We start from the raw sequence: 112,056 nt of genomic DNA on the forward strand, positions 1-112,056 counted from the left end.
GGTAAACACGGTGCTGCTCAATTCAGTAAGCCCCCAACCAGCGCTTTTGATTGTTGGAATTATCGGTGCACTTTTAACCATTAAAGCCCCGCGAAAGATTTTGTTTAAAGCGATCATGATTGTTGCACTAGCAAATCTTGCGCTGTTGCTATCTGCGCTAGATTCTGAAATAGGCAATCAAGAGTTTGCCGCTAAAACCAGCGTCATAATCGGGGCAGATCGTTCGGGAAATAACTTCTGAAACCCTGCTAACGCTTGTTGTGATTTTGCCAAGAGTGGCGTCAATGACGTTCAATATTTTCATGGCGATGCCGACGCAACTATTTTTTACGCTGGAGGCTCGGTATTCGCCCAGAGTTACTTATCTACTGATGTGGCAATAAAGCTTTGGAGCAACAACAATCAATTCTCAGCAGGTTCGCTCGAGTTGTGGAAGATAAATGGGGGAGTCCACGTTCCCGAACTAGATCGTGGCTTCGCTGACAAAGTGGTTTCTTGGCTTACTCTTAAGCCATGACTAAAGAGATGAACACTTCAAAGCTACGCCGCTACAACATCATCGCTGGCGTATTCCACCTAGTTCAGATGATTGCAGTCTTGGCCCTAGCCAATGACTTCACTCTTCCAATTGTGGGTCGCTACATGTCTGGCCCTCCAGGAAGCACTTTTGCTGAACCCGTAACTTTGTTTAATACCCCTGTTGGAATTGGTGTTGCTACATTCTTAGGTCTTTCGGCTTTCTTCCACTTCTTAGTCGCATCACCAAAGTTCTTCCCTCGTTACAGCGCAGGACTTACGCAAAACCGTAACTACTTCCGCTGGGTCGAATACTCAATCAGCTCATCTGTAATGATCGTTTTAATCTCACAGATCTGCGGTGTTTCAGATGTAGTTGCAATTGTTTCCCTCTTTGGTGTAAACGCTTCCATGATCCTTTTCGGTTGGCTTCAAGAAAAATATGAAACTCCTGGGAATGGTGGATGGATTCCTTTTATCTTTGGTTGCATCGCAGGAATCGTTCCTTGGCTAGGACTTATTTTCTATGTATTGGCTATTGGTGGACCGTCCGAGGCAAAGGCTCCAGCATTTGTCTACGGAATCGTTGTTTCACTCTTTGTCCTCTTTAATACATTCGCAGTTGTTCAGTACCTGCAATACAAAAAGGTCGGAAAGTGGTCTGATTATCTACGTGGAGAAAAGACTTATATAACTCTCTCATTGATTGCTAAATCAGCTCTTGCTTGGCAGGTATTCGTCGGCACTCTCTTCGAATAAAAAGTAGCCACAAGACAACACTGGGAGTAGGCTTCCTTCAAGAACGGGGGAAAGTATGCCGATTTGGATGTGGTTAGCAGCGGGTAGTGCTTTGTTAGTTGCTGAAATGCTGACAGTTGATCTTTTGTTTGCCTCACTTGCCTTCTCAGCATTCATGGCGGCGATCGCGAACGCTCTCGGATTTAATATGGCGGTTCAAGGTTTCACCTTTGGAGTTGCCGCCATTCTTTCTTTATTCATCCTGCGTCCAATCGCGCTTAAGCACTTAAAGAAAACAACACCAAATTTTGCAACCAATGTGGATGCATTAGTTGGAGCGCCAGCGCTGGCGTTAACAGAGGTAAATGAGATTTCAGGTCAAGTGAAGTTAAGCGGTGAAACCTGGAGCGCACGTACACAATCAGGCGTGATCGCAACTGGATCAAAAGTTGAAGTGCTTTCAATTGAAGGTGCTACTGCAGTCATCAAGCTAAGGGGTTAGACAATGATTAATTACTCATTCGGAGTACTTGTTCTTCTTGTTGTTATTTTTGCGGTCATCCTCGCGCGCTCAATCCGCATCATCCCTCAAGCAAGTGCCGGGTTGGTAGAACGCCTTGGTCGTTATCACCGCACGCTGGGTGCTGGCTTAACCATCATTATTCCTTTTGTTGATCGCCTGAGGCCATTGATTGATATGCGAGAGCGAGTAGTTTCATTTCCTCCGCAACCAGTTATTACTGAAGACAACCTGGTGGTTTCAATCGATACGGTGATTTATTTCCAGGTAACTGATCCAAAGTCTGCAACATATGAAATTGAAAACGTTATTCAGGGTATTGAACAATTAACAGTTACAACTCTTCGAAATGTTGTGGGTGGTCTTGATCTAGAGGCGGCCTTAACTTCACGTGATTCTATTAACGCTGCCCTTCGCGGAGTCCTAGATGATGCAACCGGCAAGTGGGGCGTTCGCGTAAATAGAGTGGAACTTAAGGCGATCGATCCACCTCCAAGTGTTCAAGAGTCAATGGAAAAGCAGATGCGTGCAGAGCGTGACAAGCGCGCCGCAATTTTGACCGCAGAGGGTGAGAAGCAAAGCCAGATTCTTACCGCCGAAGGTGCACGCCAAGCAGAGATTTTGCGAGCAGAAGGTGATGCACAAGCTGCAATCCTTCGCGCCGAGGGTGAAGCCGCTGCAATTAAGAAAGTTTTTGGTGCTGTACATGATGCCAATCCAGATGAAAAAGTTTTGGCATACCAGTATTTGCAACAACTACCAGCAATCGCAAATGGATCCGCAAGCAAGGTTTGGATAATTCCAGCCGAACTTAGTGGGGCTGCAGAGCAGATAATTAAAGCCTTCAAGAAGTAAGCCCATACAATGACTGCATGAACGGGTCGTTGGCGTTAGTTGGATCAGGTGAATACCTGCCTGCTATGGCGGCTTTCGAAAAGTCATTGCTAAATGACGGTGTGGCCAACGGCAAGCAACCTGCCTACATCCAGATTCCAACCGCGGCCGGACGCGAAAGTCAGGACAGTCTTAATTACTGGCAAAATCTTGGCCAGCAACAAGCAGAACGCATGGGTGTGCAACCAATCTTTTTGCCCATCTACACCCGCGATGATGCATTCAAACAGGAACATGTTGATGCAATAAAGAACTGCGCCTTGATGTACATGTCAGGCGGAGATCCTCATCATCTTGCAGAAGTATTAATCGATACACCTGTTTGGGCTGCAATTCTTGATAATTGGCAAAGCGGTGCATCCCTTGCTGGCTGCAGCGCTGGCGCGATGGTTTTATCTGCTCAGATTCCAAACTTTCGAATGCTTAAGCGCTCACCAAGTCAAGGCTTAAATCTGCTACCTCAAATTCGAGTCATCCCGCACTTCAATAAGTTCTTTAAGTGGATTCCTGAAAGTGCGGCCAAGGTGTTGTTGCATGTGCCTGATGATTCAATCCTAATCGGTGTTGATGAAATGACAGCGATCGTAAAGCGCACGGGAAGTGACAGTTGGATAGTTGTTGGGGATGCAAAAGTTCATGTACTAAAGGGTTTGCCTGATCAACAGTTACATGATGGTCAAGAAATAAAGCTGTCGCTTCAATGAATCAGATAACAGTTATCTTTGATGGCGAATGCGAATTCTGCAAGCAATCAGTCACCTGGATTCAACGCAAACTTTCAGTCACCGCGCTGCCATTTCAGACAACTGATCTGACCCCCTTTCATCTAACGCGCGAACAATGTGCCAAGCAGGTCTATGTAATTTCAGCAGGACATACATATGGGGGAGCAGCTGGGATTGCATACTTACTTAAGCAACGTGGCAACACATTGCTGTGGCTAAAGATCAAAATCTCAGGACCGTTTGGCCGTGCCGGTTACCGCTGGATCGCATCCCACCGAAATTCCATTCCAGTAAAGTTAGCAACTAGACTTCTGTCATACCTCAACGGAAAGTGAATCAAATGTCCTTTGTTATGTACTCAACCAGTTGGTGTGGTTACTGCAAGCGCCTTAAGTCTCAGTTAGCCGAACAAGGTGTTACCTTCGAAGAAATCAACATCGAAGAGGTTGCGGGCACAGCTGAAATCGTTGAAAAGGTAAACGGCGGCAATCGCACTGTTCCAACACTTGTTTTCTCTGATGGAACTGCGATGACTAATCCTTCTGCCAAGCAGGTTGTCGAAAAACTAGCAACTCTGTGATCTAAGTACAGGCAATGGCAAAGTTTTTTACTGGTGGAACAATCTGGTGCGCAGAAGGTGTTCTAGCAACTTCACTGCGCATTGATAAAGGCTTGATCCTTGCCATTGATGAACAGTCACAACCAGGTGATGAAGTAATTGATTTACAGGGCCGCTTTCTTGCACCAGCCTTTATGGATGGACACGCACACCCTTTGTTTGCAGGTCGCCAAGCACAAGGCCCGCTTGTAAATGGGCTACAAACCGTTAAAGAAATTTGTGCCAAAGTAAAGAGATTTGCTGACGCACACCCAGATCAACCTTGGATTATTGGCGGAGCATATGAAGCCGCCATCATCGAACGCGGAGATTTTCTAGCGACGTGGCTTGATGAAGTTGTACCTGACCGTCCGGTTGTTCTGCGCGCAGTTGATCATCACACTATTTGGGTAAACACCAAGGCGATTGAATTAGCTGGAATAACTGCTGCGACACCAGATCCAGATGGTGGAACCATTGCACGTAATCCCGATGGCTCTGCTCGCGGAACTTTGCGTGAACCATCTGCAATGGATCTAGTGATGGATAAAAGTCCTGCCGCAACTATTGAAAAAGATGTCCTAGCCATCGCTTGGGCTTCAGCGCAATATTTACAGTGTGGAGTAACCGCAGCAACTGATGCCTGGATCGAACCCGGAATGGCCGAGGCCTATATTGCAGCTGATGCATCTGGTGCACTGCAGATTGATATGAACCTTTTCTTTCTTGCCCAACCTGATTCGTGGCAAGAGCGTGCCGACAGTTTTAGCCGCTTGCGCAAACAAATACAGGATCTAGGACCAACTTCATTATTGCGAGCCAATACCATCAAAATTATTTTAGATGGCGCACTATCTAGCGGAACTGCCGCACTTTTGGATCCATACCTAGATGATCCAAGCACTAGAGGCTTATTGATTTGGTCTGATGAACTTTTGCTAGAAGCTGCAACGTATTTTGATAACCAAGGTTTTCAGCTACACCTGCACGCAATCGGTGATGCTGCTGTGCGACAAGCTTTAGATGTCGTTGAAAAGCTGAACACAGTGAATCCAAAGCCAGATCGCAGAGCGGTGATTGCGCATGCCCAGCTGGTGCATTCAGCTGATATGCCTCGTTTTGCCCAGTTAGGGGCAATCGCAAATTACCAACCACTGTGGATGTATCTAGATCCCATGAACTCAAAATTAATCGCACCGCGCATCGGTAATGATCGAAACAATATGCAGTACCAATTAGCTTCGATGATCGCATCGGGTGTACAAATTGCATTTGGCAGCGACTGGCCGGTTACTTCGCAAGTTCCGCTAGAAGCACTAGCTGTTCCGGTACATCGTCAAACAGCCGACCATCAACCAGCTAACGGTTGGAGCCCAGAACAACGCATCACAACAGAACAAAGCCTGGCTTTTTATACCCAAGGCGTGGCACATCAAAACTTTAATGAGGATCGTTTTGGAACAATTGCTATTGGTAAGCAAGCAGATTTGATTGTTCTTGAAACCAATCCATTAACTGCGCCGCCACATGATGTAGCAAAAATCAAAATCAATGATGTGTATAAAAAAGGTGAATCAGTTTTACGAAAGCCGTAATTCTGCGCGGTTAATCAAGGTATTGCACGCATCGCCAAAGCCAGCAAAAGCTGGATTAGTTGTTTGCCCTGAGCGGTATCTGGCCCAAATCTGTTGAATGATTACCGCTAAACGAAAGAGCCCAAAGACTTCGTAAAAAGTAAAATCATCACAACGGCGACCACTTAACTGCAGGTATCGCTGCACAAATTCTTCGCGGGTCGGCATTCCTGGCAAATGACTTGGTTGTCTGCGCAAGGCAGCAAAGGCTGGCTCATCATCTCGATCAACCCAATAAGCAAGAGATGATCCCAAATCCATTAACGGATCTCCGACAGTTGCCAGTTCCCAATCCAAAACACCAACTATGCGCGCTTGTTCTAAATCAAAAACCACATTGTCGATGCGCCAATCTCCATGAATCACACAGGATGCAACATCATCTGGACGGTTTGCGTCCAGCCACGCCATTACCTTTTCGCCATTTGGAACATCATCGGTCAGCGCATTGCGATATCGCTTGGACCATCCTTCAACTTGTCGCTGTACATATCCAGGACCTTTATTGAGCTCGGCCAAAATACTTGCATCAACTGCATGTAGCTGAACCAAACCGCTAATCAAAGAATCTGCCATCACTGAAACATCGGACAGCTTTACACCTTCTGGAACATCTCGCCGAAAGATATCGCCAACAACTCGTTCCATCACATAAAAATCAGAACCCATTACCGATTGATCATCACACAAGGCAACCATTGATGGCACTAGGGGATAGACCGGCTGCAACCGTGACTGAATCAAAAACTCACGCTTCATGTCGTGGGCAGATGCCGCCTTTGTTCCCACCGGCGGCTTACGCAGTACTAATTCACGGTCTGGATACTGCAGTAAATATGTCAGATTAGATGCACCGCTTCGAAACTGTAAAACCTCGGGGACTGCATCCACATTGATAAATGGACGCAACCATTGGTGCATTCGCTCAACATCAAAGCGATCCTCTTCACGGACCGGGGTTAAATCCTTCATGCCAAATAAGGTTTGATTTCCATGCGAGCAATATCGCGAATATGAACCTCATCTGGCCCATCAACAATGCGTAATGTACGAATACCTGCATACATACTTGCCAACACCGTGTCCTGACTTACGCCAGCACCACCATGAACCTGAATCGCACGATCAACAACTTGCTGTGCCATACGCGGAATAGCAACCTTAATCAAAGCAATCTCTTTACGCGCAGCTTTTGCTCCGTGCGTATCAATCATCCACGCGCACTTTAAGACCAATAAACGCGCTTGTTCGATTTCAATTCTAGATTCTGCGATCCAATTTTGAATCGTTCCCTGATGCGAAAGCTCCTTGCCAAATGCCACACGAGAATTCGCGCGCGTGATCATCAGTGACAAGGCCCGCTCTGCCATGCCAATTGCTCGCATGCAGTGGTGCACGCGTCCTGGCCCAAGTCGAGCTTGCGCAATTGCAAAGCCCGCACCTTCTTCGCCAACCAAATTAGCAACAGGGACTCGAACATCCTTAAAGGTGACTTCGGCATGACCATGCTGATCGACATAACCAAAAACAAGTAAGTTGCGCTCAACTGTTACACCCGGCGTATTGATCGGCACAAGCACCATCGACTGCTGATTGTATGAATCTGCAGCAGGGTTTGTCTTTCCCATAACAATCAAAATCTGACAGCGCGGATCCATCGCACCTGTAGTCCACCACTTGCGACCATTGATCACATAAAAATCACCATCACGAACAATTGATGTTTCAATGTTTCGCGCATCACTAGATGCGACATCAGGCTCGGTCATGGCAAACCCCGAACGAATTGTTCCAGCCAACAAAGGCGCTAGCCACTGCGCTTTCTGCGCATCGGTACCGAACATATCCAGAACTTCCATGTTGCCGGTGTCAGGTGCCGAACAATTAAGCGCCTCTGGTGCAATTTCGACAGAACGCCCAGTTATTTCAGCCAGCGTTGCATAATCGGTAACAGTCAAACCGTGATGTGGATCGTGGCTGTGTGGCAAGAACAAATTCCACAAACCTTGCGCCTTGGCATCAGCCTTTAAGGTTTCAACTATTGCCGGCAAATCATGTGGCTTACCCGCTGCAACAAGTGCTTGACGTTGATTGTGATAGACAGCTTCGGCCGGAATTACCTTTTCATCCATAAATTTCTGAAGGCGCGCACTGTATTCGGCAGCCTTTGGGCTGAGTTTGAACTCCATGTCTGTAATCTACCCGTAGTGCATCAAAAAGAGGAGAAAACAGATGAGCATTCTGGACCGCTTTAAACTTGATGGAAAGGTAGCTGTTGTTACCGGCGCATCATCAGGATTAGGTGTGGCCTTTTCAAAAGCATTGGCCGAAGCAGGTGCTGATCTAGTTTTGGGTGCTCGTCGCGAAGAGCGCCTTGCAGATACCGGCGCATTGGTAACTGCTGCAGGTCGCACATGGGTCGGGCGCAAAACCGATGTGACTAAACCAGAAGATTGCGCAGCGTTGATCGCTCTTGCAATTGAAAAGTATGGCCGCGTCGACATTCTTGTTAACAACGCAGGTGTTGGAACCGCAGTTCCTGCAACACATGAAACTCCTGATCAATATAGATCTGTGATTGAAACAAATTTGATGGGTTCATATTGGATGGCACAAGAGTTTGCCAAAGCAAACAAAGACGGGGGAGCGATCGTTAATATCTCCAGCGTGCTTGGACTTAAGCCACAAGGTTTGCCACAAGCGGCCTACGCATCAAGCAAAGCCGGAGTCATCGGATTAACGAGAGACCTTGCAGCACAGTGGACAGGTCGCAAAAATATTCGCGTTAACGCTCTTGCCCCAGGATTTTTCCCATCTGAAATGAGTGATGAACTTCCAAAAGACATGGTCAATATGATCAAGATGTTCACCCCCGCTGGTCGCCTAGGGGATCCAGAAGAATTGGCTGCAACATTAATCTGGTTAGTAAGTGATGCAGCTAGTTATGTCACCGGAATCACTGTGCCAGTTGATGGTGGATTGGTTATGCCGTAAGGCTTCACATAGAAATCAACTAACAGAATTGGTAACCTTCATACTATGAGCAGAGAAAACGAAACAGGCCTAAAGGACGACAAGATCACCGCATACCGAATCTTTGGTTGGGTCCCACTGGCAATCTTCTTCATCGCAGCAGGAACAACAGCTTTAATCGGAATTCTTAACACCCTTTAGCGAACGTTTGTGACAGTAATCAACTGTCCAGAATCAGTACTCATCACCATCGAACCGTTACTGAGCATTTCCAGATCACGCACGCGATGGCCAACATTAACCTGAATCTTTTCAACTACCTGAAGATTCTGATTCAACTTAATGAAAACAAGCACCTCTTCACGTAATGTGCCCAGCACAACCGCGCCATTCCAATTACCCCAGCCCTGCTTTGGCAGCTGAACTAATTCAGTTGGTGCAATCGATGGAACCCAATAGGTAAGCGGCTCTGGATATCCGGCATGCGTTCCGGTTTTTCCTGGACGAACATAATCCCCGCCACCATATGGCTGACCATAAGAAACAAAAGGCCAACCGTAATCCCTTCCTTGTTTAATCAAATTTAATTCATCCCCGCCACGCGGCCCATGCTCTGCAGCCAACAAATGCACCTTGTCATACATAACAATTCCCTGCGGATTGCGATGGCCTTCAGAAATGCGCACTGCAGCTTTGGCCGTTAACTTAAATATCGAACCTAAGTCACCGCGCTTATTTCGATCATCAATTAATGAATATCCCAGATCGCCAATAGTCACGTAGACACTGTTCTTATCGATGACTTCAAAACGTCCCGCTGTGTGTTGCACAGCAGAGATCGGAACACATGGCTTTGAAACAAACCAGTTCGAAACAAACTTAATGCGCTGCCGCTTGCGATCATAAGCAAGCTCATCAACTACGATTTCAACACAGGAGCGCCCAGTACCTAATCGGGGATAGGAGATCAAAAGTTTCGCTGCGGTAGCACTTTCTGACAACACCGCAATATCGTTAATCGCAAACCGTGAATCAATCACGCGGCGATTGGCTGCAATAAAACTTCCCAACTTACGAAGAGACTTGCCATCTTTGTTAAAGGTAAAGATCTCGCCACCTGCGCGCCCACCACCGAGCAACACAGTGTCATCCTTTAACACTGCCAGCGCTGGCCCACGAGAATTTCCGCCTTCGGTAACCGCTGCAGTGATAGAGCGAGACTTAAATGCAACTTCTACAGTGCCATCATCAAATTGATAAGCATTAGCCGGCAGCATTACTGAAAGCGCCAACGCACTGGCAAGGACAAACCGTCTAATCACACGTAAACTCTAATCCAGTGAAGTAGTCAACGAAAGAGGAGAATCACAATGGGAGCTTGCAGCTGCGGATACACAACCGATCCTGAGAAAAACTGTAATGGCACACATAATGTTGTTAAGGCTGTAAAGGCCGATTTGATTGCAAAGCTAGAAGCCGAAGGCTTCGCTGATGCAGCAGAACACTTAAAGCAGAAGTAAACCCCTTATTCGGTTGAACCGCTGCCCTTTACGCGCTTGTTCTTTTCCGTCGAATCCTTGCGGGTAGCAAAGGCAAATAGTGCAAGGCCGGTGACCATTGCACCTGCGCCAACCCCGTATGAAATAACATCAGCGGCACGGTTGGTATCAACAAACACACCAACGAAAATCACCGAGATAATTGCAACTACAACACCAATTAGTTTGGACTTTAAATCATCAAGATTTTGAACTTGCAACCACGGTGGTACTTCTAGATCTTCATCAATAAACAACTCGTATAAGCCATATCCAATAACCAAAAGAACAGTTCCTAGCAAAATTGCATCTACAGCGGTCAAAATCTCCACAATCGTTAACTTCAACTTGGTGCCCTCGGTCACTACATCAATGATGGTTGTAACCATTGCAACTGATCCTTGGAACATCAGCAGCAGTGCGCCCAAGATTGATGCGAGAGCGGGTATTAAGACGGCGTAACGAGCAAGAGCCAGGAGTTTGTTCATAATTAAAGGGTAGTAGATCGCCGCTCAATTAGGCATGTAACGTGCCCAGCCAAATAAGGATACTTAACGCCCAGACACTTCACGGAGTTGGCGAATACCCCATCACCTTGATCTGCCCTTGCGAATTGGCACGCACCAAGACTCCTTCACCAGAATCAACACTCACGCCAACAACGGCCGAGATATTCACAAAGTGGCCAACAAAAATCAATAACCCCGATGTATTGCGATGACTAACAATTCTTTTTCGAATATTGGCTGTCTGCGGATCATTTAACGCATCCTCATCCTGAAACAACGAATCCAAATTCCTATTCAGTCGCACCCGCCCCAATCCAAGTAGCTTTGCTGTCTCTTTCGCCCGGCACCATCTACTTGATTCAACGCGCAGTATCCGAACCTCTCTGCGCTTTATCCATTGCCCAATATCTCGCGCATCCTGTCGCCCCTGATCATTTAGATTGCGTTGCGTCGAACAATCTCCAACACGTAAATTGGCGGGATCACCCACACCAGGTGCCAGTGCATGTCGCATCAACAAGACATAACCCTTTGGATTTGTTCCCTGTAATGAATCCCAAATCGCCAAACTCTTTGCTGATGCATTATGCGGAATCAAAGTAAGTGCAAGAGCGCTGACAAGAGCAAGGATTAACCCCCGCATGTAACGCAAGGGACGAGCCATGCCTCAACCTCCCGCCAGCTTTAGACCAGAGAGTACTGCCCAAGCTAGGCCGACGCCTTTTTGAATTCTCAGACTTTTCCCTAATTCTCTAGAAAACGCCCATTGGTTGTCATATGCTCAACCGGATTACTTTCAAGGGTGAGGGGAATTAGAACTTGAGTGCAGGCTTTGTCTCACTTCGTGGCGTCAATAAATTCTTTGATGATGTTCACGCAGTTGCTAACTTGGATTTAGATGTTCATGCCGGTGAATTTTTCTCCATGTTGGGCCCATCTGGTTCTGGCAAGACAACCGTTCTTCGATTAATTGCAGGTTTTGAAACTGCTAGCACCGGAACAATTTCAATCGAATCACAAGATGTCACTGAATTAGCGCCATTTGATCGCCCCGTAAATACAGTTTTCCAAGATTACGCACTCTTTCCTCACATGAGCATTCAAGAAAATGTTGAATACGGACTTCGCACAAGAAAAGTTCCAAAGGCAGAACGCGCAAAGCAAGCGTTAGCTGCGATTGACTCAGTAAAACTCACACATCTTTCTCAGCGTTTACCACACCAATTATCAGGTGGACAGCGCCAACGCATCGCACTAGCAAGAGCCCTAGTACTTCGACCAAAAGTATTGCTTCTTGACGAACCTCTTGGTGCATTAGATAAGCAATTGCGTGAAGAGATGCAGGTTGAACTTAAGCGAATCCAACGTGAAGCTGGAATCACATTTATTTTTGTAACCCACGATCAAGAAGAAGCAATGCGGATGAGTGATCGCATCGCAGTCTTTAATGAAGGTGCAATTGAGCAAATCGGTACTCCGCAAGAGGTGTATGAGAGACCGCAAACCAAATTTGTTGCCAGCTTTTTAGGTGTTTCAAATATCTTTTCAGGAGATGTTGCCCAAGAAATTTTTGGAAGCCCAACGATGGTAAATATCAGACCAGAGCGAGTCAAATTGGTTTCAGCCAATACCAAGCCAAAAGCCGATGAACGCGGCGTAATTGGAACAATTATCGAGGCCTCATACATCGGAGCAAGCACAATATTTTTGATTCAAACAGAGTCGGGGCAGAGGGTAATTGCCTCCAGATTAAATGAAGAATTGCCAGACCAAATCAACCGATTTGAAGTTGGCGATCGGGTCGGTGCCGTTTGGAAAAGCGACCACTCGGCAGTGATACCTAATTAATTGACTTTAAATAGTCAGGTGAGAGGAAGTTCAATGAAAGGAAAGAAGCTATCGGCATTTAGCCTGCTGGCAGTATCAGTCTTGATTCTTTCAGGTTGTTCATCAAGTGACTCAGCCGGTGTGAAGATCGAAGTACCAGATATTCCAATGCACGAGCAAATGGGCGATTTTGAAGGCGAAGTAAACATTGTTAACTGGTCTGGATTCGTCGATCCAAAGTGGACCGATAAGTTCGAAGCAGACACCGGTTGCAAGGTCAATTCACGTGTAGCTGGAACAAGTGATGAAATGGTTACTTTGATGCGAACAGGTCAATATGACATTGTTTCTGCATCGGGTGATGCTGCACTACGTCTAATCGTAGGTGGAGACGTTCAACCACTTAATGTTGACTTAATTCCAAACTTTAGTGATGAAATTGCAACAGGTATGCGCAATAACATCTATGACACTGTGAATGGCAAGCCATACGGTGTTCCAATTGGCCGTGGAGCAAACCTTCTCCAGTACAACGACGATGTAACTAAGGGTGCTCCAAAGAGCTGGGATGTTGTTTGGGAGACAAATAGCCCATACAAGGGCAAGATCACTGCTTACGATGCACCAATTTACATCGCAGATGCTGCTGTGTACTTGATGTATCACAAGCCAGAGCTAAAAATTCAGAATCCATACGCTCTAGATAAGACTCAGCTAGATGCAGCAATTGCTTTGCTCAAGCAGCAGAACTCAATTGTTGGTGAGTACTGGTCAGACCCAGTCGCACAAATAACATCATTTGCTGGTGGCAACACAGTTGTTGGAACTTCTTGGGAAATCCTTCGCAAGTTCGCAGCTAAGCCAAATCTAAAGACAACTCTTCCAATTGAAGGTTCAACTGGTTGGTATGACTCATGGTTGGTTAGCTCAACGACAAAGAACATTAACTGTTCTTACGCATGGATGGATTACACAAGTACAGCTTCTGTTAACGGCGCTATCGCGATGAACTTCGGTATGGCTCCAGCAAACATTGCTTTCTGTGCATCAAGTCCTGAAGCACAAGCTCACTGTGATGAGTTTGCTGCTGAAGATGAAGAGTTCTTCAAGAGAATTTGGCCTTGGACAACTCCAATCTCAACCTGTGTTGATGGTCGCAAAGATGTGGAATGCACCAGCTTCCAGGACTGGACAAATGCTTGGGCAACCGTAAAGGGTTAACAAGCACCGTATGACAAATGAGTAAAGAGTGAGGGGATTTAGAAATAGATCCCCTCACTCTTTATCAAATTTTGAGATGTTCAAACATAGAAATAGGTAGAGATGAGCGCAGTTACAACGAAAGTCGGCACTAGGCCGATTTCCTCGTACCTGTACAAGCATGCCAAATTAAGATTATTTGGTTTGATTGCGCTGCCCATGTTTTGGATCGTAGGCGTCTACATCTTCTCGCTATTTCTTTTGTTAATTACAGCATTTTGGTTTGTTGATCCCTTCACATCAAAGGTGATCCCTGGCTTTACGCTCGAAAACTTTACTTCTCTTTTCACAGTCCAGGCTTATGTCTCAACTTCGATTAGAACTTTGTTTATTGCACTTGCCGTCACCGTTGTTTCAGTGATCTTTGCTGTCCCACTTGGTATCTACATGGCAAAGATCGCGCGACCTTGGGTTAGAAATGCACTAGCTGTCGCAATTACTTTGCCACTTTGGGCAGGTTACTTGGTAAAGATTATTGCGATGCGTTTGGTCTTTACAGAAGAAGGTTTCTTTAATTGGGCCCTTGCTCCACTTGGAATATCAGGGCCAACTTTCTCAATCCCAATTGTGATTTTGACTCTTACCTATCTTTGGTTTCCCTACATGGCACTTCCTGTTTTCACAGCAATCCGCCAAATCCCGCCAAATCTCTTCGATGCATCAAGTGATATGGGTGCCAAAGGTTTCACCACTATCTATCGCATTGTTTTACCGCTAATTGTTCCAGCCATTATCGCTGGCTCTGTCTTTACATTTTCACTAAGCCTTGGGGACTACCTAGTAGCTAAATTTACTGGTGGTTCCACCCAAATGATTGGTTCAATCATTGCTTCCAACATTAACCTGAACCCACCTGTTGCAGCGGCCTTTTCAATGGTGCCTATCGCATTTGTGCTTATCTATCTGATGGTTGCTCGCCGTACGGGTTCCTTGGAGCGGATGTAGCCATGTTACGACTTTCTAGAACCAGCAGAATAATCTTGATGGCAATTGTTACCTTCATTTTGATCTTTATGTATGTTCCGCTATTAGTTCTGATTTTGAACTCATTTAATCAATCTAATATTTCAAGTTGGCCTATTGCAACCTTCTCAGTGAAGTGGTGGGAATTTGCAGCCACTTACCAACCAATTCGTACCGCCCTTCTCAACTCAGTAATCGTTGCGGCAGGCTCCACCATTATCGCCGCCTTCTTGGGAACCCTGGTTGCCTTTGCGCTGAAGGGCTTTGATTTCTTTGGTAAGGGCACAGTAAATCTCTTGGTCGTATTACCAATTGCGCTTCCAGGTGTTGTTACTGGTGTGGCATTTAGCAACACCTATAACTCGTTTTTATCACCAGCTGGTTTTAACATCGGCTACTTTGGCATGATCGTTGCCCACGCAACATTTTGTATCGTCATGGTCTTTAACAATGTGTTTGCCCGTTTAAAGCGTATGAACCCTTCGCTACAAGAAGCATCAGCTGACCTTGGTGCAGGTCTGTGGCAAACATTTAGATTAGTAACCTTTCCACAATTTAGAACCGCATTCGTCGCAGGTGCATTACTTGCTTTTGCACTTAGCTTTGATGAAGTAGTGGTAACAATTTTTACTGCCCCACCAGGTGTGGACACCTTGCCGCTCTGGATCTTAAAAGAGATGTCACGACCTAATCAGGCCAGCGTTGTAAACGTGGTCGCAACCCTAGTTATTTTGATTTCACTAATCCCTGTCTACATTTCTCAGCGCTTAACTCGTGCCCAAGAAGAGGGCAAGTAACATCATTAACCACATCTTTAGGCTGTGACGATGAAGAGATTTCCTTTTATCCGCACGGGTTTGATTCTTGCGATCTCACCAATTCTTCTGGCCTTTGTTACCTCACTTTTTCAAGGTGGCTCTATGTGGGATGAAAGCAGCGGTACAGGAACCTTCATCTGGCTTATGTTTTTGACTCTACCCCTTGGATTCCTGCTAGTCGTTATCGGCTTAGTAATGGCACTGGTGCGTAGAACGCGTTAGTCGAGATCATTGTGGGGCTGAAAGCGGATTGCTACCGTTATCGCATGACGCGCTCTCGGGTATTTCTAGCCCTGCTGCTGTCTTTGTCCCTTATCTCTGCACCAACCTTTGCCGCAGTTAAGGCAGGAGCCAAGTGCACTAAAGCTGGCGCTACTGCAACAGCTGGTGGCAAGAAATTCACATGCATTAAATCTGGAACACGTTTGATCTGGAACAAAGGCGTTGCAATTAAAGCGGCACCTAAACCATCGTCGACTCCCGTTGCAAAGCCTGTCGAGGTAACACCAACACCAACACCAACACCAACACCAACACCAACACCAACACCAACAATTCCACCAAAAACTCTGACCCCACTAGAAAAACTAAATCAAGATCTGTATCAACGTTACTTAAAGGCTAGTAAAGTGGTAAGTCCAAGCTTTAACTTTGTACGTTGTCCGACTGTTAACGCATCCATGGCCGAATTAACCGAAAAGGCTTACATCGATGCTTACGCATTTTGGGCTCCCATCTATAAAGCAAATGCAAAAGTAAATTGGTTGCTTATGAGTGAAAAAGATTGGGATTGCTGGTATGAAACTACCGAAAAATTCGAGGGACCAAATCCTGTAAGCCGTTCTTGGAACGTTTGGAACAAAAGCACTGGAGTGATGGGGCACTGCAATGTTGGCTCATTTGTTTTTTGTGGATACGGAACTGGTGTGCAACCTGGGGGAGTGTTCGCTCAATACAATCTAATCGGCACCGAATACAAGATTGCGCCTACACCGATGACAGTTCATCATGAGACTGTCCATATCTATCAGGCACAAGTTGTTGCTGATAACTTCAAAACTTCGAAAGCCAATACCGTCGCTTGTTGGTTCATGGAAGGTCAAGCCAATCTTTTCGGTGTTCCAATTGCGTTAAAAGGCGATCCAACTTCTCATCGAAATTTTGAAATTAACCGGTTACTCAAGGTTTATCCGCAAGGAAGATCCTTCACACAAACTCAATGGTTGGGTGTCTTAAATGACTTAAGGTCAAAAGACACGACTTTTTGCTTTCAGAACGAGCTGGGGTATTCACTTGGGTGGTTTGCGCTCGAATGGACATACATGAATTATTCGGTTGAAGAGATGCACACCTTCCTTGAGCTAATTGCAAAGGGTTCAACGTGGGAGCAGGCAATTCAGTCTGTGTTGAAGATGGACGAACAGACGTATTACGGGAAAATAGCCCAATACTTCGCCGACGAGTTCTAACACCACCAATCTGTCAGTCACTCTGCGTAACATCTAGGCCATGTTCGAATTCATCCTGCTCTTCATCTTCTTCTACCTTGTCTTCAACTCATTCTCCCGCCGCAAGGCCCGCCGCAAACCGCGCACCCTGGATGCCGAACTGCGCGCCTTAATCCAAGAGCACAACACCAACACCGGCATCGCCCTAGACATCAAGCGTTACCTCTTGGACATCATCAATGACAACAACAACGATCTCGAAAAGTTCAGCGACTCCCGAATCAACCAAGCCCAGCACCTGCTCGATCGCGCCGGCCCTGCAGCTTTCTACTGGATGGGGGAGATCGCAGCCCAATTAGCGTTGCTCTCTGCCGCTCAAATCAATGGAATCCCAACCAACGTAAATGCAGAACTGCGCGACGGAGCAACTCCGGAAGCTGTAATTGAAGTGGTTGTAAAAAGTTAAGTTCTGTCACCTGTGCAACATCCACAGATTAAGTTGTAAAAATTTTTTAGCGTCTATCAGCATCTAACTTTCGCGATGCATGGCGCTGTAGTTCAGCGGATAGAGCGCTCTTTTAACGGAAGAGGCGGTCGTGGGTTCGAATCCTACCAGCGTCATGCACACCAAGTGGCCCCACGAGTCGTTACGTGGGGCTACTTTTTTTGCCATAAAGTTTTTGTCAGTCACTCTGCGTAATCTGCACCCAAACCACTGAAAGTAAAGAGATAATCAACCCATGGGATTTTTCGCGAACTTCAAAGCTAAACGCGCAGCAAAGCGTGCCAACGCTGTTTACCAAACAGAGCTACTTGAATGGGAGAGGGAAAACCAAGTCCTCACTCAAGCCCTAGAAATCTTCACCGCTGCATCATCTGGCAATGAACCCGATGATCACTCCTTGACCCAGAAAAAAGGCGAATTAGTTTTATGGACTGGCCAAGCTATCTATCAAGTGGCAGGTAGAACGCCCTCCACATTTAGCGGCGGCTCCCAAGGCGTTTCCATTCCACTAGTTGCCGGTATACGTTACCGAGTCGGCTCATTTAAAGGACAAACGATTCCCGGCGTAGAAATGCAGATGGATAAGGATCAAGGAATGGTTAAGTTAACCAACCAACGACTTATCTTTGCCGGCCCCATCGCAACTACCGAGTGGGCATTTGCAAAACTACTCTCATCTTTTTCAAATCCCGCGCGAACAGATTTCATCTTCGGTGTTTCAAACCGACAAAAATCATCCGGCCTTAGATTCTCACCCGAAGATGGCTACACCTTCGCCCACCTGTTTGCCTTAGGCCTTCACTCCTATGAAAACGGAATCCCCGCCACCATCCAAGCAATTCAGAATGAGTTGAAAGAGGGCACTACAGATAAACCAATGCTGGAGCTGCCTTCAGCTAATTCATCCACACAAACTTATCTACGACCTTAATTGTCGAATTCAGAGCATCACAAAACTCTTCTGCGAATTCAGTCCCCGAAATCTCGTTGAGGGCATCCTCGATATCAACATCTGCTGCAATCCCAAACATCGCCTTCATCGTTAGATACTCACTCTCGGGCATCACCAACTGCACCTCCATATCCATGGAAAAAGCTGTCCCGGGCACACCGCTCGACTCAAACTCAAAGTGAATACCTTTGTCAGTTACATCCCAGTAGTAAAGAACCTCACCATTTTCACTCAATAACTCGTTTTGTTTTACAGGCATAAGCATTTCCTCAAACAATCTGTCTAGTTGATTTCTAAACCCTTCCCACATGCACACCCTGCATCTGACATCTGGGTCATCACCTTCCATGACGCACCCACCAGACGCATAACGCCTAAAATCAAAATCATCGCCAGGCATCCCCCAAAGGATTCGCCTGATCACACCGCTCTTATGGCACTCAGGGCAGATTAACTTTCTAAACGCTTGTCGCTCGATAGCTTTCATATTTTGAAGATAGCCCCTGGCACTGACAAACCAGAACTAATCGTTCCAATCCCACCACGTCGCACGACCCTTGTAGTCATACTCGCACTCAAGGATCTTCGCGCAGAAAGCATCTAGCGACATCGCCCCGTTGTACTGCTCAAAGTCCAGCCCCCACGTGGTAACTCCCACAACGTACCCCTCATTATCAATCAACGGCCCGCCGCTACTTCCCGGAGAAATATTGTTGGTAATCAAAACCTCTGATCGATTGAAATTCAATACATTTCCAAAGGACACAGATCCCTCGTATCCATCAGCGCTTCCAACCGCCATCACCCAATACCCAGGCCATGGAGAGTTATCTGACAGCGCCAACACCGGAAGCTTTATCTCGGTTGCAATAACAGCCAAATCATTTTCTTCATCCCACTTCACAATGACAGCCGCAACCTCATCTTCATAGAGTCGGTTGATTGTCAAAACTCCAGCACCATCTATACAGTCATCAATCACATGATGATTTGTAATCAGAGTAGTTGGATACTCCTTAGACACATCAGTCTCTAACTCAATAGCCCAAGCAGTTCCTTGAGTTCCCTTACCCTTCTTGGGATCACACCACACAGTCACAGTCGACTCCTGAGTTCTATCAACCAACTGCTCAATACTGCGCGGAGGCACATACCCATCACCTGCAGGATCCTCACTTGCAAACTGCGCAGATGGAGCCCAGGTCAAAAAGAAAGCTCCCAATGCAAAGGGAGCAGCGATGATGGCTAGGTAGGTAGCGAACTTATTGGGTTCTTGTTTCATAGGTAGAACAGTACGGAGAGTGACTGACAAATGGTGACAGCTGCGTAATCACACAAATGTCAGTCACTCTGAGTAACTTGGTCTCATGAAGCGAAAGTGCCCAACCTGTAACTCCAGCGATGGAGTCCGGATCATCATCTGGGGGATGCCCGCCCGCCCACCAGATGAATCCAAGTACTACATCGGAGGCTGTCTGATGGATGATCAAATGCCTAACTACAAGTGCATTACTTGCGGCTGGGAAGGGTTCAGAAAGACAAATCCAAATTTGACCTTTAATTCGGGGAATTGAAACAAATTCATGTGTAATCTCGATATATGGATTGGAGTCATAAATCTATTTGGCTCACAAATAGCAGATCATTGGTGCAATGAAGTTAAGTCTTGAAATGTATTCAACGATTAAGAAAATGCACAATAATCGAAAATCACTTCTAGAAATTGCATCTCATCTTGATTGCCCAAAAGACATCGTTCAAGATGTGATTTTGAGCCAGGACTTTAGTGAGTTTACAGTTTCGGCGCAACGAACTAAGAAGAGTGAAAAAAGGAAAAAAAGTAGAAGTGACGAAATTTTAAATCCGAGAAAGAAATCAATCATTAAGTTAAGAAATGAAGGTGAAACGCTCGATTCAATTGGCAAAACGTTCAATCTCTCTCGCGAGAGAGTTCGACAAATTCTTTCGGAAGTAAAGGATGTGCCAAATGCGCAGCAAGTTAAAGACCAAAAAAACGCTAAGGTATTGCAAGAAAAGAAAAAAGAGGCTTTAGAGTTGTTTGTACACTTGGATTCGAACTGGGAATCATTTCGCAGCAAGACTGTCCCCGAGATAGCCAAAATGCTCAACGTAAGTGAACGAAAAATAAAAAGGTCCATTTCCAGAGTCCAATTGCTCTATTTAACTAGAAATCAAGAAAGCTCGATTCAGCAGACTTGGTCTCATCAGGACTGCATAGAAGTATTGCGATTAGCAGCGACCTTTACTTTTCCTTTAACGATACTTGAGTACAGAAAATTAGTTAGTAGCAAAACTATTCAGGGCCCAACAGTTAATATCTTTATCTCAAGATTTGGATCATGGATGAATGCTTGTGATGTTTCAGGTGTTGAAACAGGTGAGCCTCAGCGTTTATACAATTCAACATGGTCACGAAATGAACTCTTAATGTTCGTCCGTAAATTCATGTACGAATCGCAGAGTGAGAGCTGGTCGATCGATCGATACCAGTTATGGCGTGCCAGACAAGATCCATTAGCCCCCTCTGTTGGCCTTCTTCGCCTGAGGTTGGGCACTTGGACCGAAATTAGGGTTCAAGCCCTAGAATTAGAAGCACCTGATTTCGATATGTCCCATTACAGAACATTGGAGAGTAATGAAGAGTGAGTGCGAAATTCTGGACACGGTCCTTTCGGGTAGTTTAATTGCTGAAGATCGTGAGCGACTTTGGAAATCCGCGACAAATATTCTGAATCACGGCAAGGCCTCTAAATCAGTAACAGGTTTAGCTCTGGGTTATGTGCAATCTGGCAAGACAACTCAAATGATTGCGTTAACTGCGGCTGCATACGATGCAGGCTATAGAGTGATTATTGCTCTACTTGGTACAACAAATCTGCTGTTAGAACAGAATTCAAGCCGATTTTCAGAGAAACTTCAGATTGATACGAGAAATGATTTTCGGTGGGTTGAGATAATGAATCCGTCAGGTTCTGCCGCAGTTTCTAAATTAAATGATAATTTAAACAAAGGTCGAGCTGTTCTTTTGCCTGTTTTGAAACATAAAGGGCGTATTGAAAATCTCACTGAGGTTCTTAGAAAATGTGATTTAAGTGCTTCGCAAGTACTTATCTTGGACGATGAGGCGGATCAGGCATCACTCAATTCTAGAGTAAACGAAGAAAGCGAGAGTAAAGTTTACGAAGCTCTAAGTCTGATGCGTGAATCATTGAGTAGGCACCTTTATGTTCAGTTTACCGCGACGCCATATGCGCAACTTCTTCTTGAACATGACGACCACCTTTCACCAGATTTCATAGAGTTTCTGACTCCTGGAAAAGGTTATGTTGGAGGGCGCGAGTTTTTTATCGATAACGCGGACACGGTTGTTCGCGCGGTTCCATTAAGTGATGAGCAGAATGCCAATGCGAAGTTGCTCGAGGTGCCAAATAGTCTCAAGATAGCCACTGCTAATTTCATTGCAGGCGCGGCATTGCTATTAGTGAACGATGATTCTGCAAAAACAATAAGTATGCTAGTTCATTCAACGCACAAGAATAAGATCCAGAGCGTTTATCACTTCTTACTTAAACTGCTAATCAAGAGTTGGCGCGAAAAAGTTGACTTGACTTTAGAATCAATTCCTGGCGAAATTCTGACGGAGCGGGTTCGGCTTGTTCAAAATGGTGCAAAGAATATTACTGATCAGGAATTTATAGAAAAAGTTAATTACGTTCTAAAGGAAGTTATATTCTGGCTCGTGAATTCAGCGTCAGATGTTAAGAATGTCAATTGGCTAGAAGGTCCAATACATATTTTAGTTGGTGGCAATAAACTAGATCGTGGTTTTACAGTTGAAGGCTTAACAGTCACTTACATGAATCGCCCAACTTCAGATCAGATTGACACGCTAGAGCAACGAGCACGAGCGTTTGGTTATCGAGGAGATTTGCTTCCATATTGCCAATTCTTTGCAACTTTGGGAACCGTGCGCATGTTACGTGGAATTGTTCATACCGAGTTTGATCTTCGTGCCAGACTTGACGATTGGATTTCTGCCGGAAATGCACCTCGTGATTGGTCCCGGGAGATAGGAATGTTGCTTCCCTCTGGTGCAAAGCCAACGCGCTCAAGCGTTTTCAAAGCAATCACGAGCTTTAATGAAAGAGGAGGCTGGCATCAACTTCGTATGCCAAGTTTGAATCCCGAAGACTTGTCATTTAATCGCTCTCTGATCGAAAATCTTGGGATCTTTGAGGCAGATAGAACTGACTATGGCCGCATTCATCATCGGGAAATAGAGATTAAATCGAATATCCTTTTGGAGAATTTCTTACAAAAGTGGAAATGGGATGGTTTTAGTCCAGGCTGGGAACTCGAACATATCCTCCAACTCTTTGATTCTCTTGGCCCACGGAACCCAGCGGGAAAGAACTCAAAGGTAAAAGTCTTATTGATGCAATATGAAAATGAAGATGTTCCGCGAGAACGTGAATGGCGATCAGATACTGGCTTCGTAAACCTATTTCAAGGTAAAGATGCCAAATTTTCCCTCGAGGGCAATCTTAACCTGTACCCAGGAGATAGAAATGTTCCAGTCTTGATCGAAGGTAAAGATTGTTTGGCACTTCAGATACATCGTATAAAGCCAAAAGGGTTAAATCTTGATGAAATATTCACGTTAGCTGTGTATCTTGGAGACTCCAAGATAGTGAAAGGAATCTCATTGTGAGCCAAACGCTGGGTGCGACTAAGTTTCTAAACATTGAAGATCTCCTTCTTGATCCCCAAAATCCCCGCATTCCTGATTCAAAGAAAGGTGCAAGTCAGACAGAATTAGCAATCACCCTTGACATGGGTTTTGATGCTTTTACTGTTGCTGAATTGATGGCAGTACATGGGTATTTTGCGAGCGAGCCGATGATTGCTATCCCAGGTGAAAACGGAAAATGGATCGTTGTTGAGGGTAATCGTCGATTAACAGCCATATTAGGTTTGACAGACCCAAGCATCAGAAGTGAATTTCTCGATTCCAAAAAATGGGATGATTTAGCAAAGAATTCGAAACTAAAGAGGTCAGACAAGATTCCTGTTGTGACCGCAAAAACGCGGCTAGACACAGCCCCAATTATTGGCACCAAACATATCGGCGGAATCTTGCAATGGAAGCCCTATCCACAAGCTCGCTATATCGCAAATTTGATCGATGTAGAAGGAATTGAGTTTGCAGATGTTGCTGTAATGATAGGACTAAAGAAAAATGTCGTTATCGATTTGTATCGCGAGCAAGCTATCGCAGCGCAAGCTAAGAGCTTGGGTATAGATACAGGTAATGTAGAAAGTGCGTTTTCATTGCTTACAGTCGCCATGAAGAATTCAAAATTGAGAGAGCATGTTGGTGCCCCAATAGGCTCGATGGTTAAATCTGGGCAAGCTCCAATTCCCGAAGATAAAGTTGATGAGTTGACAGAGGTATTGGTTTATATCTTTGGTGATGAAAAAACTGAGCCTGTCATTTCAGATTCGCGACAGATTACAAGTCTTGCCAACGTGGTCGCCAACAATGATGGCCTAAAGGCGCTGCGAGAGGGAAAGAGCCTGGAAGAAGCTCGCCAAAAAATTGCCTCAACAGGGCAAACACCTCATGAACGCCTGATAAATAGATTGACGACAGGGCGTAATGCGTTAGTTGCCGCGGCAGATGATATTGCCGAGGCATCAGAAATTGAAGCAGTGAAAACGTTATTGATTGAAATTGATGATGCTCTCGGAACCCTTAAGACGGTGATTGAAGAAGATGCTTGAAGGGGTCCCGGTTGGGAATGAAGAAATTGCTGACTGGCTTGAGATTTCGATTTTATCTGGCGGGCAAATAGGTAACACGAATCATCAGCTAGAAATCTGGGCAAAAGATTTTTGTGGACTGAGTGCGTTACAAGTTGCAGGTGGACTTAAGGTAATTGAACGTCGAGCTCAAGTTTTGCGAAATCTGTATCCTTTTGAAATTAATGAATTGGCAGTAGTTTTAAATAAGACAATGCTTGAAACGGCATATGTTTACCTACTTTTATCATCCCGCCCAAGTTACAATTTCAAGTGGCAAACTAGTTCTCCAACCACTGAAGAATCTGAAGTATTTGAAGTTTTCGTTTCTAAGTGCATTGAAAACTACTTGGGAACGGATGCTCAAGCAATCCCATTTGGCTGGCCATCAAAATTCGGTCGGCCCATGGAGTTTCATCTGGCGATTAATTGGTTGTCAGATAAATTGGGGATTAAGCAAGGAACTGGATTTCGCCCACCACGCAGAAAAGACGGCGGCGTGGATGTTGTCGCTTGGAAGCCCTTTAAGGATCGACGGACTGGATTTCCAGTTTATTTAGTACAGTGCACATTACAGAAGGAATTCACCTCAAAAGCTCGAGACATTGATTTACGGCTTTGGGCCGGATGGTTAGAGATGGATCGGGATCCGATGACAATTTTAGCTATTCCAAAGACCGTCCCTCCAGGTGAACAATGGAATGAGATATCAGCCAATGCAGTTATTTTTGATCGACTAAGACTGACTCAATATTCAAGTGATTCTATTAGCACAGAATTAGGTCAATACTTGAAGGATAAGTTATTGGTTTTGAATACTTTTGGAAGAGACCACCTTGCTTAAGTCTGAAGTTGCTAAGTCGATCACTGATAAGTTGGGAATACCGGAAGTGCATTTCTCTACCGGGTCAACTGAGCCAAAGGAGCTCTTCTTAGGTATTGCTGACTCTCTTGGAATTGATATTGAATCAGCAACAACAAAACCGGGATTGGCAAGATCAATAGTCGAAAGTAGCGGAGGATCCTGGCTTCCCCAATTCGAGTCAAGTGGAAGCACCGTTACTTTAGAGGGGCTATTGGCAGTTCAGTCCGCTGTGGAGTTTTTCCTCTCCAACAGGCCCTAGTTAACTAATTTGAGTTTTGGCTTTCGAACTTTCTTTAAATTTGATTCATCTGGATGAACGAGATTTCCTGGGTCGGCTAAGACTAAGTCTGGATTATTTGGAGCCGTTGATAAACTCTTTAGTAATTCTGGCGTCTCCTCTAATAATTCATAATCGCGTATGGCCAAAGCTTTCATGGCTTGATAGATCACTCCTACGTTAACTGCATTGCCGAGTTGTTTAAATGAAGCCGCTTCCCTTTGACCATAGAAATTAAACCATTCTGGAAATCCTTGGAGCCTAGCCCCTTCCCTAACGGTGAGCCGCCTCTTTGATTTTCTATTCTTTCCAACAATCGAGGTCTGAGTTATTGCAACTAGAGCTGGTACATAAGTTGATTTCTTCGCCCGAATCCCAGAAGGCCGAAAGTGCATGATGCACGACCAAAGATTCTTCGAATCTTGAGCTTGCCATTCAAATTTGCGACGGCTAGGTGGAAAATCCGATAGGTAGTCATTCTCCTTTAGCCATTTATCCAATATCTTCTTATGTTGCATATAGAAGTTTTCGTTTTTGTCGAGAAAATCACGCTTCCAATCGGGCATGTCTTTTTCTCTTCTTACCTTCTTGTTTACTGGCCAAGCATCGACCCAGATTGGAAATCCAGGTAGAGAGTTGTCTTTCGAATCAGCCAAAATCGCGTCGACAAATTGGCTCCAAGTGTCAATCCAATTAATCTCTGTGGAAGTTAGTGCCACCTTGATTTTTTCTTCCTTAGCCAAGTTGTCCTCAAGAGGCAGGTGCTCTTCAAGATTCCAATCCATTGGACTCCACCCTGACTTAGCCCATTGCAAATCTGGAATCTCAACATCTGACAGGAAGTTGGTTTGTCCAATTGGTAGACGTGTTGCCGCGATCAGTACGCGTTCTCTTACTTGCGGTCTACCACCAAAATCTGGCCTTATCTGATGGGGGGATACAATTAGCGGCTTGGAACTTACTCGGTACCCATTTTCACGCAAGGTTCGAATGATAACTTCCCACTCGTGTGCATGACGAGGTCCAGAAATATTCCTCACATTTTCTAGCAAAACAATTTTAGGTTTTTTTACTTCAATTATTTTTGCTATGTTCCAAAAAAGAGTCCCACGGGCTTCATCCATTCCTCGCTGCAAACCGGATTTACTAAAGGGCTGACATGGGAATCCTCCGACTAGTACATCGTGGTCAGGTACGTCGACTAGTTCGTCATTTGCTAATTTGGTGATGTCGCCCTCTGGGACTAGTCCCCAATTAGATTTATAAACATGTGCTGCATTTTCGTCGATCTCGGAAGCCATCACGCAGACCCCGCCCAAGGCGCTCAAAGCTGCGTGAAAGCCTCCGATACCAGCAAACAGATCAACAAACCTAAAACTCATGATCCGATCGTATTGGGTCGAACTGACAAATGGTTACCCGTCCCGGAGTTTCGGGATTAATTGATGAGTTTATGAACTTGCACTTGGCGCACCAGAAACCCAATAAACACTCTCGCCATCCCTCTCCAATATCTTGTACTCGATCATGTATCTGCGTAATGCAGCGGTGTCAGGGTGGAACTTGGCGATGATCTCGTTGAGTTGCTTCTCGGGGTACTTGGTATCGGGGGAGAGCTCGGAGGCGATGTGGCGCAGGACTGCCAGCTTCTTGGGCAGCTTTACGGGAATGCTGATTAGGGTGCCATCGGGGCGGAAGAACTGGTCGATCTGTTCTGACATGGGTTAAGTGTAATTGGAGCTTGTTGATGGAAGGTTCGGAGTACGCTGAAAGCATGACGAAGAGACAAGAGTTCAGGGTAATTCGAAGTTATGCTGGCTTTGAAGTTCGCGAGTATTTGCCTTGTTCTATTGCAGAGGTAAAGGTCTCGGCTGATTATGCAACTGCTGGCAGCGTGGCTTTTGGTTCTCTCTTTCAGTACATCTCCAAAGGCAATAAGAGCTCTGAAAAGATTGCTATGACAGCTCCTGTTATTTCTGCGCAAAAGGCTGATAAGAGTGATGAGAATGAATGGTTTGTATCTTTTGTGATGCCAGCTGGAACAACCTTGGGGCAGTTGCCAGATCCCAATGATCCGCGAGTTGTGTTGCGAGAGCTGGGTGCTGAAACATGTATTGCGGCATCTTTTCGAGGTAGAGCAACTGATGAGGTAGCAAAGAGGAAAGTGGCAGAGCTTCGAGTCTTAGCGGCAAAGGAGAATATTGCTTTGTCTGATGAGACAAGAATCTGTCGCTTTGATCCGCCATTTAAGCCAGGGGTGTTGCAGTACAACGAGATAGTTATTCCGGCGTATTTGTAGCGGTGGTTGGTTAATTACTCTGTGTAATTAGAAAAAGTGCTTTACTAGAGGTAGTAAGTGCAGGGGAGCTGGTAACTCTTGATAAAGATCTGTACCTACTTGGAGCTCTGGACACAATGGCCTCGATTTCGAGGCCATTGTGCTGCACCAAAAGGTCGATAATGAGTCAATGAAGATAATCAAAAGATTTCCGCAGGTGATCTTGGGGCTTGCACTTGGTTATGCAGGTATTGGGCACTTAACTACTAGTCGGCAAGAGTTTCAGGCGCAGGTTCCGAATCTGTTGAAGGATTATGCAGATTTTGTTGTTGTGGCATCTGGAGTTGTTGAGATTGCTTTGGGACTTGCTTTGGTGGGGTTGTGGAAGTATCGAGTACAGGTGGGTTGGGTAGTGGCTGCGTTTTTTGTGGCGATCTTTCCGGGAAACATCTCGCAGTATGTAAATGGTGTTGATGCATTTGGTTTAGATAGTGATACATCGCGGTTGGTGCGCTTGTTCTTTCAGCCGTTGTTGGTGGTGTGGGCGCTGTGGAGTACTGGGGCTTGGCAAGCGCGTAAGAAGAAGAGTGTTGTTATAGAGCGTGATGATTTAGAGGAAGACACTATCTACGGCTAGTTAATTTAGTTTGCTGTAGCCATAACTAATTGATGCAGCTGTTGCTACCCAGATTTGATAGGGCACTAGTGCGATTCCGATTGGGATAGATGTTCTAAAGGCGATGATCAGCATTGGGATTGTTAATGCTGCAGTTGCTGCAAGTGCCATGGATGCAAGGCTTAAGTTGTGTGGGCGATAGAACTGAAAGGCCCAGGTCAGTGCGCAGGCAACCGATAGTGCGAAAAAAGATAAGTAGATCAATGTGGTTGTGGTCGTTGCGCGTTGTGCGATGGTGACCGCTGCGATTCCAAGAACAACAAAGTTATAGGGCCAGATGATTCCGAAAATGAAATCTGGGGGCTGCCAGGCGGGTTGGTTTAATGAGCGATACCAACCATCGCCGGTGTTGACCCACAGACCTGAACCGATGACGTAGATAAAGACCAGTGCGATGCCTGCAAAAGCGGTCAGGTTTTTCATCAGTTAGCGATGTATGCGTTCTTTGATTGCAGCAGGTACGGCGCCTTTTGCTCGATATGTTGTGCGGGGTTGTGCCTTTGGAATTTTTGCTGACACCGCGAAGTTTTTAGCAACAAGTAACAAAATCAAACGGGATTCGGCCAAAGCAAAGGATTCACCTAGACATTTGCGAGAGCCGGCTAAGAATGGGAAGTAAGCACCGCGGGGTAGAGAAGATTCAAAAGCTGGGTCTTGCCAACGCTTGGGATCCCACACCTGCGGATTTGTGAAGTACTGCGGTAAACGCTGAGTCACGTACTGACTTATCAATACATGCGCACCTGCCGGGATATGCACGCCATCAATTGTTGTGTCCACTAACGCAATTCTTGGTGAAACCCAAACAGGTGGTGCCAAGCGCAAAGTTTCACTTAATATCGCAGAGGCAAATTTTGAACTTTCTTCAAGCTCGGCAAAGGTTGGAACTGTGTTGTTGGTAATCCAAGCTGCTGCATCTGCTTCTTGCGCCAACTTAGCGGCTGCCTCTGGGTTGTTGCTCATGTAGGCAAAGGCCCAGGTTAAAACGTTTGCGGTGGTTTCATGGCCACTAAGGATCAAAGTTAAGACTTCATCCCGGATGTGTTCCATCGAAATGTGTTCGCGCATTTGAAGCAGGATTCCCAATAGGTCATTGGTGTGGGTGGTGTTGCTGGCGATGCGCGATTGAATGATTTCTTCTGCGATATCTGCCAATTTGTTTGCGGCTTCTTCAAAGGCCACAAAGTAAGAAATGGCTGACTTATCAAATCGTTCAAGGCCCGGCAGCATGGTGCGCTCGATACGATCAATTGCAATTTCCATCGAATGGGCAATCTGGGCGGTGTATTTAGATGAATCCAAACCAAACAAACATTGACTGACTATTTCAAGGGTAAGCGCCATCATTTCAGGGGCGAGATCGACTGAATCCTTGCCCTTCCATTTAGAAATGTGTTCGACAACTAGCTTGTGCATGATTGCAACATAGGAATCTAGGTTGCCGTGGTGAAAAGGTGGTTGCATCAAGCGGCGATGATTTAAGTGAATTGGCTCTTCATTGGTAAGTAAGCCTTCGCCCAAAACTTTGCGCATGCGCGCAAAGCCAACACCTTTAACAAAATTGTGTTGCTGTGCAACGGTGACTTGATGAACCGCTTCTGCTGAAAAGACTCCAATGAATAACTTGCGGGATAAGAAAAATGCGCAGTGGTTGCCATATTTTCTCTGCATCGATGCCATGAAGTTTGGGGTGTCGCGGATGAAAGTAAGTGTGAGCCAATCTGACAACAGGGGATTAGGGCCGGGTAGATTTGCTTGCTTCTTCCAATTTTTGCGAGCTACTGGCTGAGGAATTGCTGGGTAATTTTCAGGGCGAGGGGTATCAAAGGCGCGATCTGCAGTCATGCTCATGCTGTAATGGTAATTGCTCTGCTGTGTATTTCAAGGTGCTTGTGTCGGCGCGGTCATGTACCGTTTTTCCATGCGCAAATTACTGGCCATACTGATTGCAATGACTTTTCTTGGCAGCGGGGTTGCCGTTGCGCATCAACCTGTTTCGCTTCTAGATAGCGATACAACTGCGGCAAAAGGTCCGCTGCTGGTTGATGGAACAGTTTCTTTTGCGATTCGTGCAGCCTTTACCAAGGCAGGACAAAAGAGAGCTTTTAGAGCGCAGTTCAAAGATGGCGATCAAATCTCTGTTCAGTATTTGATCGTGGATGGCAAGCCAGAAAATGCTCTGCGCACAACTGCTTTGCCAATATTGATGATGACCGGACCCAAAGGAACTAAACCTTTGACGATGAAGCTAAATGAGCGCACAAAATTTTATGAACCATATGGGCGAACCAATTATTTGTATCTAGGTAGATATTCAGGGACCGCAGTTGCTGGTGTGTACAACTTTGTTATTACTGCAAGAGGCCGAGCAGCAATTACAGTTGCAGTCGGTGACAAAGAAATACCTGGAGAAGTTGTTCGTGGAGCGGTTCCAGCGGCAACTGCGGTTGCATCACCTGCGCCAGTTGTGACACCAACGCCAACGCCAACGCCAACGCCAACTCCAACGCCAACGCCAACGCCAATGCCAACGCCAACGCCAATGCCAACGCCAACGCCAACTCCAACGCCAACGGCCACACCAACTCCAACTATTGCGGGTTACACAATGACCCAGGTACGAGCAAATAATTCTGCTCGCAGCTGTTGGACTGTAATTGACGGCTATGTCTATAACTTAACTAATTGGATCAATTCACACCCTGGTGGATCCGGTGCGATCTTGTTCTTATGTGGAACTGACGGAACAAGTGCATTTAAGGCACAGCATGAAAATCAATCACGACCTGCCATCAGATTAGATGGTTATAAGTTGGGGCCGTTGAATAAGTAAGTGTTAAACCTTTTTGCCACGTTCAATTGGCAAAGGCCACTTAATTTCCACGCCAAGTTTTTCTGCTGCGTAGAAAGGAAAACGTGGATTGCGCAAAAATTCCCGCGCCATGAAAACAGCATCTGCTTCGCCGGTTTGGATGATGTGATCGGCTTGCTCTGGCTCAGTAATTAAGCCAACTGCCGTTGTCATGATTCCAGTTTCAGCGCGGATGGCAGTTGCAAAGGGAACCTGAAAACCAGGGGTTGCCTTAATCGGTGCGTTATGAATGTTTCCACCCGTTGAAACATCTACTAGATCAACACCGTGGGCTTTGAGCAGGGCACACATTTCAACTGAATCAATTAAGTTCCAACCGTCATCGACCCAGTCGGTTGCAGAGATGCGAACAAAGAGCGGAGTACCGGCAGGAATTGCCGCCTTAACTGCATCAACTGTTTCAATTAAGAAGCGGATACGGTTTTCAAAAGATCCGCCGTATTCATCGGTGCGCGTATTTCCAAGAGGTGAATAGAACTGGTGAAACAAATAGCCATGTGCTGCATGTAGTTCGATGACATCAAAGCCAACTGCAATTGCGCGCTTTGCGGCATCAACAAAATCTTGTGTGAGCTGGTGGATTTCAGCAACATTCAATGCGCGTGGTTCTGGGTAGCCATGAAAAGCGATTGCAGAAGATGACACGGCTTGCCATCCGCCTTCTTCAGGTGTTGCCATTTTGTGGTCGGCCCAAGGCAATGCAGTTCCGGCTTTGCGACCTGCGTGGGCTAATTGGATTCCCATCTTTACGCCATGGCTATGAGCAAAATCGATCATTGATTTAAAGGCGTGTGCATGTGCATCATCTTCGATAGATGGACAACCAATTGAAATACGTCCTTCTGGAACAACACCGGTTGCTTCAACCATGATTAAACCGGTGCCACCTGTTGCAAAGGAGCCCAGGTGGACTTCGTGCCATTGGCCTACGACGCCATCTTTGGCCATGTATTGGCACATTGGAGAAACCCAAATGCGGTTAGGGAATTCAACATTGCCGATCGTTAATGGATCAAAGAGTGCGCTCATGTGTGCAGTCTATGGGAACTTTTTGTGAACTTCAGCCTGTCTTTAGCGGGGCAAATGCCCACCAACTTGTTAGAATTCGGCGTGGTAAAAAATCGAGGCGGGCTAACCAAAGTGGTTGGTGCTGCGATCATTTTTCTTACTTTAATTAGCACGATTGTCGTAGTTGCAAAGGCCTGTCACAAGGAACCAACGGCAGCAATTCCTGTTGCAACCAGTGCAATTCATGCTTCACACGGGGATCATCACCATGCACCCCCAGCTACCCAGGGTTTATCTAGCAGCTCCTTGATGAAGGAAATTTGTGTCGGAATCTTTTATCTGGTTTTACTTTTAGGTGGAAAGTTTCTTCTAAAGATTTTCCATCGCTTATATCAAGAACAAGTTTTGGCCTTTAAAGTCGGCCTCATTGCCTATCGCCGAAAACACCCTTTTAATCTCACGCTCTCATTGCCTCAGTTAGGTATCTACAGAATCTAAACCCCCCTCGCCTCTGTCCAAGATCTGCGAGAAAGGTTTAGCCATGCCGATTTTTATTATTGTTGTACTGCTCTTCCTGGGCTTAACACCCAGTAATGGTTGGGCTGCGCCCACGGTGGCAAGCGCACAGCGCGAAGTTGATCGTTTGCGTACTTTGGCAGCTGAAAAGTTTGAAGCAGCTAATGAAGCAACTATTCGAATCAAGGAGTTGGAAAAGCAAACCGCCATCCTTGAAAGTCGAGAAGCTGAACTTCGCAAAGAACTAGATTCTGCCGGGCTAACCCTTTCGCGGATCGCTATTTCGCAATACACCAGTTCTGGATTGGGGCAAGGGTTAGATCTACTTTTCTCATCAGATCCAACAAAGTATTTATCTGATGCCGGAGTTCTAGAAATGGTGTCAAGAAAATACGCTCAGCAGTTACGAGAGTTTGCACTGAAAAAGCAAAAAGTTGAGGCAACGCAATTTGTTGTTGTAGATAAAACCTCTCTACTTAGGGCTGAAAGAGCGAAATTAAATCGACAAGTAAATGATGCAAAGAATGATTTGGCTGCAGCACAAAAAATTCTCAATGGATTGAAGAAAGAGGATCGAGAAAGGCTTGCCAGAGAAGAAGCTGCTCGCGAGAACAAGATCCTTAGCGATTCTAAGAAATATGCTCAAAGTTATAAGGGAGATAACACGCGCGGTTCTATTGCACTGAAGTTCGCCTTGGCTCAAGTAGGAGATGTTTATGTGTGGGCAGCAGCTGGGCCGACGCGTTGGGATTGCTCAGGTTTGACCATGCGTGCATTCCAAAAAGCTGGAGTCTCATTGCCTCACTCCTCTCGAATTCAGGTGAAGTATGGAAAAAATATTCCAGCATCTTCACTTAAACCAGGGGACTTACTGTTTTTTGGAAAACCAATCAGCCATGTATCGATTTATATGGGTGGGGGAAAGATGGTTCAAGCTCCACGGCCAGGAAAAAAAGTAGAAGTTGTTAAGTTTGTAAAAATGTTTGGAAAGAAACCATTTGTCGGAGCACGTCGATTGTGATGAGGAATAAATATTCAATGAGAAAAATCATTCTTTTGTTGGCAATTGCATTGGTTGTGCCTCCGGCGATAGGTAATGCCACAAACCACAAGCCAACCCTTGCTCAGATTGAAGCCGCCAAAAAAGCTGAAGCTGCAAAGAAAAAGGTCGCAGCCGATGCGCTGAAACGGTTAGAAAAGGCGCGTGGAAACTTGCGTGCCTTAACCGCGATATCCAAAGCTGCAGAAGCTAAATATCTTGCTGCTCGTAATGAATTAGCGCGAGCAACGGTCAAGTCTGTGGCTGCAACGAAGATATACGAAGAGGCGGTTGCTTCTGTCGCCTTTACGCACCGTGAAATCGGAAAGCTTGCAGTTCATGCATATCGAACTGGTGGCGGACTTACAGATATCGAAATGCTCCTTGATGCACGAGGACCACAAGAGTTAGTTGATCGAATTTCAACCCTTGATAATTTAGGAGCAACCAACAAAACTGCGTTGTCCAGATTTAAGTCAGCCGAAGACAAGGCCCAGAAAGCAAAAGCTGTTGCAGATGCAGCACGCGAAGAACAACGCGTTGTCACTATTCGTGTGGCTGATGCCAAGAAAGAAGCTGATGACGCCCGCGCAGAGCAACAAAAAGAGGTAGAAAAGCTTCAGGCGGTGCAGGATAAGTTGCAGCGTGATTTAGCGTCGGCGAAAAAAGTTCGTATTACATTAGAACAGCGCAGACAGTTAGCAATTTTGGAAGAAACACGTGCAAATGAGGCAACCAAGGTAACTGGCCAATCAAAGATCTGGCGCACTGGAGGACCAACCGGTGCTAAGAGTTCCCGCACTACACAGGCTCAACGATTACAGGCTGTGGAATTTGCAAAGCGACAAGTTCTGGCAAAGAAACCATATGTATGGGGAGATGAAGGCCCGAACACATTTGATTGCTCTGGACTTGTTTACGCAGCTTATAAATCTGCAGGATTAGGTTGGCCAATTTGGGACCGACTTAACTCTGGGTTGTATTACACATATACAAAACAGATTCCACTTGCTGAAATGGAGCCAGGAGATCTTCTCTTCTACTCATACAAGGGAACAATAAGCACAATTCACCATATCTCTATTTATGCAGGTAATGGAATGATGTGGGAGGCTCGTTCTACCAAGAAAGGCCTTCGTTATTCAGATATTTACAGCATGCCGGGCATGATGCCTTTTGCAGGAAGGGTATAACGATGAAAAAAGTAGCAGTTATTGTTTCGATAATTCTTGCTTGCAATATCCACACTGCTTTTGCATCGGGAGAAAGTATTGGATCACTTTCACACATTCACAGTGTAAGAGCAGTAGGAAATCAAATAATTCTTGGTACCCATGAAGGTTTGTATCAATATCTTGATGAAAAGACCGTGAAAAGAATTAGCCCCGAAAGATTTGATGTGATGGGGCTAGCTGTATCGAATAAGGGATTCTATGCAAGTGGTCACCCTGGTCCAGGATCAAAGCTGCCAGAGCCAGTTGGCCTTTTACTGACTACAGATCGTGGAGCTACCTGGAAAAAGGTTTCTCTTACTGGTGAAGTTGATTTTCATACCCTCGAAACTGTAGGTGAAGAAATTTATGGAGCTGACTCAGGGTCAGGGCAATTAATGTATTCAAGCAATGGTGGAAAAAGTTGGGTTAAGCGTGGCCCAAATACCTACATGGACATCGCACCAGATCCAACTGTAAAAGCCAGGGTTCTAGGGGTAAAGGAAGGGAAGCTGTTTCGCTCTGCCGATGCATTTAAAAGCACCAAATTAATCAAAACCCCTTTTGTAGTTGATTCTATTGACTGGATCAAAGGCAGCTTGATTGCAGCATCTGGAAAGATTTTGTATCGATCTACTGACTCTGGCTCATCGTGGAAGAAATTAACAACGTTGCAGTCTCAAATTGGAACTATCACGCAATCCCCACAGCTAATTGCTGTTGTGATGGGGAGCGCCATTTACTCTTCAAACAATGGAGGAAAGAGCTTTAAAAAGTACCAGAGCAAGTAACTGCAGCTGCCACCTTTAAATCTGGCCCTTTGCTAAACCCTTCAAAACCTCTTGCGCGCGCTCACGTAATTCAGGCAGATCCGATAAACGATTTAAACCAAATACTTGTTGGCTCATACGGTGATTTTTAGCAAAAGTATCTTTGTGACGATCCAGGAAATCCCAGTACAAAGTAGTGAAAGGACATGCGGTTTCTCCGGTGCGCAGCTTGGGGTTGTATTGGCAACCTTTGCAGTAATTAGACATTCGTGAAATGTAGGCACCGCCTGCGGCATATGGCTTAGTCATCATTTGTCCGCCATCTGCATGCACGCCCATACCGATGACATTGGGAACCATCACCCATTCGGATGCATCGATAAAGACTTCGCGCATCCAATCTAGAAATGCTTGTGGGTTAGTGCCGGTGATCAATGCCAGGTTGGACAACAACATCAAGCGGGGGATGTGATGAACCCAAGCGCGATTATTGATGTCGGTAACAGTTTGCTTGATGCAGTTCATTTCGGTCGCATTAGGGTCAGTAAACAGTGGCAACAATTTTCTGGTGGCCTTTAACTGATTGTTTTCGCGGTAATCAGGACCTAAGAACCAATACATACCGTTTACGTATTCGCGCCAACCGATGACCTGGCGGATAAAACCTTCGGCGGATTCAATAGGGACTTTGCCGGTGTTGAAAGCTTTCATGGCTGCATGGATGACTTCTGATGGATGGATCAGATTGTTGTTGATGTATGGCGACAGCAATGAATGATGCAGAGCCCAGTTATCAGTTGTCATCGCATCTTCTAGTGGACCAAATTCGCCAAAGTGATTATCGAAGAAGTTTTTCATTTGGGCCAAAGCGCCCTTGCGGGTTGTGGCCCAAGTATTAGTTGCGGTGTGGTCTAACTCTTTGGCCACTTGTGTATCGATGTCATCGCGTTTGTGTTCTAGGTATGCGGGGCCTTCGTATTTCTTAGGTGGTGGTAAGCGGTTCTCTTTATCAAAGTTCCAAGAACCACCAACTGGATCTTTGCCTTCCATCAAGATGTTCAAGCGCGTGCGCTGTTTCCTGTAAAAGTTTTCCATCAGGTATGTCTTTTGCTCGGATGCCCATTGGGTAAATAGTGGGCGAGGAGTCAAGAAGAAATCATTGTCTACAAAGCTAACGCCGTGTTCCTTTAACTGTTCGTACTGTCTAAAGGAGGATGGTTCTGCGCAAACAATTTCTGTGACCTTGTGCTTCTTAGCAATTGTCTTTAAGCCATCAATAGTTGTTGCAGCCTTTACGTATTCAACAGTAAAGCCTTCTTCTTCCAATAATGCGGCAAAGTGGCGCGCGCTAGAGATTAAAAAGAACAGCCGTTCTTTATGCCAATTACGCCCCGTAGTCATGCGTGCGCTTTCAACAAATGCGATCACATCTGTTTTTGGATCAGCAGCTTTCAGTGCACCGAATTTGCGATGCAGGTGATCAAAGGGGATATAGATAATCCGCTTCATTTGTTCTCGCGACATCGATCGCTGCAGTACTTCACTTCGGTCCAGTTCTTGGCCCACTTCTTGCGCCATTCAAAGGGCAGGTTGCAGCGCACGCAGATCTTTGGCTCAAAGCCATTTTTAACCTTTGCGGTGCGGGACATAAGCCAATCGTAGGCGAGTCGTTTTCTATTGGCCATGCGGTTTTAACCTTCGCGCCTTACCCTTGTGACTGAGCCCAAGATTGGGCTCCTAGGTTGAGGAGAGAAACCATGGATGAAAAGGGTTTATTAGATCTTTGGAACACAAAGCGTTCACAAATCATCAAGGCTCAGCAAGCACCAAACTTCATGTTGATTGCTATTTTCGTACTGGCAGCATTTGGAAAGTTTGATACAGCAAATGATGGCGCAAAGTACTTAGCAATCGGAGTTGCAGCAGCAACAGGAATCTTGGCAATTATTTCTCAGTACGCAACAATCCGCGAAGCCGAAGTTTTGTTGACCGATCTGAAGCGTCTAGATAAGCCTTCAGAGCTATCAAAGAAGATTGCAGAATCACGTCACTTGCTATCACTGTCAGCAATTGCAATCGTTGGTCTAGGTATCGGTGTCTTTGCACTCGTTGTAATGGCAGTTCTAGGCTAAACAAATGGATAAGTTCATCGTTGTAGGCGTTTTTGTAATGATCATTGCAGCACTATTGATTGCCTACGAGCGACCAAGTAAAAGCAAAAAGAAGTTGACGGGAAGGGGCGGGGACTTCGAGTCCTAGCCTCTTACCTGGCGCGGTGCGCCGACTTTGACATAAAGATTGCAAAGACCAAGGCGATAACAATCAGTGCGTTTAGTCCTAATTCGATAACCGCTCTTTCAAAGGCAGTATCGCTTTTACCAGTTTGAAGAGTAAGAGAAGCACCCACGGTCAAAATGTGTCGAACCGCTGCGATCACGCCAATGATCAAAAACTTATCTAGTTGATACACACCATCGGTGAAGCGTGAAATAACGGTGCGCAGGATTTCTAGAATGATGACGATAAACAAAATGTCATTAATACCCTGGATCATTCCGTTAGGGAAAAACGGTGCTGTCGTAAAGATACGTTCGATGCTGTAATAGAAGGCACCGATACCAATACCCAAAAGTGAGATTGCCAAGATGCCGTGAAAGACATCTTCAATAAGATCTACATACTTAAGCGGCAGAATTGATTTTTCAACTCGGGTGTATTCCTGCTCTTCTTTTTTAGCCATATCCAAGGGTACATCTGCCTCTCAGGAAACGACTAGAGACAATCCGAAGTTTTTGCCTATTTAAGGTTGGCCAGGCTGGCTTTGATCATCGCCTGCAGCAGCTTGGCATCAACATCCCAGTCGATCGGCAGCTGAATTGTTTTCTTTAGCGCGTTGCCTTCTTTGAACTTAGGGGCAAACTCTGTAAATACTTCAAAATCCCAAGGTGCAATCGAAATGTGCTTGCTCGATGCCGACGCTCCAAAAACATAGTGCTTGTCTAACTTCACCATTGGCTGGTTCCAGGCAAGCACCATTTCTAAGTGCGGGTACTTAGTTGTAATCGCTTTGAAGATCGCCTTGATTGTCTTGGCTTGCGGCGCTGGAATTGATTTGTAGTAATCGGTCAGCGTTGTAAAGCGCTTTGAACTTTCAGAGCCACGGCTATACATAACAAGTGCGTTGGCATGGGCTTGGGAAAATCCATAATTTTCCTTTAAGTGAGCGATCTGTTCTGGATACTTTTTGCCTTCCAGCTTTGCCATGACCTTGAACCAGTACGCCATCTTTTCGCCATACTTTTTTTCAATGGCAGGAAAGTGAGCTTCGCGTGAAGAATCCTTTGGCATAAGGCGAATGCTAGGCCGGAAAAACGTTACAAGGTCGTTACCGAAAGAGTGTGGCGGAGTTTGGCCCAAGGTTGTACTTTGCTTTCACTGTAAACGTTTACAGTAAATGAACGGTGGGGTCGATGGCGACTATCAAGTCCGTGGCTGAGCAAGCCGGGGTGTCTATTGCCTCTGTTTCGCGAGTCATTAATGGCACCGTCGCACGTGGTGACACTGAAGAGCGAGTGTGGAAAGCAATTAAGGCTCTGGATTATCAGCCAAATTCTGCGGCAAGAGCTTTGAAGGTTCGAAAGTCGGAACAAATTTGTCTCTCTTTCGATGATCTAGCTAACCCTGCATACGCGATGATGACGCGCGGCGTTGGGCAGTCTTTAGGTTCAACTAGCTACAGATTGGTTTTGGCTTCTGCATTTTCATCAGTTGAAGAAATCGTTAAGCACCTAGAAACCATGGGGCGTGGATTTGCGGACGGATTGATTATTTCGCCAATTTATAGCGATAAGCGAATTACAAAGTTGCTTTCAAATTTACAGATACCTGTAGTCGTGATTGGTACTTTGCCTGATGGTATTAATGCAGACAATGTCTGGGTTGATTCAGCAGCCGGTGTTGAAGCGGCCGTTGTGCACTTAAAAGATATTGGTCGCAAAAAAATTGGATTTCTAAATGGTCCGCTTTCAACTAATCCAGGCAGAAAGCGCTTGGCAGCTTTTCAAAATGCATTAGTAAATAATGGCTTAAAGAGTTATTCCAACAATGTATTTCAAGCAGATGCGTTCTCTCCTGATTCTGCATACCAAGCCATTTCTGATGCAAAGAATTTGAGTACCTTTGATTCCATTCTTTGTGCCAACGATCAGCTCGCTGCAGGTTTAATGAAATATTGTGGCCAGCATAAAATTGAAATTCCTGCCGATTTGGCAATCATCGGAATCGATAACACGGATTTATCCTCATTGATGAGACCAACTCTGACAACCATTGATTTACATGCTGAGCAAAGAGGAGCAATAGCTGCACAACTAATGTTGGAAAGATTATCGGACCCTGACAGACCAATTCAAAAAATAGTTGTAGAGCCGACTTTGGTCATACGTGAATCAACGGAGCAAAAATGAGCAGTGTTATGAATAAACCTCGGCGTAAATCCAATGCCGGAAAAATGTATAACAGAGGTGCCTGGAAATATGCGTTGCCAGCTTTTATTCCATTGGTTCTGCTCAGCGTTGTTCCTCTTGTGCAGGCCATCTGGACCGCTTTTACTGATCAAGTTGCGGGCTTCAATGTAGAAATCAAATTCATTGGTCTTGAAAACTTTAGAAGACTGCTGACTGACACCATGTTTTGGGCGTCATTTAGAATCGGAATTATCTGGGCAGTATCTGTAACTCTCTTAGCTCTAGTGCTTGGGTTTGGTTTAGCTTTATTGCTTAATCAGAAGTTACGGTTCTTGGGCTTGATGCGCGTGCTTTCCTTGGTCCCTTGGGCAATGCCTCCGGTAATCGTTGCGATTATGTGGAGTCTTCTATTGCGCCCATCTAGCGGTCCCATTGATCAGATTTTCTCAACCCTTCGACTTCCGGGAGCCGGAACCGATTGGCTTGGAAATTTTAATACTGCATTTCCAACTGTGATTTTGATTGGTGCATGGGTGGCTATGCCGATCATCACCGTATCAATTTTGGCAGCGATTCAAGGTATCCCGTCAGAAATGATCGAAGCTTCAATTATTGATGGAGCAAATGCTTGGCAACGTTTCCGCTACATAACTGTTCCAGCAGTGCGTGCGATTACCACTGCCTTGGTTGCGCTAAACATTATTTGGCAATTTGGTTCATTTGGACTTGTGTTTGTATTAACCGCAGGTGGTCCTGGCGGTAAAACTTTTGTACCAGCTTTGTTTGCATACAACGAAGCGTTCAAGTACGGAAACTTTGGTTACGCAGCATCCATGGGTGTCGTTATGGCATTAGCAATTGTTTTGATGCTTGGCGTATATCTAAAGGCTAGCAAGCGTGAGGACGTGCAGCGATGACTCAAAATATTGTGACGCCAACCAAGAAAAAGCGCAAGCTTTATCTGATCCCTACATATTTCGCAGTCATCTGCTACATAATCTTCTTGGGCTTTCCCTTCTTGTGGATGTTCTCGACTTCCTTCAAAACTCCGTACGAGTTATTGCAGCTCAATCAATCCTTGTTCCCAGAGGGTTTCTATATGCAGAACTATGTGGATATTCTGGAAAAGCGCGGCTTGATTAACGCCGCCAAGAACTCTTTGGTGATTGCCGTGTGCACAACGGTTCTGACAACAATTTTTGCCGTTCCCGCTGGATACGCCATTGCGCGTTTGAGAAAAGTCTTTTCAGGTGCAGCAACAGCTTGGATTTTGATTAGCCAAGTCTTTCCTGTGTCACTCATCATCATTCCGTTGTTCATGGCGGTTAGGCGAGTTGGTTTATTGGACAGCATTTGGGGCCTTGTACTTGTGTACTTGGTGGCAGCACTGCCATTCGCACTGTGGATGCTTAAGGGTTATGTGTCTGCAATTCCTTTAGATCTTGAAGAAGCTGGCGCAATGGATGGCGCAACTTCATTCCAGATCTTGCGACATATCGTCTTCCCATTACTGGTCCCAGGCATCGTCGCCACTGCCTTGTTCACTTTCTTAAACTCATGGAATGAATTTTTCTTTGCCTTAGTTCTAATTCAATCTCCTGAAAGCGAAACCTTGCCGTTAACTCTTGCAAGGTTTATGGGATCTGAAGGTCAGGTACTACTTGGCCCTCTAGCTGCCGGTGCATTCCTGGCAACAATCCCATCCTTAGTCGTTTTCGGATTTATGCAAAAGAAGCTTGCAAGTGGTCTGTTGTCTGGAGCGGTAAAGGGATGAGGCTCCGGATAACAGAAAGCCTGCGGGAAAGTCGTGAAAACTGCGCGTTCACACGCACAGCCAGTAATTACTTTGTTGATCAACCCTCACAAACAAAAGGAGAAAAAGTGAAAAGAGTAAAATTGCTGGCAATCATGTCAGCATTTGCAATGCTTGCAACCGTAGCAGTCGCAGTTCCTGCTAAGGCAAATACGATTGAAATGACATATTTGACGCCTGCATATCTTAAGGGCACAGTTGCAACAACTGAAAGAATCGTTGCTGACTGGAACAAGGCGAATCCAACAACGAAAGTTAAGATTGTCTACGGCGATGTCAATAACATGGATGACAAGCTGACAACTGCTTTCGCAGGAAATGTTGCGCCAGATATCTTCCAGCACGAGGCTGCTTCAATTCTTCCATTCTCAAAGCAGGGATACCTAGCAAATCTGACTACAGAGATGCGCCCAATTAAAAGCTCAATGCCAGCAGGACTTTGGAATGTTGGTTCATACCAGGCCAAGTTGTTCGGCGTACCAACAATGACTCAGACATACTCTGTCTTTGCTAACGTCGATGCATTCAAGAAAGCTGGCGTGGCAATTCCAGTAGGCACTAACACTTTCTCATGGGATGACTACCGTGCATTGGCAAAGAAGTTCACAACTGATGGCAAGTACGGCGTTGCATGGGGACTTCGTTCTCCAGCTGCTATGTCAATGATCATGGGAATGAACTACAACGCTAAATTCTTCCGTGGTCTAACTTCTAGTGGCGGTGCCCAGCTTTCAATCGGCGCGGCAGAGCTTGAAGTTCCATCACGTATTCATCAAATGATTTACACCGATAAGTCAATTGATCCAGCATCTCTCACAATGACAGGTGCAGGACCAATCCCAGGTTTCTTGGCTGGTAAGTATGCAATGATTTTTGCAGCTACCTACATTGCTGGTGACCTAGATGTTGCAGCGAAGGCTTCTGGTTTTAACTGGACAGCACTTCCTCTACTAAAGGGAACATCTAATCAGCAGGGTGCAAACCCTCAGACTCTTTCTGTATCTGCGCAAAGCAAGTACAAGAAGCAGGCAGCAGCCTTCATTCGTTTCATGGTTTCAGATAAGAACCTTGCTGAGCTAGCACTTGGCGAAGGTTTGACTCCATCAACTGCGGGCTCCTTGAAGATTGCACAAGAGACAAAGAAGGGAAGCGCTGGATGGCAACAAATTCTTGATGATGGCGCTGCTCTTGCTTTAGCTCCATTTACTTTGGTACCTGGTTACCAAAAGTGGAAGGACACAGTTTTGCAACCTGCGATGCAGCAATATATCCAGGGCAAAATTACAATCACTGAGTTGAAGAAGCGCCAATTGGATGGATGGAGATCTATCCGCTAGTCGCTCTTTAAATCATGGGTTGATCATCCGAGGGTGAACGTTTGGTTGGGGTCGTTGTTACGGCCCCAACCAAACCAACCAACATGTCTAGTCCACTTACGCTTTCAATAACAAAGAATGGAAAACTATGTCAATTTTAGAAGACAAGGCAATCGGAGCACTGTCAGGAGCTGCCGTTGGAGACTCACTAGGTGGTGCAACTGAGGGATACAGCCCAGAAGTCTTGCAGGAGCGATTCGGCGGATTAGTCAGAGACATAGTTGGTCCATTTAATGTTGAGTGGAAAACCGCTCGCCCAGTTTCACCTTTTCACAAAGGTAATGGACACATCACCGACGACACACTCATGACCGAAGCACTGATTGCGGTTTACGAGAATGTTCGTGATCACTTAGATGCGTACACATTTGCCGATGGAATTGTTCCTGAAATGATGGCGAAGGAACGTTGGATTCCAGAACTTGAACGTGAATCACTTTTAATTCATCGAGTTTTTCATGCTGAAAAGTGGCTAGTTCTCAAGTTGCTCCATGCACATGCAGATCCGCGTGAAGCTGGTTATGGAAACATTGTTAACTGCGGCGCAACTATGTACATGACCCCAGTGGGAATTGTGAACGCAGGAAATCCAGAGGCGGCATACAAAGAGGCCATCGAAATTGCAGGCGCACATCAATCCAGTTATGGACGTGAAGCAGCTGGCGTATTTGCAGCAGCAGTTGCTACTGCAATGACACCAGGTGCAACAATCGATGATGTTATTGATTGCGCAATTGCTTTCGCGCACGATGGTACAAAGGCTGCGATAATTGCAGTAACTGAAGAAGCCAGGAAAGTGTCAACGTGGGAAACCAGCTTCAAGCAACTTCGAAGCGCTATGGCTCCTTATGACACATTGGGAGAGGCTTACCGTGAACCCGGTCCTGATGCACGCAAACCAAGTCGACTAAAGTCGATTGAAGAGTTGCCACTAGCACTTGGTTATCTTCGAGTTTCAAAAGGAAACTTTGAACATGGAGTTTTGGGTGCAATAAATTATGGAAGAGATTCGGATTCAATCGCAACCATGTTTGGTTCCATGAGCGGTGCAATGAACGGCCGCAGCGTGATTCCACACAACTGGGCTGAAACAATTGAACGTGAGAGCAGAATCGACCTAGTAAGTAATGGAAAAAGACTTGCTGCAGTCGCTGTAGAAGTCGCTGCAAAAGATGCAGCGCGTGCGGCCAAGATTCAGCCAGGATTAAAAACTCTATTCGGCCACAATTGATATGGTTTCTGATTTCCGACTCCGAATAACTTGGTCACAACCTGAGGATCTACTTGGGCATTTTCTGGCACAAGCAACCTATGAAGGCGTGGATGTAGAAGCTGAAAGAAGCCAATGGATAGCAGCTGGTGGTTCAGATGCTCCATTGGTTGCAGGAGCTTCTCAAGTTCCACCTTCACCAGAAATGCGTGAATTAGCTAGTTCACTTGCTGCAAGAGTTGAAGAGAAGATTCAAGCTAATCCTGAATTAAATTATGAAGAGTTCTTGAATCAATTGCCTGATTCCAAACCTTCAGTTGTGCCAGTAATAGATACATTTCACGGTGCTTGGCTAGGTCGCGCTGCTGGCTGCCTTTTGGGAAAACCTGTAGAAAAAGTTCAACGAGTAGGAATTCGCACGATTCTTCAATCCAGTGGAAGATGGCCATTAACGGAATACTTCACTGCACAAGGTGTTCCTGCTGAAGTATTGGCAAAACATCCTTGGAACAAGCAAAGCGGTCCTACCTGTTTGCAAGAAAATATCAACGGTATGGCAGAGGATGATGATTTAAATTACCCACTGGTTGCGCTGCTGACACTTGAAACGCATGGTCGTGAGTTCAACACAGATCACATTGCAGATCAGTGGATGAAACTGATGCCGGCTGGAAAAGTTTTTACAGCTGAACGAATTGCCTACAGAAATTTGCTACAAGCTATTACCCCGCTAGAAGCAGGTGGAATTAATAATCCATTCAAGGAGTGGATCGGTGCATTAATTCGTACCGATGTATACGGATGGGTAAACCCTGGCAACCCAAAGCTGGCGGCGCAAATGGCATTTCGTGATGCTTGGTTAAGTCATCGACGTAATGGTTTATATGGTGCTTCAATGGCTGCGGCGATGTGTGCTATTGCAATGGTCAGTAAGGATATCGATGAAGTAATTGATGCAGGGTTCGCTGTTCTTCCTGAAGGTTCGCAAATTCTTAAAGCATGTGAATTTGCACGCGCACAAGGTAACTCAGAGATTGAATATGAAAAAGCGTTAGACAATTTGTACGATTACGTTGATGGTATGCACTGGGTACACACAGTTAATAATACTGCCCTTGGCGTTTTGGCACTTTCTCGAAGCCGTGGCGTCTTCTCTGATGCAATCACTCTGACTGTGATGGGTGGTTGGGACACTGATTCAATCGGTGCAACCGTGGGATCAATTTGTGGTGCGATGACAGGTGCCTTAGGAATTGACCCTAAGTGGTCTAAGCCAATCGATGATCGCTTAGCTTCTAGCATTCCAGGGTGTGACCAATTACGTTTAAGCGAGCTGGCAATTAGGACAAGGGCACTGGCAGTTTAAATGTCAGAAGTTAATTCAAAACTTCCGAGGGGCGTAGATCTTCCGATGCCCGTCGGAAGCGATGAAGCAAAAATGTTTGCAGGGCCTGACAATCTGGCCGATCGTGCAGCCTGGCGATCAAAATTGCATTCTTGGAAAATGCAATCTTTGGAAAAATTAAATTACGATGGTTCACTTTATGAAAAAATGCAGTACAAAACTTATGGATCATTTAATGTTGCGCTAGTTTGGCTTTGGGATGAGATTTTGTTTGATTTTGATTCTCAAGAATTTACGCCTGAAAAACTGATCAGAGATTCTGAAAAATTTGGAGGGCTTGATGGAATCATTTTGTGGCATGCATACCCGGTCATTGGAATTGATTCACGTAATCAATTTGATTTCTATACGCAAGTGGAAGGTCTAGCTGCCCTGATTACAGGTATTCAAAGTTTTGGAGTTAAGGTCTACCTGAATTACAACCCTTGGGATCGCTGGACCCAACGTCCAGTTCTCTCTGATCAAGAAGAACTAGCTAATCTGGTCAAGGCATTTAACTTTGACGGGGTCTTTTTGGACACGATGAAATCTGCCGATCCTAAATTTATGGAACCAATTTTAAAAGTGAAGCCAGATGTGATTGTGGCCGGTGAATCTAGAGTGCAGCAAGAGCGAATTTGTGATCATGTTATGTCTTGGGCTCAATGGTTCGGCGATAGCGATATTCCTGGAGTTATTCGCGCCAAATGGTTTGAGCCTCGTCATATGTTGCATCAAACCAGGCGTTGGAACCGATCCCATGTCGAAGAACTGCATATTGCATGGCTCAACGGATCTGGAATGCTGTTATGGGAAGTTGTCTTTGGCTCTTGGGTGGGTTGGACCAATAAAGAAAAGCTGATGTGGAAAGAAATGGTTGAGATTCTACGGGCTCACAACAATCTGATCATTGATGGAGCTTGGGAACCTTTAACTGAGCTAGGTGAAGAAGCAGAAACGCATCGGCTATACGCATCAAAGTTTACAAAAGATGATTCGTTTCTAATGACAATCATCAATAAGGGTGAAAAAGATTATGTTGGTGAAATTGTGAACGGGATTACAGGTCGTGTGCCAAGCAAGGGTGTAGCGGCAATAATGAAAGATGCCAGCGGGGTAAGGGTCCTTGACTTCACTTATCAACTTTTTGATTCAGATTTCAATGACCTAAAGCCCTTAAGGATTAAGCAGCTTGCCGGCCAAGAAGAGTCGATGACGGTAACCTTTAGAAACCGTGAATGTGGCCTTTACGATGGCGCACCATTTGTTGATGCGTGGAAACCATTGCCTCCTAATTTCCACCAAATATTTGAAATAACCAAGAAGGTTCGCCTTCGCAAGGGCACGTTGGCACTTTCTGAAGTAACCAATCAACAGTTTCATGAGTTCGTACTGGCTTCAGGGTATCTACCTAAAACAGCAACTCGTTACTTGCACCATTGGGAACAGGGTGCTCCGCTAACAGAAGAGTTAGATCTGCCAGTGACATTTGTCGATCTAGATGATGCCGCTGCATACGCCAATTGGGCGGGCAGCTCTATCCCGACAGAATGGGAATGGCAATACCACTTCCGGGATGGTAAAAATTTACCTTCAAAAGTTCGGAATTTAACCGATAGCGTCCATACCGATGGCCGAACACGTTTTCTGATTTTAAAAGGAGGAAGTTCCTTTAATATTCGAAATGGCGAAGGACAGAAATCCACTAGCGGAATTGCAGAATCTGATTGGTATGTTGATGGTGGTGCTAAAGATTCAACATGGGTCGAAAAGTTACTGCTGATGGGTAAGGGAATGAGTCGATCAGAAAACATTGGCTTTAGATGCTTTACCCCAGAGGAGAATAAATAATGTCCGCACTTGAAGGCTTGAGAGTTATTGATGCGGCAACCCTATTTGCAGGCCCAACGGCCGCCACAATGATGGCTGATTTTGGAGCAAAGGTTGTCAAAATCGAACACCCAAAAAAGGGTGATCCAGTTCGAGGACATGGCTATTCCAAAGACGGCCATTCACTGTGGTGGGCAAACATTGGAAGAAACAAAGAAACTTTGGCGCTAGATTTTTCAAAACCCGAAGGCGCGCAGTTACTTCTAGATTTGATCGAGAACACTGATGTTTTTATTGAAAATTTTCGCCCTGGAACTTTAGAAAAATGGGGTTTGAGTCCTGACGTCTTGTTAAAAAGAAATCCTAAGTTGATCATCGCTCGTGTAACTGGGTTCGGGCAGTTTGGACCATATTCAAACCGTGCGGGTTTTGGAACTCTAGCCGAATCCATGAGCGGGTTTGCAGCCATGACTGGCGAACCTGGAGGACCGCCAACGCTTCCTCCCTTTGGTTTAGCGGATGGAATTTCAGCCCTAGCTATTTCACAAGCAATCATGTTTGCATTGTTTGCCCAAAAAAATGAACGTAGCGAATCATTTAACAAGGGCCAAGTTATTGACTTAGCGATCATTGAACCAATTTTGGCGATTCTTGGTCCTCACGCGACAGTTTATGACCAGCTCAATATTGTCCAACCACGTACGGGAAATAGATCAGTAAACAATTCACCACGTAACACTTACTTAACTAAAGATGGTAAGTGGTTAGCGGTGTCTACATCTGCGCAATCAATTGCAGAACGAGTCTTAACTCTAGTTGGCCATCCTAAAGTTATTGCAGAACCATGGTTTGCCAGCGGTTCTACTCGCGCAGAACATTCTGAATTGTTGGATTTATATGTAAGTGATTGGATAAAAGATAGAGATGCAAGTGAAGTAATCAAAGCTTTTGAAGAAGCAGAAGCGGCCGTTGCTCCTATTTACGACATCAGAGATATTTTGACCGATCCTCAATTTATTGCGCTTAAAACCATTTTGGAGGTGCAGGACCCAGCACTGGGCCCAATAAAAATGCAAAATGTTATGTACCGTATGAGCGGCACACCAGGGCAGATTAAGTGGACCGGCAGAGCTCCTGGGGCAAATTCCAGACAGATTCTAGAAACTGATTTAAAATTGACGAAGGCACAAATAGATAAGCTGATCGAAATCGGCGTGGTGGGAGTCAGTGAATGATTGCTAGAAGTTATTTGTATGTACCCGCCAATAACCTTGAAATGTTGACGAAAGCGGCGAGCCGTGGCGCTGATGCCTTGATTGTTGACCTCGAAGATTCAGTTGCACTAAAAGACAAGGTGCAAGCCAGAGAGAATCTGGTTTCATGGCTAGACGATTTAGTTACAACCACACAGATTTGGATCAGAATTAACGCTGATGAGATTGATCAGGACCTGAAAGCAATCCAATCTGAAAAGGTACATGGAGTTGTAGTTCCAAAGGCAACGCATAGCAATATGAGCTATGTATCTGAACAAGTCGGCGATCGATACCAGTTAAGCGCATTGATTGAAACTGCCGAAGCGGTATTAGATTCGCATCGAATAGCGCAAGTTGCGGGTGTATCTTTCCTACAAATTGGGGTGTTGGATCTGGAGGCAGAACTTGGATTGGCCGATGGTGATTATGGAGACACCATTAAATACGCTCTTTCACATCTTGTTTTAGCTTCTGCAGCCGCTGGTATCAATCAGCCGATTGCACCTATGTACCGCGATTTCAATGATGTAGAAGGACTTCGTGATAGTTGTAGACACCTAAGAGCTAACGGTTTCTTTGGCAGAAGTTGTATACATCCTAAACAGGTTGAAACTATCAATGCCGAATTTAGTTCTTCAGCTGAAGATATTGCTGAGGCAAAAGCAATCCTGAATGCGATTGAAAACAGTCAAGGTGTAGCGCTGGATTCCAAAGGTCGAATGATTGACATGGCATCAGCAAAACGGGCACGAAGAGTTATCAACAGCAGTCGCGACTAATGAGAACCAACTTTTTTGATATAAATGAAGATGGCAACTGGCGGGCGTTAAGGCACCACAACTTTCGTATTCTCTTTCGCGCCAATGCGGTCTCAAACATTGGTTCTTGGATCCAAAGAGTTGCTCAAGCCTGGCTTGTTTTAGAACTAACTGGCAGCGGCACCTATTTAGGAATAATTGCTGCGCTTCAATTTGCACCATTCTTGTTAGTGAGTATGCAGGGCGGTGCGATGGCCGATCGCCTGGACAAGCGAAAGGTCTTGCTATTTACCAATGTTCTTTTTGTGTTGTCCTCATTGGCACTTGGCTTGTTAATCGTTTTTGAAAGAGTCGAGCTATGGCACGTCATGGTGCTGGCTTTAATCCTTGGTTTTACAGATGGTATTGATAAGCCCGTTAGGCAGAGTTACATTTCAGAACTTGTCGGCATCAAAGATATGCCAAATGCAATTAGTCTTAATTCTGCAAATTTCAATTTTGGCAGGCTCGTTGGCCCAGCGATAGCAGGCCTTTCAATCGCGGTTCTTGGAACGGGACCTGCTTTTCTGATCAATGGCTTTTCTTATGTTTTCGTAATCTCTGCAACCCTTCGCATCAGGAAACAGGAGTTGTTTGAGATTCCGAAGAACACCGGGCCAGTAAAGATTCGTGAGGGAATTCAGTACGTTCTAGCCCGACCAGACATTTTTGTAACCATGGCAGCATGTTCAATACTTGCAACCTTTGGCTTTAACTTTGAAATATTCAATGCACTTATGGCGACCAAGGAGTTCAAAGGTGGCGTGGCTTCCTTTGGGTTGTTGGGAACAGCGGTTGCAGTTGGATCTTTGAGCGCAGCGTTAATCTCACCGCGCCTTGAAAAGTACAGGTCCACCAGATTTGTTTTGATTGGCTCAGTAGTTTTTTGCCTCAGTTTGCTTTTGATTTCTGTAATGCCTTCATATCTGACTTATGCAATTTCTCTGCCACTACTTGGAGCAACCGCACTAACTACCGTAATTGCAGCAAATTCGATAACTCAGTTAAACACGGATCATGAAATTCGTGGCAGGGTGATGGGCATCTATCAGTTTGTTTTCCTTGGGGGAGCTCCTTTTTCATCACCTCTAATTGGTTGGTTAAGCGAAGTAATTGGGATTCGGCAAACGATTGCATTGTGCTCACTTGCAACACTGGTTCCGATCATTGCAATTTGGTTTTTCTACAGAAGTAAATTGACTGTTCCTGCCGATATTTCTGTTTCTGCAATATTGAAAAGAAATAATCAATCTGATTAAGTGGTAGCACCATAGTTTACACGCTCAATATTTTCAGGTGTCCTTGTTTGACTACTAACCCTCACAAATCGAGGTGAATGTGATTTTGCAGGGTCTAACGTGCAGATTGCAAAGGGGATCTTCTCCCTTGTACAGATCCGAGAATCGGAAGTACGAAAAATGACAATTAAATATTCAAAATCTCTTGCATTGGCAACCGCCATTGCATTGACATCTTTAATGATGTCCCCAGCCTTGGCTGAAGATCCTGTGGTTCCAGTAGCCACCACATCCGTTGTAGAGACAGGAACCATCCATGTGCTCAGCAGGGTGATTAATGACAATCTAGGAACTAAGTTTCCAACTGACTTTATGTTCAATCTGAAGCATTGGGGTGCCGATGTGGTTGGTAGTCCATTTATTGGCGCAGGAAACATAGGTACAACCTTTGTGGTTGAAGCCGGTTCATATGTCGTAAGCACACCTATCGTCGATGGCTATTACGGCTCTTGGTACAACGAGGGAATTGCCAATGGCTTTATTCAACTAGAAGCTGGGGATGTTGTAACGATTGTAAGAATTCATAATGACAACGGAATTTCCGATGTGGTCATTGAACAACCAGCTACAGAAGATGGTGGTTTGTTGCCTAATACAGCAACACCTTGGTTCAACTATTTGATTGTTGGATTATTGATAACTGCTGCTGGTGCACTTGGCTTCCGTAAATTCGCGCTGAGTAACAAGTAAAGATCCTCCGAGGGACAGGAAATGAGGAAATCTGGTAGATGGGTCACCGTTGTATTTTCAACTGTGATTGCCCTAGGGCTAAGCACAGTTGCACTTGCAGCGGTATCGATTTATCAGATGAATTCCAGCTCAGGCAGCGTATATCTGCCTGAGCTGGATTCCTCTTTTACGGATAATCCGACGACAGTACTGCCAAAGCCAAAGGTGGGCGATGTAATTGGCACACTGTCGATTCCAAAGATAAAGAAAACTATAAACATTATTGAAGGAACTGGAACCAAAGAATTAAAACTTGGCGTTGGTCATTACGTCGGAAGTGTTTTACCTGGAGTAAGTGATAACTCGGTTTTAGCTGGTCATAGAGATTCAGTCTTTAGAAACCTAGGCCAACTTAAAATTGGAGACCTTATGACTGTTCGCACCAGTTATGGAACATTTGTATATGAAGTCCATAAAATCCGAATCGTTAATGCAAATGATCGCACCGTCATTGTTCCAACACAGGATGCGATACTGACTTTAAGTACTTGCTATCCCTTTAGATTTATTGGTAACGCACCAAAGAGATACATAGTCCAAGCAGGGTTGGTTATTGGCGAACCTATTGCATAAGTAATCCCCCAAGGCGTGACTTCCTTGGGGGTTACTTGTTTCTCATTCCCTCGAATGGAGAACCCTTGTCTTTAGATGGATAAGGTTTTTTCTGCTAACTGTGCTTGTAATTCGATTTCTTGACTCTCAACATCACGACGAGATTGGGAGAAGCGGCCTCGTTCTTCTAATTCAAACTGAGTGTGATGGTCGACTGAGAATTGGTGATGAATCAGCAAGCTCATTAGGTTGTTATCCATGTCCGAAGAATGCGTGGTCAAGGTTTCTCGCATGCGGAAATCAGGTGAATGCCACGTTATCTGAAAGTGAACTATTTCCCTTGCGCTGCCAGGGATGGCCTACTTCAAGGCTTAATTGCTAGAAAAGAAGCGAACCGGTCCAGCGTGCTCAAGGCTTACTTCTTCACCGACTGCATAATCAAATGGCCCAGGGATACGAACCTTCAGGATCTGGCCCGCACAATCGAGAGTAACCATCGCGTCATGGCCGTAGTAATCAATCTTGGAAATGCGTCCAATAGATTGCGTGCCAGTTAGGTTGCGATCAAGTTTGATTTCTTCGGGGCGAATAACAATGTGGCCTGCTTCAACCACAGTACTATTTGTTGCTCGGCTAAACAAATAAGAAGTTGAACCATCAGCCAGTTTTGATGCATCCAGAACTAGCGCATCGCCGGTGCTAATTGCCATGGCAGGTGAAATCGGCGTCGAATAAACAGATTCTGGCGATCCCTGCTGAATGATTTGGCCATCGCGCATCAATGCAACAACATCGGCTGAAACCAAAGCTTCTTCACGATCGTGGGTAACCAAGATTGCAGTTGCGTTGCTCTTGCGCAGTAGATCAATCACATCTGCGCGCAAGTCACCGCGAAGCGCGGCATCTAGTGCTGAAAAGGGTTCATCTAATAAAACTATTGCTGGCTTAATGGCTAGGGCTCTGGCCAGTGCTACACGAGTTTGCTGCCCGCCAGATAGTTGATTAGGCATGCGGTTTTCAAAACCTTGCAAACCAATCAGGTTAAGCATTTCCTTTGTTGTCTGGCGAATCTGGTCTTTCGTAAAGACAGCGCGATCTAAACCAAAAGCAATATTGTCGGCAACAGATAGGTGTGGAAATAACGCACCTTCTTGTGGGACATAACCGATCTTGCGCTTATGCGATGGCATAACAAGAGAAGACAAAGAAACCAGCTGCTTACCAAAACGAATAGTTCCATCAGATGGTGCAATCAAACCGGCGATACTGCGCAGCAGCGTTGTCTTGCCACAACCAGATGGACCAAGCAGGGCAGCAATCTGACCTTCAGCTAATGAAAATGACAGATCGTTCAGAATTAACTTTTGGCCAAGGGAAACTTTTAGGTGGGAAATCTCAAGTGAACTCACTTTTCGCCCCCTAGGTTTTCTTGAATAAAGCTTCGATCTTCTTTATCTGGACGGCTCAATAAAAAGGTTGGTAGCGCCGCAATTAGTACCAAGATTAATGCATAGGGTGCGGCCTCGTTAAATCGATTGATAGATGCTGCAGACCAGATCTGTGTGGCCAAGGTGTCAAAGCCTGTTGGGCGCAGCATCAAAGTAGCCGGAAGTTCCTTCATTGCAGTTAGAAATACCAACACTGTGCCAAGACCAATGCCAGGTGCAGCAATAGGTGCCACAACTTTTTTGATAACCATCCATTGGTTCATGCCAAGAGTTGATGCAACATCTTTCACACTTGATGGAACACGCGACAGTGAAGAGCTCATGCTAGCTACTGATTTTGCAAGGAATAACAGGGCATAGGCAAAGGCCAATAAGAATGTTGTTTGATACAAAGCACCCAGCTTTGAACCAATTGAAACCACGGCTAAACCAACAACAACACCCGGCAATCCATGTCCCACAGTGATGATGCGTTGTGCGATGCGACCGATGCGGGTGGAACCACCAGATAAAACGATTCCTAGGGGAGCGGACATCACAAGTGCGATTAGCGCACCAAGTGCTGCCACAGAGATAGTTGAAATCGATGCTGCCAATAAATCGCCCCAGTTAATGGCAACTTGGTTACCAAGAAATCTAGAGATCAAAACGTAGAAGGGGATAAGCACTGCGTTGACTGCATAGATAGCAACGGTTGCGATAACTGCAAAACGCAGCCAGACATTGTTAATCAGTGAATTCTTAGTTGAATACACCTTTACAACACTGGAATCCGGAGTCTGGCGCTTAACCTTTTCATCTGCCAAAACAACGATGGTTGAAAAGGCAATAAGAACAAAAGAGATAACAGCCGCGGCGCTGCGATCATAAGAAGCGCGATACATGTTTTGAATCGTGACAGTAAGCGTTTCCACGTTTAACAGGGAAACCGCACCAAAGTCACTGATTGTGTACAGAGCGGCCAGCAATGCACCGGCACTGATGTGACCTTTAACTTGTGGAAAGACAACCCGTCTAAAGGTTTCAAATGGAGTTAATCCCAATGAACGCGCAACTTCGATCTGTGAAGTATCAACGGTTCGCAGCCCTGCCAAGGTTGCCAAAATTACATAAGGCAAAGTCGTAATCGACAAGATAAAACCTGCGGCAAAGAAGCCGGAAAATTCGGGAACCAAAGCGATCCAGGTATAGGTAAATACGTATGACGGAATAGCCAATGGCAATACCGCAGGGATGATCAATAAGCGACGAAATGGCAGACGCACAAAGTGCAGGCCGGTTGCCATGGCAACACCGAAAACAACGGTTGTTACAACAACACCTAAAACAAGTGCTGATGTTGTCGCAAGAACTTCTAGTGTTTTTGGGCGAAGCAACAATTGCGCAGTTTCACCCAATGGCTTTTGGCTAGCCCGAACCAGCAAATAACCAATAGGAATCAGGGCTAAAGCAGCAACAATCCCGACTGCGCCACTGAGCACACCACGCACAGCGCGCTGATTACGCGCACTTTGCGACAGTGCAACCTTGGTGCTTTCGGGGAAAGTTGTTGGCATTTTTACAGCAGTCCAACCTCAATAAGCAGGTCCTGTGTTGCCTTAATGTTTTTCAAAGTGTTTAAATCAACAGCTGGGGCTCCGATTTGATCCAGCGTTGGTACATCAGTTGGCGCAGCAGCACCTGCAAGCAATGAATATTCATGGGTATCTGAAACAAACTTTGCTTGGGTTGGGGCACTTGTTAAGAAGTTGATTAGATCTTCGGCAGCTGCGTACTTCTTGCTAGATGCCAGGACGCCAGCACCTGAAACGTTGATCAGGTTTCCTAGATCACCAGTTGCAAAGAAGCCGTTCTTTACATTAATTGCACGGCCCAGTCCTTCGCTAACTTCCCAGATGTAATAGTGGTTAACAAGACCAATTGAAATTTCGCCCTTATCGATTGCTTCAACAATGGCACTGTTTTTTGCATAGATCTTTACACCATTTGCCTGCAGACCCTTTAGCCAAGTCTTTGCAAACTCTGCGCCCTTGCTTTCAATTAACGCGGTTACGAAAGCTTGGAAAGATGCATTTGTTGGCGCAATACCAACTTGGTTCTTGTATTCAGGCTTTGTTAAATCAGCTACTGATTGTGGCAAAACCTTTACGCGATCTGGTGCGTAAGCAAAGACGCGAGCGCGACCTGTCACACCGACCCAGTTGCGATTTGCAGCAACGTATTGGGCCGGAATAGCTGATGCGATCGCATCATTTAATTGGGTAAATAAACCAGCCTGGGCAACTGCTCCCAGCGATCCAGCATCTTGTGCCAAAAATAGATCGGCAGGTGAATTGCTTCCTTCTTCCAGAATTTGTGCAGCAAGTTCTGCTGAATCTCCGTAACGGATGTTCAGTTTGATTCCAGATTGGGCTTCCCATTGGGCAAAAAATGGTGCGATGAACTCTTCAGAACGGCCTGAATAAACAGTTAGCTCGGTGACATCACTTGCTTGCTCATCAGATGATGAACACCCGGTAAGGATGGTCGCAAAAAGGGCTAGAACAACTGCTATCAGGGCGGATCTCTTGAACAAGGGCATCTTCTCTCGGTTGGTTTGGCTACCGAAAGACTCTAGGGCACCTGCCTTATTTACGCAACATTAGTGTTGCGTAATTCATCACATTAGCGAACGGAACGGATGACCGCGGTGACCTTTCCTAAGATCTCGCAGTTGTCGCCATCGATAGGTGCAAAGTCATCATTAGCTGGAAGCAGCCAAATATGCCCATTTTTACGTGAGAAAGTCTTCACTGTTGCTTCGCCATCGATCATCGCGGCAACGATTTCACCGTTATTGCAATCCTTTTGAGAGCGGATAACGACGTAATCGCCATCGCAAATAGCCGCATCAATCATTGATTCGCCAACGACTTTGAGCATGAACAGCTCACCGCTACCTACAAGGGATTCTGGAAGCGGGAAGGTCTCTTCAATTGACTGCTCGGCGGTAATAGGCCCACCGGCTGCGATGCGACCTACTAGCGGGATGTAGCGGGTGGCATCAACTGGGGTTGAATTTTCCGCGGTCTTTTCATCTGGCATCAAAACTTCCAGGGCGCGGCCACGGGTTGGGTCGCGGCGGATAAAGCCCTTCTTTTCTAGGGCTTCTAGCTGGTACTTGACCGAGGCAGGGGAAGTCAGGCCGGCGACCAGGCCGATCTCCCGCATTGAAGGGGGATAGCCGTTGGTTTCAAGGGCATCCTTGATTGCGCCAAGGATCTTGAGCTGGCGGGCAGTTAAGCCGTGGGCACCTGCTGGACCATCTGGAAGTTCAGTCACATTTTTTGCCATGTCCATATGGTGACACAGCTTTGGAAAAAATTCAAACACCTGTTCGAAAAAATGTTGCATTTGTCAGTGGTGGGGTGTTTAATTGTCTTATTCGAACAACTGTTCGAATACCTTCCCCAAGGTTGTTCAGCAGTAAAAGAAAGCGGGCGAGCACGATGAGCGCACTAACTATCAATTCATTTGGTTCAACAACAAGTGGAAAAAGCAGTGTAAATCAAGGCTTTTTAGCCAACACAGCGGCCAATCCGTCCGGTCGCTTGACGCGCCGTGGCCGTCTTGCGCGCACCATCGTTGTTCTCTCGCTGGCAGTTGTGATGGTTGCAGGCTTTGCCGCGACCTCAGGTGCTAACCAAGAAGGGCCAAAGGCATCAGCACCAGCAACCTATTCCGTAGTAGTTGTGGCACCAGGTGAAACCCTGTGGTCTGTAGCTGCAGCCTATGCATCGGGGGATGTGCAGGGGTTTATCAATGAGATCCGCGAGATCAACAACCTGAAGGGGTATGACCTACAGGCTGGCCAGAAGATTCGGGTCCCACTAGGCAAGTAATTCAAGCCTGGCTAACCCGCGACACGCCGCTCAGGTGGCTTTCATCTACTCAACAGGCAAAGCCTCAAGAAATGCTTTATAGTTAACACAAGATGTAGGGGTCAAAGCAAGAATTGCTTCCATTAGTAGTGGTTTTAGGGTATATTTCTAAATCCGCTCTAAAAAGCCCTTTACACCCGAAGTTACAAATATCGAGCATTGATTGGAGGACACGCCGAGATGAATTGCCCATTCTGTAGAAACGAAGATTCCCGAGTTGTGGACTCCCGTCCAGTTGAAGATGGCACAGCAATCCGCCGTCGTCGCGAGTGCCCCCAGTGTGGCCAGCGATTCTCAACCCAGGAGCTCTCACTTCTGAACATTATTAAGCGCAGCGGGGCCACCGAGCCTTTCAGCCGCGAGAAGGTCTTGGTCGGTGTTCGTAAAGCCTGCCAGGGACGTCCCGTTAACGAGGACGATTTAGTTTTGCTTGCTCAGCGCGTAGAAGAAACCCTTCGCCGCACAGGACAAGCAGAAATCGAAGCTCAAGAAGTTGGAATGGCAATTCTTGCGCCACTCCGAGAGCTCGATGAGGTTGCCTACTTACGTTATGCCTCTGTGTACCGTAACTTTGCCTCCCTTGAAGATTTCGAAGGTGAGATCGCTCTTCTCCGCGCTCTACCTTCAGGCAATTCCCCAATTGCTTCAGATTCAAATAGCAATAAAAACAGAGCAGAACAAAGCAGTAACGCATCTCAAAAAATTAATTCATAACTAGAAGACGGGGAAACACAATATGTCAGAGACGGTCATCAACCGACCAGCGAAAATCAAGGCCCACAACACTCTTAAGGGTAAGGGCTTGACGATCGAACGCATCTACACAACCGAAGGAGTGCACCCATACGATCAAGTTAAGTGGGAGCGCCGTGATGTGGTGCAGCAAAACTGGAGAACGGGCGAGACTGTTTTCGAACAACGCGGTGTTGAGTACCCAGATTCATGGTCAGTAAATGCTTCAACAATCGTTACAACAAAGTACTTCCGTGGCGCACTAGGTGCAGAAAACCGCGAGTGGTCTTTGAAGCAGGTAATTGATCGCGTTGTGTTGACATACACAAAGGCCGGCAAAGAACACGGCTACTTTGCAACAGATAAGGACGCACTTGTTTTCGAGCACGAGCTAACACACATGCTCATGCACCAAATTTTCTCATTCAACTCACCAGTGTGGTTCAACGTTGGAACCGCGCAACCACAGCAAGTTTCAGCATGTTTCATCTTGTCAGTTGATGACACTATGGACAGCATCCTCAACTGGTACCGCGAAGAAGGAATGATCTTCAAGGGTGGATCAGGAGCAGGACTTAACTTGTCTCGCATCCGTTCATCAAAGGAGCTCCTAAAGTCCGGCGGAACAGCATCTGGCCCAGTCTCATTCATGCGTGGAGCCGACGCTTCAGCAGGAACAATCAAATCAGGAGGCGCAACCCGTCGCGCTGCAAAGATGGTTGTTCTAGATGTAGATCACCCAGATATCGAAGAATTTATTGAGACAAAGGTCAAGGAAGAAGACAAGATTCGCGCACTTCGCGATGCTGGCTTTGACATGGACCTTGGTGGAAAAGACATCATCTCTGTTCAGTACCAGAATGCAAACAACTCAGTCCGTTTGTCAGACAAGTTCATGCAGGCAGTAGAAAAGGGCGAGCAGTTTGGTTTAACAGCTCGTTCAACTGGCGAAGTTATTGAAACAGTTGATGCACGTGCATTGTTTACAAAGATTGCGCAAGCTGCATGGGCATGTGCTGATCCTGGTGTTCAGTTCGATGACACCATCAATGATTGGCACACAACTCCAGAGACAGGTCGCATCAATGCGTCAAACCCTTGCTCTGAGTACATGTCACTAGACAATTCCTCTTGTAACTTGGCATCACTTAACTTGATGAAGTTCCTCAAGGCTGATGGTTCATTTGATGCAAAGACATTTGGTCGTGCTGCAGAAATGATCATCACAGCGATGGACATTTCAATCTGTTTCGCAGATTTCCCAACTGAAGCAATCGGTGACACAACAAAGGCTTACCGTCAGCTCGGTATCGGATATGCAAACCTTGGCGCACTATTGATGGCATCAGGTCTTGCATACGATTCAGAAGGTGGACGCGCGCTCGCTGGTGCGATCACATCATTGATGTCAGGTATTACATACAAGCGTTCAGCAGAACTAGCTGGAATCGTTGGACCATATGCAGGCTTTGCACAAAACGCTAAGCCACACGCACGTGTTATGCGCAAGCACGCATCTGCTTCATCTGCGGCAAAGTCTGAAACAACACTAGACCGCGATGTATGGACAGAAGCGAACAAGGCGTGGGATGCATGTCTATCAACAGGAGATAAGAACGGCTGGCGCAACGCCCAGATCTCAGTTCTTGCTCCAACCGGAACAATTGGTTTGATGATGGATTGCGATACAACAGGTATCGAGCCAGACTTCTCATTAGTTAAGTTCAAGAAGCTAGTCGGTGGCGGATCTATGCAGATCGTTAACCAGACAGTTCCACTAGCTCTAGAAAAGCTTGGCTACGCACAAGAGACAGTTGAAGCGATCGTTGAATTCATCGCAGCAAACGGTCACGTAATTGATGCTCCAGGACTAAAGCCAGAGCACTACGAAGTATTTGACTGCGCACTAGGTGCACGTTCAATTGCTCCAATGGGCCACGTGCGCATGATGGCTGCATGCCAGCCATTCCTTTCAGGTGCGATCTCAAAGACAGTAAACCTTCCAGAGGATGCAACTGTTGAAGAGGTTGAAGAAGTACACATCGAAGCATGGAGAATGGGAATTAAGGCGCTCGCGGTTTACCGTGACAACTGCAAGGTTGGTCAGCCTTTGTCTGATGGAAAGGCGAAGAAGAAGGAAGTTGTTGCTGAAGTAGAAACAGCAACACCAGTTCGTAACCGTCTTCCAAAGTCACGCCCAGCAACAACAACATCATTCTCAGTTGGTGGCGCAGAGGGTTACATGACCGCTGGTGCATACGCTGATGGCGCACTTGGTGAAGTGTTCTTGAAGCTTGGCAAGCAGGGTTCAACTCTTGCAGGCGTAATGGACGCGTTCTCAATCGCAGTATCTATCGGACTTCAGTACGGAGTTCCACTAGAGACATTCGTAGAGAAGTTCACAAACTTGCGCTTCGAGCCAGCAGGTATGACAGATGATCAAGATATTCGCATGGCACAGTCCATGATGGATTACATCTTCCGTCGTCTAGCACTTGACTACCTACCATTTGAACAACGTTCAGCAATGGGTCTATACACAGCAGCAGAGCGTGCAGCTGCGCTAGACAATGGTGGCGAGTACGTAGAGATTGCAAAGGAAACCGATACCCCAAAAGCACCAGCGGCACCGGTTGCTGCGGCGGCTCCTGTAACTGCTCCAAGTAAGCCAGTGGCTGTAAAGACAGCTGATGTAAAGATTGAAGCTGCACCACTTGCGGCAACAATCGGTTCATCATCTGATCTACTTGAATCAATGGGAATCAAATCTGATGCACCACTATGTATGACATGTGGAGTAAAGATGAGAATGTCAGGAGCATGCTTTGTATGCGAAGGGTGTGGAAACACATCTGGTTGCAGCTAAGCAATAACTATTTTTAACCAACCCCGTTAAAAGCCCCGTCAATCACTGCGATTGGCGGGGTTTTTACTTGTCTGAGTGCTGGCACACGCTCAGGAAATTTCGCCCAGCAATATCACACCTACCTTTCATTGATTGCTCATACCCCGGGGGGTATGGTGTTTTTATAAGGAAGAAACAGTTAAATCAACTGATTCAACACCTTAAGAAATGCAGGTCAGATCATGAGAGCAAAGAAATTCACAGCAGCAATTGTCCTGGCAGCAATTGCAGCCGTTGGCTTTGCCCCATTAGCAAATGCGGCAACTCGTCCAACTGCAGCCCAAAAGCTTCAGCTTCAATACATTGTTGAAGAGGAAAAGCTTGCACGAGATGTTTATCTGTACTTGGCGGCCAATGTGACCACATCTAAGTTTGCAAATATTGCAAAATCCGAGCAGACACACATGGATCAAATTGCAGCGGTACTGAAGACATATGGCTACTGGAATCCAACACTTGTACGCAAGCCTGGAGTCTTTTACAACAAGTCATTGCAAGCCCTGTACAACACTTTGATTGCGCAAGGTTCAACTGATGTAGCAGCTACCATGCAGGTCGGACGCGACATTGAAAACCTTGACATCAAAGATATTCAGGAAATGTTGGAGGCACCAACAATGCCTGCCGATATGAAGCTAGCGCTGGATAACCTGTTGAAGGGTTCTATCAACCACTTGGCAGCATTTAGCCGCTAAGTAAGCATTGAATTTCCCCGCCTTCTCAAGGGGTAGGCGGGGTTTTTCATGTCACCAGCTGGGGTGAAACAGCAGTAGAATTGGGACGTTGTTTTCGGGGTCGATGTAATTTCGAACCGGCGGTTAAAGTCCGCGACCCGATACCCGCCAGGTATCGGTTGACTCAGTGAAACTCTGAGACCGACGGTTAAAGTCCGGATGAGAGAAAACAAACAAAGGTGGGCTTGCGCCTACCTTCTTTGTGCATTCTTTCATGCACCCACCCCGATAACTCATTTCTAGAGTCGGGGGATTAAAAATGGATTACACAGTTGCAATGCAACGTGCCATTGCCCTGTCCGAAAAAGGTTTAGGAAAGACTGCGCCTAATCCAATCGTTGGCGCAGTGATTATTGATTCAAACGGGGCCGTGCTGGGCGAAGGTTTTCATGATCGAATGAATTCGGTCGATCACGCCGAAGTTGTTGCAATTAAAGCAGCTGGAGAAAAAACACAGGGCAGCACAATTGTTGTAACCCTTGAACCCTGCAATCACACCGGCAGCACTGGACCTTGTGTTCAGGCAATCATTGATGCAGGCATCACAACAGTTGTTTTTGCAGTTACCGATCCCAATGAAAAAGCAGCCGGTGGCGCAGCAGCACTTCGTGCAGCAGGTATCACTGTGATTGATGGCGTCTTGAAAGCTGAAGCCGCGTTTTCAAATCGTGCCTGGCTCATAAAGATTCGCAAGAACCGACCGTTCTTTACCTGGAAAGTTGCCGCAACCCTTGATGGCAAAGTAGCTGCTGCCGATGGAACATCAAAGTGGATCACCAATGAAGCATCAAGGGCAGATGTGCAGGTATTGCGTCGCCAAGCAGATGCGATCTTGGTAGGAACAAATACCGTGATTGTCGATAACCCGTATTTGATTCCGCGTGGTGATTTTGCAGGCTATGCCCACAATCCAATCCGCGTTGTTTGCGGGGAACAAGAGTTACCAAAGGATGCTCAGATCTTTGATGATGCCGCCCAAACAGTTGTTGTTAAATCAAAAGACCTTGATGTTTTGGTTGAAAAACTCAATGAATTGGGCATTAATCACGTCTTTGTTGAAGCGGGGCCAACGCTAGGCAGTGCCATGTTAGATGGCTGTTTATTAGATGAATTAATCATGTATCAAGCACCATCGCTGCTGGGCACAGGTAAGCACTTCTTTGCCTTTGATTACCCAACAACGATTACTGATCAGATGCGTATGGATCACCTTGGCACGCAGGTGCTAGATGGCGATGTTAAGTCGGTTTATCGCATTAGGAACGGTGAGTGATGTTTACTGGACTAATTGCAGAACTAGGACGCATCACCGCAATCCAAAAGAGTGAAAGCTCTGCGGTCTTTACCGTTGCTGCACCTGGGCTCATTACCCAGATTGCCGTGGGAGATTCAGTTGCAGTAAATGGAGTTTGTTTAACTGCGACATCAATTGCTGGTGAGACATTTACGGCAGATGTAATGGTGCAAACTTTGACGGTTACTTCGCTGGCTCAACTTGCTGTTGGCAGTCCAGTGAACTTGGAATTAGCAGCATTGCTCAATACCCGCATGGGTGGGCACATGGTTCAGGGTCACGTCGATGGCGTTGCAACTGTTGTCGGATTAACTCCCGGAGAAAAGTGGGCACAGTTTGATATCACGGTGCCAGAAAAACTAGCCAAGTACATTGTTAATCAAGGGTCGATCTGTCTAGATGGTGTTTCACTGACTGTTGGCCAAATCAATGATGCCAACAATGTGGTGACGGTCTGGCTTATCCCTGAAACTTTAGAGCGCACAAACTTATCGACAAAAAGTGCAGGGGATTTAATCAATGTCGAAGTTGATGTGCTGGCTAAGTATGTAGAGCGTCTGCTGGCCAAGGGAGATAAATAATGAGTAATCTCCAAAAGGCTTTAGATGCTTACAAAAATGGTGATTTGATCATCGTGACCGATGACGCGGACCGCGAAAATGAAGGCGATCTGATGCTGTTGGCAGAACGTGCCACCCCGGAAAAGGTTGCTTTCATGGTGCGCCACACAACCGGAATCCTGTGCGTTGCAATGACGCAAGAACGTGCCCGCACACTGCGCCTGCCATTAATGGTGGAAGAAAACCAAGATTCCAAGAAGACCGCATTTACAGTCAGCGTGGATTACAAGGTCGGCCTTACTACTGGCGTCAGCGCCACAGAGCGCGCAAACACTGTGCGTGCATTAGCTGATACTGCAGTTACACATTCAGATTTTATTCGCCCCGGCCACATATTTCCTTTGATTGCAGATATTGGTGGCCTAGAAGCACGTGCTGGCCATACCGAAGCAGGTGTTGCACTTTCATATCTAGTCGGTGCCCAACCAGTGTGTTTGTTATCTGAAATCGTTAATGATGATGGCTCAATGGCTCGCGGTGAATCACTTGCCGCATTTGCAATCCAGCACTCAATTCCGATGATCGCTGTCGAAGAATTAAAGGGTCTTGTCCCTGTTGTACAGGAAGTTAAATCAGAATTTATCTTTGAATGGGCACAGCTGCCTTTGCGCAGCGGTATGTGGTCTATTGCTACTTACCCTGGACTGCGACAGCGCGAACACGCAGTTATCTCTTTTGGTCAAGCCGGCATAGTGCCAATGGTGCGTATTCATAGCGAGTGTTTTACCGGCGATGTGGTGCATTCACAGCGCTGTGATTGCGGCGAACAATTAGAGAAATCAATCTCAATGATTCAGGCACACGGTCACGGATACATTGTTTATCTGCGCGATCACGAAGGCCGTGGCATTGGCTTAACTGAAAAGATTAAGGCTTACCAATTACAAGATGCCGGCATGGACACGATCGATGCCAACCTGCATCTTGGACATGAAATCGATGCTCGCGATTGGTCTGATGCGATTGCAATTGTTCGAGCACTTGGCATTAAAGAGTTAACGTTGCTGACTAACAACCCCAACAAGGTCCAGGCGCTTCACACTGCAGGTATCGAAGTAACGCAAGCTAACTTAACGGTTGTCCCCAATACTTTTAACGAGAAATATCTAGCTACCAAGGAAGAAAAACTTGGTCACTCACGAGGAGGCAAGTAAATGGCCGGACATGCACCAGAAATTGGCATTAAGCCACTTCCAAACGCCAAGGTAGCGATCATCTCTTCGTCATGGCACCTTGATATTTGTAATGACCTGATTGCAGGAGCACGTCGCGCACTTGATACCGCACAGGTAAAAAACATTGAAGTTCAATACGTACCCGGCTCATTTGAAATTCCACTTGCTGCTCAATACGCATTTGAAAAGGGCTTTGATGCAGTTGTTGCGGTTGGGTTAGTACTGAAGGGTGAAACCCCACACTTTGATTATGTTTGCCAAGGCGTTACTCAGGGCGTTATCGATGTATCGCTTAAGTACGGAAAGCCAATTGGGTATGGTGTTTTGATGTGTGACGATCTAGACCAAGCTATCGCTCGTTCTGGCGTTGCAGGTAGCAAAGAGGACAAGGGATATGACAGTGCGATCGCTGCCATCGAATTACTTCACTTACGCAACAAGAATTGAACGCTTAGATAGCCCCATAAAGTAACCATCGATTAAAGTTTCAACTGGTGCATCAGGTTTGTGCGCGGCACCTAGCGTGATAAACAGCGGCGTAAAATGCTCAACTGTTGGATGGGCATAGGGCATTCCAGGAGCTTTAGTTTTAAATCCTGAAAGAGTTTCAACATCACCTTTTAAAAGGGCTTCGGCAGCCCAGGCATCAAACTCGCTAGACCAGGTTGGCGCAATCGCATCGGTGCTCCAATCACGCAAATATGGCAAACCATGTGTCATGAAACCGCTACCGATAATCAAGACACCCATGTCGCGTAAAGGTTGTAAACGTTTTCCAAGTTCCATCAATTTTCCGGGATCACTTGTTGGCATCGACATTTGAAGCACTGGAATATCTGCAGCTGGATACATCACCTTTAGCGGAACCCACGCGCCATGATCTAAACCGCGGTTGCTCTGAACAACCTGTTCGGTATCTGGCATAAGTGAAGCAACAAGATTTAATAGCTCGGTTGCATCTGGTGTTGCATAGGTCATTTCGAAAAACTTTTTAGCAAAACCACTAAAGTCATAAACCAGGGGCGTCCCAGCGACAGGACTAGTTAGGGTCACCGGTGCTGACTCCCAATGTGCGCTGACAATCAAGATCGCTTTTGGTTTTTGAATCTGGCCAGCGATGCCTTTCAACTGTGATGTCCACAACTCATCATCGAGCAACATCGGCGCTCCATGACCTATGTATAACGCTGGTAATTGACTCATGCAGTTACCGTATCTCAAAGTAGTTGAATATTCAACTACTTGTGGAGTTTGCCACCCTTAACGGGGTAGTTACACTCAACCTGTGAGCGTAACCAGCGCAGGTGCAGCCTTTAAAAAGGCTTTGGTTGAAGAATCCCCGCTTCAAATTATTGGAACTATCAACGCTAATCACGCTCTGCTTGCCAAGCGTGCAGGTTTTCGCGCAATCTATCTATCAGGTGGCGGAGTCGCTGCCGGATCTATGGGAATTCCAGATTTAGGAATCACAACGCTAGAAGATGTCTTGACAGATGTACGTCGCATTACCAATGTCTGCGATACCCCTTTGTTAGTTGATGCCGATACCGGTTTTGGTGCATCAGCATTTAACATCGGGCGCACAGTAAAAGATCTGATCAAGGCTGGTGCAGCTGCGATGCACATCGAAGATCAAGTGGGCGCAAAGCGTTGCGGACACCGTCCCAACAAAGAGATTGTTTCAAAGAATGAAATGGTGGATCGCATCAAGGCGGCAGTTGATGCTCGCACGGATGAGAACTTCCAGATCATGGCGCGCACAGATGCGATCGCTAATGAAGGCGTCGATGCAGCGCTGGATCGCGTTCATGCTTACATCCAAGCCGGCGCCGATTTAATCTTCCCTGAAGCAATTCGCACCTTAGAGGATTACAAGAAATTCTCATCCGCGGTTTCAAAGCCAATGTTGGCCAACATCACCGAATTTGGAATGACCCCCTTGTTTACTCGTGATGAACTAGCAGCCAATGGGGTGGGTATGATCCTGTACCCATTGTCAGCGTTCAGAGCGATGAATAAGGCGGCCGAGAACGTCTATACGGCGATTCGACGCGATGGAACCCAGTCCAATGTGATCGACACGATGCAAACGCGGGATGAGTTATACCAAGCCATTAATTATTATGAATATGAAAAAGTACTTGACCAAACACTAGGTAAAGACAACGGGTAGGGACCATGACAGAAATCAAAGTAAAGAAGTCAGTTGCACTCTCTGGAGTACCAGCGGGAAACACAGCGCTCAGCGCAGTAGGTGGAGCAGATCTTCACTACCGCGGATACTCAATCAAAGATTTGGCTGCTAATTGCCAGTTTGAAGAAGTCGCATACCTATTGGTCCATGGTGCGCTACCTACACAAGCACAATTAGACACATACAAAGCAAAGCTCAAGGGTCTACGCGGGCTGTCACCTCAGGTCAAGACTGTTCTAGAACAACTTCCAGCATCTGCCCATGCGATGGATGTTTTGCGTACAGGTTTTTCTGCAATTGGTGCGATCACACCTGAGTCAGCTAAGCACACACCCGAAGAAGCTCGCGATATCGCGGATTCGATGCTGGCAAAGACTGGTTCACTTCTAGGTTACTGGCACCACTTTGCAAATAGCGCAAAGCGTATTGAAGTAGAAACCGATGATGATTCAATCGGTGCGCACTTCTTGCATTTGCTACATGGCGAGAAGCCAAGTGCGCTGTGGGAAAAGGCGATGCACGCATCGCTAGTTCTATATGCCGAACACGAATTCAACGCTTCGACATTTACTGGACGAGTTATTGCAGGAACTGGTGCGGACATTTACTCATGTGTTACCGGCTCAATTGGTGCGCTCAGCGGTCCAAAGCATGGCGGCGCAAATGAAGTTGCGCTAGAAATTCAACTTCGTTACTCATCAGCTGATCAAGCCGAAGCTGACATTCGCAAGCGTGTAGATGCCAAGGAAGTTGTTATTGGTTTCGGTCACCCTGTGTACACAGTGTCAGATCCACGTAACGAGATCGTTAAGGTCCTGACAAAGGAACTTGCAATCGCTGCTGGCAAAGAGAACTTGTACGAGATTGCAGATCGTATCGAATCTGTGATGATGGAAGTAAAGAAGATGTTCCCTAACGTGGACTGGTTCTCTGCCGTTGCCTACGATGCAATGAAGATTCCGGTTAACTACTTCACGCCATTGTTCGTGATGGCACGTATTTCTGGCTGGACTGCTCACGTTATCGAACAACGCAATGACGGAAAAATCATTCGTCCAACAGCCACCTACGTTGGCCCAGAAGATTTAGCTTTTGTTCCAATCGAAAAGCGCTAATTAGTGTCTAGCCATGTAAGTCAAGGTAATCAGCCGTACGATCAAGTGATTATCGACATCGTCGATTATGCGCTGAACTACGAAATCACATCGCCGATTGCCTATGAAACTGCATGGAACTGCTTTATGGACACACTTGGCTGTGGTCTTGAAGCGCTCGAATACGAAGCCTGCACCAAGCTTTTAGGGCCAGTTGTTCCAGGTTTAACTGTGGCACATGGCGTAAAAGTTCCGGGCACCAAGCATGTTCTAGATCCAGTGCAAGGTGCATTCAATATCGGCGCAATGATTCGTTGGTTAGATTTTAATGACACCTGGTTGGCGGCTGAATGGGGACACCCATCAGATAACTTAGGTGCAATCCTTGCAACTGCCGATTGGTTGTCACGTACAACCGACAAAAAGTTCACCGTAAAAGATGTGTTAACGGCAATGATCAAGGCACATGAAATCCAGGGATGCATCGCACTTGAAAACTCATTTAACAAAGTCGGCCTAGACCACGTTATTTTGGTCAAGGTTGCATCAACAGCAGTTGTTGCACAGATGATGGGCCTAACCCGTGATCAAGCACTGGCTGCAGTCTCCTTGGCTTGGGTTGATGGGCAATCACTTCGCACATATCGTCACTTTCCAAATGCAGGGTCACGAAAGTCGTGGGCGGCAGGCGATGCCACATCTCGCGCAGTACGACTTGCATTGATCGCAAAGACCGGCGAAATGGGTTACCCATCTGCACTGACTGCAAAGACGTGGGGTTTTTATGATGTTTCTTTCAAGGGACAACCATTTAAGTTCCAGCGTGCTTATGGTTCCTATGTCATGGAAAACATTTTGTTCAAGATTTCATTTCCAGCAGAATTTCATTCACAAACTGGCGTAGAAGCGGCGATGACGATTTACCACCAGATGCAGGCAGCTGGTAAAACTTCTGACGACATTGCCAAGGTCACGATTCGCACCCACGAAGCATGTATTCGAATTATTGATAAAAAGGGACCGCTTAATAACCCAGCAGATCGCGATCACTGTATTCAGTACATGGTTGCCGTTCCGTTTATCTTTGGCCGACTAACTGCGCGTGATTATGAAGAAGACATCGCAGCTGATCCACGTATTGATGCCTTGCGCGAAAAGATTGTGTGCGTAGAAGATCCTGCCTACACCGCCGATTATCACAACCCTGAAAAACGCTCTATTGCCAACGCAATAACTGTCGAATTTACCGATGGCACCGTGTTTAACGAGGTTGCCGTTGAATACCCAATTGGCCATGCTCGTCGTCGCACCGAAGGCATTCCGCTGCTTATTGAAAAGTACAAGACTAATCTTGCTCGTATATATGATGCAGACAAGCAAAATAAGATCATTGACTTGTGTCTTGATTACAACAAGCTGGCAGCAACTCCAGTAAATGAGTTTATGGATTTGATGGCTCTTTAATGAGCGACATGTCGGCACAGGTGCGTCGTGCGCTAGATGTTGCCGTAGAAGCAATTGGTGGTTCACCCCGCGAAGGTCAGATTGAAATGGCTGAAGCGGTAGCTAACGCGCTAACTGATCGTCACCACTTAATGGTTCAAGCAGGTACTGGTACCGGTAAGTCCCTTGCTTATTTGATTCCCGGAATCGTGCATGGGCGCAAAGTCCTAGTCGCAACTGCAACCCTTGCCTTGCAACGCCAATTAGTCGATCGCGATTTACCGGCAGTTGTCCCAGCGTTAGAAAAAGAGTTAGGCCGCAAAATTTCTTACGCAATCTATAAAGGCGTCGGCAACTATGTCTGCCTGCAAAAGATGAACAGCGAAGATATTGATCCAGATACCGAACTAGTGATGGATGTTTCCTCACTTGAAAAAGATGCCAAGCGGTTAATTGCCTGGGCAAAAACCCCTGGTGTCACCGGAGATCGCGATGACGCACCCGAAGTAGACCGACGTGTGTGGGCAGCAAACAGCACATCTGGTCGCGAGTGCGTAGGCGCTGATGTGTGTGCTTTTGGTTCACAATGTTTTGCCGCGAACGCGAAAGCCAAAGCGCAGACCGCCGATATTGTCGTTACTAACCACACCTTACTTGCCATCGAAATTGTGGATTCGCACCCCATCTTGCCTGAACGCGATTGCGTGATTTTGGATGAGGCTCACGAATTTATGGATCGCGCAACGCAAGCGGTTACTGATGAACTTACTTCTAACCGAGTTCTGCGCGCTGCGGCAATGGCCCGAAAGTTCATGCCTGGCAAGCTTTCAGATGCATTCCACAAATCAGCTAATGATTTCCACGAATCTATGGTCGATTACGGCGAAGATGTGAAAGGGGATCCCACTGCGCAAGGCCGGTTAGAAGAGATTCCGCAATCCCTTGAATTTTCCATTCGGAAAGTCATGGAAGCATCAAAAGCAATCGTGCAGTATCTATCTGCCGATGATGAAATTATCGATACTGATGCCTTGGCAGAGCGCGCTCGTGTTAAGGGCGCGGTCAATGAGATTGCAACTACTGCCAGCACCTTGCTGAAAATGGGCGATGGTTTAGTGCTGTGGTATGAACCAACTTTTTCCACTCTTTATTTAGCACCTTTGTCAGTGTCAGAAGTTCTGCGCGAAAATCTTTTGACCCAAACACCAGTTATTGCAACTTCTGCGACCTTAACTATTGGTAAAGGCTTTGATTCGATGGCTAAGAGTATTGGCTTTTTGGTTAATGAAGAAATGAATGCGGACTTGAAGGATGGAGAAGTGGATCCAGCAAATGTTCAAATGCTAGATGTTGGATCTCCTTTTGATTTTGCTAACCAGGGTGTTTTGTATATGCCTAAGCATTTACCAGAGCCAGGTCGAGATGGACCAAGTCTGGATGTCTTAACCGAACTGGGCGAACTAATTGATGCTGCGGGTGGCCGAACTCTTGCGTTGTTTTCTTCATGGCGCGGAGTAGAAGCGGCAGATTTACATTTACGTAAAGTATTGGCAGAGCTACCTATCAAGATCATTACGCAAAAACGTGGCGATGCGGTGGGCCCACTTGTTGCTCGGTTTGCCCAAGATGAAACTTCGGTTCTTCTTGGAACTATGTCGCTGTGGCAAGGTGTTGATGTTCCCGGAAACAGCTGCATCTTGGTTGCTATCGATCGCATACCGTTTCCACGCCCCGATGAACCGGTCATGAGTGCACGTGCATCCCAAGCAGATGCGGCAGGTGGTAGCGGATTTATGCAGGTTTCCTTACCTAGAGCCGCACTTTTACTGGCTCAGGGCACCGGTCGTTTGATTCGATCCGTTGATGACCGGGGAGTAGTTGCGATCCTGGATTCACGAATTGTCACCAAACGATACGGAAGTGTTCTCCTTAACTCTATGCCACCTCTCTGGCGAACCTCAGAAAAGGCAGTGGTCATAGATTCACTGAGACGACTTCGTGAAAGCATGAAAGAATAATTTTATGCCTCGCATTGAAACTGAAACCCTTGCCGAGCATCGTGATTGGCGTCGTAATCAGCTAATCGATGCTGCTGCAAGTATTGCCATGGAATCAGGTGGCGCAGCAATCACTGTTGCCGCGGTGGCACAGCGTGCAGGCTTGTCTCGAACATCGGTGTATGAATACTTTGGAAGCGGATCTGAACTTGTTGCAGATCTAGTAATTGATGAACTACACAGTTTTGCAGAAACCCTTAACACTGCTGTTGCTGATTGCACAGATGCTCAGTGCATCGTTAGTTGTTGGGTAAAGGGAGCACTTACCTACATCGCTGATGGTCGTCACTTATTGGCTAAAGCGCTCAATGCAACGGCAATGCCACAATCTCGCGCACAACAAATCGGTATGGCTCACCGAGCTTTGATGGCACCACTAGTTAAAGCGGTTACAGATTTAGGCGTTAAAGATTCTCAACGCGCTTTATCTTTTATTCAGGCAATCACCGATGCATCAACAAAAAGAATTGAAGCAGGCCATGACGCAGAAGAAGAGATTGCTTATGCAACTAACTTCTGCATCAATGGCCTGATCAGCAAATAATTACTTTGCAGCTGTAAGTAACTTAGCAGTAAAACCCTCGTACAGCGCTTTTCTGCCTGCAGCTGTGGCAGTTATTTCACATTTTCCACGGCGCATTGTTAAAACCGAGCGAACAACTGAACATGAGCCAACCGCTTTGTACTTAACTCTTTCTCCAAAGTTCGTTGCGTTGGGCAGAGTTGTTTTGCTGAAAGCTTTAAGCGTTTCAGCAAGGGTGAAACTGCCTAGTGTTTGTGTGCCTAGCGTTAAGCGAATCGGCAAGATAACAGTGACGGGGGCTGCCGTGGCATTGCCAGCGCTGGTTACTGAAATTGCACATTCTCCTGATCCAGCCAACGGAGTTATCTGCTGACCATTTAACGCGCACGCTGGTGCAAGTGAACGGTAAGTCAAAGTTGCACCCGCTTTAGAAACTGCAGCCACTGTTGAAACCTGTCGGTAGCCAAGGGTTGCAGGTGTGCGGGTAGTAACGGCAACACCATTGATAGTGGCAGTTACTTCATCTGCGGCCAACGTAGTTGATCCAGCCACTGCTGCCTTGAAAGTCATCGGAAAGAATTGGTCTTCAGAAAGATCAGCCGGCACGGTGTGGTCAAAACGCATAAAGATTCCGCACTTAGAAACTGTGCAATCTACTGTGGTTGTTCCGACCAAAAAGCTTCCGGTTGGCTTAAAAGTAATCGCTGCGGTGGGCAGAAATGAAGCACCGCGGGCGGTGGAAATCCACAATTCAATTGCCTTGTTGCACAACGCAGAACGTGAACCAGCAGCTGCTTCAACACATTGCTGGATATACAAACCACCCTTTGCAGGAACATTTGAAAGCGTGATGTTAACTGTTGCGCCTTGATTATCAAGGTTAGTCAATGGTCCGCTACTAAACTTAGTTTCAGCAGCTTGGGCTGATACTGGTGACATGAGCGAAACAATTAGTGCAACAAGAACGAGCTTCTTCATTTTTCTCCTTATTTGATGGTGATGGGGATAAACAGATCTGAACTTCGATCATTGCTGCGCAAGTGATCGGCGCGCACTGTTATGGCGCACTTAACTTTGGTGCAATCAAACTTCCCTATTCTCTTGGAAATCTTTACTTTTTGAGTAAATCTGCCACCTGGCAAAAACTCTTCGGTTAAGCCAATTGCATACGGTGGGGGATTAGAGGAAATCCAAAAAGAGGCCTCACTCAGACCTGCCTTGTTGATTCCGCCGCCACATGGAGTTGGAGCTTTACCTTTTGCGGGGATGACACAAAATGCTAAATAGATGCCCACAGTTTCATCAAAGAAATTTCCTTTAACCGTTACGACCGAGCCGGCTTTTACGGTGGTTTTTGAAACCGACAAAGTTTGTCCCTGTGTGCCCTTGATGCTTGCTGCTGATGAAAGCGGCATGGAAGAAACAGTGATTGCCACAACTAGTGCCAATAATTTCTTCATGGCCAAACTCTAAATTAGCCACATAAAAGCCTTATCCGACAAGACACAGATATCTGTCGGAGAAAGTTTTGGCAGACTGCCCCCATGAGAAAAGTGGTGATTATCGCCCTTGCGCTGCTGCTTTCTGGCTGTGCCCAAAGCCCGGTTGCCAGTACTTACACAATTTCTCAGGATGATGTGAGATCGATTTCACTTACAACGGATGCATCATTAACGGTTTCCCGGGTCGTTGTTTTAGCAAATGGTGTCGCAGAAATTATTCAATCACTAAATGCGCAATCGATAATCGTCGGTCGAGATATTTCCAGCACCGAAGATTCACTAGCTGATATCCCAATTGTTACTTCTGGTCATCAGGTTTTGCCAGAAAAAGTGATTGCTCAGAAACCTGATCTTGTGTTGATCGATGCATCGACTGGACCTAAATCTGCAATTGAAACAATTAAGGCAGCTGGAATAACAGTTGTGCAGACTCCAGAAAGTTGGAACCTTAAGGATTTACCGGTCAAGGTACGCGCAGTAGGCCGCGCAATTGGTGCACAAGTTCAAGCTGAAGAATTAATCAAGCAAATGAACCAATCCCTCAACACATCAAAGGTAAAGAATTCACCGCGGGTGGCATTTTTGTATTTGCGGGGAACGTCATCGGTGTACCTAATTGGTGGCGCAGGATCTGGTGCTGATTCATTGCTGACTGCAATCGGTGCAATCGATGTTGGCGCACAAACTCTGGATCGGCCTTTTAATACCTTAACGGCTGAAAGCCTGGCTGCGTTAAACCCAGATGTAATTCTGGTGATGAGCAAAGGTTTGGAATCAGTTGGTGGAATAGATGGCTTGCTCAAACTTCCAGGTGTTGCCCAAACGCGTGCCGGTAAAAATTCAGCGGTGATCGATGTTGATGATTCTTTGCTCTTGTCCTTTGGTCCAAGAACGCCGTCATTAGTTGATGCCCTTGCTAAAGCTATGAATAAGGTTGCGCCATGAAAAAGTGGCTGCCAGCAGTTCTGCTAGTGGGCGCATTTGTGGGTTCTTTGTATCTAGGTGCAACCCAGATCGAAAACTTTTGGTCGGCGTTGTTTAATCCAGGTGCAAACGAAATTCTGTGGCAGATCAGGTTTCCGCGCGTAACCGCGGCGGTAATTGTTGGTGCAGCACTTGCCGTAGCTGGCTTATTAGCCCAAGGCGCGTGCAACAACGCGGTGGCAGAGCCAGCGATTCTGGGAACGGCCGCAGGTGCAGCATTTGGCGCAGTCATTGCAATTAGTGCAGGCCTTGTTCAAGTCGGAACAATCGGTGCAATCATTTGCGGAACAATCGGTGCGCTTCTGACAACTTCGTTGACCTTTAAATTGGCCGCAATTCGTGGGTCGCTTTCATCCTTTGGTTTAATCATTGTTGGAATCGCGGTATCTGCAATCTTTACCTCTTTTGTTGGAATCGCATCTGCTCTGGTTTCGCGCGCCGATGCACGGTCCATTTCTTTCTGGAGCTTTGGTTCCTTGGCGTTGATCACCCCCGATAATTTGATTGGTGTTGCAATCACAACGCTGATCGGCATTGCCATCGCATGGAAGATCGCCCCAGCACTTGATCGACTTTCCCTAGGAGATGCAACCGCATTTCACTTAGGGGTCAATGTTTCGCGAATCCGGTTGATTGCATTAATTGGGCTATCAATATTGGCAGGGGGCGCAGTAAGCACCGTCGGTTCAATCGCCTTTATTGGTTTAGCGGCGCCACATATTGCGCGCTTTATCTATGGCCCATCACACCGCAATTTGGTGGCACACAGCGCAGTTATTGGTGCGTTGATTGTTGTTGTGGCAGACACTGTCTCTCGAACTATCGCCCAACCCAACGAGCTGCCGATCGGTCTTGCGACCGCGCTCTTAGGTGCGCCAGTACTTATCGCGCTAGTTGCCTTTAAGAATAATGTTTGGAGAACTCAATGATTACCATCGATGAGATCACCATTGCCATTGATGGCCGCGAAATAATTTATGATTATTCCGAACAGATTCCGGCTGGATCAATTACTGTGATTGTTGGCCCCAATGGCTGCGGTAAATCAACTTTGTTGGCGGCAATCGCGGGGGATATTGCACCTGACAAGGGCACAATCACGATTGATGAACACCATCCAATTTTGACTTCAGCCAATGCCTTGGCAGGGATGCGTTCCATGGTGATTCAAAACCAAAGCTTTACTTTGGGTTTTACGGTTCGCCAAGTGATTGAAATGGCTGGTGATGCCCCCGAAGTAATGAAGGCCTTAGCCCTTACTGAAATTGCTGATCGATTAGTAACCACACTTTCAGGTGGCGAAGCCCAACGCGTAGCAATCGCACAAGCTATTGCCCAAAACACCCCAGTGCTTTTGCTCGATGAACCACTAGCGGCACAAGATGTTCAAAGTCGCGGCCGAATCATTGCGCTGCTGAAGGAATTAGCCGAACAAGGAAAGACAATTGTGGTTGTTGCCCATAGCAACGAAACCGAATTAAGTTGGGCCGATAAGGTTATTAAGCAGTTCCATTAGTTCGGGCCACGACTTTGCAAAGCTTGGATGCAGCGGCAATTCGTGAACATTCATAATTTCTACCCAGCGAACTTCGTGGGACTCATCATTTACTTCATGAGCAACTAGTTCAGCTGTGGCTTGGGCAATAACTGTTTCGTATTTCCAATCGCCGTGATCGTCGGTATATGTGTGCAAGGCAGTTAACAGCGAAGTATCGATTCCGGTTTCTTCAACCGCTTCCCGAAAAGCACCTTCAATTGTGCTCTCATGCGAATCTCGCGCCCCACCTGGGATGCCCCAGGTATCACCGTTGTGCACCCACGGCGCGCGGTGCTGCAACAAAATCTGACTTCCGCGCACAATCAAAATTCCGGCAGCGCCATTAAGACCCCAATGCTTATTTCCGCAGGCGCAATTGACCCATCCATCACCATCGCGCGCGGTCATGTTCGTAGCCTGTCACAACTATCCACAGTTAGCCGAGTGACTTCGCTGTTGCTCTGCTGCTCAATTTATGGTGCCGCACATGGTTACTTTGATTTTGATTGCCTCACTAGTTTTTACCGCTTTGATGACCCCAGCACAGGCTGATGGTTGCGCCGAAAAAGCCTGTATCAGTGTGTACACCGAGAACAACCAAATCATTATTGAAGCCAAAAGGGGTAACACAACTACTAAGAAAGCTATTGCCCAAGCTCCCAAAAAATCCACAGTAAAGCCAACCCCCAAACCAACTGTGCGACCTTTGTTTTTTCCACCTGTGCCAGCCAAAGTTGTTGTTACCAAGCCTTACGTAAAGCGCACCTATAAGCCACGTGTGAAAAAAAGTACAACAACGGTAAATCTGAGCGATCGATTAACAAAGCTGGTTCCAACTGCAGGTGTGGCCTATCAACCCGAATTTGAGCCACTCGTAAAAACTGATGTTTATTTCTGGTGCGACTTGCCAAGTATTTTTCAAAGCCGAGTCGACATCATCGGCGAAATTGTTGATGTCACGTTGCGCCCCTCATTTACCTGGAGCTTTGGCGATGGTGCTGTCTACACAACCACGGAAAACGGAGCCCCGTATCCCAATGGAACTATCCGGCATTCATACGCAAGATCCGGAAGTTATGTCGTAACTCTTTTGACCACTTGGAATGGTAGTTATACACATAACGCACAGGTACGGGCAGTTACAGGAACAGTAAAGAAGATCTCAGTTGCCGCAATAACAGTTGTTCAAGGGCCAACCCACTTCACAACCAGCAAAGGAAAATAATGACTACCGAAAACATCTATGTAAGTGTAATTGCGTTGCCATTGTCAACTGATGGCGAATTTATAGAAAGCGTCAACACCTTTGCGCTAACGCCAGATATGGCAGATCTCAATCTCCTGCAGCGAGATGGCGCTACCGCGGTGATTGATTTATCGATGCAGTTTGCTGATCGTGGTTATAACTGCGATGTCGAATTAATTTCACAAGTAGTCGGCAGGCTTTCTGATATTCAAGTTCGGGATTTCGCACTAGGGACACACAATGCGCAAACCTTTGATACCTATTGGAATATGTGGCTGTACTTGCTCCGCGTTGCCCCTGTGGGTTTTGTTGCCCCTGTTGCTTGCTTGTTTGCGACTCTGGCTTACGAGCGCGCAGATAGCGAGCTGGCTTATCGCGCATTAGATCGAGCAACTGCCGATGATCCAAAGTATGCGTTGACTATTTTGTTGCGCCGAGTCTTTGGTTCAGGCTGGCCGGCCGCGGCTTTTGCCGCAATGAGAATGGAACTTCACCCCAAAGTAACCGCTGGGATTTTTCAGGCCTAGTCGCTAGAATTACACCGTTCACGAGTCCTATGTATTAGCCCCGGCTTAGTAGGCGGCAACCCTCCACCGCGGCGGGGTGCTCCGGGTGACGAACAGGTCGGACTAATTGCAGCTAATGCAAAAAGTGCGACAAGTGTGGCTAAGGATGTTTATTGCAATGGTTTCAACAGGTGCATGGCTCGAAACAGATGATCCCGGTGAGCGTCAATTTGTTTCAATTGGTTCTTTACTTCTTGAAAATGGCGAAACTTTGCCTAATGTCACCATTGCTTATCAAACATGGGGTCAATTAAACGCCGCAAAAGATAATGCGATTTTAGTTAATCATGCGATGACTGGTTGGTCTGATGTTCCCGGGTGGTGGCCATCTATGGTCGGACCAGGAATGCCCTTTGATACCAACAAATATTTTGTTGTCTGTCCTAATGTCATTGGTGGTTGTCAGGGATCAACTGGGCCATCATCAATTGCACCTGATGGAAAACGTTGGGGTTCGCGTTTTCCAACGGTAACGATCAGAGACATGGTTAACGCCGAAGTTGCATTTACCGATGCGCTGGGAATTCAAAAGTACAAACTTGCTGTTGGTCCATCTCTTGGCGGAATGCGTGCCTTGGAATGGGCGGTGCAGTTGCCAGATCGAGTTGGCGCAATCTGCACCATTGGATCATCGGCAGTTGCAACTGGTGATCAAATTGGAACGGCATCAATTCAAATTCGTGCAATTAAATCCGATCCCAATTTCAATAAGGGCGACTATTACGAGCAAGAGCAAGGCCCTGATGAAGGAATGGGAATTGCCCGCCGGATTGCGCATCTGACATATCGAACTGAAGCTGAAATGGATATTCGATTTGGCCGCCAGATGCAGGGCGATGACACCGGACGTTATGCCGTTGAGTCATACCTGGACCATCAAGCCAGCAAACTTGCACAGCGCTTTGATGCAAACACCTATATCGCGCTGACAGAGGCGATGAACAGCCACGATATTGGGCGAGAGCGCGGAGGAGTGGCTGCTGCTTTGGCCACAATCAAGGTTCCAGTGGTCGCAGTATCGATTGATACCGACCGATTGTTTCCAGTGCGCTTACAAGCTGAGATCGCTGAATTAGCCCCCGCTGCAGCCCCGTTGGTGACCATTTCAAGCCCATTTGGCCATGACGGCTTCCTAGTGGAGGTCGAAAGTGTGGGAAATGTGATCCGAGAGGCTTTAAATCTGGCCAAATAGTGGGTTTGGATGTGCATTTACCCCTGTGGACAAATTATAATATAGCCATCGCTTCAGCGAATTCGTTGAAACAAATCAAAGGACAATTGTGGCTGTATTTAGTGCGCTCAAAAACAAGGTGAAGGCTAAGACTTCTTCTAAAAAAGAAGCACCTGTCGCTAAGAAAGCACCAGCGAAGAAAGCAGCGCCTGTGAAAAAGACTGCACCAGTTAAGAAAGCCGCAGTGAAAAAAGCAGCACCGGTAAAGAAGGCCGCAGTTAAAAAGGCCGCACCTGCAAAGAAAGCAGCGGCTCCAGTTAAGAAGGCAGTACCTGCCAAGAAGATTGAACTTAAAAAAGATTTATCAGCAAAAGATGTTCAACAGATTGTTGACGCCAAGAACGCGGTACTTCGCCAAAATGAAGTGTTGGCTGAACTTGATGCACGCGGTGTTACTTCGATTAACCGAATTCCAAAGAAGGCCGATAAAGATTTAGTTGACGAAGCACGCGCGCTCGCAACTGAAGTTCCAGTATTAGTTGAGAAGCTTCGTAAGTCTGGTTTAGGTTCACCATCTCGAATTCTGAAAAAAGCCGAATACGAACTTATTGCCCCAAAGCCAGAACCTGTTAAGGCCGTTGCGGCACCAAAGGTTGATGCAAAGACCGGTAAAGCAATTGTCACAAAGATTGATGGGGAAGAAGTAGAACTTGAAGAAGTTGAATTAGAAGATGTTGAAACCCTGATCAAGGAAGTTGTCGAAATTATCGACAGCGAAGAAGAAGACAAGGGAAATCAGCCACGTGTTGTAGATCTTGCCTCTGATGATGCAACTCAGGGAAATGAAGAGAATGCATTTACATTAAAGGCGTCTGAAGAAGATGATGCACCTGCTCAGACAGTTATGACAGCTGGTGCGACAGCAGATCCAGTAAAGGACTACCTGAAGCAGATTGGCCGCGTTGCGTTGCTAAACGCAGAGCTTGAAGTAGAGCTTGCAACACGCGTAGAAGTTGGTCTTTTCGCTGAAGAGAAGCTCAAGCATGAAAAGAAATTAGATAAGAAGTACAAGCGTGAACTTGAATGGCTTGTTGAAGATGGAAAGCGCGCAAAGAATCACTTGCTCGAAGCAAACCTTCGTCTGGTTGTTTCCCTTGCAAAGCGTTACACCGGTCGAGGCATGTTGTTCTTGGACTTGATCCAGGAAGGTAACTTGGGTCTTATCCGTGCGGTTGAAAAGTTCGACTACACAAAGGGTTATAAGTTCTCAACCTATGCAACATGGTGGATCCGCCAGGCGATCACACGCGCGATGGCTGACCAGGCTCGTACGATTCGTATTCCAGTTCACATGGTTGAAGTTATAAATAAGTTGGCTCGTGTACAGCGCCAGATGCTTCAGGATCTTGGTCGTGAACCGACCCCAGAAGAGCTAGCCAAGGAACTTGATATGACACCTGAAAAGGTGGTCGAAGTTCAAAAGTACGGTCGCGAACCAATTTCACTTCACACACCACTTGGTGAAGAAGGCGATTCTGAATTCGGTGATTTGATTGAAGACTCAGAGGCGGTAGTTCCAGCTGATGCGGTTTCATTTACTTTGCTACAGGAGCAGTTGCATTCAGTGCTAGACACCTTGTCAGAGCGTGAAGCAGGCGTTGTTGCAATGCGATTTGGTTTAACTGATGGACAGCCAAAGACACTTGATGAGATCGGAAAGGTTTACGGAGTTACTCGTGAACGTATTCGTCAGATCGAATCAAAGACAATGTCAAAGCTTCGTCACCCATCACGTAGCCAGGTTCTGCGCGACTACCTAGATTAAAAAGAAGCTAGAACAGTTATGGAAAACAATAAGGTTTTCATTAATCCAAAGAGTGGATCAATCCGCTTAACTGGAACGGTGGACATTGTCGATTCTGAAGGCAATGTCATTGAAACAATTGAAAACCCAAAGTTTTGTGGTTGTGGCCACTCACAAGAAAAGCCCTTCTGCGATGGTTCGCATAAGGGCTTTCTCGATAAGAAAGATTAGTTTTTAGATTCGATTAACTTTTCAGTTTCATCTTGAATCTTTGCAGCAATTGGTTTTAGCTTTTCAGCGTATTCCTTGCCGTGGTGAGCGCAGAACATCAATTCTCCGCCATTGAGAAGCACTGCACGGACGTAGGCCTGTGCGCCACAACGATCGCAACGATCAAGGGCGTTAAGAGGAACTGATTCAAGCAACAACTGTTCTGTCATTTTTCTCTCTCCGTTTCCGTGTACTGCCTTGCTTCTATGGAACAGGAAACCACATTTATTTATTCCCCGCTCGTTAATATTCATTTAATTTCACTAATTAACGCTGAATTAACTCTGAGAGTCGACAATTTCCAGTATTTGAGATGCGATCGGCGCGCTTACGCACGAAAATGGGGTGAGACGGATAATCTTTCGCCCCATGGCTGAGAAAGATGCAATTGCGACCCCTTTGCAAGATAGCTATACGGCTAAGGACCTGGCAGTCCTTGAAGGCCTTGATGCGGTTCGCAAACGTCCCGGAATGTATATCGGTTCAACGGATTCACGTGGCCTTATGCATTGCTTATGGGAAATCATCGATAACTCTGTAGATGAATCGCTGGCCGGTCACTGCAAGAAAATCGAAATTAATCTTGAATCAGATGGGTCCGTTGAAGTCCATGATGATGGTCGCGGAATTCCAGTAGATAAAGAACCAAAGACAGGTTTAACTGGTGTTGAAGTTGTTCTGACAAAACTTCACGCAGGTGGAAAGTTCGGTGGCGGATCGTATGCTGCATCAGGTGGTCTACACGGCGTGGGTGCATCTGTTGTTAACGCACTTGCATCTCGTTTAGATGTTGAAGTTGACCGTGATGGCAAAATTTACTGGATGTCATTCCAACGCGGAACTGCAGGAATCTTTGATGGTGATGGTCCTAAGGCACCTTTTGAGCCTAAGTCAGGTCTTCGCGTTATTGGAAAGATTTCATCAAAGATCACCGGAACTCGAATTAAATGGTGGAGTGATCGACAGATTTTCCTTAAGGAAGCAGAGCTAGATCTTGAAGATATTTACGCTCGCGCACGTCAAACTTCATACCTTGTTCCAGGTTTAACGCTGATTGTTAATGACAATCGCACCAAGACAAAGACAACTGAAACTTTCTTCCACAAGAGCGGTATCACCGAATACTGTAATTACCTGCAGCCAGATGAAGCCGTAGGCGATGTCATTCGTATTTACGGCACTGGGCATTACCAAGAAACAGTTCCTGTCCTTGATGACAAGGGCCATATGGTTTCAACTGAAGTAGAACGCGATATGGAAGTTGATATCGCGATGAAGTGGGGCAATGGTTTTGAGACCACCCAGCGCTCATTTGTAAACATCATTGCTACGCCAAAGGGCGGAACCCACGTTCTAGGTTTTGAGCGCGCACTAGTCAAGGTTGTCAATGAAGCTTTGCGATCAACTAAGACCTTGGCTAACAAAGAAATTGATGTCATCAAAGATGACGTACTTGAAGGTTTAACCGCAGTTGTCACCGTTCGTATGTCTGAACCACAGTTTGAAGGCCAAACCAAGGAAGTTTTAGGAACTGCAGCTGCAACTCGAATTGTTTCTGCAGTTGTTGCCGATAAGATGAAAGAGTATTTCAATACTTCAAAGCGCATTGATAAAGCCAATGGCCGCCTTGTTCTTGAAAAGATTGCTGCAGCATCTCGCACCCGTATCAGCGCACGTGCCCACAAGGATCTACAGCGCCGCAAGAACGCACTTGAATCATCATCGCTTCCTACAAAGCTTTCAGATTGTCGCTCAGAAGATGTAACACGTACCGAACTATTCATCGTAGAAGGTGACTCGGCACTTGGTACAACAAAGGCTGCTCGTAACAGCGAGTTCCAAGCAATCTTGCCGATTCGCGGAAAAATCCTTAACGTTCAGAAGGCATCACTTTCACAGATGCTAGAAGATAAAGAGTGCGGCTCGATTATTCAGGTAATTGGTGCTGGTTCCGGCAAGTCATTTGAATTAGATGAAGCCCGTTACGGCCGCATTATCTTGATGTCAGATGCTGACGTTGATGGTGCTCACATTCGTTGTTTGTTGTTAACCCTGATGTATCGCTATATGCGCCCACTGATTGATTCAGGCCGCGTATTTGCTGCGATCCCACCTCTGCACCGCATAGAAGTAATGGGCGGGGGAGGCAAGAAGGGCGAATACATCTACACATACAGTGATGATGAGATGAAGAAAGTAACCGAAGATCTTAAGAAGAGCGGCAAGCGTTGGAAGGAACCAATTCAGCGTTACAAAGGCCTTGGTGAAATGGATGCAGACCAGCTCCGTGAAACCACAATGGATCCAGATGCGCGCACTTTGCGTCGCATCACAGTTTCAGATGCCGCAGCATCAGAGGCAATGTTTGAACTGCTAATGGGTAGCGATGTTGCACCACGCAAGGAATTCATTGCTAACGCGGAAATCGACCGCGATCACATCGACGCTTAGTCAATCCAAACTTAGTCAATAGAGACTAAGTCGAAGTACTCCTCTTTCCACAAATCCTCATCGCCATCTGGCAACAAGATCACACGTTCAGGTTTTAGCGCTTGTACTGCGCCTTCATCGTGAGAAACCATGATTACGGAACCTTGGTATTCCGCCAATGCACCAAGAATTTCTGCGCGAGATGCTGGATCTAAGTTGTTAGTTGGCTCATCAAGTAGCAAAACATTTGCTGCCGATACAACTAGGACTGCCAAAGCTAAACGAGTCCGCTCGCCACCAGATAAAACCTTTACTGGCTTATGAACATCATCGCCAACAAACAGGAATGAACCTAAGGTATTGCGAGCTTCGGGTTCACGAATATCAGGGGTTGCAGACATCATGTTTTCAAGAATTGTTCGCTCGAAATCAAGTGATTCGTGTTCCTGGGCGTAGTAGCCGATTTTAAGGCCGTGACCATGTTCAACTTTTCCAGTATCTGATTCAAGTTCTCCAGCCAAAATTCGAAGCAGTGTTGTCTTTCCAGCACCGTTAAGTCCAAGAATTACAACACGTGAACCCTTATCAATCACGCATGAAACATCGGTAAAGATTTCAAGGGAACCATAATTCTTTGATAACTCTTCACCCGAAAGCGGCGTCTTGCCACATGGGGCAGGGGTAGGAAAGCGCAGCTTTGCAACCTTGTCTGCGACTCGAACATCATCAAGACCACTTCTAAGTTTTTCAGCACGACGCAACATACCTTGCGCCGCAGTCGCCTTGGATGCCTTTGCGCGCATCTTTTCGCCCTGCTTCTGCAAAATCTCTGCACGCTTTTCAGCGTTCGCACGCTCTTTCTTACGGCGATGCTCATCCTGTTCGCGCTGCAACAAATATGCCTTCCAGCCAAGGCTGTAAACATCGATGCAGTTACGGTTGGCATCTAAGTAGAAAACTTTGTTTACAACGGTTTCAATCAAGTTCACATCGTGAGAGATGATGACCAAACCACCTGAATACTTAGATAAAAACTCGCGCAGCCACATAATGGAATCAGCATCCAAGTGGTTAGTTGGCTCATCTAGCAAAAGGGTTTCAGCACCACTAAAGAGAATGCGAGCTAGTTCGATACGACGGCGTTGACCACCGGAAAGGGTAGATAGTTCATTAGAAAAGACCGCTTCAGATACGCCAAGAGATGTTGCAATCGCTTCGGCTTCTGCCGTTGCCGCATAACCACCGGCTGCAGAAAATTCTGCTTCAACGCGGGTGTAGCGATCCATTGCTTTTTCTAGCGCTTCACCTTGCGCCGTTGCCATCTCTTCTTCAACTGATCTCATGCGAGCTGCGATCTGATCCAAATCACGCGCAGAGAGAATGCGATCAATAACGGTTCCTGGTTCATCGCCAGTGCGCGGATCCTGCGGAAGGTAACCAATTTTTCCAGTGCGATTAACCGCACCACCCGCCGGCATAGTTTCACCAGCTAATACTTTTGCAAGGGTTGATTTACCAGCACCATTTCGACCAACAAAACCGATGCGGTCACCGCTGTTAATGCGAACAGTTACGCCTTTAACAAGAAGGCGAGCACCTGCACGTAATTCGAGCGCTTGGGTTGAAATCACACCCAAGTCTATCGGCTGGGTTTAGGCTGCACCAATTCGAGTACGACGAGGTGCTGCATATGACTTTCCAACCGCAGTTAATTCATCAGAAACTTGAGCTTTGATTGCATCTTCACTCTTTAGCAACTTAGTCAGCGCAGCAATAGTGGTTTTGAGTTCCTTTTGCTCTGTTTCTAGTTCGATCTTGCTCATCTTGGTCAAACGACGAAGTGGCATATCCAAGATATATGTTGCCTGTTCATCATTTAACTTAAAGTCTTTAATCAGCTTATCTTTAGCTGCGGCTGCATCATCGCTGCCGCGAATGATCTTGATGACCTTATCGATATCAATGATTGCCTTGAGCAAACCATCAACTAGACCTAATCGACTTTCCGCTTTTGCCTTGCGGAACTCGGAACGGCGACGAACAACTTCGATGCGGTGATCGATGAATACTTTCAGTAATTCTTTAAGTCCCAGAGTTTGTGGACGACCCTTAACCAAGGCAACGGCATTGATTGCAAATGCATCTTCCATAGGGGTTAGTGCATAGAGCTTTTCAAGAACCTCTTCCGGCTCAAAACCATTCTTAATTTCAATAACAACATTTGTGCCGGTCTGGCCATCAGAAAGATCGATGATGTCGCTGATTCCCTGAATCTTTTTGGCCTTTACCAGGGCTGCAATACGTTCTACAACCTTTTCAGGTCCGATTGTGTATGGAAGCTCTTTAATGACGATACCCATCTTGCGAGAGGTAACCTTTTCAATTTCAACAGTTGCGCGAACCTTAAATGATCCTTTTCCAGTTGCATACGCTTCACGCACACCATCTAGTCCAACGATTTCTCCGCCTGTTGGAAAATCTGGTCCCGGCACAAACTTCATCAACTGCTTAACAGTTGCTGCTGGATTCTCAATCAGAAACTTGGTTGCAGCGATTACTTCGCTCAAGTTATGCGGAGCCATGTTGGTTGCCATACCCACAGCAATTCCAGAGCCACCATTTACAAGAAGGTTTGGATAAGCCGCTGGTAGAACAATTGGCTCAGATAGTGCGCCGTCATAGTTCGGACCAAAATCAACTGTGTCTTCATCGGCTTCGGCAACCATAGACATTGCAGCCGGTGCCAAACGAGCTTCGGTGTAACGCATTGCTGCAGGGCCTGCATCAAGTGATCCAAAGTTTCCGTGACCATCGATTAGCGGTAATCCCATTGAGAAACTTTGCGCCATACGAACCAAAGCATCATAAATTGCGCCATCACCATGTGGGTGCAACTTACCCATTACTTCACCAACAACACGTGCGCTCTTTACATGTCCACGTTCTGGGCGTAGACCCATGTCTGCCATCTGATGAAGAATGCGGCGGTGAACTGGCTTTAAACCATCACGTGCATCAGGAAGTGCACGTGAATAAATAACTGAATATGCGTACTCAAGAAAAGATTCTGAAACCTCTTTGGAAACATCGATGTCGACGATCTTTCCTGGATATTCACCGGGCTTTGGTCCAGCGGGTTTCTTACCTTTGGCCGCAGATTTCGCGGGAGTCTTCGCAGTTGCCATTGGGGCATTCTGCCAAGAGTCAGGCTTAATTTAGGGGAGGGCGCGCCCCAACTGATGAAACACACTTTGCTGCCAATGCCGCACCGGCAGTAAGAGCTTGAGTCAGATCACTTGTTTCTAGCCACTTCGGAATAAATCCAGCAGCAAATGAGTCTCCAGCACCTGTGGTGTCAACAACATTGGTTGTCACTGCAGAAACCTTGGCCTTGTGTGAACCATTAATCGCCATCGCACCCTTTGAGCCCAATTTAATGACAACAAGTGGGGTGATCTTTGCAAGATTTTCTTCAGCGGTTTCAACATCAGTTGAATCTCCAAGATACAAGGCTTCTTCGCTGTTGAGCAAAATTCCATCCATCAAACCAACCCATGAGAGAACTTCTTCTCGACTAACAATCTTCATGGCACCAGTTGTAGTTGGATCAAAAAAGATTGGCTTACCAGTTGCTTTAATTTTCTTAATCATTGCAAGAACTGCATCGCGGCTGCGGAAATCCAAAAGCGCATACCCTGATAGATAGACACCATCAATATCATCAAGTGAAGGTAAATCAGATGCTTCAAGGTCAGCATTTGCTCCATTGTCCGGGAACATTGTGCGCTCACCATTTGCATCAACTAAAATCACAACAACACCAGTTGGGCGTCCGCTATGCATCAAATTAAGGTGTTCTACGCCGTACTTATCCAAGTCAGAAATCAAGGCAAAACCAACAGGATCATTGCCTGTACGTGCGACTAAATGCGCCTTTGAATTGGTGCGGGTAATCCACGTTGCAACATTTGCCGCCTGCCCACCTGGGTGGCTTGAAATTTTACTTGCAGTGTCATTGCCGTAATTGATGGGCTCTTTGAGCTGAGAAATTACATCCAGCGCTAAATCGCCAATACAGAGAATCTTTTTCATTGAAGTGCCACCGCGATCTGTGCACCCAGTAGACAGTTCGCCTTGATAATTTCAGTGTTAATCGCGAGTGATTCACCTTGTGAAGTTGTATGGAAATGTTCGAGCAAGAAAGGGGTCACATTCTTGCCAACTACACCTTGCTTGTGCGCTTTCTCAAGTCCTGATTTCAAAATCTCATCATGTCTGGCCTTGTTCATCTCTTTGACAACTGGGTTTGCAACGACAAGTGCTTTATTTAAAGTGCCAACTGCGCCACGCGCCTTGATGATTGCCGCGATTTCAGCTGGCGAATTAACTCGATGTTCAAGGGTGTATCCAGAATCGGTCAAATAGAAACCTGGGAAGGCATTGGTCTTGTAACCAACCAAGCTGATTGCCAAAGTTTCTAGTCGCTCTAATGTGGCTGGCACATCCAAAATTGATTTAACGCCCGCACAAACCATGGTCATATCTACATTTGCTAATGCAGTCAGATCTGCAGATTCATCAAAGGATTCATTAGCCCCGCGGTGTACGCCTCCAAGGCCACCCGTTGCAAAAACATGAATTCCGGCCATTGCTGCAATGTGCGCCGTTGCCGCAACTGTTGTTGCCGCGCTTTTTCCTTGGGCGATGATGATTGCTAAATCACGAATTGATGCTTTAGAAATATCGTCTCGGTTGGCAATAGCCTCTAGTTCGGCACCTTCTAATCCGACCAAAATTTTTCCATCAAGCAAGGCAATAGTTGCTGGAACCGCACCTGCATCACGAACAATTCGCTCGCATTCAAGGGCTACTTCTAGATTGGAAGGACGTGGCAAGCCATGGCTAATAATCGTTGATTCCAGAGCAACGATTGGCTTTCCGGCCTTGATAGCAGCCGAAACTTCGGCAGATAGCTTGATCGCTTTTTCCATAGCCAAACTCTAGTGCACTCTCATGGGAAGATAAGCACGTGCATTTGTCCCAGATAACTCCCTCTATCTTTTCTTCCCTCGGGTTAGACAGTGCTGTCGATCACTTGGCAATGGGTCAGTCGCCGATGGGACGCGAACTGCTATTTCTAATTGATGGATTTGGTTTTGACACTCTGTCAACGTATGCCGAAGTTATGCCAACCATGAGCCGCATGATTAACTTTGGAAAAATTCATACAGCTTTTCCTTCAACCACCGCGACATCACTTGCAACGCTAACAACCGGAGAACTTCCCGGAGTTCACGGAATGTTGGGGTACACAGTTCAAGTACCGCGCAGCGGAGGCCGGCTGCTAAATGCACTGAAATGGGATGAACGTGTAGATCCCGAAAATTGGCAACCAGTAGAAACACTTTTTGAACGTGCAACAAAAGTTGGAATCAATGTCACACATGTTGCTGCCAAGCGCTATGAAAATTCGGGTTTTACTCGCGCGGTGTTTCGTGGCGCGCAATACAAAGGCGCGAATATTGTCACAGATTTAGTAAGTGAAACTAAGCAAGCACTTCAGAAGACTCCTTCCTTTGTATACCTATATGTAAATGATTTAGATTCGGCAGGTCATTCAGATGGTGTCGGTAGTGATAAGTGGATTGCCGCACTGGCTGCAATTGATCAAATGGTTTCGCAGTTAATGAAGGAAGTTCCTAAAGGAACACGGATCTGGGTTACTTCAGATCACGGAATGATTAATGTTGAAGAAAAAATCATTATTGGACAAGACAATCCTTTGCTTACTGGAGTCAGCGTTGTTGCAGGAGAACCACGTGCACGACACATTTATTTGACCGAAGATTCAGTTCAGGCACGTGTCGATGCAGCTGGTGTGTGGCAACAGTATTTGCACGATAAAGCGCTAGTCCTTACCCGCGAACAAGCGATATCAACCAATCTTTTTGGGGCGAATTTAAGCTCTGATTCAATCGATCGCATGGGCGAAGTAATTGCGATAGCCCGCGGCGGTGTAATTCTTGTAGATGCTGATCGCGACGATAAAGAAGGCGCAATGGTTGGACATCATGGAGGAGATAGTGAGATTGAATCTCAGGTCGGATTACTTACAACTACTTTGAGCTAGCAAGGCAAAGTTTTTACTTATTGTCCTCTGGCTTTATGCCGAACATAATTTCATCCCAGCTTGGAACCTTGGCGCGTGCGGTGATTCCATCGCGTGTGGCTTCATCATCTGGCTCTTCACGAATAACTGCTAGGCGGGGAACCTCGCGAATAGGTTCAATCTCTTCTTCAAGCTCTTGTTCAAGTGATTCTTTCCGGAACTCGCTGTACACATCAATAATGCGACGCTCGGAGGGGTGAGAACTCTCGGTGGGAATCAACGCTGGCGTTGGAAGTTGGCGCGGAGCAGGATCATCACCCATCATCCAGCGGGCGTTTTCATCCATAGAAGTCACAGTGCGCAAGGTGGAATCAAAGTTCCATTGCGCAATTCCAATACCTGAACTGTTTGGGTAATGAAGTTCTAAAGTCCAGGTGCCATCTTCTAAGCGCCATGTGTCCCATGACAATTCAGATGAATCAATGTTGCGGGGAGCTAAACGCGAGATAACTACGCCTAGCAAAGTAACTGCGTCGCGCCCGCCTTCTTTGCGGATAACAATCTGTTGAGCTTGATCAATGATGTAGATGCGTTCAGAAAGAATTGGTCCAGCAAATCGTTCGATCTTTTCAATAGTTGTGTTGTTCTCTCGAGCAATTTGTTCTGCAGTTTGTCCTGCACGTAGCAATCGCTGAATCTCTTTAATGGAAATACTTGGCTCATCAGAAGATGGAACCGCCATCAATCTTTGCTGATTAACAGTTGCGCGCAATGTGTCACTGACTCGTACAGTGAATTCATTTCCATCATTGTCATGCAAAGACAGGTACAGACCATCCTCGGTCTTTCCGTCTAGTCGTAGCTCAGTCACGAGCATGAGGGTAGCCGATGAGGGCCTTATAAGTACGGAAATACGGAAGCGTGGCTGCACATGCCGCAATCATAAATCCCAGAGGTACCCAAAATGCGATGTCGGAACCAAACCGATCGATGATTTGGCCGGACAAAGCACTAGCTAGTGCTCCACCCATAGGCATTCCTGCAACAACCCACGTCAAAGTCTCAGTAATTTGATCCGGCGGTACTGCACCTTCTGCAACGCCGTATGCATTGATCACTAATGGTGCAATAGCAAAACCGTTAAAAAATAAAGCAACTGCCAGCCATCCCAAGGTGTGTGTAAATAACATGGGGACACACAGGGCAGTAAGTAAGAATAAGAAAATCAAGAAGCGGGTTGCGCTAGATGACTTCCATTTGATGGCGCCGTTGATAATTGCAGCGATTCCGCTTCCGAAAGCCCAAATGGCTAACAGCAGACCAGATTTATCTGCTTGACCGCGTTGTTCTGCAAAAGCAACAGTGACAATTGCGATCGATCCGAAAAAACCACCAAGCAATGTTGTGGCAAGAACTATCGCTTGCACTCGTTTGTTTCGAATTACCGCTGGATGGGGATCAATTATTCGTTTAGGAGTAGATGGTGGCTCAGTTGATTTTTGCATGACAAACAAAGGAACACCGACTGCCAAAAAGAAGATTCCAGCCATCATTCCAGCAGCTGGTGAAATGGTTGTGGCACAGGCGGTGACAATGATTGGACCCAAGATAAACACAACTTCGTCCATCAGCGCTTCAAAGGAATATGCCGTGTTCACTAAGTGACGATCTTGTTCATCTTCGGCGGTACTTGATTTATCTGGACTTAAAACATGTAACCAGCGGCGACGAACTAATCCGCCGGTATTGACTGACATTGATTCAGCAATAATGATGCTCACAAACCAAGTCCACGTTGGTGCTTGATTCAAAACTAAAAACGTGAAAAGACAAAGCCCGGCAACCTTAATCGGAATAACACGCACCAACATGGCGCTCTGGCCAATTCGATCAGCAACACGTGACCAATGTGGCGTAGCAAATGCCATAACAACTGAAGCTGTTGCACTAAGTGCACCAGCAATCGCATAAGAATCACTTGCAGCAACTACGATAAAAATTAAGGCAAGAGAATCCATGGAAATTGGCATGCGCGCAATCAATCCAGATATCGAAAATTTAAGGGCCCCAGGGGTTTTAACTATCGTGGAATACCCTGAGAACATAGGCAAGAGTCTATCTCGCCATTAGACTGGGTTCATGACCGATTCCAAGGAATTGCTTGAACTTGCGCTAAAGATTGCTCGACAAGCAGGTGATCTTTTGGTTAATCGACCAGCGTCGTGGGACTTAACTGTTAAATCAACTGCAATTGATATAGCAACGCAGATGGATCTAGCTAGTGAAAAATTAATTGTCGAAAGTATTTTGGCGGCGCGCCCCGACGATGGAATCATCGGAGAAGAAGGAACATCTCGCGCCAGTAAGAGCGGAATCACTTGGGTGATTGATCCCGTAGATGGCACCGTCAATTATTTCTACGGATTACCTGGCTGGGCAGTCAGCATCGCTGCAAAAGATGAGAATGGAACATTGGTTGGCGTAGTTCACAGTCCTACCGTTCAATCAACCTGGCATGCAAGCAAAGGTGGGGGAGCATTCCTTAATGATGTGAAGATTGCGTGCAACAATCCCGTAGAACTAAATCGCGCGCTATTTTCAACGGGCTTTGCCTACGATGTAAAAGATCGCATCGAACAGTTAAAGATTGTGAATGTACTTATTCCACAGATTAGAGATTTACGCAGAATTGGTTCTGCCGCCGCCGATATCTGCCATGTGGCTACGGGTCTGGTTGATGGCTACTTTGAAACTGGGTTGCATGAATGGGATTTAGCCGCAGCTGAGCTGGTCGCCCGAGAAGCCGGGGCGGTTGTGACGACGCACCCATGGCATGGGCTGAATCTGACCCTGGCTGCCGGCCCACACCTGTACGAGGCGCTCAAAGCGTCCATCCCCCAGTAGGCGCAGACGCGATTTACGCTTCCGAGCGTGGCTATGGCACAATACGCAGTCTGCACCGCCAAAGCGTGTGCTTAATAGAAATGACAAAAGGATCCGAATATGAACATTCTTGACGCCGTAGATGCAGTATCCCTGCGCAAAGACATCCCACAGTTCCGTGCTGGTGATGAGCTCAAGATCCATGTTCGTGTTATCGAAGGTAGCAAGAGCCGTCTTCAGGTTTTCCAAGGAATCGTTATTCGTCGCCAAGGCGATGGAGTTCGCGAAACTTTCACAATCCGTAAGGTTTCATACGGCGTTGGTGTTGAGCGTACATTCCCAGTTCACACACCAGTGATCGAAAAGATTGAGTTAGTAAAGAAGGGCGAAGTACGTCGCGCCAAGCTGTACTACCTACGCGACCTACGCGGTAAGGCTGCAAAGATTCGCGAAAAGCGCGATGGCGTTGAAGGTTACGGCGATGGAATTTTGTCTACACCAGAACCAGTAGTGCCCGCACCAATAATTGAGGAAGCTGTAGCAGAGGTTCCAGCTCAAGTTGCGGCTGCAGAAGTTGTGGTTGAAACCGCAGAGGTTCCAGCTGAAGTTGCGTCAGCAGATGTTGTGGTTGAAGCTGAAGCAACTGAAGCTCCAAAAGCTGAATAATCTTTTCAATGCGCAATAAGGGATCGCTCCTTAAGGAGCTCCCAATCCTTGTAGTTGTTGCATTAGTCGTATCCCTATTTATCAAGAGTTTCTTAGTGCAGTTTTTCTATATTCCTTCAGGATCTATGGAAAACACACTTCAGGTTAAAGATCGCGTTGCTGTTAACAAGGTTCCATTTATTTCAGACAACATTAAGCGCGGAGATGTAGTCGTGTTCCGCGATCCAGATAATTGGCTTCCTGAACCATATGACGCCACAACAAACCAGTTAGTTGCAAAGGCGAAGAGCGCGCTGGTTGCAGTTGGTGTTCTTCCAAATCCCGCAAAGCAATATTTAGTTAAGCGTGTTGTTGGTGTCGGCGGAGATCGTGTTGTTTGTTGCACAAAAGCCGGCAACTTGAGCGTTAATGGGGTTGAAGTTATTGAGCCTTACATCTTTGCTGGAAACAAACCATCAGAAATGAACTTTGATGTGACTGTTCCCAAAGGCAAGTTGTGGGTGCTTGGAGATCACCGAGCAGCAAGTGCTGATTCGCGTTATCACCAAGACGATATCAATAAGGGTTTCATACCTTTGTCCAAGGTCAGCGGACGAGTTGTTGGCATCATCTGGCCTTTCAAGAACATCACATATGTTCCAAGAGTTGATGTACTAAACAAGTAACCTTATGAAGGTTATTGAACAGCTTTTAACTAGTGCTGGAATCTCACCGATTGCAGGTGTCGATGAAGCTGGTCGTGGTGCGTGTGCAGGTCCATTAGTAATCGCATCCGTTGTTCTCAATGATCCCTTTGCTGCCGAATTAGCCGTTGTGCGGGATTCAAAAGAAATTGTCGAATCCAAACGCGATGCGGTCTTTGATTTAATTCATCAAGTAGCTGCATCAGTAAGCGTTGTAATTGTCCCTGCATATGAAGTTGATTCGCGCGGGGTACATGCGGCAAACCTGGATGGTATGCGCCGGGCGGTACAAGGTTTAAGCGTTGAACCCGCATACGTTCTTACAGATGGATATGCCATCGAAGGCTTAGGAGTTCCTAACCTTGCAGTCTGGAAGGGCGATCAAGTTGTAGTTTCAATTAGTGCTGCATCAGTTATTGCCAAGGTAACTCGAGATCGCATCATGCGCGAAATGGATCTTGAATTCCCGCTGTATGGTTTTGCTGGCCACAAGGGATATATCACTGCGGCTCACACGAAAGCCCTAAATGAGCATGGACCGTGTGCACAACATCGTCGTTCCTTTGCCAATGTTGCGGCGCTAATCCACAAGTAAGCCAAGGAATCAAAGTAGCTGTGATCGGGGTATTTATCCTCTCTGATCATGAAGACAAAGAGCAATCAAATTACCGGTGCACAAGGCGAAGAAGCTGTTGCACAATTTCTGATCAATCGAAATATCGAAGTTATCGAACGCAATTGGCGAATCCGTGAAGGCGAAATCGACATTATCGCCTTGTATCCAACGGGGGTGTTTTCATTTGTGGAGGTCAAGACCCGAAGCTCGGTTGCTTTCGGACATCCATTTGAAGCAATCAATCGAGATAAGGCTTATCGCATGCAGCGGTTGGCACTTGCCTGGCTAGCTACGCATGGATGCTTGGGATGTGAGTATCAAATCGATGTTGCAGCTGTGCTTATTAAAGCTAATGGTTCACATGAAATTGAATACCGCGAGAAGTTGTTATGACCCTTGCTCTTACTCATTCAGTAGCGCTCTTAGGTTTAGAAGGGCATTTGGTCACGGTAGAAGTTGATATTGCAGATGGGCTTCCGGGTTATTCTCTGTTGGGTTTGCCAGATGCCGCTCTGACTGAATCACGAGAGCGAGTACGCAGTGCAATAGTAAATTGTGGGGAAGTGTGGCCCAATCGAAAAGTTACCGTCTCGCTCTCACCTGCCTGGTTGCCCAAGAGTGGTTCCAGTTTTGATTTGGCTATCTGTATTGCGTTGCTCTCAGCCCATCAAAGTGTTCCAACAGAAAAGATTGAAGAGCTTTTGTTTCTGGGAGAACTTTCATTAGATGGTCGAATTCGTTCAGTTCGTGGCGTATTGCCTGCGCTTATGGCTGCGTACAAAGCAGGTGTTCGCACCGCAGTGGTACCAGCGGCAAACTTTGAAGAAGCACAACTGATGCAAGCAATGACAATTATTCCGATGCACCATCTAAAACAAGTACTGCGCTGGCTACGAACTGGAGAACGCGAAGTAGTGCAAGAGTTTGATTTGCAGTGGGAACAAACTGACACTCGTTTGGATTTTGCAGATGTTGCCGGACAATCCACCGCACGTTTGGCTGCAGAAATTGCTGCTATTGGGGGACATCACATCTTGTTGATTGGCCCACCCGGTGCCGGAAAAACAATGATTGCCGAAAGAATCCCTACAATCATGCCGGCGCTAAGCATTGATCAAGCACTAGAAGTGACTGCAGTTCATTCAATTGCTGGCACTTTGACTCAACGTTCACCGTTATCGCTGCTTGCGCCAATGGTCTCGCCCCATCACACAACTACTCGCATCGCGATGGTTGGTGGCGGATCACATGCAATCAAGCCCGGTGCATGTTCACTTGCACATTACGGTGTTTTATTTGTTGATGAAGCACCTGAATGCGGGCCAGGTGTCTTAGATGCGCTGCGACAACCTTTGGAATCTGGAACCATTACGATCGCACGTAGTATTGGAAACTTAACTTTTCCAGCACAGTTTCTTTTGGTTTTAGCTGCTAATCCATGTCCATGTGGAAAGTTCACTGGACGCGGCCATAATTGCACCTGCACTTCGCAACAGGTTAGGCGTTATCTAGGAAAGTTATCAGGACCCTTAATGGACAGAATTGATTTGCGAGTTCAGGTAGATCCTGTAGGACGTGTAGATATGGCACGGGATGAATTAGGAGAAAGCAGCACCGTAATTCGCACCCGAGTGATTGCTGCTCGAGAGGTCGCAAAAAAACGTTTTGCTGGAATGGGCTGGAGTTTGAATTCTCAGATACCGGCACGTGCTTTGCGTTCAACATTTCAGCCTGAAAGAAGTGCGATGAACTTTCTGCATGATGAACTAGATCGTGAACACATAACTGCCCGCGGCTTACACAAAATCATCCGCACCGCTTGGAGTTTTGCTGATCTGCACAATAACCCAACACCAACTTTAGAAAATGTTATGGCCGCTCACACCATGAGAGGCAAGGTCGAAGCGTGACAGAACAACTAGCACGCGCGGCGCTGTTTAGTGCAATCGAAGCGGGACATCCCTTTTGGTCCTCCGAAATTTCGACCAAAGGCGCACTTGCTGTGTATGAAAAATTAATGTCTGGCGGGTATGACCCGATTAAAAATGAGAAGCTAATTTCCGAGCTTCGTCAGATGAGCGGTGAGCAAGTGTTAACCGACATTGCTGCACATCAAGCTCGACTGGTTACTCCATTAGATGATGATTGGCCCCTACAGGTCAATGATCTTGCTGCACCACCGATCGGCCTAATACTTAAAGGAAACATCGGCGCGTTGCATCAACCATCACTTGCCATTGTTGGAACCCGCAATCCAACATCCTATGGAGCGCGAATAGCTGGAGACTTTGCCGCAGGTTTTGCCGACCGTGAATGGGCAATTGTTAGTGGGGGAGCATATGGAATTGATTCCTATGCACATAAAGGGGCACTGATTGCAGAAGGTGTGACAGTTGCAGTTATTGCATCTGGAATTGATATTAATTATCCAGCGGGAAACACGCGGCTGTTTGCCGAAATTTGCGAATCAGGAGCAATGGTTACCGAGTTCATGCCGGGACACCGCGCGCTTCCGCATCGCTTCTTAACCCGTAATCGATTGATTGCATCACTATCGAAAGCAACACTTGTTGTTGAAGCTGCATTTCGCAGTGGATCATTACGCACCGCACGTGATGCAGCAGAGATCTTTCGCCCGGTTATGGCGATTCCAGGACCAATTAATTCACCCACAAGCGAAGGTTGTCATCGCTTAATTGGTGAGCGAGCAGCAGAGATCGTTACATCTGTGGCAGATGCGGTGGAGTTTGTAGGAGCTAATTGATGAGAGAATAAGCCTATGAGTGATTTCCGTTCGGGCTTTGTTGCCATTGTTGGCCGCCCAAATGTTGGAAAATCGACTTTGATTAACGCACTCGTAGGTACCAAGATTGCAATTACTTCTCATCATCCCAACACAACTCGTACTGCGATTCGTGGAATTGTTCATCGCCCCGAATTTCAAGCCGTCCTTGTAGATACACCTGGCGTTCACAAGCCAAAGACATTATTGGGGCAACGCTTAAACCAAGTTGTGGATCAGAGCATGGATTCAGTCGACATTGTCATCATGTGTATTCCAGCTGATGAGACATCTGGCGCAGGAGACACATTTATTGCTGCTGAAATTGCTAAGCATCCCAAGGCAAAAAAGTTCGCAGTTATTACAAAGACTGATTTGATTTCAAAGGAAAAATTAGCGGTTCGCTTGCTTGGCATCATGAAGATTGCCGAAGGCTTTGTGTGGGATGAGATCATTCCGGTATCGGCAGCAATTCACGATCAAGTAGATCTTCTCAATGAACTTATTGGAAATAACCTGCCGGCAGGCCCTCAGTACTACCCAGAAGGAACAACGAGTGATCAGGCAATCGAACAGTTAATCTGTGAATTCATTCGAGAAGCCGCGCTGCAGGATGTTCGTGAAGAGCTTCCGCATTCAATTGTTGTAACTATTGATGAGTTTGGTGAGCGCGAAGAAAAAGGATCTCGCCCATTTTTCGATGTCCATGCAACTATTCATGTAGAGCGCGATACCCAACGAGCAATCTTGCTGGGCCATCAAGGCGCTCGATTAAAGGAAATCGGAATTCGAGCTCGCGCAGATATTGAGCGCGCACTTGCGGCAAAAATCTTCCTTGGACTTCACATTAAGGTTTCAAAGGAATGGCAAAAGGATCCAAAACTTCTTGCAAAACTTGGGTTCGGCGACAGGACGTAAAAGTAAGACCTAAATTACTTGGCTCTTTTTGCTAGCTAGGTATGAACCAACCAACACCAAAGGCAAACCAATAAGAATTCCCGCTGTTAGTGGCTCCTTCAAGATGATCACACCGAGCACAACAGCCACCGCTGTGTTCACATAAGTTACCAATGATCCGCGAGCTGGCCCGATATCTTCCATTAACTTGAAGAACAAAATAAAGGCAAAAGCGGTGCTCAGCACACCTAAGGCAATTAATGAAAGTGCAGAGTTCATTGAAATGTTTGATGGCCATTGCGCAATTGCAACTGGACCCCAAAAGATAGTTGTAAGTGCCATGGCAAGCCCATTAATTGCAATTCCATCAACTAATGGAAGATTTGAAAGAATCATGATTACCGCATAGGCATAGCTGACTGATGCGATAAGAACCATCACGATAGATAAAAGATCGGCGCTTCCCGTCAAACTTTCGATTCCAACAACCAAGATCAATCCTAAGAAACCAACCACAATTCCAAATATGCGCTTGAACTGCCACACGGAGTGATCTCCGCGCATAGATGTAATGATGGTCGCAAAAATTGGAACGGTTGACACCAATAATCCGGCTAAGCCAGAACTAATCTTTTGCTCAGCAGTAGTGATTAGAATCCAGGGACCAATCATTTCGAGCAGCGCATAGAAGGCAACAAACTTAAAACCCAGTACCGCGCCGTTAAACTTCTTGCGATAAATGGCAATCGGAATCAAGATTGACGCGCCAATTAACGTACGACCAGCTACAACAGCAGCAGGTGGAAAATCTTCAACAGCAACCTTCATGAGAAGGTATGGAATACCCCACAGAAAACCCACTAAACCAAAGTAAATCATTGACTTGCGGGTCACTTATTTTTCACCTTTCGATAAAGCTCAACTGTTAATGCTGCAACGGCATCCCACCCAAAAAGTTTTTGAGCACGTACGCGACCTGCAGCACCGTATTTCTTCAGCAGTTCAGGTTGAGACATCAAACGAGAAATGGACTCGGTCAAGGCTTTTTCAAAAGGTGCTGCCTCACCGTTGTAGTCAACAAGCTCGCCAGTTTCTTTATCAGCAACAACTTCTGGGATACCGCCTACACGAGAACCCAGGACTGCGGTTTCACATCCCATAGCTTCTAGATTTACGATTCCAAGTGGTTCATAAATTGATGGACAGATAAATAAATCAGCTGCGGTAAGCATGGCAGTTAATTGATCATGGGGGAGCATCTCTTTGATCCACCACACATTGTTGCGGGTTGATTGAAGTTCAGCGATCAAAGCTGCAACTTCGTTGCCGATTCCTTCTTCATCAGGAGATCCAGCAGCCAAGACCAAGCCAAATTCCGCCGGTACTTCTTTCCAAGCACGCAAAAGATGGGCTAAACCTTTTTGACGCGTAATCCGTCCAACAAAGATTGCATACGGTCCGCTAATTCCAAAACTTTCAGGCACTGATTGATCGTGATTTGGCGCAAATTTATTAGTGTCTATGCCATTTCGAATTGTGACAACTTTTGCTGGATCAATAGAAGGGTATGCCTTTAGAACATCACCACGCATTCCATCACTGACTGCGATGATGGCACTTGCGCCTTCGTATGCTGTTTTTTCAGCCCACGAAGAAATGCGATATCCGCCGCCTAATTGTTCAGCTTTCCAAGGACGTAATGGTTCCAGAGAGTGTGCGCTAACGATATGTGGAATTCCATGTTGCAACGCAGCGATATGCCCAGCCATGTTTGCATACCAAGTGTGCGAATGGACAACATCAACATGACCAAGATGTGTAGCCATTTCAAGGTCAATCGCTATAGCTTGGACGGCGGGATTGGCATCTGCAAAACCGCTGGGTAATGAGTAACCAAAAGCATCATCGCGCGGACCACCGAAGCAGTGAACATCGACATGAACATCATTGATTGTACGAAGGGCTTGCGTTAGCTGAAGAACATGCACTCCAGCGCCACCATAGATGGCCGGTGGCCACTCTTTGGTAACGATTCCAACCTTCAATGCAGTCATATCTTTGAGAGCCTCTTCCTTGGACAAGGGTGAAAGGCTATCGTTAAGACATGGCCAAACTGCAACTTCCGCTCAGCATCGTTCTTGCTGGTGGCGAAGGAAAGCGTTTAATGCCGCTCACAGCAGATCGCGCCAAGCCTGCTGTTCCATTTGGCGGCTCATATCGTTTAGTTGATTTTGTTTTATCCAATCTGGCAAATGCCAACATGCTAAAAGTTGCAGTATTAACGCAGTACAAGTCACATTCACTTGACCGTCACATAACAACAACGTGGCGCATGTCATCACTTCTTGGAAATTACATCACTCCAGTACCTGCGCAGCAGCGACTTGGACCACGTTGGTACACCGGCAGCGCTGATGCAATTTTGCAAAACTTCAATTTAATTCATGATGAAGACCCAAAGCATGTTTTGGTGTTTGGTGCGGATCACGTTTATCGCATGGATCCTATGCAGATGTTCCAGCAACATTTAGAAACTGGGGCAGGGGTAACAGTTGCAGCGATCCGTATGCCGCGCGCTGAAGCACATGATTTTGGTGTTATTGAATTAGCTGAAGATGGAATCACGATTAAGGCTTTCCATGAAAAGCCGGCTAATCCGCCAGCAATGCCTGGCCATCCAGAACTTTCACTTGTGTCGATGGGTAATTACATTTTCAAGCGCGATGTCATGGAAGAAGCGCTAATTCTGGATTCTGAAGATATCGAATCCCGTCATGATCTTGGCGGAAACATAATTCCTTATTTAACTTCACAAGGTCAGGCCAAGGTTTATGACTTCGCAAACAATGTTGTTCCAGGTGAAACTGAACGCGACAAGGGCTACTGGCGCGATGTAGGTTCGATTGACGCTTACTATGACGCGCATATGGATCTTGTATCCGTTCACCCAATTTTTAACTTGTATAACCGTGAGTGGCCATTGCTGACAAACCCACCTTCATTGCCACCTGCAAAGTTCAGTGAAGGTGGATCTGCGCACGATTCAATTGTTGGTGCGGGTTCGATTGTCGCCGGTGGAATATTGCATGGATCAGTTGTTTCCTACGATGTTTCAGTTGGAAAAGCTGCAATCGTAGAAGGCACAGTCTTGATGCCTAATGTACGCATTGGTGAGAAAGCCATTATCCGCAAGGCTATTTTGGATAAAAGCGTGATTGTTGATCCAGGTGCACAAATCGGTGTAGATCTAGAACGCGATCGTCAACGCTTTACTGTCAGCGATGGCGGAATTGTTATCGTTGGTAAAGGTGTTCGCGTTACCGTTTAGTTACCAGTTTTCGGTCTGATGTTTTAATTCTTTGTACTTAACCATTACTTCAGGTGTTGCACCGCTGTTGTGATGTGCAACTTCACCTAAATCCCAGGTTGGCATTTGACCAAGTAAAGCCCAGGCTGCTTGCTTAGCTGCGCCATTTGCAACGTATTCACCTGCAGGTGGAACCAATACTTCGCGGCCAAACAACGCACTTGCAATAACAGGTACGGCTGGATTTTTTGCAGCTCCGCCGATTAGCAAAATACGGTTCACGCCCACGCCTAATGCAACAAGTGAATCAACTGCATCAGCTAAACCGGCAAGCATTCCTTCAACCATGGCACGCGCAATATCTTCTGGGTTTGAATTATTCAGGTTCATGCCTGCAAATACGCCAGTTGCTTTTGGACGATTAGGTGTTCTTTCACCTTCAAAGTACGGCAACAGAGTTAGTCCGTTAGCACCTGGCTTTGCAGCTAGTGCCAACTGCGCGATTTCATCGTGAGTTTTACCAAGCATGCGACATGCAGCATCCAAAATTCGTGCAGCGTTTAATGTGCAGACAAGTGGCAGATAGCGACCAGTTGCATCGGCAAATCCTGCAACAGCGCCGGATGGATCATGCGTTGGGGTTTCAGATACTGCAAATGCGGTGCCACTTGTTCCTAATGAAACTACAACATCGCCGGGTTGTGCCTGCAAACCCAAAGCCGCACCCGCGTTGTCACCAGCACCAGCTGCAATTGGAATACCAGCAAGGGTTGTGCCACCAAATTGTGAGGGCTCAATTATTCGCGGAAGGGTGAAATTCTGATCATGACGAAGAGCTAAACGCACAATCTCTTCTCGGTAATGTGAAGTGCTGGGATCAAAGTAACCAGTTCCAGATGCATCACTTCGATCGGTAAACAACTTTGTTAAATCCTTACCGCCCTGCAACTGCCATGACAGCCAATCGTGGGGCAGTGCAATAGATGCAACACGTGAAGCGTTATCAGGTTCATGATCTGCCATCCAGCGCACCTTGGATGCAGTAAATGATGCAACTAATTTTGAACCAACTTTTCGCGCGATTACATGATCGCCGCCGACTTCACGGTTCAGATCCTCGGCTTCTTTTGCCGAACGCGTGTCATTCCATAAAAGTGCGGGACGAATAACTTCGCCATCAGAATCTAATGCGACCATTCCATGTTGTTGTCCTGCAATAGAAATTGCTTCGACATCATCTAATCCACCGGCATCTTTAAAAGCTGCGTGTAATCCAGTAAGCCAATGTGCCGGATCCACTTCGGTTCCGTCGGGGTGGGAGGCACGTCCCTCTCGCACTAATTGACCCGTGTGAGCATCACGAATCACAACCTTCACAGATTGTGTTGAGGAATCCACGCCGGCAATGAGTTGTCGATTAGCCATGGGTCAAGGCTAGACTGTGCCAGTCAGCGTTGACCACAGGTGGCGGAAAGTATTTGAGCCACACAAACAAACAATAAAATTGTTGGAGTAAATCATGCGTATTGGTGTCCTCACTGGCGGCGGAGATTGCCCTGGTCTTAACGCGGTTATCCGCGCCGTAGTTCGTAAAGGTGTTAAAGAGTACGGTCACGAGTTTGTAGGTTTCCGTGACGGTTGGAAGGGACCTCTAGAAGGTCTAACCATGCCTTTGAACATCGAAGTAACTCGCGGCATCTTGCCGCGCGGTGGAACCATCCTAGGTTCATCACGTACTAACCCTTTCAAGATTGAAGGCGGCGTAGAAAAGATTAAGGAAAATCTTGAAAAAGCTGGCATCGATGCGTTGATCGCAATTGGTGGAGAAGACACTCTTGGTGTTGCAACAAAGCTAGATGCACTTGGCGTCAAGGTCATCGGTGTTCCAAAGACAATCGATAACGACCTAAACAACACTGACTACACATTTGGTTTTGATACCTCAGTAAACATTGCAGTTGAAGCAATTGATCGTCTGCACACAACTGCAGAATCACATCATCGCGCCTTGATCGTTGAAGTAATGGGCCGTCACGCAGGTTGGATTGCTTTGCATTCTGGTCTTGCCGGCGGTGCAACATGTATTTTGATTCCAGAGCAAAAGTTCTCTGTTGAAAAGGTTTGCGAATGGGTCGAATCACGCTTTAAGTCTCACTACGCACCAATCATTGTTATTGCCGAAGGTGCAATTCCGCAAGATGGCGATATGGTTACAAAGGATCAAACTCTTGATGCCTTTGGCCACGTCAAGCTTTCAGGTATTGGTGATTGGCTAGCTGGCCAGATTGAAGAGAGAACAGGTAAGGAAGCGCGCACATCTGTCTTGGGTCACATCCAACGTGGTGGTACTCCAACTGCATTTGACCGCGTTCTTGCGACTCGATTTGGATTGCACGCAATCACAGCCGCACACGAAGGTGACTGGGGCAAGATGGTTGCACTGCACGGTACAAATATCGCTCGTGTGCCGTTAGCAACAGCGACTGAAAAGCTAAAGACCGTGCCTTTGGAGCTATACAAGGAATCAGAGATCTTCTTCGGATAATTGCCCCGCGCAATGACCTTTGAACTCTCTACACTTCTCCAATGAACTCGAATTCGAGCACACGCTTAGACAATCTGTTCACACCTGGCCTTGTTGCTGCTCAGCAACCTACTTGGCCGGGTGGACCAGATGGTCCACAAGTAAAAGCTGCTGTAGCTGAACTTAAAGCGTTCCCACCACTTGTCTTTGCTGGCGAGTGTGATGATCTCAAAGCTCGAATCGCGTTGGCTGCAGAAGGTAAAGCATTTTGGTTACAAGGTGGAGATTGCGCAGAAACTTTTGTTTCAGCCACCGCGGATTCAATTCGAAATCGCATTAAAACAATTCTCCAAATGGCTGCGGTTTTGCAGTATTACTCCAGCCTTCCAGTAATCAAGGTCGGCCGAATGGCGGGGCAGTTTGCCAAGCCGCGTTCAAGTGAGTTTGAAACGCGTGGCGATGTAACACTTCCCGCATACCGCGGAGATGCGGTCAATGACATTGAATTTACTGAAAAGGCTCGTACGCCAGATCCAATGCGCTTAGTTCGTGTCTACAACACATCTGCGGCAACACTGAACTTAGTTCGTGCATTTACACAAGGTGGCTTTGCAGATCTGCGCCAGGTGCACGAATGGAACAAGGGCTTTATTCGCGATTCAAAAGTTGGCGATCGCTACGAAAAAATGGCTGATGAAATCGGCCGCGCATTGGCATTTATGAAGTCTGCTGGCGTGGATCCAGAAAGTTTCAAGTCAGTAGATTTCTTTGCCAGCCACGAAGCACTAATCATGGAATACGAAAAGGCCCTAACCCGTATCGATTCACGTACTGGTGATGCGTACGATGTTTCAGGACATTTCATTTGGATTGGCGAACGAACACGTCAACTAGATGGTGCACATGTTGATTTTGCATCAAAGGTTCGAAATCCAATCGGAATCAAGCTTGGACCTAAGTCCACCGTTGCAGATGCACTTGCATTAATCGACAAGTTAGATCCAAACCGCGAACCTGGTCGTATTACATTTATTACTCGTATGGGTGCAAAAAACATCCGCGAAATCTTGCCGGCACTGGTCGACGGTGTTACAAAATCAGGTGCCAAGGTGCTCTGGGTATGCGATCCCATGCACGGCAATACCTACGAAGCACCATCTGGATACAAGACACGCAGTTTTGATGACGTTATGGATGAAGTAAAGGGTTTCTTTGAAGTTCACAAAGCTTTGGGTACACATCCAGGCGGAGTCCACATCGAACTTACTGGTGATGATGTTACCGAGTGCGTTGGCGGCGGCGAGCAGATCTCGCATGAAGACCTGGCTTCACGATATGAAACTGCGTGCGACCCACGCCTTAATCATGCTCAATCACTCGAGCTTGCCTTTTTAGTTGCTGAAATGTTGCGCGATCGCTAATTTTGGACAGTGCCGCTTCTTGTAACTTCTCATAAGACACCTGTTGGCATCCTCAATTTATTAGCCGATGATCAAATTCTTATCGGTGCAAATCTTTCAACTGTTTCAGCCTTTAAAGCCGGTCGTGATCTCAAGGTTGTTAAATCAATTCCAGTAATTTCAGATCTTGTTAATGATTACTTTGATGGAGACTTAACTGCGCTAAATGGCATTCAAGTACGCCAACCTGGAGCTGCATTTTCACAAGCGGCATGGAAAGCAATGCGTAAGATTGCACCGGGCAAAACCTGGTCATATGCCGATCTTGCTGAAAAAGCTGGAAGTCCAGCAGCAGTCAGAGCTGCCGGAAGTGCCTGCGCCAATAATGCAATCATGCTGGTTGTTCCTTGCCACCGAGTTGTAAAAACTGGGGGAGCGTTAGGAAATTATGCTTACGGTGTTGATAAGAAGCAGTGGCTCTTAAGCCACGAGGGCTTTCTTTAAAATTTCAATGGCCTCTTGGCATTGCGCATCATCAAAATCTAAATGAGTTACTAATCGCGCGTACTTTGGTCCAAGCGCGCTAATCCACAAACCGGCCTCTTTGCAACGTGTAGCAAGCTCGGCTGCGGTAATCGGAAGCGCGGCTAAATCCAAACCAACAATATTTGTATGAACAGTTGTTGGATCAATTAGTGAAGAATCAATTGCCGCGATTGCTTTTGCTAACTCTTGAGCTCGGCGATGATCTTGCGCTAGGCGTGCAATGTTGTTATCCAGCGCGTAATGAGCCCCTGCAGCCAACAAACCAATTTGACGCATTCCTGCGCCATAGCGCTTACGCCAAACTCGAGCTTTAGCCACGCGCTCCTTGGTTGAAAGCATGATGGATCCGACCGGTGCACCTAACCCCTTAGATAAGCAGACTGAAATAGTGTCAAAGTATTTTCCGTATTCGGTAAATGAAACACCAGATGCAACGTGGGCATTCCAGATGCGCGCTCCATCTAAATGAAGTGCAAGACCTAATTCATCGGCACCTTTGCGAAGGGCTGCAATTTCTGTCATTGGCTGAACGGTTCCGCCACCAAAATTGTGGGTGTTTTCTACAGCGATGGCGGTTGTAGAAACTAGATAGGGGCCACTGTTGGGTCGTGCAATTTCAAGAGCATCTGAGGCCTTTAACAAACCATGCTTTGCCGGAAATGTGCGTGTAGTTATTCCACTAAAAACTGCGGCAGCACCAAGTTCGGCGCGCACAATGTGGCTATTGGTTTCGGCAATCAGTTCTTCGCCAGGGGCTACCAACATACGAATAGCAAGTTGATTGGCAAGTGAGCCAGTTGGTGTAAACAACCCTGCTTCTTTGCCAAACATGGCAGCGACGCGTTCTTCAAGAGAGTTAACCGTTGGGTCATCGCTGTAAACATCATCACCAACTGGTGCATGGGCAATTGCTTCTCGCATCGCTGCGGATGGTCGAGTTACAGTGTCACTTCTAAGATCAATTGCCATTACATCAGCCTACTTCTGTTCCTTCAGCACAATCAAATACATAGCAACGACTACTAAAACTCCGCCTATTGCACTTTGCAGCGTCAGTATTTCGCCACCGAAAAAGATTGCAAAGACTGCCGCGAAAACAACTTCCATGGTCAAGATGACTGCAACCTTGGTTGCGCTCATATGGGCCTGCGACCAAGTTTGAATAATGAAGGCAATTGCAGTTGCAAAGACTGCCGTAAAGATAACTACTGCCCACACTCCAGAATCTGGTGGCGCTGAATACCCACCAGGTATTGATGCAATACCTGCCAATAATCCACACATTGTTAACTGAACAACTGTCATGGCATAAACATCGCGACCCGAAGACCACTTACTTAAAGCAATAATGTGGGCGGCAAAGAAGAATGCGCTAGCCAAAACAAGCATCTCACCTATACCAACAGAAAACCCTCGGATCGAAAGCAAACCCAAACCAACTGTTGCAACCATGATGCACAGCCAGACAAAGCGAGTGATCTTCTCTTTCAGTACAAGCCAAGCCAGAACCGGCGTAAGGACAACATAGAGACCAGTAATAAATCCGGTAATTGCCGCACCTGTTCGTTCCAGACCAAGAGTTTGAGTGATGTAGCCCAAACCTAGAAAGATGCCTGCTAATGATCCCCGCTGCAGCAAATCCTTATTGAAGTGTTTAATCGTTTGCGGGCGAATTAAAAGCATTACTAAAACAGCTAAAGCGAAGCGAGAGAAAAGAAAGTTATTAACACTTTGTCTTTGGATCGCATCCTTCATGACAACGAAGGAAAACCCCCAGGCTGCTGCAACCGTGATCAACGCCCACGGTGCCAGCTTGAGCTGGAGTTGATGACGCGCAGACATCAGCCGCGTAACTTCTTTAGTAAGGCAACTTCCTTGCCATGCTCTGGTTCCATCCCTGGCGTTTCAAGAATCAATGGAGCGTTAGCGACCGCTGGATGTGAAAGTAGCTCTTTAAACGGATCTACACCAATGTGGCCGTCACCGATATTTTGGTGGCGATCTTTTAATGCACCGCACACATCCATCGAATCATTGGCATGTACCAATTGAAAACGCTCGATTCCTGCGACTTCGACCAACAAATCAATCGTTGCGGTCATTCCACCCTTTACTGAAATGTCATGGCCGGCAGCAAAGACATGGCAGGTATCTAGACAAATTCCAACCTTGGGATGATATTCAAGCGCCTTTAAATACATTTCTAGATCATCTAGTTTTTTAACCAAGCTTTGGCCTTGGCCTGCCGTTGGTTCCAGAAGAAGGTAAGGGGCGTCATCACCAAGTGCGTTCAGAATCGGCATCATGCCTTCGTGAATTTGTTTCCAAGCTTTTTCCACATGATTCACATCTACGGCAGATCCCGTGTGAATAACTACGCCAAGTGCGCCGATATCTGCGCCGCGTTGCAGCGAATACTTGGTTGAGGCCAAAGAGTTTAAATACGTTGCCTCAGTTGGGGAACCCAGATTGATTAAAAATGGTGCATGAACATAGGTTTCAATATCTAGTTCCGCAGCTTTGATTTTAAATGCATCATCTAGTTCTGGTTTGGCCTCTGGCATCGCCCAGGTTCGGGGACTAGATGCAAAAACTTGAATCGCTTCTGCGCCAATTTCTTGTGCATATGCAATAGATCTTTTGGCCATTCCACCAGTTGTAGGGGTGTGAGCGCCGATGCGCGGCTTCTTAACTGGCGTAGGCATTGGCTTACCCTACGGTAATCGTTACCAAACTGCCACGTTTTACTGAGGTGTTGACTGCAGGTGAAACTTTTTTAACCACCTTTTTCTTGTTGTTTCCAATGCTTATAACTTTCACCTTTAGGCCAAGGGCTTCAAGCATCTGCTGTCCCGCTTTTGCCTCCATAGTGATTATCGTCTTTGGAATAACGGTGTTGCGTGGGCCCTTAGAAATAAGAATCGTAACTTTGCCACCCTTATTGGCAGTTGTTCCACCTACAGGGTTTTGAGAAATGACCGCTAGCTCAGGAACATTTTCATTAAATGCATATCCGGCTTCTACCGAGAAACCTGCTTCAGTTAACTCATTCAAAGCTTGCTCGCCACTCTTTCCAAGATATGAAGCCAGCGCAATTTGTTCGATTCCCTTAGAAACCAACAAATCAATTTTCGCATCCCGCTTAACTGACGTTCCAGATGCAGGTGATGAAGATATTACAAAACCCTTAGGAATTTCAGAGTTAAAAATCTCCTTTACTGTTCCCATAATTAAGGTGTATTTCTTAAGCGCGGTTTGTGCTGCTTCGGGAGTTAATCCAGTCGTCATCGGCACTGTATATCGCTCTGGACCTTTAGAAACAATCAACTTCACTGTTCCGCCAGCATCAACCTTGCCACCACCTGCAGGGATGCTTTCAATGATCTTTGATTTAGGTATCTCTTCATCAAATCTATTTTCAACAACAACTGCGGTCAGTCCCAGCGGCGAAATTACATTGACCGCTTCATCGAAACTGCCACCAACAATTGAAGGAACAACAACTCGAGAGCCTGGGCCAACTAAGGTCCACCAACCACCGATTCCTAGCGCGACAGCTAGAACTAAAGCCACCTTACGGTTGCGACGTACACGCTTACTTGCGCGTTGTTTCTTTTCTTCCTTGCGGCGAATCTCTTTAGTTGTCTCTACGACAGGTATAACGGGTTGTACTGGAGCAACTACCTTTTCCTTCTTGCGTGCTTTCTCCCTGATAGGTTCAACCGGAAGATCTAGTCCCAGGTCCATTTGATTCTTGCGTGGATCAAGATCTATTTGGATCTGCTGCAACTTATCCAAAAATTCTCCCGCGGTACGAGGGCGATCATCCGGATTCTTAGCGGTGGAACTTGCAATCAAATCATCCAAAGCTTGGGGAATCTCTTTACGCTTACTGCGCAAACGTGGGATTTCTTCATTGACATGCATGTAAGCAATCTGAATTGGCGATTCTGCTGAAAATGGTTTTTCTCCAGTGAGCATTTCATAAGCAACTATTCCAGCCGCATAGACATCACTTCGTGAATCTGCAATACCTCGCTGAACTTGTTCAGGTGAAAGGTAAGAAACACTTCCCAAGATCACACTGGATTCGGCGGTCATCGTCGAGCCAATAATTTCGCCGCGAGCTAATCCAAAGTCAGCGATTTTGACGCGACCTTCATTAGAGATCAAAATGTTTTCAGGCTTGATATCGCGATGAACTATTCCCAATGCATGCGCTGCGGCTAACGCACTTAAGATTGGAGTCAGATAATTGATGGCATCCTTTATTTCAAAGCGACCACGTTCGTTCAAGTATTCGCGAAGAGTATGTCCCTCAATTAATTCCATCACCAAGAAGACTGCCGGAACCCCGCTTTGATTCCACCCTTGGTCTTGCACGGCAACTATGTTGGGATGAGATAAAGCCGCTGCAGCCTTGGCTTCTTTTATAAAGCGAGAAACGAAAGCTTCATCTTGGGCAAGATGAGAGTGCATGATCTTGACGGCAACTTTTCGATCAAGACGTGTATCGACAGCTTCATAGATTGAAGCCATTCCACCATTAGCGACCTGACGTAGCAATTGGTAGCGCCTATCAATGAGCTCTCCGGTCAGATCAGACATGTGCAGATTTTAAGGAGCGTGTGGTGCTCTACCCCTAAGGGCGCGCCCAAAAGAGCTATGAAGTAAGTTTAAACTCACAATTTTCTCGGGTTTGATCCATTGCAAAGTGAATTGATTGTTGGATTTGCCATTGACGCATTTCTTTTTCAATATGTGCACCATCTCGAGCGAGAACCCTTTGCAATCCGGTGTCATTATCGATATCAAGCCAATAAGTAATTGCACCCGCTTCGCGTACCACTTTTTGAGCCGCTCCTACGCCTTCTAGAATCAAGAAATCCGTTGGATCTATAACTTCTTCTCGATCAAATTCCATTAGGTGCCAATTGAAAATCTTGATGGTGTGCGTAAGCCCAGAAAGATGCGCAGAAGTGATTGCTTGCAAAGCATCAGTCAGTGATTGCCCAAGGGCACCATCCCAACCGTTGTACAACTCATCCATGTGGATTGTTCGAACCGTTGAATCCACCGAATACTCGGCGTGCAACTGTGCGGCAAGGGTCGTTTTGCCGGCACCTGCTGGACCATCAATGGCTAAGAGAGTCACGCCAACGCTTCCACCCGATTATTGCGACAACTGCGAATATTGCATAGACAACTGATGTGAACCAATATCCAAGTGATAGGTATTGCGCTGTTGCAACAAGGTTGACGATAAGCCAGAGCACCCAAGTCTCATACTTTTCATAAATCATTAACAACTGAGCAACTAGTGAAGCAATAAGGATAAATGCATCAGTCCAAGTCGCTGCCGCGCCGATATCTGCTAACACGGGAGATAAAATTGCGACACTTACTAGGGTTCCAACCGCAATTCTTATTCGGTTTCTGGTTGAAATGGTTCCAGGTACCGCACCTGTTGGCGCCCAGCCAAACCAGCCGTAAATCGCTGCACCAATGAAAACAATCTGCAACATCGCAC

Annotated in this window: 120 protein-coding genes, 1 tRNA gene, 1 pseudogene and 2 riboswitches (2 of these 124 running past the window's edge); of the genes and pseudogenes, 81 read left to right on the forward strand and 41 right to left on the reverse strand. The window is 46.3% G+C overall.

Annotation, left to right across the window (positions count from 1 at the left end; genetic code table 11):
* From AC9UC2_RS04280 to AC9UC2_RS04320, 9 genes are all read left to right on the forward strand, one after another.
* On the forward strand, positions 1 to 241 hold the final stretch of the coding sequence (locus AC9UC2_RS04280) for a UbiA family prenyltransferase (protein ID WP_509525600.1). It extends 617 nt beyond the left edge of the window; 241 of the gene's 858 nt are visible here — the last part of the coding sequence; the start codon falls outside the window, past its left edge; its stop codon occupies positions 239 to 241.
* A 132-nt stretch (positions 242 to 373) separates the two neighbouring features.
* Positions 374 to 517, forward strand: a complete 144-nt coding sequence (locus AC9UC2_RS04285) for a hypothetical protein (RefSeq protein ID WP_509525603.1) — start codon at positions 374 to 376, stop codon at positions 515 to 517.
* The gene (heR, locus tag AC9UC2_RS04290; RefSeq protein WP_509525605.1) at positions 514 to 1,275 is read left to right on the forward strand and encodes a heliorhodopsin HeR; all 762 of its coding nucleotides are present in this window, start codon (positions 514 to 516) and stop codon (positions 1,273 to 1,275) included. Before AC9UC2_RS04285 ends, heR begins: the two co-directional genes overlap by 4 nt.
* 55 nt (positions 1,276 to 1,330) lie before the next feature.
* Positions 1,331 to 1,756, forward strand: coding sequence for an NfeD family protein (locus AC9UC2_RS04295; protein WP_509525608.1), 426 nt, complete (start codon positions 1,331 to 1,333; stop codon positions 1,754 to 1,756).
* Positions 1,757 to 1,759: 3 nt separating this feature from the next.
* Positions 1,760 to 2,629, forward strand: a complete 870-nt coding sequence (locus AC9UC2_RS04300; protein ID WP_509525610.1) for an SPFH domain-containing protein — start codon at positions 1,760 to 1,762, stop codon at positions 2,627 to 2,629.
* A 17-nt stretch (positions 2,630 to 2,646) separates the two neighbouring features.
* The gene (locus AC9UC2_RS04305) at positions 2,647 to 3,372 is read left to right on the forward strand and encodes a Type 1 glutamine amidotransferase-like domain-containing protein (RefSeq protein WP_509525613.1); all 726 of its coding nucleotides are present in this window, start codon (positions 2,647 to 2,649) and stop codon (positions 3,370 to 3,372) included.
* The gene (locus tag AC9UC2_RS04310; protein ID WP_509525615.1) at positions 3,369 to 3,728 is read left to right on the forward strand and encodes a thiol-disulfide oxidoreductase DCC family protein; all 360 of its coding nucleotides are present in this window, start codon (positions 3,369 to 3,371) and stop codon (positions 3,726 to 3,728) included. Before AC9UC2_RS04305 ends, AC9UC2_RS04310 begins: the two co-directional genes overlap by 4 nt.
* 5 nt (positions 3,729 to 3,733) lie before the next feature.
* Positions 3,734 to 3,973: a mycoredoxin gene (locus tag AC9UC2_RS04315; RefSeq protein ID WP_509525618.1), complete on the forward strand. Its 240-nt coding sequence runs from the start codon at positions 3,734 to 3,736 to the stop codon at positions 3,971 to 3,973.
* A gap of 14 nt (positions 3,974 to 3,987) precedes the next feature.
* Positions 3,988 to 5,586, forward strand: a complete 1,599-nt coding sequence (locus AC9UC2_RS04320) for an amidohydrolase (RefSeq protein ID WP_509525621.1) — start codon at positions 3,988 to 3,990, stop codon at positions 5,584 to 5,586.
* On the opposite strand, the gene AC9UC2_RS04325 is transcribed toward AC9UC2_RS04320, so the two are convergent.
* Entirely contained in the window at positions 5,572 to 6,597 is a 1,026-nt protein-coding gene (locus tag AC9UC2_RS04325; protein ID WP_509525624.1) for a phosphotransferase family protein, read from the reverse strand. The genes AC9UC2_RS04320 and AC9UC2_RS04325 overlap by 15 nt on opposite strands.
* Positions 6,594 to 7,814 carry an acyl-CoA dehydrogenase family protein gene (locus tag AC9UC2_RS04330; RefSeq protein ID WP_509525626.1) on the reverse strand — a complete coding sequence of 407 codons (1,221 nt, stop codon included), beginning with the start codon at positions 7,812 to 7,814 and terminating at the stop codon, positions 6,594 to 6,596. Before AC9UC2_RS04330 ends, AC9UC2_RS04325 begins: the two co-directional genes overlap by 4 nt.
* A 43-nt stretch (positions 7,815 to 7,857) precedes the next feature.
* On the opposite strand from AC9UC2_RS04330, the gene AC9UC2_RS04335 reads away from it, so the two are divergent.
* Together AC9UC2_RS04335 and AC9UC2_RS04340 are read left to right on the forward strand one after the other, a co-directional pair.
* A complete protein-coding gene (locus tag AC9UC2_RS04335; protein WP_509525628.1) occupies positions 7,858 to 8,619 on the forward strand; it encodes an SDR family NAD(P)-dependent oxidoreductase in 762 nt (253 codons plus the stop codon).
* A gap of 45 nt (positions 8,620 to 8,664) precedes the next feature.
* Positions 8,665 to 8,799, forward strand: a complete 135-nt coding sequence (locus tag AC9UC2_RS04340; RefSeq protein WP_509525631.1) for a hypothetical protein — start codon at positions 8,665 to 8,667, stop codon at positions 8,797 to 8,799.
* Here the strand turns inward: AC9UC2_RS04340 and AC9UC2_RS04345 are convergent.
* Positions 8,796 to 9,920 carry a PQQ-dependent sugar dehydrogenase gene (locus AC9UC2_RS04345; RefSeq protein WP_509525634.1) on the reverse strand — a complete coding sequence of 375 codons (1,125 nt, stop codon included), beginning with the start codon at positions 9,918 to 9,920 and terminating at the stop codon, positions 8,796 to 8,798. The two genes, AC9UC2_RS04340 and AC9UC2_RS04345, sit on opposite strands and share 4 nt — an antisense overlap.
* Before the next feature lie 48 nt (positions 9,921 to 9,968).
* Between AC9UC2_RS04345 and AC9UC2_RS04350 the strand changes: the two genes are divergently transcribed.
* Positions 9,969 to 10,118, forward strand: coding sequence for a hypothetical protein (locus AC9UC2_RS04350; RefSeq protein WP_509525637.1), 150 nt, complete (start codon positions 9,969 to 9,971; stop codon positions 10,116 to 10,118).
* 5 nt (positions 10,119 to 10,123) lie between these two features.
* Here AC9UC2_RS04350 and AC9UC2_RS04355 read toward each other — a convergent pair whose 3' ends face one another.
* A complete protein-coding gene (locus tag AC9UC2_RS04355; RefSeq protein ID WP_509525639.1) occupies positions 10,124 to 10,624 on the reverse strand; it encodes a YqhA family protein in 501 nt (166 codons plus the stop codon).
* A gap of 79 nt (positions 10,625 to 10,703) precedes the next feature.
* A complete protein-coding gene (locus tag AC9UC2_RS04360; protein ID WP_509525642.1) occupies positions 10,704 to 11,309 on the reverse strand; it encodes a histidine phosphatase family protein in 606 nt (201 codons plus the stop codon).
* A 155-nt stretch (positions 11,310 to 11,464) separates the two neighbouring features.
* Here AC9UC2_RS04360 and AC9UC2_RS04365 point away from each other — a divergent pair, with 155 nt between their 5' ends.
* The 9 genes from AC9UC2_RS04365 to AC9UC2_RS04405 all read left to right on the forward strand — a co-directional run bounded on the left by AC9UC2_RS04365 (position 11,465) and on the right by AC9UC2_RS04405 (position 18,397).
* Positions 11,465 to 12,493: an ABC transporter ATP-binding protein gene (locus AC9UC2_RS04365; protein ID WP_509525645.1), complete on the forward strand. Its 1,029-nt coding sequence runs from the start codon at positions 11,465 to 11,467 to the stop codon at positions 12,491 to 12,493.
* A 33-nt stretch (positions 12,494 to 12,526) separates the two neighbouring features.
* Positions 12,527 to 13,693 (forward strand): ABC transporter substrate-binding protein, encoded by a 1,167-nt coding sequence (locus AC9UC2_RS04370; protein WP_509525647.1) that lies wholly within the window; start codon positions 12,527 to 12,529, stop codon positions 13,691 to 13,693.
* 198 nt (positions 13,694 to 13,891) lie between these two features.
* On the forward strand, positions 13,892 to 14,677 hold the full coding sequence (locus tag AC9UC2_RS04375) for an ABC transporter permease (protein WP_509525649.1): 786 nt from the start codon (positions 13,892 to 13,894) through the stop codon (positions 14,675 to 14,677).
* Positions 14,678 to 14,679: 2 nt separating this feature from the next.
* Complete coding sequence (locus AC9UC2_RS04380) at positions 14,680 to 15,492, forward strand: ABC transporter permease (protein WP_509525652.1); 813 nt, start codon at positions 14,680 to 14,682, stop codon at positions 15,490 to 15,492.
* 30 nt (positions 15,493 to 15,522) lie between these two features.
* The gene (locus tag AC9UC2_RS04385) at positions 15,523 to 15,735 is read left to right on the forward strand and encodes a hypothetical protein (RefSeq protein ID WP_509525654.1); all 213 of its coding nucleotides are present in this window, start codon (positions 15,523 to 15,525) and stop codon (positions 15,733 to 15,735) included.
* A gap of 44 nt (positions 15,736 to 15,779) precedes the next feature.
* Positions 15,780 to 16,982, forward strand: coding sequence for a hypothetical protein (locus AC9UC2_RS04390; protein ID WP_509525656.1), 1,203 nt, complete (start codon positions 15,780 to 15,782; stop codon positions 16,980 to 16,982).
* 40 nt (positions 16,983 to 17,022) lie between these two features.
* Positions 17,023 to 17,427, forward strand: a complete 405-nt coding sequence (locus tag AC9UC2_RS04395; RefSeq protein ID WP_509525658.1) for a hypothetical protein — start codon at positions 17,023 to 17,025, stop codon at positions 17,425 to 17,427.
* 81 nt (positions 17,428 to 17,508) lie between these two features.
* Positions 17,509 to 17,582, forward strand: a tRNA-Leu gene (locus tag AC9UC2_RS04400).
* Between the two features lie 119 nt (positions 17,583 to 17,701).
* Positions 17,702 to 18,397, forward strand: coding sequence for a hypothetical protein (locus AC9UC2_RS04405; RefSeq protein ID WP_509525661.1), 696 nt, complete (start codon positions 17,702 to 17,704; stop codon positions 18,395 to 18,397).
* Here AC9UC2_RS04405 and AC9UC2_RS04410 read toward each other — a convergent pair.
* Both AC9UC2_RS04410 and AC9UC2_RS04415 read right to left on the reverse strand, forming a co-directional pair.
* Positions 18,363 to 18,905, reverse strand: a complete 543-nt coding sequence (locus tag AC9UC2_RS04410) for a hypothetical protein (protein WP_509525664.1) — start codon at positions 18,903 to 18,905, stop codon at positions 18,363 to 18,365. The two genes, AC9UC2_RS04405 and AC9UC2_RS04410, sit on opposite strands and share 35 nt — an antisense overlap.
* 36 nt (positions 18,906 to 18,941) lie before the next feature.
* A complete protein-coding gene (locus tag AC9UC2_RS04415) occupies positions 18,942 to 19,700 on the reverse strand; it encodes a S1C family serine protease (RefSeq protein WP_509525666.1) in 759 nt (252 codons plus the stop codon).
* A 371-nt stretch (positions 19,701 to 20,071) separates the two neighbouring features.
* Between AC9UC2_RS04415 and AC9UC2_RS04420 the strand changes: the two genes are divergently transcribed.
* The 4 genes from AC9UC2_RS04420 to AC9UC2_RS04435 are packed head-to-tail and all read left to right on the forward strand — an operon-like array spanning position 20,072 to position 25,085.
* Positions 20,072 to 21,085: a sigma factor-like helix-turn-helix DNA-binding protein gene (locus AC9UC2_RS04420; RefSeq protein ID WP_509525669.1), complete on the forward strand. Its 1,014-nt coding sequence runs from the start codon at positions 20,072 to 20,074 to the stop codon at positions 21,083 to 21,085.
* Positions 21,075 to 23,150: a Z1 domain-containing protein gene (locus AC9UC2_RS04425; protein WP_509525672.1), complete on the forward strand. Its 2,076-nt coding sequence runs from the start codon at positions 21,075 to 21,077 to the stop codon at positions 23,148 to 23,150. The genes AC9UC2_RS04420 and AC9UC2_RS04425 overlap by 11 nt, the downstream gene beginning before the upstream one ends.
* Positions 23,147 to 24,223, forward strand: coding sequence for a hypothetical protein (locus AC9UC2_RS04430; RefSeq protein ID WP_509525675.1), 1,077 nt, complete (start codon positions 23,147 to 23,149; stop codon positions 24,221 to 24,223). The genes AC9UC2_RS04425 and AC9UC2_RS04430 overlap by 4 nt, the downstream gene beginning before the upstream one ends.
* Positions 24,216 to 25,085: a hypothetical protein gene (locus AC9UC2_RS04435; RefSeq protein ID WP_509525678.1), complete on the forward strand. Its 870-nt coding sequence runs from the start codon at positions 24,216 to 24,218 to the stop codon at positions 25,083 to 25,085. The genes AC9UC2_RS04430 and AC9UC2_RS04435 overlap by 8 nt, the downstream gene beginning before the upstream one ends.
* A gap of 276 nt (positions 25,086 to 25,361) precedes the next feature.
* Here the strand turns inward: AC9UC2_RS04435 and AC9UC2_RS04440 are convergent, their stop codons facing one another.
* Both AC9UC2_RS04440 and AC9UC2_RS04445 read right to left on the reverse strand, forming a co-directional pair.
* Positions 25,362 to 26,765, reverse strand: a complete 1,404-nt coding sequence (locus tag AC9UC2_RS04440; protein WP_509525681.1) for a DNA cytosine methyltransferase — start codon at positions 26,763 to 26,765, stop codon at positions 25,362 to 25,364.
* A gap of 69 nt (positions 26,766 to 26,834) precedes the next feature.
* Positions 26,835 to 27,104, reverse strand: coding sequence for a DUF2087 domain-containing protein (locus tag AC9UC2_RS04445; RefSeq protein ID WP_509525683.1), 270 nt, complete (start codon positions 27,102 to 27,104; stop codon positions 26,835 to 26,837).
* 53 nt (positions 27,105 to 27,157) lie between these two features.
* Here AC9UC2_RS04445 and AC9UC2_RS04450 point away from each other — a divergent pair, with 53 nt between their 5' ends.
* Both AC9UC2_RS04450 and AC9UC2_RS04455 read left to right on the forward strand, forming a co-directional pair.
* Positions 27,158 to 27,682, forward strand: coding sequence for an SOUL family heme-binding protein (locus AC9UC2_RS04450; RefSeq protein ID WP_509525686.1), 525 nt, complete (start codon positions 27,158 to 27,160; stop codon positions 27,680 to 27,682).
* 169 nt (positions 27,683 to 27,851) lie between these two features.
* Positions 27,852 to 28,298: a DoxX family protein gene (locus AC9UC2_RS04455; RefSeq protein ID WP_509525688.1), complete on the forward strand. Its 447-nt coding sequence runs from the start codon at positions 27,852 to 27,854 to the stop codon at positions 28,296 to 28,298.
* Here AC9UC2_RS04455 and AC9UC2_RS04460 read toward each other — a convergent pair whose 3' ends face one another.
* Both AC9UC2_RS04460 and AC9UC2_RS04465 read right to left on the reverse strand, forming a co-directional pair.
* The gene (locus AC9UC2_RS04460) at positions 28,299 to 28,760 is read right to left on the reverse strand and encodes a TspO/MBR family protein (RefSeq protein WP_509525691.1); all 462 of its coding nucleotides are present in this window, start codon (positions 28,758 to 28,760) and stop codon (positions 28,299 to 28,301) included.
* A 3-nt stretch (positions 28,761 to 28,763) separates the two neighbouring features.
* Positions 28,764 to 30,188, reverse strand: coding sequence for a cytochrome P450 (locus tag AC9UC2_RS04465; RefSeq protein ID WP_509525694.1), 1,425 nt, complete (start codon positions 30,186 to 30,188; stop codon positions 28,764 to 28,766).
* Between the two features lie 70 nt (positions 30,189 to 30,258).
* Here AC9UC2_RS04465 and AC9UC2_RS04470 point away from each other — a divergent pair, with 70 nt between their 5' ends.
* Positions 30,259 to 31,170 (forward strand): cytochrome b5 domain-containing protein, encoded by a 912-nt coding sequence (locus tag AC9UC2_RS04470; protein ID WP_509525696.1) that lies wholly within the window; start codon positions 30,259 to 30,261, stop codon positions 31,168 to 31,170.
* A gap of 3 nt (positions 31,171 to 31,173) precedes the next feature.
* On the opposite strand, the gene AC9UC2_RS04475 is transcribed toward AC9UC2_RS04470, so the two are convergent.
* Positions 31,174 to 32,238, reverse strand: a complete 1,065-nt coding sequence (locus AC9UC2_RS04475) for an NADH:flavin oxidoreductase/NADH oxidase (RefSeq protein ID WP_509525699.1) — start codon at positions 32,236 to 32,238, stop codon at positions 31,174 to 31,176.
* Between the two features lie 81 nt (positions 32,239 to 32,319).
* Here AC9UC2_RS04475 and AC9UC2_RS04480 point away from each other — a divergent pair, with 81 nt between their 5' ends.
* Genes AC9UC2_RS04480 through AC9UC2_RS04495 form a run of 4 tightly spaced genes read left to right on the forward strand, consistent with a single transcriptional unit; the run spans position 32,320 to position 35,774 of the window.
* A complete protein-coding gene (locus tag AC9UC2_RS04480) occupies positions 32,320 to 32,715 on the forward strand; it encodes a hypothetical protein (protein ID WP_509525701.1) in 396 nt (131 codons plus the stop codon).
* 43 nt (positions 32,716 to 32,758) lie between these two features.
* Positions 32,759 to 33,754, forward strand: a complete 996-nt coding sequence (locus AC9UC2_RS04485) for a C40 family peptidase (RefSeq protein WP_509525704.1) — start codon at positions 32,759 to 32,761, stop codon at positions 33,752 to 33,754.
* A 17-nt stretch (positions 33,755 to 33,771) separates the two neighbouring features.
* A complete protein-coding gene (locus AC9UC2_RS04490) occupies positions 33,772 to 34,965 on the forward strand; it encodes a C40 family peptidase (protein WP_509525707.1) in 1,194 nt (397 codons plus the stop codon).
* A 2-nt stretch (positions 34,966 to 34,967) separates the two neighbouring features.
* Positions 34,968 to 35,774, forward strand: coding sequence for a WD40/YVTN/BNR-like repeat-containing protein (locus tag AC9UC2_RS04495; RefSeq protein WP_509525709.1), 807 nt, complete (start codon positions 34,968 to 34,970; stop codon positions 35,772 to 35,774).
* Positions 35,775 to 35,789: 15 nt separating this feature from the next.
* Here the strand turns inward: AC9UC2_RS04495 and AC9UC2_RS04500 are convergent, their stop codons facing one another.
* Together AC9UC2_RS04500 and AC9UC2_RS04505 are read right to left on the reverse strand one after the other, a co-directional pair.
* Positions 35,790 to 37,331, reverse strand: coding sequence for a cryptochrome/photolyase family protein (locus tag AC9UC2_RS04500; RefSeq protein WP_509525712.1), 1,542 nt, complete (start codon positions 37,329 to 37,331; stop codon positions 35,790 to 35,792).
* Positions 37,259 to 37,438, reverse strand: a complete 180-nt coding sequence (locus tag AC9UC2_RS04505; protein ID WP_509525715.1) for a DUF2256 domain-containing protein — start codon at positions 37,436 to 37,438, stop codon at positions 37,259 to 37,261. The genes AC9UC2_RS04500 and AC9UC2_RS04505 overlap by 73 nt, the downstream gene beginning before the upstream one ends.
* A gap of 72 nt (positions 37,439 to 37,510) precedes the next feature.
* On the opposite strand from AC9UC2_RS04505, the gene AC9UC2_RS04510 reads away from it, so the two are divergent.
* Together AC9UC2_RS04510 and AC9UC2_RS04515 are read left to right on the forward strand one after the other, a co-directional pair.
* Positions 37,511 to 37,885: a hypothetical protein gene (locus AC9UC2_RS04510; RefSeq protein WP_509525718.1), complete on the forward strand. Its 375-nt coding sequence runs from the start codon at positions 37,511 to 37,513 to the stop codon at positions 37,883 to 37,885.
* Between the two features lie 4 nt (positions 37,886 to 37,889).
* Positions 37,890 to 38,012: a hypothetical protein gene (locus AC9UC2_RS04515; RefSeq protein WP_509525721.1), complete on the forward strand. Its 123-nt coding sequence runs from the start codon at positions 37,890 to 37,892 to the stop codon at positions 38,010 to 38,012.
* Positions 38,013 to 38,016: 4 nt separating this feature from the next.
* Here the strand turns inward: AC9UC2_RS04515 and AC9UC2_RS04520 are convergent, their stop codons facing one another.
* On the reverse strand, positions 38,017 to 38,493 hold the full coding sequence (locus AC9UC2_RS04520) for a phosphate-starvation-inducible PsiE family protein (RefSeq protein ID WP_509525723.1): 477 nt from the start codon (positions 38,491 to 38,493) through the stop codon (positions 38,017 to 38,019).
* 56 nt (positions 38,494 to 38,549) lie between these two features.
* On the reverse strand, positions 38,550 to 39,101 hold the full coding sequence (locus AC9UC2_RS04525; RefSeq protein ID WP_509525726.1) for a DUF4287 domain-containing protein: 552 nt from the start codon (positions 39,099 to 39,101) through the stop codon (positions 38,550 to 38,552).
* A gap of 122 nt (positions 39,102 to 39,223) precedes the next feature.
* Between AC9UC2_RS04525 and AC9UC2_RS04530 the strand changes: the two genes are divergently transcribed.
* The 12 genes from AC9UC2_RS04530 (at position 39,224) to srtD (ending at position 52,485) form a co-directional block, all read left to right on the forward strand.
* Complete coding sequence (locus tag AC9UC2_RS04530) at positions 39,224 to 40,219, forward strand: LacI family DNA-binding transcriptional regulator (RefSeq protein WP_509525730.1); 996 nt, start codon at positions 39,224 to 39,226, stop codon at positions 40,217 to 40,219.
* The gene (locus tag AC9UC2_RS04535; RefSeq protein WP_509525733.1) at positions 40,216 to 41,136 is read left to right on the forward strand and encodes a carbohydrate ABC transporter permease; all 921 of its coding nucleotides are present in this window, start codon (positions 40,216 to 40,218) and stop codon (positions 41,134 to 41,136) included. The genes AC9UC2_RS04530 and AC9UC2_RS04535 overlap by 4 nt, the downstream gene beginning before the upstream one ends.
* The gene (locus tag AC9UC2_RS04540) at positions 41,133 to 41,993 is read left to right on the forward strand and encodes a carbohydrate ABC transporter permease (RefSeq protein ID WP_509525735.1); all 861 of its coding nucleotides are present in this window, start codon (positions 41,133 to 41,135) and stop codon (positions 41,991 to 41,993) included. The genes AC9UC2_RS04535 and AC9UC2_RS04540 overlap by 4 nt, the downstream gene beginning before the upstream one ends.
* Before the next feature lie 107 nt (positions 41,994 to 42,100).
* Positions 42,101 to 43,369 carry an ABC transporter substrate-binding protein gene (locus AC9UC2_RS04545; protein WP_509525738.1) on the forward strand — a complete coding sequence of 423 codons (1,269 nt, stop codon included), beginning with the start codon at positions 42,101 to 42,103 and terminating at the stop codon, positions 43,367 to 43,369.
* A gap of 127 nt (positions 43,370 to 43,496) precedes the next feature.
* Positions 43,497 to 44,639 (forward strand): ADP-ribosylglycohydrolase family protein, encoded by a 1,143-nt coding sequence (locus AC9UC2_RS04550; RefSeq protein ID WP_509525741.1) that lies wholly within the window; start codon positions 43,497 to 43,499, stop codon positions 44,637 to 44,639.
* Position 44,640: 1 nt separating this feature from the next.
* Positions 44,641 to 45,984 (forward strand): ADP-ribosylglycohydrolase family protein, encoded by a 1,344-nt coding sequence (locus AC9UC2_RS04555; protein WP_509525743.1) that lies wholly within the window; start codon positions 44,641 to 44,643, stop codon positions 45,982 to 45,984.
* Positions 45,985 to 47,853, forward strand: coding sequence for an SUMF1/EgtB/PvdO family nonheme iron enzyme (locus AC9UC2_RS04560; protein WP_509525745.1), 1,869 nt, complete (start codon positions 45,985 to 45,987; stop codon positions 47,851 to 47,853). It begins immediately after the preceding gene.
* Positions 47,853 to 49,067 (forward strand): CaiB/BaiF CoA transferase family protein, encoded by a 1,215-nt coding sequence (locus AC9UC2_RS04565; RefSeq protein ID WP_509525747.1) that lies wholly within the window; start codon positions 47,853 to 47,855, stop codon positions 49,065 to 49,067. Before AC9UC2_RS04560 ends, AC9UC2_RS04565 begins: the two co-directional genes overlap by 1 nt.
* Complete coding sequence (locus tag AC9UC2_RS04570) at positions 49,064 to 49,867, forward strand: HpcH/HpaI aldolase/citrate lyase family protein (RefSeq protein WP_509525749.1); 804 nt, start codon at positions 49,064 to 49,066, stop codon at positions 49,865 to 49,867. Before AC9UC2_RS04565 ends, AC9UC2_RS04570 begins: the two co-directional genes overlap by 4 nt.
* Positions 49,867 to 51,144 carry an MFS transporter gene (locus AC9UC2_RS04575; protein ID WP_509525751.1) on the forward strand — a complete coding sequence of 426 codons (1,278 nt, stop codon included), beginning with the start codon at positions 49,867 to 49,869 and terminating at the stop codon, positions 51,142 to 51,144. Before AC9UC2_RS04570 ends, AC9UC2_RS04575 begins: the two co-directional genes overlap by 1 nt.
* A 159-nt stretch (positions 51,145 to 51,303) precedes the next feature.
* Entirely contained in the window at positions 51,304 to 51,873 is a 570-nt protein-coding gene (locus AC9UC2_RS04580) for a hypothetical protein (RefSeq protein WP_509525753.1), read from the forward strand.
* 21 nt (positions 51,874 to 51,894) lie between these two features.
* Positions 51,895 to 52,485: a class D sortase, LPxTATN-specific gene (gene srtD / locus AC9UC2_RS04585; protein ID WP_509525756.1), complete on the forward strand. Its 591-nt coding sequence runs from the start codon at positions 51,895 to 51,897 to the stop codon at positions 52,483 to 52,485.
* A gap of 71 nt (positions 52,486 to 52,556) precedes the next feature.
* Here srtD and AC9UC2_RS04590 read toward each other — a convergent pair whose 3' ends face one another.
* The 5 genes from AC9UC2_RS04590 to lexA form a co-directional block, all read right to left on the reverse strand.
* Positions 52,557 to 52,724 carry a hypothetical protein gene (locus tag AC9UC2_RS04590; protein ID WP_509525759.1) on the reverse strand — a complete coding sequence of 56 codons (168 nt, stop codon included), beginning with the start codon at positions 52,722 to 52,724 and terminating at the stop codon, positions 52,557 to 52,559.
* Between the two features lie 111 nt (positions 52,725 to 52,835).
* On the reverse strand, positions 52,836 to 53,873 hold the full coding sequence (locus AC9UC2_RS04595) for an ABC transporter ATP-binding protein (protein WP_509525762.1): 1,038 nt from the start codon (positions 53,871 to 53,873) through the stop codon (positions 52,836 to 52,838).
* Positions 53,870 to 55,468 (reverse strand): ABC transporter permease, encoded by a 1,599-nt coding sequence (locus tag AC9UC2_RS04600; protein WP_509525765.1) that lies wholly within the window; start codon positions 55,466 to 55,468, stop codon positions 53,870 to 53,872. The genes AC9UC2_RS04595 and AC9UC2_RS04600 overlap by 4 nt, the downstream gene beginning before the upstream one ends.
* A gap of 2 nt (positions 55,469 to 55,470) precedes the next feature.
* Positions 55,471 to 56,487, reverse strand: a complete 1,017-nt coding sequence (locus tag AC9UC2_RS04605; RefSeq protein WP_509525768.1) for an iron ABC transporter substrate-binding protein — start codon at positions 56,485 to 56,487, stop codon at positions 55,471 to 55,473.
* A gap of 89 nt (positions 56,488 to 56,576) precedes the next feature.
* Positions 56,577 to 57,245, reverse strand: a complete 669-nt coding sequence (gene lexA / locus AC9UC2_RS04610; RefSeq protein ID WP_509525771.1) for a transcriptional repressor LexA — start codon at positions 57,243 to 57,245, stop codon at positions 56,577 to 56,579.
* Between the two features lie 155 nt (positions 57,246 to 57,400).
* Here lexA and AC9UC2_RS04615 point away from each other — a divergent pair, with 155 nt between their 5' ends.
* The 8 genes from AC9UC2_RS04615 to ribH all read left to right on the forward strand — a co-directional run bounded on the left by AC9UC2_RS04615 (position 57,401) and on the right by ribH (position 65,739).
* Positions 57,401 to 57,793, forward strand: a complete 393-nt coding sequence (locus AC9UC2_RS04615; RefSeq protein WP_509525774.1) for a LysM peptidoglycan-binding domain-containing protein — start codon at positions 57,401 to 57,403, stop codon at positions 57,791 to 57,793.
* Positions 57,794 to 58,012: 219 nt separating this feature from the next.
* On the forward strand, positions 58,013 to 58,546 hold the full coding sequence (gene nrdR / locus AC9UC2_RS04620; protein ID WP_509525777.1) for a transcriptional regulator NrdR: 534 nt from the start codon (positions 58,013 to 58,015) through the stop codon (positions 58,544 to 58,546).
* A 22-nt stretch (positions 58,547 to 58,568) separates the two neighbouring features.
* A complete protein-coding gene (locus AC9UC2_RS04625; protein WP_509525780.1) occupies positions 58,569 to 61,430 on the forward strand; it encodes a vitamin B12-dependent ribonucleotide reductase in 2,862 nt (953 codons plus the stop codon).
* 221 nt (positions 61,431 to 61,651) lie between these two features.
* Positions 61,652 to 62,164 (forward strand): DUF2202 domain-containing protein, encoded by a 513-nt coding sequence (locus AC9UC2_RS04630; protein WP_509525783.1) that lies wholly within the window; start codon positions 61,652 to 61,654, stop codon positions 62,162 to 62,164.
* Positions 62,165 to 62,250: 86 nt separating this feature from the next.
* Positions 62,251 to 62,378, forward strand: a riboswitch (FMN riboswitch).
* An 84-nt stretch (positions 62,379 to 62,462) separates the two neighbouring features.
* Positions 62,463 to 63,476, forward strand: coding sequence for a bifunctional diaminohydroxyphosphoribosylaminopyrimidine deaminase/5-amino-6-(5-phosphoribosylamino)uracil reductase RibD (gene ribD / locus AC9UC2_RS04635; RefSeq protein WP_509525786.1), 1,014 nt, complete (start codon positions 62,463 to 62,465; stop codon positions 63,474 to 63,476).
* Entirely contained in the window at positions 63,476 to 64,078 is a 603-nt protein-coding gene (locus AC9UC2_RS04640) for a riboflavin synthase (protein WP_509525789.1), read from the forward strand. Before ribD ends, AC9UC2_RS04640 begins: the two co-directional genes overlap by 1 nt.
* Positions 64,078 to 65,271 carry a 3,4-dihydroxy-2-butanone-4-phosphate synthase gene (gene ribB / locus AC9UC2_RS04645; RefSeq protein ID WP_509525792.1) on the forward strand — a complete coding sequence of 398 codons (1,194 nt, stop codon included), beginning with the start codon at positions 64,078 to 64,080 and terminating at the stop codon, positions 65,269 to 65,271. Before AC9UC2_RS04640 ends, ribB begins: the two co-directional genes overlap by 1 nt.
* Entirely contained in the window at positions 65,272 to 65,739 is a 468-nt protein-coding gene (gene ribH / locus AC9UC2_RS04650) for a 6,7-dimethyl-8-ribityllumazine synthase (protein WP_509525795.1), read from the forward strand. It abuts the gene before it with no gap.
* Here ribH and AC9UC2_RS04655 read toward each other — a convergent pair.
* Positions 65,722 to 66,495 (reverse strand): dioxygenase family protein, encoded by a 774-nt coding sequence (locus AC9UC2_RS04655; RefSeq protein WP_509525798.1) that lies wholly within the window; start codon positions 66,493 to 66,495, stop codon positions 65,722 to 65,724. The genes ribH and AC9UC2_RS04655 overlap by 18 nt on opposite strands.
* An 82-nt stretch (positions 66,496 to 66,577) precedes the next feature.
* Between AC9UC2_RS04655 and prpB the strand changes: the two genes are divergently transcribed.
* The 5 genes from prpB to AC9UC2_RS04680 are packed head-to-tail and all read left to right on the forward strand — an operon-like array spanning position 66,578 to position 72,624.
* Complete coding sequence (gene prpB, locus AC9UC2_RS04660) at positions 66,578 to 67,465, forward strand: methylisocitrate lyase (protein WP_509525800.1); 888 nt, start codon at positions 66,578 to 66,580, stop codon at positions 67,463 to 67,465.
* Between the two features lie 5 nt (positions 67,466 to 67,470).
* Positions 67,471 to 68,601 (forward strand): bifunctional 2-methylcitrate synthase/citrate synthase, encoded by a 1,131-nt coding sequence (prpC, locus tag AC9UC2_RS04665; RefSeq protein WP_509525802.1) that lies wholly within the window; start codon positions 67,471 to 67,473, stop codon positions 68,599 to 68,601.
* Positions 68,602 to 68,604: 3 nt separating this feature from the next.
* Positions 68,605 to 70,044 (forward strand): bifunctional 2-methylcitrate dehydratase/aconitate hydratase, encoded by a 1,440-nt coding sequence (locus AC9UC2_RS04670; RefSeq protein WP_509525804.1) that lies wholly within the window; start codon positions 68,605 to 68,607, stop codon positions 70,042 to 70,044.
* A complete protein-coding gene (locus tag AC9UC2_RS04675; RefSeq protein ID WP_509525806.1) occupies positions 70,044 to 72,041 on the forward strand; it encodes an ATP-dependent DNA helicase in 1,998 nt (665 codons plus the stop codon). The genes AC9UC2_RS04670 and AC9UC2_RS04675 overlap by 1 nt, the downstream gene beginning before the upstream one ends.
* Positions 72,042 to 72,045: 4 nt before the next feature.
* Entirely contained in the window at positions 72,046 to 72,624 is a 579-nt protein-coding gene (locus AC9UC2_RS04680) for a TetR/AcrR family transcriptional regulator (RefSeq protein ID WP_509525809.1), read from the forward strand.
* Here AC9UC2_RS04680 and AC9UC2_RS04685 read toward each other — a convergent pair whose 3' ends face one another.
* Both AC9UC2_RS04685 and AC9UC2_RS04690 read right to left on the reverse strand, forming a co-directional pair.
* Positions 72,625 to 73,581 carry a hypothetical protein gene (locus AC9UC2_RS04685; protein WP_509525812.1) on the reverse strand — a complete coding sequence of 319 codons (957 nt, stop codon included), beginning with the start codon at positions 73,579 to 73,581 and terminating at the stop codon, positions 72,625 to 72,627.
* An 8-nt stretch (positions 73,582 to 73,589) separates the two neighbouring features.
* On the reverse strand, positions 73,590 to 74,063 hold the full coding sequence (locus tag AC9UC2_RS04690) for a hypothetical protein (protein WP_509525814.1): 474 nt from the start codon (positions 74,061 to 74,063) through the stop codon (positions 73,590 to 73,592).
* 84 nt (positions 74,064 to 74,147) lie between these two features.
* On the opposite strand from AC9UC2_RS04690, the gene AC9UC2_RS04695 reads away from it, so the two are divergent.
* Genes AC9UC2_RS04695 through AC9UC2_RS04705 form a run of 3 tightly spaced genes read left to right on the forward strand, consistent with a single transcriptional unit; the run spans position 74,148 to position 76,605 of the window.
* Positions 74,148 to 75,050 carry a heme/hemin ABC transporter substrate-binding protein gene (locus tag AC9UC2_RS04695; protein ID WP_509525816.1) on the forward strand — a complete coding sequence of 301 codons (903 nt, stop codon included), beginning with the start codon at positions 74,148 to 74,150 and terminating at the stop codon, positions 75,048 to 75,050.
* Positions 75,047 to 76,018: a FecCD family ABC transporter permease gene (locus AC9UC2_RS04700; RefSeq protein WP_509525818.1), complete on the forward strand. Its 972-nt coding sequence runs from the start codon at positions 75,047 to 75,049 to the stop codon at positions 76,016 to 76,018. The genes AC9UC2_RS04695 and AC9UC2_RS04700 overlap by 4 nt, the downstream gene beginning before the upstream one ends.
* On the forward strand, positions 76,015 to 76,605 hold the full coding sequence (locus AC9UC2_RS04705; RefSeq protein WP_509525820.1) for an ABC transporter ATP-binding protein: 591 nt from the start codon (positions 76,015 to 76,017) through the stop codon (positions 76,603 to 76,605). The genes AC9UC2_RS04700 and AC9UC2_RS04705 overlap by 4 nt, the downstream gene beginning before the upstream one ends.
* Here AC9UC2_RS04705 and AC9UC2_RS04710 read toward each other — a convergent pair.
* Complete coding sequence (locus AC9UC2_RS04710; RefSeq protein ID WP_509525822.1) at positions 76,567 to 77,034, reverse strand: NUDIX hydrolase; 468 nt, start codon at positions 77,032 to 77,034, stop codon at positions 76,567 to 76,569. The two genes, AC9UC2_RS04705 and AC9UC2_RS04710, sit on opposite strands and share 39 nt — an antisense overlap.
* Positions 77,035 to 77,113: 79 nt before the next feature.
* Here AC9UC2_RS04710 and AC9UC2_RS04715 point away from each other — a divergent pair, with 79 nt between their 5' ends.
* From AC9UC2_RS04715 to AC9UC2_RS04735, 5 genes are all read left to right on the forward strand, one after another.
* The gene (locus AC9UC2_RS04715) at positions 77,114 to 77,851 is read left to right on the forward strand and encodes a PKD domain-containing protein (protein WP_509525825.1); all 738 of its coding nucleotides are present in this window, start codon (positions 77,114 to 77,116) and stop codon (positions 77,849 to 77,851) included.
* Positions 77,851 to 78,399, forward strand: coding sequence for a DUF4192 family protein (locus tag AC9UC2_RS04720; protein ID WP_509525827.1), 549 nt, complete (start codon positions 77,851 to 77,853; stop codon positions 78,397 to 78,399). Before AC9UC2_RS04715 ends, AC9UC2_RS04720 begins: the two co-directional genes overlap by 1 nt.
* Before the next feature lie 16 nt (positions 78,400 to 78,415).
* Positions 78,416 to 78,541, forward strand: a riboswitch (SAM riboswitch).
* A complete protein-coding gene (metX, locus tag AC9UC2_RS04725) occupies positions 78,515 to 79,630 on the forward strand; it encodes a homoserine O-acetyltransferase MetX (protein WP_509525829.1) in 1,116 nt (371 codons plus the stop codon). (Overlaps the previous riboswitch by 27 nt.)
* 88 nt (positions 79,631 to 79,718) lie before the next feature.
* Positions 79,719 to 81,434 (forward strand): RNA polymerase sigma factor, encoded by a 1,716-nt coding sequence (locus AC9UC2_RS04730; RefSeq protein WP_509525831.1) that lies wholly within the window; start codon positions 79,719 to 79,721, stop codon positions 81,432 to 81,434.
* 18 nt (positions 81,435 to 81,452) lie between these two features.
* Positions 81,453 to 81,644 carry a CDGSH iron-sulfur domain-containing protein gene (locus tag AC9UC2_RS04735; protein ID WP_509525833.1) on the forward strand — a complete coding sequence of 64 codons (192 nt, stop codon included), beginning with the start codon at positions 81,453 to 81,455 and terminating at the stop codon, positions 81,642 to 81,644.
* On the opposite strand, the gene AC9UC2_RS04740 is transcribed toward AC9UC2_RS04735, so the two are convergent.
* Positions 81,641 to 81,853, reverse strand: a complete 213-nt coding sequence (locus AC9UC2_RS04740; protein ID WP_509525835.1) for a DUF7455 domain-containing protein — start codon at positions 81,851 to 81,853, stop codon at positions 81,641 to 81,643. The genes AC9UC2_RS04735 and AC9UC2_RS04740 overlap by 4 nt on opposite strands.
* 199 nt (positions 81,854 to 82,052) lie before the next feature.
* Between AC9UC2_RS04740 and AC9UC2_RS04745 the strand changes: the two genes are divergently transcribed.
* Positions 82,053 to 84,134 (forward strand): DNA gyrase/topoisomerase IV subunit B, encoded by a 2,082-nt coding sequence (locus AC9UC2_RS04745; RefSeq protein ID WP_509525838.1) that lies wholly within the window; start codon positions 82,053 to 82,055, stop codon positions 84,132 to 84,134.
* 11 nt (positions 84,135 to 84,145) lie between these two features.
* Here AC9UC2_RS04745 and abc-f read toward each other — a convergent pair whose 3' ends face one another.
* The 4 genes and pseudogenes from abc-f to AC9UC2_RS04765 form a co-directional block, all read right to left on the reverse strand.
* On the reverse strand, positions 84,146 to 85,744 hold the full coding sequence (gene abc-f / locus AC9UC2_RS04750) for a ribosomal protection-like ABC-F family protein (RefSeq protein ID WP_509525840.1): 1,599 nt from the start codon (positions 85,742 to 85,744) through the stop codon (positions 84,146 to 84,148).
* Positions 85,745 to 85,783: 39 nt separating this feature from the next.
* A pseudogene (locus tag AC9UC2_RS04755) lies at positions 85,784 to 87,298 on the reverse strand (DNA gyrase/topoisomerase IV subunit A); the annotation flags it as partial.
* Positions 87,299 to 87,323: 25 nt separating this feature from the next.
* Complete coding sequence (locus AC9UC2_RS04760; protein ID WP_509525843.1) at positions 87,324 to 88,205, reverse strand: carbohydrate kinase family protein; 882 nt, start codon at positions 88,203 to 88,205, stop codon at positions 87,324 to 87,326.
* On the reverse strand, positions 88,202 to 89,104 hold the full coding sequence (locus tag AC9UC2_RS04765; RefSeq protein ID WP_509525846.1) for a pseudouridine-5'-phosphate glycosidase: 903 nt from the start codon (positions 89,102 to 89,104) through the stop codon (positions 88,202 to 88,204). The genes AC9UC2_RS04760 and AC9UC2_RS04765 overlap by 4 nt, the downstream gene beginning before the upstream one ends.
* 110 nt (positions 89,105 to 89,214) lie before the next feature.
* Here AC9UC2_RS04765 and AC9UC2_RS04770 point away from each other — a divergent pair, with 110 nt between their 5' ends.
* Positions 89,215 to 90,243, forward strand: coding sequence for an alkaline phosphatase family protein (locus AC9UC2_RS04770; protein WP_509525848.1), 1,029 nt, complete (start codon positions 89,215 to 89,217; stop codon positions 90,241 to 90,243).
* Positions 90,244 to 90,256: 13 nt separating this feature from the next.
* On the opposite strand, the gene sepH is transcribed toward AC9UC2_RS04770, so the two are convergent.
* The gene (gene sepH / locus AC9UC2_RS04775; protein ID WP_509525851.1) at positions 90,257 to 91,093 is read right to left on the reverse strand and encodes a septation protein SepH; all 837 of its coding nucleotides are present in this window, start codon (positions 91,091 to 91,093) and stop codon (positions 90,257 to 90,259) included.
* Positions 91,086 to 92,327 (reverse strand): MFS transporter, encoded by a 1,242-nt coding sequence (locus AC9UC2_RS04780; protein WP_509525853.1) that lies wholly within the window; start codon positions 92,325 to 92,327, stop codon positions 91,086 to 91,088. The genes sepH and AC9UC2_RS04780 overlap by 8 nt, the downstream gene beginning before the upstream one ends.
* 34 nt (positions 92,328 to 92,361) lie before the next feature.
* On the opposite strand from AC9UC2_RS04780, the gene AC9UC2_RS04785 reads away from it, so the two are divergent.
* The 8 genes from AC9UC2_RS04785 to era all read left to right on the forward strand — a co-directional run bounded on the left by AC9UC2_RS04785 (position 92,362) and on the right by era (position 98,770).
* Positions 92,362 to 93,126, forward strand: a complete 765-nt coding sequence (locus AC9UC2_RS04785; protein ID WP_509525855.1) for an inositol monophosphatase family protein — start codon at positions 92,362 to 92,364, stop codon at positions 93,124 to 93,126.
* Positions 93,127 to 93,225: 99 nt separating this feature from the next.
* Positions 93,226 to 93,771, forward strand: a complete 546-nt coding sequence (rplS, locus tag AC9UC2_RS04790) for a 50S ribosomal protein L19 (protein WP_509525857.1) — start codon at positions 93,226 to 93,228, stop codon at positions 93,769 to 93,771.
* Between the two features lie 8 nt (positions 93,772 to 93,779).
* Positions 93,780 to 94,436, forward strand: coding sequence for a signal peptidase I (gene lepB / locus AC9UC2_RS04795; RefSeq protein WP_509525859.1), 657 nt, complete (start codon positions 93,780 to 93,782; stop codon positions 94,434 to 94,436).
* A 4-nt stretch (positions 94,437 to 94,440) separates the two neighbouring features.
* Positions 94,441 to 95,049 carry a ribonuclease HII gene (gene rnhB, locus AC9UC2_RS04800; protein WP_509525862.1) on the forward strand — a complete coding sequence of 203 codons (609 nt, stop codon included), beginning with the start codon at positions 94,441 to 94,443 and terminating at the stop codon, positions 95,047 to 95,049.
* 48 nt (positions 95,050 to 95,097) lie between these two features.
* Positions 95,098 to 95,463: a YraN family protein gene (locus tag AC9UC2_RS04805; RefSeq protein WP_509525864.1), complete on the forward strand. Its 366-nt coding sequence runs from the start codon at positions 95,098 to 95,100 to the stop codon at positions 95,461 to 95,463.
* Complete coding sequence (locus tag AC9UC2_RS04810; RefSeq protein ID WP_509525867.1) at positions 95,460 to 96,980, forward strand: YifB family Mg chelatase-like AAA ATPase; 1,521 nt, start codon at positions 95,460 to 95,462, stop codon at positions 96,978 to 96,980. The genes AC9UC2_RS04805 and AC9UC2_RS04810 overlap by 4 nt, the downstream gene beginning before the upstream one ends.
* Positions 96,977 to 97,834 (forward strand): DNA-processing protein DprA, encoded by an 858-nt coding sequence (gene dprA, locus AC9UC2_RS04815; RefSeq protein ID WP_509525870.1) that lies wholly within the window; start codon positions 96,977 to 96,979, stop codon positions 97,832 to 97,834. Before AC9UC2_RS04810 ends, dprA begins: the two co-directional genes overlap by 4 nt.
* A gap of 15 nt (positions 97,835 to 97,849) precedes the next feature.
* The gene (gene era, locus AC9UC2_RS04820; RefSeq protein WP_509525872.1) at positions 97,850 to 98,770 is read left to right on the forward strand and encodes a GTPase Era; all 921 of its coding nucleotides are present in this window, start codon (positions 97,850 to 97,852) and stop codon (positions 98,768 to 98,770) included.
* A 9-nt stretch (positions 98,771 to 98,779) separates the two neighbouring features.
* Here era and AC9UC2_RS04825 read toward each other — a convergent pair whose 3' ends face one another.
* Together AC9UC2_RS04825 and glgA are read right to left on the reverse strand one after the other, a co-directional pair.
* On the reverse strand, positions 98,780 to 99,643 hold the full coding sequence (locus AC9UC2_RS04825) for a DMT family transporter (RefSeq protein ID WP_509525875.1): 864 nt from the start codon (positions 99,641 to 99,643) through the stop codon (positions 98,780 to 98,782).
* On the reverse strand, positions 99,640 to 100,803 hold the full coding sequence (glgA, locus tag AC9UC2_RS04830; RefSeq protein ID WP_509526160.1) for a glycogen synthase: 1,164 nt from the start codon (positions 100,801 to 100,803) through the stop codon (positions 99,640 to 99,642). Before glgA ends, AC9UC2_RS04825 begins: the two co-directional genes overlap by 4 nt.
* Positions 100,804 to 100,853: 50 nt before the next feature.
* On the opposite strand from glgA, the gene glgC reads away from it, so the two are divergent.
* Entirely contained in the window at positions 100,854 to 102,077 is a 1,224-nt protein-coding gene (gene glgC, locus AC9UC2_RS04835; RefSeq protein WP_509525877.1) for a glucose-1-phosphate adenylyltransferase, read from the forward strand.
* Here glgC and xylB read toward each other — a convergent pair whose 3' ends face one another.
* Positions 102,078 to 103,481, reverse strand: coding sequence for a xylulokinase (xylB, locus tag AC9UC2_RS04840; protein ID WP_509525879.1), 1,404 nt, complete (start codon positions 103,479 to 103,481; stop codon positions 102,078 to 102,080).
* A gap of 94 nt (positions 103,482 to 103,575) precedes the next feature.
* Here xylB and AC9UC2_RS04845 point away from each other — a divergent pair, with 94 nt between their 5' ends.
* From AC9UC2_RS04845 to AC9UC2_RS04855, 3 genes are read left to right on the forward strand one after another with little or no spacing between them, the layout of a single operon-like run.
* Positions 103,576 to 104,601 (forward strand): 6-phosphofructokinase, encoded by a 1,026-nt coding sequence (locus tag AC9UC2_RS04845; RefSeq protein WP_509525882.1) that lies wholly within the window; start codon positions 103,576 to 103,578, stop codon positions 104,599 to 104,601.
* Between the two features lie 41 nt (positions 104,602 to 104,642).
* On the forward strand, positions 104,643 to 106,001 hold the full coding sequence (locus tag AC9UC2_RS04850; RefSeq protein ID WP_509525884.1) for a class II 3-deoxy-7-phosphoheptulonate synthase: 1,359 nt from the start codon (positions 104,643 to 104,645) through the stop codon (positions 105,999 to 106,001).
* Between the two features lie 9 nt (positions 106,002 to 106,010).
* Positions 106,011 to 106,484: a methylated-DNA--[protein]-cysteine S-methyltransferase gene (locus tag AC9UC2_RS04855; RefSeq protein ID WP_509525887.1), complete on the forward strand. Its 474-nt coding sequence runs from the start codon at positions 106,011 to 106,013 to the stop codon at positions 106,482 to 106,484.
* On the opposite strand, the gene AC9UC2_RS04860 is transcribed toward AC9UC2_RS04855, so the two are convergent.
* The 6 genes in view from AC9UC2_RS04860 to pnuC are tightly spaced (at most 55 nt apart) and all read right to left on the reverse strand, a layout consistent with a single transcriptional unit that may run on beyond the window.
* Positions 106,461 to 107,495, reverse strand: a complete 1,035-nt coding sequence (locus tag AC9UC2_RS04860; protein ID WP_509525890.1) for a threonine aldolase family protein — start codon at positions 107,493 to 107,495, stop codon at positions 106,461 to 106,463. The genes AC9UC2_RS04855 and AC9UC2_RS04860 overlap by 24 nt on opposite strands.
* Before the next feature lie 9 nt (positions 107,496 to 107,504).
* Positions 107,505 to 108,368, reverse strand: coding sequence for a DMT family transporter (locus AC9UC2_RS04865; RefSeq protein ID WP_509525892.1), 864 nt, complete (start codon positions 108,366 to 108,368; stop codon positions 107,505 to 107,507).
* Positions 108,368 to 109,231 (reverse strand): deoxyribonuclease IV, encoded by an 864-nt coding sequence (locus AC9UC2_RS04870; protein WP_509525895.1) that lies wholly within the window; start codon positions 109,229 to 109,231, stop codon positions 108,368 to 108,370. The genes AC9UC2_RS04865 and AC9UC2_RS04870 overlap by 1 nt, the downstream gene beginning before the upstream one ends.
* A gap of 4 nt (positions 109,232 to 109,235) precedes the next feature.
* Entirely contained in the window at positions 109,236 to 111,134 is a 1,899-nt protein-coding gene (gene pknB, locus AC9UC2_RS04875; RefSeq protein ID WP_509525897.1) for a Stk1 family PASTA domain-containing Ser/Thr kinase, read from the reverse strand.
* Between the two features lie 55 nt (positions 111,135 to 111,189).
* Positions 111,190 to 111,681 carry a nucleoside/nucleotide kinase family protein gene (locus AC9UC2_RS04880; protein ID WP_509525900.1) on the reverse strand — a complete coding sequence of 164 codons (492 nt, stop codon included), beginning with the start codon at positions 111,679 to 111,681 and terminating at the stop codon, positions 111,190 to 111,192.
* Positions 111,662 to 112,056, reverse strand: partial view of a nicotinamide riboside transporter PnuC gene (gene pnuC, locus AC9UC2_RS04885; protein WP_509525902.1) — the 3' portion only. 181 nt of this gene lie beyond the right edge of the window; the window shows 395 of its 576 coding nt (coding positions 182–576); the start codon falls outside the window, past its right edge; the stop codon is at positions 111,662 to 111,664. Before pnuC ends, AC9UC2_RS04880 begins: the two co-directional genes overlap by 20 nt.

It is taken from the genome of Candidatus Planktophila sp., assembly GCF_036734405.1.
Taxonomy (GTDB): domain Bacteria; phylum Actinomycetota; class Actinomycetes; order Nanopelagicales; family Nanopelagicaceae; genus Planktophila.

Bases quoted from the DNA above. Each gene is read 5' to 3' on its own strand.
- AC9UC2_RS04380 (WP_509525652.1), top strand. From the start codon at position 14,680: ATGTTACGACTTTCTAGAACCAGCAGAATAATCTTGATGGCAATTGTT.
- AC9UC2_RS04550 (WP_509525741.1), top strand. From the start codon at position 43,497: ATGTCAATTTTAGAAGACAAGGCAATCGGAGCACTGTCAGGAGCTGCC.
- AC9UC2_RS04315 (WP_509525618.1), top strand. From the start codon at position 3,734: ATGTCCTTTGTTATGTACTCAACCAGTTGGTGTGGTTACTGCAAGCGC.
- rplS (WP_509525857.1), top strand. From the start codon at position 93,226: ATGAACATTCTTGACGCCGTAGATGCAGTATCCCTGCGCAAAGACATC.
- ribB (WP_509525792.1), top strand. From the start codon at position 64,078: ATGAGTAATCTCCAAAAGGCTTTAGATGCTTACAAAAATGGTGATTTG.
- AC9UC2_RS04530 (WP_509525730.1), top strand. From the start codon at position 39,224: ATGGCGACTATCAAGTCCGTGGCTGAGCAAGCCGGGGTGTCTATTGCC.
- AC9UC2_RS04740 (WP_509525835.1), bottom strand. From the start codon at position 81,853: ATGACAGAACAGTTGTTGCTTGAATCAGTTCCTCTTAACGCCCTTGAT.
- AC9UC2_RS04870 (WP_509525895.1), bottom strand. From the start codon at position 109,231: ATGCCTACGCCAGTTAAGAAGCCGCGCATCGGCGCTCACACCCCTACA.
- lepB (WP_509525859.1), top strand. From the start codon at position 93,780: ATGCGCAATAAGGGATCGCTCCTTAAGGAGCTCCCAATCCTTGTAGTT.
- AC9UC2_RS04770 (WP_509525848.1), top strand. From the start codon at position 89,215: ATGGGTCAGTCGCCGATGGGACGCGAACTGCTATTTCTAATTGATGGA.
- AC9UC2_RS04845 (WP_509525882.1), top strand. From the start codon at position 103,576: ATGCGTATTGGTGTCCTCACTGGCGGCGGAGATTGCCCTGGTCTTAAC.
- lexA (WP_509525771.1), bottom strand. From the start codon at position 57,245: ATGGCAAAAAATGTGACTGAACTTCCAGATGGTCCAGCAGGTGCCCAC.
- AC9UC2_RS04410 (WP_509525664.1), bottom strand. From the start codon at position 18,905: ATGAAAGCTATCGAGCGACAAGCGTTTAGAAAGTTAATCTGCCCTGAG.
- AC9UC2_RS04350 (WP_509525637.1), top strand. From the start codon at position 9,969: ATGGGAGCTTGCAGCTGCGGATACACAACCGATCCTGAGAAAAACTGT.
- ribD (WP_509525786.1), top strand. From the start codon at position 62,463: ATGGATTACACAGTTGCAATGCAACGTGCCATTGCCCTGTCCGAAAAA.
- AC9UC2_RS04685 (WP_509525812.1), bottom strand. From the start codon at position 73,581: ATGAAGAAGCTCGTTCTTGTTGCACTAATTGTTTCGCTCATGTCACCA.
- AC9UC2_RS04655 (WP_509525798.1), bottom strand. From the start codon at position 66,495: ATGAGTCAATTACCAGCGTTATACATAGGTCATGGAGCGCCGATGTTG.
- AC9UC2_RS04735 (WP_509525833.1), top strand. From the start codon at position 81,453: ATGGAAAACAATAAGGTTTTCATTAATCCAAAGAGTGGATCAATCCGC.
- metX (WP_509525829.1), top strand. From the start codon at position 78,515: ATGCAAAAAGTGCGACAAGTGTGGCTAAGGATGTTTATTGCAATGGTT.
- AC9UC2_RS04570 (WP_509525749.1), top strand. From the start codon at position 49,064: ATGATTGCTAGAAGTTATTTGTATGTACCCGCCAATAACCTTGAAATG.
- AC9UC2_RS04695 (WP_509525816.1), top strand. From the start codon at position 74,148: ATGAGAAAAGTGGTGATTATCGCCCTTGCGCTGCTGCTTTCTGGCTGT.
- AC9UC2_RS04600 (WP_509525765.1), bottom strand. From the start codon at position 55,468: ATGCCAACAACTTTCCCCGAAAGCACCAAGGTTGCACTGTCGCAAAGT.
- AC9UC2_RS04590 (WP_509525759.1), bottom strand. From the start codon at position 52,724: ATGGATAACAACCTAATGAGCTTGCTGATTCATCACCAATTCTCAGTC.
- AC9UC2_RS04405 (WP_509525661.1), top strand. From the start codon at position 17,702: ATGGGATTTTTCGCGAACTTCAAAGCTAAACGCGCAGCAAAGCGTGCC.
- glgC (WP_509525877.1), top strand. From the start codon at position 100,854: ATGGCCAAACTGCAACTTCCGCTCAGCATCGTTCTTGCTGGTGGCGAA.
- AC9UC2_RS04475 (WP_509525699.1), bottom strand. From the start codon at position 32,238: ATGAGCGCACTCTTTGATCCATTAACGATCGGCAATGTTGAATTCCCT.
- AC9UC2_RS04355 (WP_509525639.1), bottom strand. From the start codon at position 10,624: ATGAACAAACTCCTGGCTCTTGCTCGTTACGCCGTCTTAATACCCGCT.
- AC9UC2_RS04720 (WP_509525827.1), top strand. From the start codon at position 77,851: ATGACTACCGAAAACATCTATGTAAGTGTAATTGCGTTGCCATTGTCA.
- nrdR (WP_509525777.1), top strand. From the start codon at position 58,013: ATGAATTGCCCATTCTGTAGAAACGAAGATTCCCGAGTTGTGGACTCC.
- AC9UC2_RS04305 (WP_509525613.1), top strand. From the start codon at position 2,647: ATGAACGGGTCGTTGGCGTTAGTTGGATCAGGTGAATACCTGCCTGCT.
- AC9UC2_RS04780 (WP_509525853.1), bottom strand. From the start codon at position 92,327: ATGTTCTCAGGGTATTCCACGATAGTTAAAACCCCTGGGGCCCTTAAA.
- AC9UC2_RS04300 (WP_509525610.1), top strand. From the start codon at position 1,760: ATGATTAATTACTCATTCGGAGTACTTGTTCTTCTTGTTGTTATTTTT.
- AC9UC2_RS04440 (WP_509525681.1), bottom strand. From the start codon at position 26,765: ATGAGTTTTAGGTTTGTTGATCTGTTTGCTGGTATCGGAGGCTTTCAC.
- AC9UC2_RS04575 (WP_509525751.1), top strand. From the start codon at position 49,867: ATGAGAACCAACTTTTTTGATATAAATGAAGATGGCAACTGGCGGGCG.
- glgA (WP_509526160.1), bottom strand. From the start codon at position 100,803: ATGACTGCATTGAAGGTTGGAATCGTTACCAAAGAGTGGCCACCGGCC.
- AC9UC2_RS04760 (WP_509525843.1), bottom strand. From the start codon at position 88,205: ATGAAAAAGATTCTCTGTATTGGCGATTTAGCGCTGGATGTAATTTCT.
- AC9UC2_RS04700 (WP_509525818.1), top strand. From the start codon at position 75,047: ATGAAAAAGTGGCTGCCAGCAGTTCTGCTAGTGGGCGCATTTGTGGGT.
- AC9UC2_RS04395 (WP_509525658.1), top strand. From the start codon at position 17,023: ATGTTCGAATTCATCCTGCTCTTCATCTTCTTCTACCTTGTCTTCAAC.
- AC9UC2_RS04710 (WP_509525822.1), bottom strand. From the start codon at position 77,034: ATGACCGCGCGCGATGGTGATGGATGGGTCAATTGCGCCTGCGGAAAT.
- AC9UC2_RS04310 (WP_509525615.1), top strand. From the start codon at position 3,369: ATGAATCAGATAACAGTTATCTTTGATGGCGAATGCGAATTCTGCAAG.
- AC9UC2_RS04450 (WP_509525686.1), top strand. From the start codon at position 27,158: ATGACGAAGAGACAAGAGTTCAGGGTAATTCGAAGTTATGCTGGCTTT.
- AC9UC2_RS04375 (WP_509525649.1), top strand. From the start codon at position 13,892: ATGTTTTGGATCGTAGGCGTCTACATCTTCTCGCTATTTCTTTTGTTA.
- AC9UC2_RS04615 (WP_509525774.1), top strand. From the start codon at position 57,401: ATGAGCGCACTAACTATCAATTCATTTGGTTCAACAACAAGTGGAAAA.
- prpC (WP_509525802.1), top strand. From the start codon at position 67,471: ATGACAGAAATCAAAGTAAAGAAGTCAGTTGCACTCTCTGGAGTACCA.
- AC9UC2_RS04295 (WP_509525608.1), top strand. From the start codon at position 1,331: ATGCCGATTTGGATGTGGTTAGCAGCGGGTAGTGCTTTGTTAGTTGCT.
- AC9UC2_RS04495 (WP_509525709.1), top strand. From the start codon at position 34,968: ATGAAAAAAGTAGCAGTTATTGTTTCGATAATTCTTGCTTGCAATATC.
- AC9UC2_RS04370 (WP_509525647.1), top strand. From the start codon at position 12,527: ATGAAAGGAAAGAAGCTATCGGCATTTAGCCTGCTGGCAGTATCAGTC.
- AC9UC2_RS04640 (WP_509525789.1), top strand. From the start codon at position 63,476: ATGTTTACTGGACTAATTGCAGAACTAGGACGCATCACCGCAATCCAA.
- AC9UC2_RS04505 (WP_509525715.1), bottom strand. From the start codon at position 37,438: ATGGCCAATAGAAAACGACTCGCCTACGATTGGCTTATGTCCCGCACC.
- AC9UC2_RS04340 (WP_509525631.1), top strand. From the start codon at position 8,665: ATGAGCAGAGAAAACGAAACAGGCCTAAAGGACGACAAGATCACCGCA.
- AC9UC2_RS04540 (WP_509525735.1), top strand. From the start codon at position 41,133: ATGACTCAAAATATTGTGACGCCAACCAAGAAAAAGCGCAAGCTTTAT.
- AC9UC2_RS04485 (WP_509525704.1), top strand. From the start codon at position 32,759: ATGCCGATTTTTATTATTGTTGTACTGCTCTTCCTGGGCTTAACACCC.
- AC9UC2_RS04320 (WP_509525621.1), top strand. From the start codon at position 3,988: ATGGCAAAGTTTTTTACTGGTGGAACAATCTGGTGCGCAGAAGGTGTT.
- AC9UC2_RS04555 (WP_509525743.1), top strand. From the start codon at position 44,641: ATGGTTTCTGATTTCCGACTCCGAATAACTTGGTCACAACCTGAGGAT.
- AC9UC2_RS04865 (WP_509525892.1), bottom strand. From the start codon at position 108,368: ATGTCTGCGCGTCATCAACTCCAGCTCAAGCTGGCACCGTGGGCGTTG.
- AC9UC2_RS04335 (WP_509525628.1), top strand. From the start codon at position 7,858: ATGAGCATTCTGGACCGCTTTAAACTTGATGGAAAGGTAGCTGTTGTT.
- AC9UC2_RS04470 (WP_509525696.1), top strand. From the start codon at position 30,259: ATGCGCAAATTACTGGCCATACTGATTGCAATGACTTTTCTTGGCAGC.
- AC9UC2_RS04535 (WP_509525733.1), top strand. From the start codon at position 40,216: ATGAGCAGTGTTATGAATAAACCTCGGCGTAAATCCAATGCCGGAAAA.
- AC9UC2_RS04520 (WP_509525723.1), bottom strand. From the start codon at position 38,493: ATGGCTAAAAAAGAAGAGCAGGAATACACCCGAGTTGAAAAATCAATT.
- AC9UC2_RS04515 (WP_509525721.1), top strand. From the start codon at position 37,890: ATGGATAAGTTCATCGTTGTAGGCGTTTTTGTAATGATCATTGCAGCA.
- AC9UC2_RS04325 (WP_509525624.1), bottom strand. From the start codon at position 6,597: ATGAAGGATTTAACCCCGGTCCGTGAAGAGGATCGCTTTGATGTTGAG.
- pknB (WP_509525897.1), bottom strand. From the start codon at position 111,134: ATGTCTGATCTGACCGGAGAGCTCATTGATAGGCGCTACCAATTGCTA.
- AC9UC2_RS04525 (WP_509525726.1), bottom strand. From the start codon at position 39,101: ATGCCAAAGGATTCTTCACGCGAAGCTCACTTTCCTGCCATTGAAAAA.
- AC9UC2_RS04435 (WP_509525678.1), top strand. From the start codon at position 24,216: ATGCTTGAAGGGGTCCCGGTTGGGAATGAAGAAATTGCTGACTGGCTT.
- AC9UC2_RS04420 (WP_509525669.1), top strand. From the start codon at position 20,072: ATGAAGTTAAGTCTTGAAATGTATTCAACGATTAAGAAAATGCACAAT.
- AC9UC2_RS04460 (WP_509525691.1), bottom strand. From the start codon at position 28,760: ATGAAAAACCTGACCGCTTTTGCAGGCATCGCACTGGTCTTTATCTAC.
- AC9UC2_RS04850 (WP_509525884.1), top strand. From the start codon at position 104,643: ATGAACTCGAATTCGAGCACACGCTTAGACAATCTGTTCACACCTGGC.
- AC9UC2_RS04560 (WP_509525745.1), top strand. From the start codon at position 45,985: ATGTCAGAAGTTAATTCAAAACTTCCGAGGGGCGTAGATCTTCCGATG.
- AC9UC2_RS04510 (WP_509525718.1), top strand. From the start codon at position 37,511: ATGGATGAAAAGGGTTTATTAGATCTTTGGAACACAAAGCGTTCACAA.
- AC9UC2_RS04465 (WP_509525694.1), bottom strand. From the start codon at position 30,188: ATGAGCATGACTGCAGATCGCGCCTTTGATACCCCTCGCCCTGAAAAT.
- AC9UC2_RS04630 (WP_509525783.1), top strand. From the start codon at position 61,652: ATGAGAGCAAAGAAATTCACAGCAGCAATTGTCCTGGCAGCAATTGCA.
- AC9UC2_RS04690 (WP_509525814.1), bottom strand. From the start codon at position 74,063: ATGAAGAAATTATTGGCACTAGTTGTGGCAATCACTGTTTCTTCCATG.
- era (WP_509525872.1), top strand. From the start codon at position 97,850: ATGAGTGATTTCCGTTCGGGCTTTGTTGCCATTGTTGGCCGCCCAAAT.
- AC9UC2_RS04445 (WP_509525683.1), bottom strand. From the start codon at position 27,104: ATGTCAGAACAGATCGACCAGTTCTTCCGCCCCGATGGCACCCTAATC.
- AC9UC2_RS04330 (WP_509525626.1), bottom strand. From the start codon at position 7,814: ATGGAGTTCAAACTCAGCCCAAAGGCTGCCGAATACAGTGCGCGCCTT.
- AC9UC2_RS04860 (WP_509525890.1), bottom strand. From the start codon at position 107,495: ATGGCAATTGATCTTAGAAGTGACACTGTAACTCGACCATCCGCAGCG.
- heR (WP_509525605.1), top strand. From the start codon at position 514: ATGACTAAAGAGATGAACACTTCAAAGCTACGCCGCTACAACATCATC.
- AC9UC2_RS04675 (WP_509525806.1), top strand. From the start codon at position 70,044: ATGAGCGACATGTCGGCACAGGTGCGTCGTGCGCTAGATGTTGCCGTA.
- AC9UC2_RS04715 (WP_509525825.1), top strand. From the start codon at position 77,114: ATGGTTACTTTGATTTTGATTGCCTCACTAGTTTTTACCGCTTTGATG.
- AC9UC2_RS04810 (WP_509525867.1), top strand. From the start codon at position 95,460: ATGACCCTTGCTCTTACTCATTCAGTAGCGCTCTTAGGTTTAGAAGGG.
- AC9UC2_RS04565 (WP_509525747.1), top strand. From the start codon at position 47,853: ATGTCCGCACTTGAAGGCTTGAGAGTTATTGATGCGGCAACCCTATTT.
- AC9UC2_RS04580 (WP_509525753.1), top strand. From the start codon at position 51,304: ATGACAATTAAATATTCAAAATCTCTTGCATTGGCAACCGCCATTGCA.
- AC9UC2_RS04765 (WP_509525846.1), bottom strand. From the start codon at position 89,104: ATGGAAAAAGCGATCAAGCTATCTGCCGAAGTTTCGGCTGCTATCAAG.
- AC9UC2_RS04625 (WP_509525780.1), top strand. From the start codon at position 58,569: ATGTCAGAGACGGTCATCAACCGACCAGCGAAAATCAAGGCCCACAAC.
- AC9UC2_RS04390 (WP_509525656.1), top strand. From the start codon at position 15,780: ATGACGCGCTCTCGGGTATTTCTAGCCCTGCTGCTGTCTTTGTCCCTT.
- AC9UC2_RS04385 (WP_509525654.1), top strand. From the start codon at position 15,523: ATGAAGAGATTTCCTTTTATCCGCACGGGTTTGATTCTTGCGATCTCA.
- AC9UC2_RS04425 (WP_509525672.1), top strand. From the start codon at position 21,075: ATGAAGAGTGAGTGCGAAATTCTGGACACGGTCCTTTCGGGTAGTTTA.
- AC9UC2_RS04490 (WP_509525707.1), top strand. From the start codon at position 33,772: ATGAGAAAAATCATTCTTTTGTTGGCAATTGCATTGGTTGTGCCTCCG.
- rnhB (WP_509525862.1), top strand. From the start codon at position 94,441: ATGAAGGTTATTGAACAGCTTTTAACTAGTGCTGGAATCTCACCGATT.
- AC9UC2_RS04360 (WP_509525642.1), bottom strand. From the start codon at position 11,309: ATGGCTCGTCCCTTGCGTTACATGCGGGGGTTAATCCTTGCTCTTGTC.
- AC9UC2_RS04785 (WP_509525855.1), top strand. From the start codon at position 92,362: ATGACCGATTCCAAGGAATTGCTTGAACTTGCGCTAAAGATTGCTCGA.
- AC9UC2_RS04500 (WP_509525712.1), bottom strand. From the start codon at position 37,331: ATGGCGCAAGAAGTGGGCCAAGAACTGGACCGAAGTGAAGTACTGCAG.
- xylB (WP_509525879.1), bottom strand. From the start codon at position 103,481: ATGGCTAATCGACAACTCATTGCCGGCGTGGATTCCTCAACACAATCT.
- AC9UC2_RS04705 (WP_509525820.1), top strand. From the start codon at position 76,015: ATGATTACCATCGATGAGATCACCATTGCCATTGATGGCCGCGAAATA.
- AC9UC2_RS04415 (WP_509525666.1), bottom strand. From the start codon at position 19,700: ATGAAACAAGAACCCAATAAGTTCGCTACCTACCTAGCCATCATCGCT.
- AC9UC2_RS04455 (WP_509525688.1), top strand. From the start codon at position 27,852: ATGAAGATAATCAAAAGATTTCCGCAGGTGATCTTGGGGCTTGCACTT.
- AC9UC2_RS04805 (WP_509525864.1), top strand. From the start codon at position 95,098: ATGAAGACAAAGAGCAATCAAATTACCGGTGCACAAGGCGAAGAAGCT.
- ribH (WP_509525795.1), top strand. From the start codon at position 65,272: ATGGCCGGACATGCACCAGAAATTGGCATTAAGCCACTTCCAAACGCC.
- AC9UC2_RS04680 (WP_509525809.1), top strand. From the start codon at position 72,046: ATGCCTCGCATTGAAACTGAAACCCTTGCCGAGCATCGTGATTGGCGT.
- srtD (WP_509525756.1), top strand. From the start codon at position 51,895: ATGAGGAAATCTGGTAGATGGGTCACCGTTGTATTTTCAACTGTGATT.
- AC9UC2_RS04745 (WP_509525838.1), top strand. From the start codon at position 82,053: ATGGCTGAGAAAGATGCAATTGCGACCCCTTTGCAAGATAGCTATACG.